Raw genomic sequence first — 115,343 nt, 5'->3', positions numbered from 1 at the left:
TCGAGGAGCGCGACGCCCCCACCGTCATCGCCCCGACCGACGCCGTCGTCCGCGTCACCGCCGCCTGCGTGTGCGGCTCCGACCTCTGGCCGTACCGCGGCGTCCGCGACACGAAGGAGCCGCGCGCCATCGGACACGAGTTCGTCGGCGTCGTCGAGTCCCTCGGTGACGAGGTCGACGGCCTCGCGGTCGGCGACTTCGTCATCGCGCCGTTCACCACGAACGACGGCACGTGCCAGGCCTGCGCCCACGGCATGACGAGCGGCTGCGACCACGGCTCGACCTTCGGCGTCACGCCGGACGCCTACGGCCACCCGCTCGGTGGAGCACAGGCCGAGTTCGTCCGGGTGCCGGACGCAGCCGCGACGCTCGTCGTCGTGCCCGGGCCCGTCGACGAGGACCTCGTGCCCTCGCTGCTCACCCTGTCCGACGTGTTCTCCACCGGACACCACGCCGCGGTGTCGGCCGAGGTCGGACCGGGCAGGACCGTCGTCGTGGTCGGCGACGGCGCCGTCGGGCTGTCCGCCGTCCTCGCGGCGAAGCGCCTCGGCGCCGAGCGGATCATCGCGATGAGCCGGCACGCCGACCGGCAGGCCCTCGCGCGCGAGTTCGGGGCGACGGACGTCGTCGAGGCCCGTGGCGACGAGGGTGTCGCTGCCGTCCGACAGCTGCTCGGCGGCGACCTGGCGGACTGCGCCCTCGAGGCGGTCGGCACCGCGGAGAGCATGGACCAGGCGCTGCGGGTCGTCCGCGCGGGCGGCAACGTCGGCTACGTGGGGGTGCCCGCGGGTGACCCCGAGCTGCCGATGCCGTTCCTGTTCGGCCGGAACATCACGGTCGGCGGCGGAATGGCCCCGGCGCGCGCGTACATCCCCGAGCTCCTGCCCGACGTGCTGTCGCGGGCGATCGAGCCGGGTCGGGTGTTCGACCTCGAGCTGCCGCTGGAGCAGGCCGCCGAGGCGTACGCCGCGATGGACGAGCGGCGCGCGATCAAGGTGCTGCTGCGCCCGTAGCGAGAGGCGAGCGCGGGGCGGGTCGGGTCTCGGCCCCGCGCCCCGCGGCCCCGGTCCCGGTCCCGGTCCCGGGCGAGGCGTCCCGCGCCCTACCTCACGGCCCGGGTCAGGCGTCCCGTACCGCGAGCACCCGGTGCGGCGCCGCCCGTTCCGCCCGCCACCCCCGCGGCAGCACCTCCTGCAGCTCCGGCACCGTGAACGACCGCTGGATCGACCGCAGCCCGTCGACGCGCACGAACGTCCCGACGGCCACCAACGGCGACGCCAGCGCGTACGCCCGGTAGGCCTGCCGCGACCGCCGGATGTCCGAGTGCAGGCTCCGCCCGGTCGCGAGCTGCGCCGAGTCCGCCAGGAACGCCGCGCGCGCCTCGTCGTCGAGGTGGTGCAGCACGTGGTTCGACACCACGAGGTCGAACCGCTCCCCCGCCGCGACGAGGTCGGCGCTCGACTGCTGCCGGAACGTCACCCCGCGCGGCGTCGAGCGCGAGGCCGACGCGATCGCCCGCTCGTCGGGGTCGACGCCGACGACCTCGATCGACAGCCCGTCGCTCGCCGCCCACCGCACGAGCGCGCGCGCCAGGTCGCCGCCGCCGCACCCGAGGTCGAGCACGCGGCCGCGCCCGCTCGGGGGCAGCGCCGGGACGACGTGCGTCCGCCACACCGCGCGCCACCCGCTGACCAGGGCGTTCACCACGGCGAACCGCCGGAACGTGCGTTCCAGCGCCTGCGGGTCGCAGTCCGGGTCGTCCATGAGTTCGCGCAGGTCGGTCGCCCGGGTGCTCAGGTCGACGGCCGGGAGGCGCGGTGCCCGCCCGGCGGGTCGGCCCAGGTCGCGCGGGTGGTCGCCGCTCACGCCCCCACCACCGTCATGCGCGCGCTCTCGACCGTCAGGCCCGGGCCGAACGCCACCGCGACGAGCGCGGAGCCGTCCGCGACCCCCTGCTCCAGTGCGTCGCGGAGGACGAACAGGACCGTGGCGCTCGACATGTTCCCGTGGTCCCGGAGCACGTTCCGGCTCGACGCGACGGCGCTGTCCGGCAGCCCGAGCGCCTCCTGTGCCCGGTCGACGATGGCCCGTCCGCCGGGGTGCACGGCCCAGACCGGCACGTCGGCGGCGACCTCGTCCTCGGCGAGCAGGGTCGACACGGCGGCCGGGACGTGGACACCGACGAGCTTCGGCACCGCCGTCGACAAGACCATCTCGAAGCCCTCGTCCCCGATGTTCCACGCCATCTCGGAGGCGCCCTCGGGCACGGTCGCGGTCGCGAACCCGTCGATCCGGAGTCCGGCGCCGCCCTCGGTCACGACGACCGCGGCGGCACCGTCGCCGAACACGCTGTTCGCGACGATCTGGTCGGGGTCGTCGGACGCCCGCACGTGCAGCGTGCAGAGCTCGGCGCAGACGACGAGCACGACCGCGGACGGGTCGGCCTCGGCGAACGCGGCGGCGATGCGGAGGGCGGGGAACGCCGCGCAGCAGCCCATGAACCCGATGTGGTGCCGGAACACCCCCGCCGGCAGTCCGAGCTGGTCGACGACGTCGATGTCCGGCCCCGGCTGCGTGAAGCCGGTGCACGAGACGGTCACGAGGTGCGTGACGGCAGCCGGGTCGACGCCGGCACGGTCCACCGCGTCGCGTGCCGCCGCGACGAACAGCGCCGGTGCGAGCTCGCGGTACCGGTCGTTGCGCGTGCCGGTGGACGGGGACACGAGGTCGCCGCCGTCCTGCCGGAACAACCCGCCCGGACGGGTGGCGTCGAGTTCCTCGATGACCGTGTGGCGGTGCTCGACGGCGGACACGTCGAACGCGGCGGGCACGAGGCGGCGGCCGAGGCGACCGAGGTCGGGCTGCCCGGCGAAGAGGTCCCGCACCGCCGCCTGGTCGAGGGTGGTCTGCGGGACGGCGGTCCCGATGGCGCGGATCGTTACGGTCACGACCCATCCTGTCACCGGGTCGCTGACGTGTCCCCAGGTTGCCCTGGTCCAGGTCCGGCGCGGCGGTGCGCGGTCCGCTGGCACGTCGGCGGCCACGCCGCCGGGCCCATCGTCCGGCGCGGCGGTCCGCGGTCCGCGGGCGCGTCGGCGGCCACGCCACCGGGCCGCCGCCGGGCCGCCGGTCGTGTGCGGCGGCGCCCGGGACGGACGGGAGGCGCGGTGCCAGCTGGCACCGCGCCTCCCGTCCGTCCCGTGGTGGCGGGCTAGGCCTGCGCGCGCTCCAGGACCAGCTCGCGGACGCGAGCCGCGTCCGCCTGTCCCTGCATGGCCTTCATGACCGCGCCGATGATCGCACCGGCGGCCTGCACCTTGCCGTCGCGGATCTTGGCGAGCACGTCGGGCTGCGCGGCGAGCGCCTGGTCGACCGCTGCCGTGAGCGCCGAGTCGTCGGACACGACCTTCAGGCCGCGGGCCTCGACGACCTGCGCCGGGGAGCCCTCGCCGGCGATGACGCCCTCGAGGACCTGGCGGGCCAGACGGTCGGTGAGGTCGCCGGACTCGACGAGCGCGATCGTCTCGGCGACGTGCTGCGGCGACACGAGGTCGCCCGCGGCGGCGTCACGAGCGTTGGCGACGCGGCTGATCTCACCCGTCCACCACTTGCGTGCGGCCTGCGGCGAGGCGCCCGCGGCGACGGTGGCCTCGACCTCGTCGAGCAGCCCGCCGTTCACGACGTCCTGGAACTCGAGGTCGCTGAAGCCCCAGTCGCCCTTGAGTCGGCGGCGACGCGCGACCGGGGCCTCGGGCAGCGAGGCCCGCAGTTCCTCGATCACGGCCGGGTCCGGCACCACGGGGAGCAGGTCGGGCTCCGGGAAGTAGCGGTAGTCGTCGGCGTCCGACTTCGGGCGACCGGCCGACGTGCGACCGGTGTCCTCGTGCCAGTGGCGGGTCTCCTGCGTGATCGTGCCACCGGCGGCGAGGATCGCGGCCTGACGCTGGATCTCGTAGCGGATGGCGCGCTCGACGGCACGGAACGAGTTGACGTTCTTCGTCTCGGTACGGGTGCCGAGCTTCTCCTGGCCCCAGGGACGCAGCGAGATGTTCGCGTCGCAGCGCAGGTTGCCGCGCTCCATGCGGGCCTCGGAGACGCCGAGCGCGCGGACGAGGTCACGGATGACCTGGACGTACGCGGCGCCGAGCTCCGGGGCGCGGTGCTTCGCGCCGAAGATCGGCTTCGTGACGATCTCGACGAGCGGGACGCCCGCACGGTTGTAGTCGACGAGCGAGTACTCGGCACCCTGGATGCGGCCGGTGGCACCGCCGACGTGCGTCAGCTTGCCGGCGTCCTCCTCCATGTGGGCGCGCTCGATCGGGACGGTGAAGATGGTGCCGTCGGCCAGCTCGACCTCGACCTCGCCCTCGAACGCGATCGGCTCGTCGAACTGCGAGATCTGGTAGTTCTTCGGGTTGTCCGGGTAGTAGTAGTTCTTCCGCGCGAACCGCGAGGACTCGGCGATCGAGCAGCCGAGCGCGAGGCCCAGCTGGATCGAGTAGCGCACGGCCTGCTCGTTCACGACGGGCAGTGCGCCGGGGAGCCCGAGGTCGACCGGGGTCACGTTCGTGTTCGGCTCGCCACCGAAGAAGTTCGGAGCGTCCGAGAACATCTTCGTCTTCGTCGCGAGTTCGACGTGGACCTCGAAGCCGAGCACCGGCTCGAAACGCTCGAGCGCCTCGTCGAAGTCCATCAGCGCGTCCTTCTGCGCCATCAGATCACACCTTCCTGCGCAGCGGACTGCTGAGACTGGTCGAGGTCCGGGATGCTGTCGATGAGCGGGCGACCCCACTGCTGTTCGAGCAGGCGCTCGAGCGCGGCGCCGTAGCGGTACAGGCGGGCGTCCTCGCGCTGCGGGGCCATCAGCTGCACGCCGGTCGGCAGCGAGTCCTCGAGCGCGAGGCCGTTCGGGATGCTCATGCCGGGGACGCCCGCGAGGTTCGCCGGGATCGTCGTGAGGTCGTTGAGGTACATCGCCAGCGGGTCGTCGAGCCGCTCGCCCAGCGGGAACGCCGTGGTGGGGGCGGACGGGCTGACGAGCAGGTCGACCTGCTCGAACGCGGCCGCGAAGTCGCGCTGCACGAGCGTGCGGACCTTCTGCGCCGAACCGTAGTAGGCGTCGTAGTAGCCGGCGCTCAGGGCGTAGGTGCCGAGGATGATGCGGCGCTTCACCTCGGGGCCGAACCCGGCCTCGCGCGTCGCGGCCATGACGTCCTCGACGGTCGCGCCGCCCTCGGGCGTGACGCGGAGGCCGAAGCGCACCGAGTCGAACTTCGCGAGGTTCGACGACGCCTCGGCCGGGAGGATCAGGTAGTACGCGCTGATCGCGTAGGCGAAGCTCGGGGCGTCGATCTCGACGACCTGCGCGCCCGCCGACTCGAGGAGCGCGACGGTCTCCTGGAAGCGCTGCGTCACACCGGCCTGGAAGCCCTCGCCACCGGCGAGTTCCTTGACGACGCCGACCTTGAGACCACGGAGCGTGTCGGCCTGCAGACCCTCGCGCGCGGCGGCGGCCATCGACGGCCACGCGTCCGGGATCGAGGTGGAGTCGCGCGGGTCGTGTCCGCCGATGACGTCGTGCAGGAGCGCGGCGTCGAGGACCGTGCGCGAGACCGGGCCGACCTGGTCGAGGCTCGAGGCGAGCGCGATCGAGCCGTAGCGGCTGACCCCGCCGTAGGTCGGCTTCACACCGACGGTGCCGGTGACGGCACCGGGCTGCCGGATCGAGCCGCCGGTGTCGGAGCCGAGGGCGAAGGGCGCCTCGTGGGCGGCGACCGCTGCGGCCGAACCACCGCCGGAGCCGCCGGGGATCCGGTCGAGGTCCCACGGGTTGCGCGTCGGACCGTACGCGGAGAACTCCGTGGTCGAGCCCATCGCGAACTCGTCCATGTTCGTCTTGCCGAGCGGCACGAGACCGGCGGCGCGGAGCTTCGCGACCGGGGTGGCGTCGTACGGCGGACGCCAGCCCTCGAGGATCTTCGAGCCCGAGGTCGTGGGCATGTCCTGCGTGCACAGGACGTCCTTGATCGCGATCGGGACGCCGGCGAGCGCGCCGAGGTCGTCCCCCGCGGCACGGCGGGAGTCGATCGACTTCGCGACGGCGAGGGCGTTCTCGTTGACGTGCAGGAACGCGTGCACGTCCCCGTCGACGGCCGCGATGCGGTCGAGGTGGGCCTGGGTGGCCTCGACGCTCGAGACGTCGCGCGCCACGAGGGCGTCGGCGAGCGCCGCGGCGCTGAGCTTGGTGATGTCGTCGGTCATCTTCTGTCGCCTACTGTTCTTCGCCGAGGATCGCCGTCACACGGAACCGTTCGCCGTCGGAGTCGGGGGCGCCGGACAGCGCCTGCTCCTGGGTCAGGGTCGGCCCCACCACGTCGGGTCGGGTGACGTTGCCGAGCGGCACGGGGTGGCTCGTCGCGGGGACGTCATCGGTCGCGACCTCGGCGACCTTGGCGACGCTCTCGACGATGTGCGCCAGCTCACCGGTCAGCTTCTCGATCTCGTCGGGCGTGAGTGCGATACGTGCGAGGTTCGCCAGGTGCGCGACCTGCTCGCTCGTGATGTCAGGCATGGGGCTCCGTCGATCGGGACGTGGGACGCCGACCAGTCTATTGGCCGGTCCGGACGCTCGGGGGCAGCGGGCGGCCCGCTCCCGCCGAGCGGGCGGTACTCGCACGGTGAGCGGCCTGCCCTCTCCCGCCGAGCGGGCGGTACTTGCACGGTGGGTGGGCGGCCCTCTCCCGCCGAGCGGGCGGTACTTGCACAGGTATGGGCCCCGGGGTGCAGGAACCGCCCGCTCGCGGGGCCGCCCGCCCGCGTTCCGTGTCGGTTGCCTTGCCCGTTCCCACCGTCGGCGCCCCCTCCCCAGCCCGGGCGGGCGGAATCCGCAGCGCCCACCGCCGCCATCGCGCAGGATCCGCCCGCTCACGGATCGATGTGCTCCAGGACGGCACCGTTCCCGCGAGCGGGCGAAACCGGCAGCACGGAGACCGGCCATCGCGCAGGATCCGCCCGCTCACGGATCGATGTGCCCCAGGACGGCACCGTCCGCGCGAGCGGGCTGATCCGGCAGCGTCCACCGCCGTACCGACGCGCTTCCCGCCCGCTCGCGGATCGGCGCGGCCTCCGAGACCCGTCGCCTCCGCGAGCGGGCGATCCCGGCAGCGCGCCCCTCGGGCACGCCGCACGGAACGCCCGCTCGCGGTCCGGGCAGCAGCCACAGCCAACGCAGCAGCAGCCGCGGCAGCAGCCGCGGCAACAGCAACAGCAGCCCAGCCCCCGGCCCCGGCCCCGGCCCCGGCCCCGACCCCGACCGAGCGGGTACCGCCCCTCGACCAGCGCGGGCGCCACCCCGCCTCGGGTCGGAACCGCCTGGAGGCCCGTCACCCGCCCGCCGGACCGGCGCCGGACCTCCAGGCCGTCACCTCCCGGAGCCGGACGCGCACGTCAGGTGCCGGCGGTCAGGCCCCATCGGTCACCCGGCGACCACCGACCGGCCAACCAGCCCGCCGGAGACCGGCGCACCGCGCCGCGAGACACGGCCCGGTGCCGGGAGACACCGGCACGCGACCGGAGACCGGCGCCACCCGGCCGGCACCACCGTGCCGGCCCCCGTCGCTACTTCCCGGACCCTGCGGTCCCCGGGCCAGCGGCCCCGGCTCCTCCGGGCTGTCCGGCCCCGGACCCGCCAGCGCCGCCCGCGCCGGACCCACCCGACGCAGCCTGACCGCCCGCGGCACCCGCCCCAGCACCCGTCCCGCCGGCCGCAGCCCCCGCACCCGCAGCCGCCGGAGCCCCGGCACCCGCAGTACCGGAGGCACCCGCAGCAGCACCGTCCCCGGCGTCCCCACCGCTCGGCGCAGCGTTCGCCGCCGTCCCGACCATCGCCGGGTCGGCCGCGGGCAGGTCTCCGCCCGCCCGCGTCTGGTCGAGGTACGCCATCATCGACTTCGCCACGCCGAACTTGGCGCTGTACCCGGTCGTGCCCCGCAGGAAGGGCCAGTTCGCCAGGCTCACGCTGCCCTGCACGTTGCCGATCCAGGTCGCGTTCGTGTACTTCGTCGAGGACGCCACGAGCCAGTTCTGCACGTCACCGTCGGTGGTGCCGGTCTTGGCGAACTTCGGCACGGCGTCCCCGGGGTTCGCCGTCGCGGCGGTCCCGTTGCCGGTGAGCACCCCCTGGAGCGCGTGGTCGACGGTGCCGGCGACGGCCGCCGAGACACCTCGGGTGCACGAGGCCGGGGTCGGCGTGATCTTCCCGCCGTCGGCCGTGGTCACGGAGTCGATCGCGGTCGCGGTGCACACGATGCCGCCGTTGGCGAAGCCCGCGTAGGCCTCGGCCAGGTCGATGGGCGACAGCGTGTTCGTCCCGAGCACGGACGCCGGGTTGGAGTCCGGCGGCGTCCCGTTCGACTGGTGGATGCCCATGGCCTCGGCGGTCTTCGCGATGCCGCACAGGTCGAGCTGCTTCGCCATCGAGCCGAACGCGGTGTTGATCGACTCCGAGGTCGCGTCCTGCACGGTCATCGTCGCCGGCACCTTCTCGGCGTTCGCGACCTGCCAGGGCTTCCCACCGACGCCCGTGCACGAGTTCGTGAACTCCGACTGCGGGAAGGTGTGCTCGGTCGTCGACACCGACTCGGACAGGGTGTGTCCGTGCGCGAGCCAGTCGGCGAGCGTGAAGACCTTGTACGTCGAGCCGGTCTGGAAGCCCCCGGAGTTGCCGTAGGCCTGGTCAGCGCTGTAGTTCACCGCGGTCTGGCCGGCGGTCGCCGAGTCGGACTGCGTGTACTCGGTGTTCTGCACCATCGACAGGATGCGCCCGGTCCCGGGTTCGACGGTGACGTTCGACCCGCCCGCGTCGACGCCCGCCATGGTCGTCGGGACGTACGCGGAGAGCGCGGCCTGGCCCTGCGCCTGCAGGTCGAGGTCGAGCGAGGTGTGGATCTCGAGCCCCTTGGTGTCGAGCGTCTCGATGCGGTCGGCGACGGTCGCTCCGAACGCGGGGTCCTGCAACACCTGGGCGCGGACGTAGTCGCAGAAGTACCCGGCGTCGTACCCGCTCGCCGCGGCCGAGCACCCGTTCGAGGTCTCGGTCACGTGCGGGGTGATCGGTGTCGCCTTCGCCTGGTCGAGCTGCGCCTTCGTCACGTCGTGGTGCACGTACATGCGCTCGAGGACGTAGTCGCGCCGTTCCTTGGTGGCCGCGTACCCGTTCGCCTGCCCGTTCGACTTGTCGTCCGGCCGGTCGATGCGCAGGTTCGAGGGGTTGTTCAGGATCGCGACGAGGGTCGCGGACTGCTCGAGCGTCAGGTCCTTCGCGTGGACGCCGAAGTAGTACTCCGCCCCGGCCTCGGCACCGTAGACGCGCCCGCCGAGGCCGACGAGGTTGAGGTACCCGGTCAGGACCTGGTCCTTGGTGTACTTCTTGTCGACGGCGATCGCGTACCGGATCTCCTGGAGCTTGCGCTGCGGCGTGACACCGGCGGCGTCCTCGTAGCACGCGGCGATCTTCTTCTGCGTGTCCGCGGCGTCCTTGCCGGTGAGCTGCTCGCACTGCTGCACGAGGACGTTCTTGACGTACTGCTGCGTGATGCTCGAACCGCCCTGCACGTCGCCGCCGACGACGGTCGCCGCGACGCCGCGCACGGTGCCGAGGACGTCGACGCCGCCCTCCTGTTCGAAGCGCGGGTCCTCGGTGTCGATCGCGGCGCGCTTGAGGGACTCCGCCATCGCGTTCGACGCGACGTCGGTGCGGTTCTCGGCGTAGAACGACGCGATCTTGACCTGCTGGCCGCCCTTGGTCGCGTAGACCGAGGACACCTGCTGCGGCGTCTGGATCGCGAGGTAGCTCGGCAGGTCCTCGAAGAACGACACCGCTCCCGAGGTCCCCTCGCCGGCGACCGCGACGGCCGGTGTCACCGCGACCGCGACGAGCATGCCGGCCAGGCCGGACATCGCGCAGAAGGAGAGGAAGGCACCGGTCCACCGCATCGCACGCATGTCGGAACCGTACGGTCGACCCCTGGGCCGGTTCTGCCGGGGAGCCGCGACCGGCTGCGGCGGTCCACAGGAAGCCCCTCAGACACGGGCGGGAGGCGCGGCTCGCGCCCGGCGCGTCCGCGGCGGTCCGCCGCCGGGCCGGACGGGAGGCGCGACCCGCCTCCCACGCGTCCGCTGCGGTCCCGGGGCCGCCGCGTCCGCGGCGCGAACCGCGTCCCACGCGGACGCTGCGGTCCGACGGCCCACGGCTTGCGGTAAGGCCCGCTCAGTCCCGCGGCTGCAGGTCCTGCGGCCGCAGCAGGTACATGTCCGGCCCCGGCTGCGGCCCACCCGTCCCACCGGAGCCCCGGCGCGCCTGGTGGCGCACGAGGTCGCCCCGCCCGACGGCGATGAGCGCCACCTCGTGCAGCGACGACGTCCCGGGCTTGAGGTAGTCGTTGTGCCCGACCGGCCGGCGGAACAGCCCGGCCGTCCCCTCGGGCACACCCCCGGACAGGTCGAGCAGCGTCGACCCGAACCCGGGCGACCCCGGGTCGGTACCGAAGTACCCGGTCCCCGCGACCGGGTCGTCGTGCGCGTCCCCGACGAACACCTCGCCCCTGCCCACCGCGAGCTGCGCCGCCGACCGGACGTCGCTGCCGGGCGACCCGAGCACCGTCAGGGTGTCCGCGCGCATCCGGCCGGAGGACAGCGCGGTCATCGCCGTCGTCGACCCGTACGAGTGCGCGACGACGTTCAGCCGCGGCCGGACGTCCCCGCGGACGGCGTCCAGGCCGGCGACCACGCGTTCCAGCCGTTCCGCCCCGGTGTCGGCGAGCCCGAGCGACAGGATGTTCGACATGTCCGGCGTCCGGTAGCCCATCCACGCGACCACCGCGACGCCGCTCCCCCGCGCCGGGTCCGGTGCGGCGAGGCCCGCGACGGCGGTCTGCTCCTGGTACAGGCCGTCGGCGGTGTCGGCGAAGTCGTGCATCTGCCCGGAGACCGTGAAGAACATCCCGGGCACGACGACCGTGACGTCGGCCGCGGTGGCGAGGTCCCCGACGGCGATCGCGGCTCGGCCGGAGCCGCGGGTGTCCAGCGCGACGAGGACGCGGCCGGGCGACCCGGGGTCCGGCGACAGCGCGGCCTCGACCTGGTGGAGCATGCCGTGCAGCGCGCTCCCGTCCCCGGCGGCGGCCAGGCCTCGCGCCAGGGTGCTGCGGTTCGCCCGGTCCCGGACGTCGTACGGGACCCCGTCGAGGTTGCCGACGACCGCGGGCGCGTGGTCGACGAGCCGGGAACGTGCTGCCTGGTCGAGACCGGACCACCACGTCCGGACCGCTGCCGGGGTCGGCGGGCGGTCCTGCGCGGTCGCGAGGACCCGCGCGTCCCGGTCGGCCCGGGCGAGGTCCGCGCCGTCGACGGTGCCGAGGTCGGCGAGGAAGGCCGAGCCGCGCGACCCGACGAGGTGGTCGAGCGCCGCGTGGTCCTCCACCGCTGGTCCGGACGACGGGGCGCCCACGACCGAGGAGGTCCCGGCGGGCACGACTGGGGCCTCGACCACTCCGGGGGAGTGCATCGAGGCGGTGAGCAAGGCCGCGGCGATGAGCAGCATTCGGGTCTCCCCTGGGAAGGCCGTCTCGCCGGCCCCCACAGGCGACGAGTGATGCTCTATCGAGTGTAAGCAGATTCCCGCACCGTGGACATGCGTCGTGCAACTTGTCCCCCGAAGCCGCTGCTCCGGGTCGCACGACGCGGCGGCGCGGGCCGTCCCGACGGGCCTATCCCGCGGCGTCCTCCGCGCCGGCGTCGGCGTCGGTGTCGGTGCCGGCGTCGGCGTCGGCGTCGGCGTCCGTGTCCGGTGCGAGGGCGGCCGGGCCCTCGGTCACGAGCAGCCGGAACTGCTCGGCGTCGATGATGCGGACGCCCAGCTGCTCGGCCTTCGTGAGCTTCGAGCCGGCACCGGGGCCCGCCGCGACGAAGTCCGTCTTCTTGCTCACGCTCGACGCGGCCTTGCCGCCCGCGGCGATGATCGCCTCCTGCGCTCCTTCACGGGTGTACCCCTCGAGGGAGCCGGTCGCGACCACCGTCACACCGCTGAGCACACCGCCCTCGACCGCGGCACCGGGCCCCGGGTGGTCCGGCGTGGTGAACTGCACGCCCGCCGCCGTCCACCGGTCGATGATCTCCCGGTGCCAGTCGACCTCGAACCAGTCGAGCAGGGCGTCCGCGATGATCCCGCCGACGCCGTCGACCGCCGCGAGGTCCTCGCGCGAGGCCTCGCGGATCCGGTCGAGCGAGCCGAAGTGGTTCGCCAGGGCGCGGGCGGCGACCGGCCCGACGTGGCGGATGCTCAGGCCGACGAGGATCCGCCAGAGCGGCTTCGTCTTCGCCGCCTCGATGTTCGCGAGCATCTCGAAGGCGTTCTTCGACGGGTACCGACTCGGCTCGCCCGTGTGGTCGGCGCCGCGGGCCTCGGGGTCGAAGGGCGGGTCGGTCTTCTTGCGGGCACGGCTGAACGGGGTGACACGCTTGGGGGTGCCGTCCTCGTCGGTCTTCTCCATGCCGGTCTCGGCGTCGCGGACGATCACCTCGATCGGGACGATGTCCTCCATCGTGAGGTCGAACAGCCCGGCCTCGGTGACGAGCGGCGGGGTCTCGGGACGGAGCGGCTGCGTGAGTGCTGCGGCTGCGACCTCCCCGAGGCCCTCGATGTCGAGCGAACCGCGCGAGGCGATGTGCTCGACCCGACCACGGACCTGTGCCGGGCAGCTCCGCGCGTTCGGGCAGCGGAGGTCCTTGTCGCCCTCCTTCGCCGGACGCAGCGGGGTGCCGCACTCGGGGCAGTCCGCGGGCATGACGAACTCGCGCTCGCTGCCGTCGCGGAGCTCGACCACCGGGCCGAGCACCTCGGGGATGACGTCGCCGGCCTTGCGCAGGACGACCATGTCGCCGATGAGGACGCCCTTCGCCTTGACGACGTCCTGGTTGTGCAGGGTCGCCTGGCGCACGACGGAGCCGGCGACCTCGGCCGGGGCCATCACGGCGAACGGCGTCGCCCGGCCGGTGCGCCCGACGCTGACGACGACGTCGAGCAGCTTCGTGTGGACCTCTTCCGGCGGGTACTTGTAGGCGATCGCCCAGCGCGGTGCCCGCGAGGTCGAGCCGAGCTCCTCGTGCAGCGCGAGGTCGTCCACCTTGATGACGACGCCGTCGATCTGGTGCTCCACCGCGGACCGGCGTTCCCCGGTCGTGCGCACGAAGCCGAGCACCTCGTCGATCGTGTCGAACACCCGGTAGTGCGTGCTCGTCGGCAGACCCCAGGTCTGCAGCAGTTCGTAGACCTCGGACTGCGCGTGCACCTCGGTCTGCTGCTCGAGCTCGCGGACCGGCCACGCGCCGATGCCGTGCACGAGCATCCGCAACCGTCGGAGCCGGTCGACCATGAGCGCGCGCTTCGCCTCGGACTTGCCCTCCTCCTTCTGCCGGAGGGAGCCCGCGGCGGCGTTGCGCGGGTTCGCGAAGACCCGTTCCCCGGCCTCGCGCTGCCGGGCGTTCAGCTCGTCGAACTGCGCCACCGGGAAGAAGATCTCGCCGCGGACCTCGACCAGGGGCGGGTGTCCGGTGCCGGCGAGCTGGTCGGGGATCGTGCCCATCGTGCGGACGTTGCCCGTCACGTCCTCGCCCACGACGCCGTCGCCGCGGGTGGCCGCAGAGACGAGCCGTCCGTGCTCGTAGCGCAGGTTGATCGCGAGGCCGTCGATCTTCAGCTCGGTCAGGAACCGGACGCGCTCGGCACCCGCGTCACGCTGCACCTTGACGGCCCAGTCGGTGAGCTCGTCCGGGCTGAACACGTTGTCCAGGCTCAGCATGCGCTCGGCGTGCTCGACCGGGGCGAACTGGATGGTCTGGGCCTGGCCGCCGACCGTCTGCGTCGGGCTGTCCGGCGTGAGCAGGTCCGGGAAGCGCTGCTCGATCGCGTCGAGCCGGTGCACGAGCGCGTCGTAGTCCCCGTCGGACACGGTCGAGCCGTTGCCCTCGTAGTACTGGTCGCGCAGCTCGCCGATCCGGACGCGGAGGCGCTCCACCTCGCGCTGGGCCTGTGCGGCGTCGAGGTCGGCCGGGGCCATCGTCTCGAACGTCGTGTCGGCGGGCGTCGTGTCGCTCATGCCCTCAGTTCTACCGTGCACGACCGACGCCGGTCGCAGCGACCGCGCGGGCCGGGAGCGGCGTGGCCCCGGCGGCTCCGAGCCCGGATCCGCCGGGCACGAGCGCGGACCCGCCGGCCCCGAGCGCGGACCGGCCGGGCTCGGCCAGCCCCGACTCAGGCGGGGACGGGGACCGCCGACACCGTCCGGTCGATCGTGCACTGCCCGAGCACACGGGTGCCGACGTAGACGACCGCGGTCTGCCCGGGCGCGACGCCCGACAGGGGCTCGTCGGGGTCCACCACGAGCGAGCCGTCCTCGACCCGTGCGGTCGCGGGCACGGGGTCGCCGTGCGCGCGGATCTGCACCTCGCACGCGAACGGCACGGCGGGGTCGGCCGGCGCGGACCCGGCCCAGGTGTACCGGGACCCGGCGAGCGAGGACACCTCGAGCGCCTCCTTCGGGCCGACGACGACGGTGTTGTCCTTCGGTCGGATCTCGAGCACGAACCGCGGCTTGCCGTCCGGTGCCGGCCGACCGAGGTGCAGCCCGCGGCGCTGTCCGACCGTGTAGCCGGTGGCGCCCTCGTGCTCGCCGACCACGGTGCCGTCACGCTCGACCACGTCGCCGGGGGCGGTGCCGACCCGGTCCGCGAGCCAGCCGCGGGTGTCGCCGTCCGGGATGAAGCAGATGTCGTAGGAGTCGGGCTTCTGCGCGACGGTCAGGCCCCGCGCCGCGGCCTCGGCCCGGACCTCGTCCTTCGAGGGCGTGGCACCGAGCGGGAACATCGCGTGCTCGAGCTGCTCGGCCGTCAGCACGCCGAGGACGTATGACTGGTCCTTCGCCCACGCTGCCGAGCGGTGCAGCTCCCGCGCGCCGTCGTCGCCCGTGACGATCGACGCGTAGTGCCCGGTGCAGACGGCGTCGAAGCCGAGCGCGAGCGCCTTCTCGAGCAGCGCCGCGAACTTGATCCGCTCGTTGCAGCGCATGCAGGGGTTCGGGGTCCGACCGGCCTGGTACTCGGCCACGAAGTCGTCGACGACGTCCTCCTTGAACCGGGCCGAGAAGTCCCACACGTAGTACGGGATGCCGAGCGCGGAGGCGGCACGCTGGGCGTCCATCGAGTCCTCGATCGTGCAGCACCCCCGGCTGCCGGTACGGAGCGTGCCGGGCATCCGGCTCAGGGCGAGGTGCACGCCGACCACGTCGTGCCCGGCGTCGACGGCCCGGGCAGCGGCCACCGCCGAGTCGACTCCACCACTCATCGCCGCCAGGACACGCATGCGTCCAGGGTAACTCCGCGGCGGGCGTACCGTGGGTCGACGATGACCACCACCGCGCACGACGCCTTCGACCGCAGGACGGTCGTCCTGTCGGGCTTCCTCCCCGCAGCGCTGTTCGCGATCGGCGAGGGCGCGATCATCCCGATCATCCCGATCGCGGCGGACTCGCTCGGCGCCGGGCTCGCCCTCGCCGGCTTCGTCGCGGCGCTCATCCTCGTCGGCGAGCTCATCGGCGACGTGCCCTCGGGGGTCGTCGTCGGGCGCATCGGCGAACGGAACGCGATGATCGGCGCGGCCCTGGTGTCGGTCGTCGGCCTCGTCACCTGCACGGTCGCGCCGAACCCCTGGGTGCTCGCGCTCGGGGTGTTCCTCGTCGGCGTCTCGACCGCCGTCTTCGCGCTCGCCCGGCACGCCTACATGACCACGGCGATCCCGCTCCGCATCCGCGCCAGGGCCCTGTCCAGCCTCGGCGGGGTGTTCCGCTTCGGCTACTTCGTCGGCCCATTCGTGTCGGCAGCGGTCGTCCACCTCACCGGCACGACCCAGAGCGCCTTCTGGATCCACGTCGTCTGCTGCCTCGCGGCGGCCGCGGTCCTCCTCGTCCTGCGCGACCCCGCGACGGGCGCACGCGGTCTCCGTCTCCCGCACCGCGCCTCCCGGCCGGGGCCCGACGCGACCAGGCCGCACCGCGCCTCCCGTCCGTCGCCCGACACGACCGCGCCGCCCGCCGCCACCGGCGGGCAGGACGCGACCACGCTGGCCGCCGCCGGGCCGGACCCGACCCCGCTGCCCGCGGCCGCCGAGGGGGCCGACGCGACCACCGACCGGCGCGACGCCGCCGGGCACGAGGACCCGGGCACCCTCCCGCAGGGACCGACGACCGACACCGGCGCGCAGCTCGTGCAGGCCGAGGCGCACGGCCTGTTCCGCACCATCCGCGAGAACCGGGCCGTGCTCGCGCGCCTCGGCAGCGGTGCCGCGCTCATCGGCGCCCTCCGCGCCGGACGCCAGGTGATCCTGCCCCTGTGGGCCGTGAGCGTCGGCCTCGACGACGCGACCGCAGCACTCGTCATCGGCATCGCCGGGGCCGTCGACTTCGCGCTGTTCTACACGAGCGGGCAGATCATGGACCGCTGGGGGCGGCTCGCGAGCGCCCTGCCGTGCATGCTCGGCCTCAGCGTCAGCTACTTCCTGCTCGCCTGGAGCGGCCACCTCGACGCCCGGGTCGGCTGGTTCGTCGGCATCGCGATCGGCATGTCCCTCGCGAACGGCGTCGGGTCGGGGATCCTCATGACGCTCGGGGCCGACCTCGCGCCGCGGGGGAACCCGGCTCCGTTCCTGGGCGCGTGGCGCTTCACCGGGGACTTCGGCTCGGCCGCGGCACCGCTCGTGCTCTCCGGCGTCACGGCGGTCGCGTCGCTCGCGCTCGCGAGCGGGGTGATGGGCGTGCTGGGGCTGGTCGGTGCGGGCGTGCTGCTCCGGTACGTGCCGCGGTACCTGCCGCGTCGGTTGCGCTGAGGCGGGGCGCGCTCGTCGCGCCGGTCACGGTCGGCGCGTGCGTGGCGTGGGCGCGTCCGTCCCGGCGTCGCGGTCGGCGCGTGCGTCGCGTCGGCGCGTCCGTCCCGTCGTCGCGGTCGGCGCGTCCGTCGCGTCCGTCCCGTCGTCGCGATCGTCGGTCGGGAGGCGCGGTGCCCGTCCGCCCCGCCGGTCCCGCCGAGCGGGTGCCCCGTAGACTGCCGGTGCTCGCGGGAGTGGTGGAATCGGTAGACACGCAGGATTTAGGTTCCTGTGCCCCAGGCGTGAGGGTTCGAGTCCCTCCTTCCGCACGACGGATCCACCGGCGCACCTCATCCCCCTGAGGGATGGTCCCCAGGACGACGGGCGGTACCCTCAGGGTGCGGGAGTCCCCCGTGACCCCGACTCCCGACCGGAAGAACCATGCACGCGCTTCCCCTCGCCCTGATCCCGTGGCTCGACCCGCAGTACATCCTCGACCACTTCGGCGCCATCGCCGTGCTCGTCGTCTGCGCCATCGTCTTCGCCGAGACCGGCCTCCTCATCGGGTTCATCTTCCCCGGTGACAGCCTGCTCGTCATCACCGGCCTGTTCGCCTTCGACCGCGGCGGCCAGATCGGCGGCATCCCGATCTGGGTGGCCGCCCTGATGATCGGCGCCGCGGCGTTCCTCGGCGGTGAACTCGGCTACTACATCGGCAAGAAGGCCGGGCCGCCGATCTTCGAACGCAAGGAGAGCGGCCTGTTCTCGAAGGCGAACGTCGACCGCACCAACGCGTTCTTCCACCGCTTCGGCCCGCTCGCGGTCATCATGGCGCGCTTCGTGCCGGTCGTCCGCACCTTCGCTCCGATCGCCGCCGGCGTCGGGCGGATGGACTACAAGAAGTACTCGCTGTACAACGCCATCGGTGCTGTCGTCTGGGGCGTCGGTGTCACGTTCCTCGGGTACGTCCTCGGCTACATCCCGCCGGTGGCGTACATCGTGCGCAACTACATCGACGTGATCCTCATCCTCGCGGTCGTCGTCACGGTCGTGCCCGCCGGCCTGCACTACTGGCGGACGGCGCGCAAGGCGAAGCACACGGCCGAGGCGGAGCAGCGCGCGGCCGACGGCCAGCGGCCCGTCGGGCAGTAGCGGCCCTCCCGGTCCACTGGCCGGCCCCGGCGGCGGACGCCCCGGACGACGAGACGCCCCCGTTCCCGGGGGCGTCTCGTCGTGGTGGTGGGGTCTCGCGGCCGGTCGTCCTGACCACCGCGTCGGGCCCGGGCGTCAGCCCTCGGGCGTCGGGCGCGGGCGTCAGCCCTCGGCCGTCGGGCGCGGGCGTCAGCCCTCGGCCGTCGGGCGCGGGCGCGGGCGTCAGCCCTCGGTCGTCGCGAACCACTCCCGCACGATCGGCGCGATCCCGCGGAACGCCTTCGACCGGTGGCTCAGGGCGTTCTTCTCGTCGCGGGTCAGCTGCGCCGCCGACCCCTGAGCGTCGTCCGGGTGGAACACCGGGTCGTACCCGTGCCCGCCGTCACCGACCGGCTCCGTCAGGACCTCGCCGTTCCACACCGCCTCGAACACGTGCTCGGTGCCGTCCGGGGTGACGAACGCGGCGGCGCAGACGAACGCCGCGGTCCGCTCCACCACGCCCTCGAGGTTCGCCAGCAGCAACGCGATGTTGTCGGCGTCCACGCGGGTGCCGGCGTACCGGGCGGAGTGGATCCCCGGTGCACCGTCGAGCGCGTCGACCGCGATGCCGGAGTCGTCGGCGAGCGCCGGCAGTCCGGTGTGCGCGACCGCTGCCCTGGCCTTGATGAGCGCGTTGGCCGCGTAGGTGTCACCGTCCTCGACCGGCTCCGGCCCGTCGTAACCGACGAGTTCGACGCCGCCGAGGGCCTCGCCGAGGATCCCGCGGAGCTCGACGACCTTGCCCTGGTTGTGCGTCGCGAGCACGACCGTCCCGGTCACGAGGCCACCCCGAGCACCCCGCGCTGGATCGCCGCGAGCGAGGCGTTGCCCGCCAGCCCGAGGTCGAGCAGCGTGTCGAGCTCGGCGCGGTCGAACGGCGCGTGCTCGGCCGTCCCCTGCACCTCGATGAACTTGCCCGAGCCCGTCGTGACGATGTTCATGTCGGTGTCGGCGGCCGAGTCCTCGGTGTACGCGAGGTCGAGCATCGGCACGCCCTTGACGATGCCGACCGAGATCGCCTGCACGCTGTCGGTGAGCGGCGTGGCCTTCTTCGCGATGAAGCCCTTGCCCCGGCCCCACTCGATCGCGTCGACCAGGGCCACGTACGCGCCGGTGATCGACGCGGTCCGGGTGCCGCCGTCGGCCTGCAGCACGTCGCAGTCGATGACGAGGGTGTTCTCGCCGAGGGCCTTCGTGTCCACGACCGCGCGCAGCGAGCGGCCGATCAGGCGGGAGATCTCGTGCGTCCGGCCGCCGACCTTGCCCTTGATCGACTCACGCTGCATCCGCTCGTTGGTCGAGCGCGGCAGCATCGAGTACTCGGCGGTCACCCAGCCGGTACCCTTGCCGGCGAGCCAGCGCGGCACGCCGTTCGTGAAGCTCGCGGTGCAGAGCACCTTGGTGTTCCCGAACGAGATGAGCGCACTGCCCTCGGCCTGTGCGCTCCACCCCCGCTCGATCGTGACGGGGCGGTGGTCGGTGGTGCTGCGGCCGTCGATGCGGGTCGTGGTCGTGTCGGTCATGGTGTCCTCTCGGTCCGGCCTGGAGGCGCGGTGCGGGTCGGTCGCGGTGGTCGCGGTGGTCGTGCGGGCCGGTTCAGGGCGCGGTGCGGGGCAGCGTGATGGCTCCGGTCTGCAGGTGGCCGACGCTGGACACCTCCGGGCCGAGGAACCGTCGGGCCAGGCGGATGAACCCGTTGCGGTCCTCGCCGGTGGCCTCGAACGCGTAGGTGGGCGGTTCGGTCACGGTCCGCTCGAGCCCGTGCTCGACGAGCCGGCGGTACACGTCGTTGGCGGTCTCCTCGGCGCTCGAGACCAACGTGACGTCCGGCCCCATCACGTACTGGATCGCCGCCGACATGAGCGGGTAGTGCGTGCAGCCGAGCACGAGGGTGTCGACGTCGGCCGCCCGGATCGGTTCGAGGTACTGCGCCGCGACCGCGCGGAGGGCCGGCGACGAGGTGTCCCCCGCCTCGACGAACTCGACGAACCGCGGGCAGGCGGCGAGCGACAGCGTGACGTCGGCGGCGACGGCGAACGCGTCCTCGTACGCCCGCGAGGCGATCGTCCCGACCGTGCCGATCACACCGATGCGCCCGGTCCTGGTCTGCTTGACGGCGGCGCGGGCGGCGGGCTGGATGACCTCGACCACCGGGATGCCGTACGCCTGCTCGTACCGCTCCCGGGCGTCGCGGAGGACCGCGGAGGAGGCCGTGTTGCACGCGATGACGAGCGCCTTCACGCCCTGCTCGACGAGGTCGTCCATGACCTCGAGGGCGTACCGCCGCACGTCGGCGATCGGCTTCGGGCCGTAGGGCGAGTGCACGGTGTCGCCCACGTACCGGATGCTCTCGCGCGGCAGCTGGTCGATGATCGCCCGGGCCACCGTGAGCCCGCCGACGCCGCTGTCGAAGACTCCGATCGGTGCATCCGTCACACGCCAAGCGTACCCAGCCGCGCTCCCCCACCCCGCTCGTCCCCACCGTGCCCCGCATCTCCCCCGCCCCCGCTGCCCCGAGCGGGCGTTCCCCGCACCCCGCGCGCTCGTCACCCCGCACACATCGCCCGCTCGGCACGTCGCGGGCACCCCAACCCGCGAGCGGGCGTTTCCCGCACCCCACCCACCCGCCGCCCCGCACACATCGCCCGCCCGGCACATCGCGGGCACCCCAACCCGCGAGCGGGCGTTTCCCGCACCCCACGCGTTCGTCACACCGCACACATCGCCCGCTCGCGCCCGCACCAGGCCGCACCGGTCCTGAGGACGAACCACGCGCCGACCGCCCGACCCTCCGCACACATCGCCCGCTCGGCACCGCGCTGACGACCCCAGACCGCGAGCGGGCGGTTCCCGCACCCCACGCACTCGTCACCGCGCACACATCGCCCGCTCGGGGTAGTGCGTGCGGACGCGCCGCGAGCGGGCGGAACCGGCACACCGGCCGCCCGACCCTCTGCACACATCGCCCGCTCGCGAGGTCGCAGCACGGCAGGGGCCCGGAGCCACGGGCCGCGGGCAGGTAGGAGCGCGCTGCCGTGATGCGCCGTCGCCACGCGGCCGGGACCAGCCCGAGCTGGGGGACGATCTGCCCCCGGGCAGCCCCGCGTCAGTAGGGTCGAGGGGTGACCAGCGCGCTCCTCACGGACCAGTACGAACTCACCATGGTGGACGCCGCCCTGAAGGACGGCACGGCCGACCGTCGGTGCGTCTTCGAGGTCTTCACCCGCCGCCTCCCCGACGGTCGTCGCTACGGCGTCGCCGCGGGCCTCGGACGGTTCCTCACCTCGCTCACCGAGTTCCGGTTCGGCGACGAGGAGATCGGCTTCCTCCGCGACCGGGGCGTGATCGACGAGGGCACAGCAGCGTGGCTCGCCGACTACCGGTTCAGCGGCAGCATCCGCGCGTACCGCGAGGGCGAGGTCTTCTTCCCGAACTCGCCGGTCCTGCAGATCGAGGGCACCTTCGCCGAGTCGGTCGTCCTCGAGACGCTCGCGCTCAGCGTGTTCAACGCCGACTCGGCGATCGCGTCGGCGGCGGCACGCATGGTCTCAGCCGCCGACGGGCGCCCGCTCGCGGAGATGGGCTCACGCCGCACCGGCGAGTGGAACGCGGTCGCCGCCGCCCGGGCCGCGTACATCGCCGGCTTCGGCGCGACGAGCAACCTCGAGGCCGGTCGCACCTGGGGCATCCCCACGATGGGCACCGCCGCGCACGCCTTCACGCTCCTCCACGACTCGGAGGAGGCCGCCTTCCGCTCCCAGCTCGACGCCCTCGGGACCGGCACGACGCTGCTCGTCGACACCTACGACATCGAGGCCGCCGTGGCGACCGCAGTCCGGCTCACCGACGGTCGGCTCGGTGCCGTCCGCATCGACAGCGGCGACCTGCCCTCGGTCGTCGCATCGGTGCGCGCGCAGCTCGACCGCCTCGGCGCCCCCGCGACCAAGATCACGGTGACGAACGACCTCGACGAGTACACGATCGCCGCCCTCCGAGCCGCCCCCGTGGACTCCTACGGCGTCGGGACGAGCGTCGTCTCGGGCTCGGGCCACCCCGCGGCCGGCATGGTCTTCAAGCTCGTCGCCCACGAGACGCCCGACGGCGAGGGCTGGGTCCCGGTCGCCAAGAAGTCCGCGGACAAGGCGTCCACCGGTGGTCGCAAGGAAGCCGGTCGCCGACTCCGCAACGGCGTCGCGACCGCGGAGGTCGTCCTCACCACCGGCCAGGTCGGCCCCGACGAGCGCCCCCTGCTCGTCCCGGTCGTCGACCACGGCGAGGTCGACACGGCCTTCACCGGCGTCGCGGGCGTCGAGGCAGCACGAGCGCACCACAAGCGAGCCAAAGCGGAGCTGCCGGCCGACGCATCACGCATCGGCCGCGGTGACCCGGCGATCCCGACCCTGGTGATCTGACCCGCCCGGTGGTGCGTCCGCGCTACTCGGCCTTCATCTTCTCGTAGATGGCCTTGCAGTCCGGGCACACCGGGAACTTCTCGGGGTCGCGACCCGGTACCCACTTCTTGCCGCAGAGCGCCTTGACGGGCTTGCCCGACAGCGCGGACTGCAGGATCTTGTCCTTCTTCACGTAGTGCGAGAAGCGCTCGTGGTCGCCGGGCTCGATCGCTTCTTCCTCGAGGAGCTTCTCGAGCTCGCGGTCCATCACGTCGAGGCCGCCGCCAGGTTCGGTCATGCTCATGGCTCCAGCGTACGACGGTGGCGGTGCCTCCGCGACGGCGTCGCGGAGGCTGTGGAGCGCCCCTGCGGGGCACGGCGCTGTGGAGGAAGGACCGGACGCACGATGCGCCTTGACGCCGTCACGTCCACGGACGGGAGGCACGGTTCCGGGCCGCCACGCGCCTCCCGCCCGACAGGCCGACAGGCCGACAGGCCGACAGGCCGACAGGAGGCACGGTGCCGGGCCGCCTCCCGACAGACAGGCCGACGGACGGGAGGCGCAGTGCGGGGTCGCCACGCGCCTCCCGACCGGCGCTCAGTTGCGCTGGGCCGCCGCGAGCAGGTCCGGACCGTGCCGGTCGAAGAGTCGTCCGCCCAGGGCGACGCCGCCGATCAGGACGACCGCTCCGACGCCGAGCCCGACGAGGAGCGTCAGGACGGCCCAGGGCTCGGGGCCGTCCGTGAACGCGAGCACACCGAGCCACGCCGCGGGCACGACGGACAGGAGGATCCCGATGACCATCGTGGTCTGCGCGACGGCGGCCGTCGTCCCGGCGGCCTGCGGCTGCTGGAACGGGTGGTCCCCCGGACGCACCGTCGGGTACGGCAGTGCCACCGAGACGACGCTCGACAACCCGAGTCCGGCGAGCAGGGCGCCCACCGCGACGCCGGTGAGCACCGGGAACGCCGTCCAGTCGCCGAAGAGCTTCGCGGAGACCGCGGCACCGGCGACGACCGCGGGCACACCGACCACGAGCACGGGGACGAGTCGGCCGAGTCGGTCGCTCCACCCCGGCGCACCAGACGCGACGTGCAACCAGACCGCCGTGTTGTCGTAGGAGACGTCGTTGTGGGGCAGGAAGCCCGCGATGAGCGCCATCAGCGGCAGCGGCACGAGGGCCGTCCAGTGCCACGGCACACCCGCGACGCCGAGCGGGAGGACGACGATCGGCACGAACACGATCACGAGGTACGACATCCGGTAGCGGGGGTCCCGCGCCCAGTAGGTCAGCGCTCGGGCCGCGACCGCACCGACCGGGCTCGACCCGAAGCGGGCGAACCACCCGAGGCCCTGGTAGCGGCGAGCAGTCGCACGGCCGTCGACGGTCTCGAGTGCACGACCGACGAGCGCCCACCAGGCGAGGCCGAGCAGACCGACGACGACGAGGGCGACCAGGAGCTTGAGGACGCCCTCGCCCACGCGTCCGCTCGCGATGTCGGCCGGGACGGCCCAGGCCGCACCCCACGGGGTCCAGCCGGCGACGTCCGCGACGGTCCGGAGCTCGGCGCTCGACGGGTCGAGCCACGACGTGCGCAGGAGGAGCGACGCCACCGGCAGACCGAGGACGACGACGACCAGGGCGGCGAGCCATCCGGCGTCGCGGGAGCGGTGCGGCGCGATCAGCATGGCGCCGACGGCCGAACCCACGCGGGCCAGGAGCGCACAGGTGGCGATGCCGAGCACGGCGGCGACGAGCGCGAGCACGACGAGGCCGCCGTTCCGGGACCACGTCCCGACCTGCCCGACGGCGACGATCGCGACGCACAGCACCGGGATTCCGACCAGCCCGGCGACGCCGAGCCCGACGGCCAGACGTCGCCGGTCGATGCCGAAGACGGTGAACCGGCGCGGGTCGAACTGGTCGGTGCCGCCGAGCACGAGCGGGACGACCGTGAAGGCCACCGCGACGAACGTGCCGACGGGGACCGCGACGGACCGCGCGACCTCGACCGGGGCGCCGCGCAGCTCGAGCAGCTCGCCGGCGACGAAGACCGCCGCGACCAGTCCGAGCAGGCTGCCGACGACGACGAGGACAGCGTGCCGGGCTCCGCCGCGGACACCGCCCGCGAGCAGGTCGACCCTCAGTCGGAGAAGCTGTGCAACCATTCCATGCTCTCTGCCACGACGCGGCCGCCCGCGAGTTCGACGAACTTGTCCTCGAGGCTCTTGCGACCTCGGACCTGCGCCATCGTGCCGGAGGCGAGGACCTTGCCGCCGACGATGATGGCCACGGAGTCGCATGTGCGCTGGACCAGTTCCATGGAGTGGCTGGAGAGCACCACCGTGCCGCCGCCCCGGGTGTACCGGCGCAGGATGTCGGTGATGGTCGCCGCGCTCACGGGGTCGACCGACTCGAAGGGCTCGTCGAGGACGAGCACCCGCGGCGAGTGGATGAGCGTGGCGGCGAGGGCGATCTTCTTCGCCATGCCGACCGAGTAGTCGGCGACCTGGCGCCCGAGTGCCTCACCCAGACCGAAGGCGACGGCGAGGTCGTCGCTGCGCTTCCGGGCGGTCGCGCCGTCGAGGCCCCGGAGTGTCGCCGAGTAGTGCAGCAGCTGCGCGCCGGTCAGGCGGTCGAACAGCCGCAGTCGGTCCGGCAGGACCCCGAGGTCGCGCTTGGCGGCGACCGGGTCCGACCACACGTCGTGGTCGAGCACCGAGACGGTCCCGGCGTCGGGACGCAGCAGTCCCGTCACCATCGAGAGGGTCGTCGTCTTGCCGGCACCGTTGGGGCCGACGACGCCGAAGATCGAGCCCTGTCGGATCTCGAGGTCGACCTCGTCAGCGGCGACGGTCTGGCCGTACCGCTTCACGAGACGGCTGGCGCGCAGCACGACGGGCTGCAGCTGGGGCGCCTGGGCCGCGGGGGTCTCTCGGGCGGCCGGCTGGCGCTTCGGGGCGCGCTTCTTCTTGCCCGCGCCCGCTGCCTGGCTCGCACCGGAAACCTGGCTCGCACCCGACGCCTGGCTCGCACCAGACGCCTCGCTCGCACCCGTGGCGGTCGCAGCGGCGCCGTCGGACGTGGCGTCAGCGGCGGCGGTCTGCGTGGGCCGGGAGGCGCGGCCCCGGGGCTGCTTCGCCTTGCCCGGCTTCGTCGCGGTCGCTGCGGCCGTCGCACCCGCGCCGGCTGCCGGTGCGGGGACGTCGGACCCGTCGCGGCCCGCCGACGGTCCTGCGACGGTCACCGTCGCACCGTCGGTCATCGCGTCACCATCGGGAGCGTCTCGTGCATCCCCGTCCCCCAAGTCGTCGTCGGCGCCGTCCGTCTCCGGATCGTCCGCCTCGGTCAGCCAGGCGGCATCGGACGTCACGTACACGTCGTCGTCATCAGCTGCGGCCACCGCCCAACCGTACCAACGCGTTCCGGACATCGGAGGACGGCCCCCGAGGGCGGGTCACGAATCGGACACGAAGGCGCCCCGGACGTACCCCGACGACCGCCGGTTCCGTAGGATTCACCGGGGCACGACGGAGTGTTCACCACTTGGAAACCTGCTCGGGCGGGTCGTCCGTGGCCGTCCGTCGCCTGCGCATCGACGCGGATCCGGCGCGTTCACGGGCAACTCAGACCTTCTGCGAGCAGACTCGACGAGGCCCGCCTGTGCCCAACGGCGCCCGGGCGGACACCAGAAGGGACCAGCATGACCACGCAGATCGTGATCCTCGCAGCGGGGATGGGCAGCCGGCTCGGCCGCAGCCTGCCGAAGCCGCTGACCGAACTGAGCGACGGCCGCACCATCATGCAGCAGCAGTTCGACAACATCCGCGCCGCGTTCGGCTCGAGCGCACGCGTGACGATCGTCGTCGGCTACAAGTCGGAGTACATCGTCGAGGCCTTCCCCGAGGCGAACTTCGTCTACAACGAGTCCTACGACTCCACGAACACCTCGAAGAGCCTGCTCCGTGCGCTGAAGGCGACCGGCAAGGGCGGCGTCCTCTGGATGAACGGTGATGTCGTGTTCGACCCGCGGGCACTCGTCCGTGCGGCGGACATGATGGACCAGGACCGCTCCTTCGTCAGCGTCAACACCGAGAAGGTCTCCGACGAGGAGGTCAAGTACACGGTGGGCGCCGAGGGCTTCATCGACAAGCTGTCGAAGCGCGTCGTCGGTGGTCTCGGCGAGGCCGTGGGCATCAACTACGTCTCGTCCCACGACAAGCAGGCGCTCATCCGCCAGCTCGGTCGCGTCGACGACCAGGAGTACTTCGAGGGTGGCATCGAGGCAGCCATCGCCGAGGACGGGCTACGCTGGTCGCCCGTCGACATCTCTGACCTGTACGCGGTCGAGATCGACTTCGCCGAGGACCTCGAGCGCGCGAACAACCTGTTCGCCTGACCAGACCGGATCCCCTCGGCAGTTCCGCCCGGAGGGAAACCGTGACCACAGCGAGTGCGCCGACCGCGCCCACGACCGCAGCTCCGGCAGCGTCGAGGGGCGCGGTTCGTCGTTACCGCCACGCCCTGTGGCTCCTGACCGTCCGCGACCTGCGTGTCCGGTACTCGACGTCCGCACTCGGCTACGTCTGGTCGATCCTCGACCCGCTCGTGATGTCGGCCATCTACTGGTTCGTCTTCACGCAGGTGTTCCACCGCGGGTCGGTGGGTGAGGAACCGTACATCGTCTTCCTCCTCTCGGCGCTCCTGCCGTGGATGTGGTTCACGGGATCGGTGTCGGACTCGACGCGGGCGTTCATCAAGGAGTCGAAGCTCATCCGCTCGACGACGATCCCCCGCAGCATCTGGGTGGCCCGCGTCGTCGCATCGAAGGGCATCGAGTTCCTGCTGAGCCTGCCGGTGCTGGCCGTGTTCGTCCTGGCCACCGGGGCCCGCGTGCACTGGGAGGTCCTGCTCTACCCACTGGCCATCGTGCTGCAGTGCGGGCTCGTCTACGGGCTCGGGCTCATCGTCGCGCCGCTGGTCGTGTTCTTCCGCGACCTGGAGCGTGCGGTCAAGCTCGTGCTGCGGTTCCTGTTCTACGCATCGCCGATCATCTACGGCACGCAGGCACTCCCCCGCACCCTGCACGACGTCGCCGCACTGAACCCGCTCAGCGGGATCTTCGGGATCTACCGGTCGGCCTTCTTCCCCGGCCAGCTGGACTGGTTCGAGGTGCTCGTCTCCGTCGTCGTCACCGTGGTGGTCCTCGGCATCGGGCTCGTCGTCTTCCGGCGCAGCGAACACCGCGTCCTCAAGGAGCTCTGATGACCGCAACGGACAGCAGCACCCGAACGAGCACGACCGCGCCCGTCATCTCGGTGCGCGACGCCGGCATCCGGTTCAAGCGCAACCGCCGGGCGAGCCGGAACTTCAAGGACCTGTTCGCCGGGCGATCGCGTCGCAAGCGGGCCGACGAGTTCTGGGCGCTGCGGAACGTCTCGTTCGACGTGCGCCCCGGCGAGGCGATCGGGGTCGTCGGCCGCAACGGCCAGGGCAAGTCGACCCTCCTCAAGCTCGTCGCGCAGGTGATGCTCCCCGACGAGGGACGCGTGCAGGTCCGCGCCGGTGTGGCCCCGCTCATCGAGATCACGGGCGGCTTCGTCGGGGACCTCTCGGTGCGCGACAACGTCTACCTCACGGCGGGCCTGCACGGGATGACGCGGGCCGAGATCCGCGACGCCTTCGACGAGATCATCGAGTTCGCCGAGATCGGCGACTTCGTGGACACCCCGTACAAGCACCTGTCGAGCGGCATGAAGGTGCGCATCGCCTTCGCGGTGATCTCCCGGCTCGACGAGCCCGTCATCCTGGTGGACGAGGTGCTCGCGGTCGGCGACAAGGCGTTCCGCGAGAAGTGCTACAAGCGCATCGAGGAGCTGCTCGCCGGCGGACGGACGCTCTTCTTCGTCTCGCACAGCGACAAGGACCTCCGGCGGTTCTGCGACCGCGGCCTGTACCTCGACAAGGGTCGTCTGCAGCTCGACGACACCATCGAGGCCGCCCTCGCCCGCTACGCATCCGACTACGGGAACTGACCCGTCGTTCCTCCACAGGGGCTGGTGGTGGAGGGCTGTGCACAGGGTGGGTCCTCGACGGGTCTCGGCGTCGGGCGGACGTCGGTGGGGGTTCCTAGCGTCGGGGACATGCAGCACCCGAGTACCGCCTACGCAGTCCCGTTCACGGTCGACCGCTCGCACGCGCCACGGCGCTACGAGCTGGTCAACACCGGCTCCGAGCCGGTCCACGCCCTGTCGCTGACGCACCTCGGCAACGGCTACGCGCCCCCGCTCGCGGTCAACCGGCTCGACCCCGGCCGGAGCCTCACGCTCGCCGTGTTCGGCGCCGATCCCGAGGACACCGGGGTCGTCGTCGTCCGGTGGCGTCGGCCCGACCGCTCCGAGTACCTGTGGCGGATGTCCCTGGTCGGTGGCCGCTGTGCTGCGTGACCGGGTGGGCCGTGTGGCGTCAGCGCTCGCCGCGCTCCGCCGCCACCTCGTGCCACCGCGCCACCAGTCGGTCGATCGCAGCGTGCAGCCGCGCGGTGGCAGCGCCCGGGGTGGTGTCCCCAAAGTAGCGGTCGACCCAGTGTCGGAGCTTCGCGAGCTCGGCGTCGTCGTGGGCCGCGGCATCCACCCGTGCGACGACGTCCACGGCGTCGGCGGCGGTCAACCAGTTCGCGTCGGCCAGGTACCCACGCTCGTCGACGTCGGCCTCGCCGGCCACCGGCCGCGTGACGATCAGCGGCTTGCCCACGGCGAGCCGGTCGTAGATCATCGCGCTGATGTCGGTGATGGCGACGTCGGCGTCGGCGAGCTGCCAGCCGAGCTCCGGACCGTCGTCGTGCACGTGCTGCGCGGACGGGTCCGCGGCGTTGGCCGCGGCGATCGCGGCGACGATGCGCTCGTGTGCTGCCCGGTAGGCCGGGTCGAGCACCCCGCGGCGCGGGTGGGGACGGTAGACGAGTCGGTGACGCGGCGAGGCGAGCAGGCGTTCGGCGAGGGTGACGCCGTGGGATGCGATCGACCCGTAGGCCGCAGCCGGGCGGTCCCCCTCCCAGGTCGGCGCGTACAGGACGACGATGCGGTCGCCCTCCGGGTAGGGAACCGCTCCGGCGAAGTGGTCGGCCTGGGGCCGTCCGATCGCGATCGTGCGCGCGTCGAGGTCGTAGTCCCACAGCGCGTCGGAGAGCCGGTCGCGGGCTGCGTCGCCGGCGATGAGCGCGTAGTCGTAGGCCTTGAACTGGTTCGTGGTCATGTACATCTTGTCGCTCTCGCCGTGGTTGACGAAGACGTGCCACATGCGCCCGTACCGCATCATCTGGAAGTTGCGGGCGTTCTGGTTGACGTACAGCACGATCTTCGGCGCCTGCTCGTCGACGAACCGCTCGAGGTCGACGACCTGGCGGGCGTAGACCACGGGCACCGGTGCCTCGTCGAGCAGCGCGAGCATGGTGCCCGGGTTCCGGGAGACGATCGCGACGGGGTGCTCGGCCGCGAGTTCGGCGAGCGGGGCGTACCACTGCCGTATCTGGTACATGTTCACCGGCGCGTCCGCGAAGTACACCGCCACCTCGACCGAACCGGGGGCGAGCGGCGGGTGTCCGGGGAGACGTCGGGCCAGGTCACGGCGACTCTGCCTCGAGCGCAGCAGACGTCGGGCCAGCCGCACGGCGGTCTGGGCGTCGCGGATGATCGGCATCGGGGGCACCTCCGGGTGCGAGCGGGACGGACGGAACGAGCGGAACGAGCAGGACTGACGGAACGAGTGGGACGAGCGGGCCAGACGGGACGGACGGAACGGACGGAACGTGCAGAACGGACAGTACGGACGGAACGGTTGGGACGAGCGGGACGAGCGGGACGGACCGAGCAACGTGACCACCGGGGCGGACACCGACCCGGCCGTACCGGCTCAGACGACCGGCGGCCTCCCCGCCAGTGTCATGCGTCCGACCGTCAGCCACCCCATCCTGCGCGCAGGACCGCAGTCGTGGGCCCAGCCCTCGCGCACACCGGCGAACCACGTGCGCAGACGAGCCGGGTGACGCCACCACCGAGCGACCTGGATCGCTGCCCAGGACGCCACGTACACGGGCTGCAGCAGCCCGGGCAGGTTCCGCCGTGCGAGCCAGACCCGGTTCCGGGCGTTCAGCCGGTAGTACTCGGCGTGCCGCGCCGGGTCGATCGCTGGGTGGTGCGCCACGAGCTCCCCCGCGTACCAGGCCCGCCGTCCGGCGTCCCACACACGCCAGGCGAGCTCGATGCCCTCGTGGGCGTAGAAGTACTCGGCTCCCCAGCCGCCGACGGCGCGGTAGACGTCCATCGGCAGGACGACGGCCCCCTCCCACACCGAGAACACCGGCGACGACGCAGCCGGGTCGCCCTTGCGGATCCGCGGCACCCAGCGACGGGGGTTCGCTGCGCCGGCCGGGTCCACGACCCGGGGCTGCACGAGGCCGAGCGACGGGTCCCGCTCGAACAGCGCGACGGCGTCCCGCAGGAAGGTCTCGGACGGCACGGACGCGTCGTCGTCGAGGAAGAACACGTGGTCGCCGTCGACGACCTCCGCGCCGGCGTTGCGACCGGCTGGGATCCCGAGGTTCTCGGGCAGCGCGAGTGCCCGGACTCCCTCGGGCAGACCCGTCGGCTCCCACCCGTTGCCGACGCACACCACGTCGAGGTCGACGTCGCGCTGGGCGAGCACGCTCTCGATGCCGCGGCGGAGGTCGTCGGGCCGGGTGCCCTGCGTCAGGACGACGACCGCGACCCGTGGCCGCTCCCGATGGGGTACGGCGTGCCGGCGGAGGGTACTGCCGCTCACGCCCGGACCCGCTTCGACGCCATGATCGCCAGGAAGTGCCCTGCGGTGGCGAGCACGGCGAGCGGGAGCAGCGCGCCGACGAGCACGCGGTCGACCAGCGGGTGGCCCACCACGATGCCGACGACGGCGAAGACGAACGCCAGCATGGAGAGCTCGACCGAGTGGTACAGGCGGTGGAACGGCAGGAACCGCGCCGCGCGACGCAGGGTCGCCAGCCGTCGGCCGGACGGCACCGTCCCGGCGTCCCGACGGTCGACGAGCTTCTCGAGCCCGGCGTTCGCCCGCGCGACGTGCACCATGTCGTTGAGCGCCTTGTTCAGCACGATGACGAGCCCGAGTGCGCAGCCGATCGTCGTCCACATCCACTCGCCCCCGTGCACCGGGAGGGTGGCTGCGCGGACGCCGAGCGCGATCGGGATGAGCCCCTCGGTCGTGTAGTGCCCGACCTTGTCGAGGAACACGCCGGCGGGCGAGCGGGTGCCGCGCCACCGGGCGACCTCGCCGTCGGAGCAGTCGACGAGCATCTGCAGCTGGCCGAGGACGAGCGCGAGCGCCGCACCCCAGATCCCCGGGATGAGCAGTGCCGCGGCGACGCTCCAACCGACGAGGATCATGAGCCCGGTGACCTGGTTCGCGCTGACGCGGGTCTTCAGCAGCATCCACGTCAGGTACGGCGAGACGTCCCGCAGGTAGAGCGACGCGGTCCAGTGCTCGGCGTTCGCGCGCGACCGGACCTCGTCCGGCTGTGCGACGGCGCGGAGTTCCGCGATGGAGCCAGGGCGTGCGTCGCCGCGGCCAGTGGTGTCGTGGGTCACGTGCTGGTCACCGTCCCGTGTGGGTGGTCAGTTCGGAGGTCCGGGTCAGGAACCCGATGATGAAGCCGACACCCCAGCCGACGTGGATGCAGGGCAGCACCACGAGGAGCCAGAGGAGCGTGCGCAGGCCCGACCGCCGTGCGACCACGACCGAGCCGAGGAGGACGAACACGAGGTACGCCGCCGGCACGACGAACCCGACCATCGCCCAGGCGACCGGCGAACCGAGCGCGGCGCCGACGACGCCGACGATCCCCGCGACGAGCCCGAGCGCCATCGCGACGACCATCGCGGGCGGTGCGAAGTACCGGAGCCCGTTGTTCGCCGGGAACCGCCGGGCGAGCTCGCCACGCCACAGACCGGTCGCGACGAACTGCCGCACGAGTCGACGCAGGCTCGGGCGGGGGCGGTACGTGACGACGAGCTCCGGCGTGAACCACACGGTCCCGCCGGTCTGTCGCAGGCGCCGGTTGAGCTCCCAGTCCTGGCCGCGCTTGATGCCCTCGTCGAAGAGCCCGACCTCGAACAGGCGCTCGCGGCGGAACACCCCGAGGTACGCGGTCTCCGCCGGTCCGGCCTTGCCGCCGACGTGGTGCGGCGTCCCCCCGAGGCCCACCCGGCTGCCGTACGCGTGCGCGACGGCCCGCTCGAAGGGCGTGCGCCCCTCGGCACGCATGATGCCGCCGACGTTGTCCGCACCCGACTCGAGCAGGACCCGCACCGCGACCCGCGTGTAGTCGACGGGCAGCACGGAGTGGGCATCGACGCGGATGACCACGGGGTGCACGGAGGCGCGGATGGCGACGTTGAGGCCGGCCGGCGTCGAGCCGACCGGGTTGTCGATCGCCCGGATGCGCGGGTCGGCCGCACTCATCTCGGCGACGAGCTCGTTCGTCCCGTCGATCGACGGCCCGAGGGCGAGGAGCACCTCGAACGGCCCGTCGTAGTCCTGCGCCAGCAGACTCCCGACGGCCGCGCGGACCTCGGTCACCTCGTTGAGCACCGGCATCACGTAGGAGACCCCCGGCAGGGGCTGTCCGTCAGTGTGCATGCGTACCTCGAGGTCGGGGCGGTGCGCGGAGCGCACCGCGGTCGGCGCCGCCCCGCAGAGCGACCCCGAGCCTATCAAGGGCGAGCGACGCCCCTGCGTCACGCGCGTGGGAGGCACGGACGGACGGGAGGCGCGGTGCCAGCTGGCACCGCGCCTCCCGTCCGTCCCGTCCTGCGTCAGCCCTTGTAGGTGCCGAGCGTGACGTCCGTCTGCTTGGTCTCGCCGTTGCGGATGTAGGTGATCGTCGTCTTCGCGCCACCCGCGAAGAACCGGACCTGCGCCGTCAGGTCGGTCGCGTCGGAGACGGTCGCCGACCCGATCTTCGTGACGACGTCGCCCTTCTGCAGGCCGGCTCCGGCCGCTGCTCCGCCGGACGACACCGACTTGATCAGCGCACCCATCTGGCGGGCGCTGGTGTCCTCGGCGGCGTCGCCGACGGTGGCGCCGAGCAGCCCGTGCGTCGCGGAGCCGTTCTCACGGATCTCCTGCGCCACGCGCTGGACCAGGTTCGACGGGATCGAGAAGCCGACGCCGATGCTGCCGGACTGTCCCTCGGACGAGGACGAGCTGCCGGCGCTCGCGATCGCGACGTTGATGCCGATGAGCTTGCCCTTGGAGTCGAGCAGCGCACCGCCCGAGTTGCCCGGGTTGATCGACGCGTCGGTCTGGATGACCGGCAGCGACACCGTCGTGTTCGACGAGGAGCTGCTGCCGTTGTCGCCGTTGCCCCAGAAGTCGAACGGGCCGCCGTTGCCGTTGCCGCCCTCGTTCGAGTCGCCGCCCTTGCTGGGGGCGCTCGAGGTGACCTGGATGCTGCGGTTGAGCGTCGAGACGATGCCGTCGGTGACGGTGTTCGACAGACCGAGCGGGGCCCCGATCGCGACCGCGGTGTCCCCCACGTTGAGCTCGGAGGAGTCCGCGAAGGTGATCGGCTTCATGTCGGTCGCGTCGATCTTGATGACGGCGAGGTCGACGGTCGGGTCGGTACCGACGAGCTTCGCCGGGTAGATCTTGCCGTCCGACGTCGTCACCGTGATGGTGCCGTTGCTGCTGTCGCCGTCGAGCGTCACGACGTGGGTGTTCGTGACGATGTAGCCGTCCTTGCTGAACACGACGCCCGAGCCGGTGCCGCCCTCGGAGCCCGAGGACACGTTGATCGTGACGACCGAGGGCGTGGCCTGCGCCGCGACCGCGGTGACGACCGTGGCGTTGTTGTAGTCGTTGACGGTGAGGTTGCCGCCGTTCTGCGACGCGCTGGAACCGATCACGGTCCCGCCGCCGTTCTGGGCGGAGCCCGCTGCCCACCCGGCGCCGCCGCCGACGAGGCCGGCGAGCACGAGTCCGGCGACCACGGGCAGCACGAGCTTGCTGCGGCCGTCACGGCGCTTGGTCGCGGCACCGGAGCCCGCGGCGGCACCGGCGGTCGCGCCGCTGAAGTAGTGGCCGTTGCGGTCGTTCGAGCCGTCGACGTCGCCGAAGGCGCTCGTGGCCGAGGTGGGGGCCTGCGCGGAGCCGGGGTACGACGCCGCCGACTGCGGGGCGCCGTGGGCGGAGCCGGCCGCTGCGTACTCGCCGTAGCGGGGCTGCTGCTGGGCCTGGCCGTACTGGCCGGTCTGGCCCTGGCCGTACTGGCTCTGCCCGTACTGACCCTGCTGGCCGTACTGGCTCTGCTGGCCGTACTGGGCCTGGCCGTACTGGTCCTGCTGCCCGTACTGGCCCTGGCCGTACTGGCTCTGTCCGTACTGGTCCTGCCCCGCCTGACCCTGCTGGGTCTGGCCGTACCGGCCGGTCTGGTCGTCGCCGTACTGGCTCGTCTGGCCGTACTCGCTCGTCTGGCCGTACTGGCTGGTCTGGCCGTACTGGCTCGTCTGGCCGTACTGGCTGGTCTGGTCGCCCTGGCCCTGCTGGGCCGACCGGTCGTACGGCGTCGTGTGCTGGCCGTAGCCGCCCGACGCACCGGAGTCGCCGACGCCGGGGTAGGGCGCCGTGTACTGCGCGGTCGGGTGGTCCGCGGGCGTCGGGATCACGTCGGTCTCGTCCGCACGACCGTGGCTGATGACGTCGGTGCGGTCGGCGTCGGGGGCATCACCCGTGCGGGCGCCCTCGTACCGGCTGTCGTCGGGCTGTGCGGAGTCGCGCTGCGTCGTCGTGTCCTCGCCGGAGGTTCCCTGCGTGGCGTCCTCGGCAGCGGCCGGGCGGGTGGTGTCCTCGGGACGGTCGTCGTCGCCGCGGCCGTGTGGCGTGGTGTCGCTCATGCTGACGTGCTCCTTTCAAGCTCGTGCAGTCTTCCGGACCCACCTGAGCGGTGCTCCTGCTGGCGCTGCGAGCCCCCTATGGCGATCTTATGCGTGGGCTGTGGATGAACGCCGGGGGTTGTCCGAGGTCCGTTAGCGTGAGGGCGTCGACCGCGGCGGCCCGTCGGGCAGCGGGGACACGAGCGCGACGGAGGCGACCGCATGGACCGGACCGGACCCTGGCTGCGCGCGGCGGAGGGCGCGATGCTGCTCGGACCCGACGGCGTCCCCGCGCCGACCGTCTTCGCCGAGATGAGCGCCCTCGCAGCGGCGACCGGCGCGATCAACCTCGGGCAGGGCTTCCCGGACGAGGACGGTCCCCGTGAGGTCCTCGACGCCGCCGTCGACGCCATCCGCCGAGGCGCGAACCAGTACCCGCCGGGGCGCGGTACCCCGGACCTCCGGCAGGCCGTCGCCGAGCACCAGGAGCGGTGGTACGGGCTCGAGGTCGACCCCGACCGGCAGGTGCTCGTCACCGCCGGTGCGACCGAGGCACTCGCCGCGACGCTCCTCGCGTTCGTCGAGCCCGGCGACGAGGTCGTCACCTTCGAGCCCTTCTACGACGCGTACGGCGCGCTCATCCGACTCGCCGGCGGCACGCACGTCACCGTTCCGCTGACCGCACCGGACTTCCTGCCCGACGAGACCGCCCTCCGCGCCGCGTTCTCCGACCGCACCCGTGCGGTGCTCGTGAACACGCCGCACAACCCGACCGGGCGGGTGCTCCCCCGCGAGGTCCTGCAGACCGTGGTCGACCTCGCGACCCGGCACGACGCGGTCGTCATCACGGACGAGGTGTACGAGCACCTGACCTTCCGGGTTCCGCACCTGCCGATCGCGACCCTGCCCGGCGCGGCCGAGCGCACGGTGTCGATCTCGAGTGCGGGCAAGACGTTCAACACCACCGGGTGGAAGATCGGGTGGTTGACGGCACCGGCCGACCTCGTCGAGGCGATCGTCTCGGTCAAGCAGTACCTGACCTTCGTCAACGGCGCCCCGTTCCAACCCGCGGTCGCGACGGGGCTCCGGCTGCCCGACGCGGTCTTCGCCGGCATCGCCGCCGAGCTCGCCGCGAAGCACCAGCTGCTCGCCGGCGGCCTGCGCGCGGCCGGTTTCGAGGTGCTCGAGCCCGACGGCGGGTACTTCGTCCTCGCCGACGCCGCACCGCTCGGGTTCACCGATGCCCGCGAGCTGTGTCTGCGCCTACCCGAGCTCGCCGGGGTCGTCGGCGTGCCGGTGTCCGCGTTCGTCCGGCCGGACCACGCGGCCGGCTACCGGTCCCTCGTCCGGTTCGCCTTCTGCAAGCGCCGCAGCGTGCTCGACGAGGCCGTCGCCCGGCTCGGGGCCCTTGCCGCCGCCCGCTGAACAGCCAGCGGCCTGCGGGCTGCGGCCTGCGGGCAGTCGGCAACGGGCAGCCGACAGCCGCCCGCGTTCAACCGCCAGCGGCCTACGGCCTGAGGTCAATCAGCAGCGGGCAGCGGGCGGCGGCCAGCGGGCGGCGGTCACCCCCGCGGGACCACGTCGTAGCGGCGGAGTCCGAGTGACGGGTTGACGGCCCGCACGGACGCCGTCGTGGCGGTGTCGACGGTCGCCACGAGCACCCCCGGCACGGCGCCGGCGGCCGCCACCGCGACCCCGGACGGGTCGAGCACCACCGAGCCGCCGATGCCGACGGGAGGCGTCTGCCCGACGCCGACGACCCAGACGGTGTTCTCGACTGCGCGGGCGGTGAGCAGTGTGCGCCAGTGGTGCTCCTTGCCGGGGCCGCGCACCCACTCGGCGGGCACGAGGACGACGTCCGCAGCGCCGGACTCCTCGCCGGCCAGGCGGCGCGTGACCTCGGGGAAGCGCAGGTCGTAGCAGGTCTCGAGGCCGACCCGCACGCCTGCGATCGTGAAGACGGGCAGCTGGTCGGTGTCCCCGGCCTCGATCCGGTCCGACTCCCTCGAGCCGAACGCGTCGTACAGGTGCACCTTCCGGTAGACCGCGGCGACCGACCCGTCCGGCAGCACGGCGACGAGCGTGTTCCGGAACCGCCGGGCCACCGCGAGCCCGTTCACGTCCGCGAGCCCGGTCGCGTCCGTGTCCGCGTCGGCCTCGGTGCCCCCGACCCCGGTCGGGTCGTCGGCAGAACCGACGGCCTCTGCCACACCGACCACGAGCGCGATGCCCGTCGTCCGGGCGATCTCCCGCAGGCCGGACACGAACGGCCCGTCGAGCGGCTCCGCGCTCGCCACGAACCGGTCGTCGATCTCCGCCGTGAAGTACGACGTGTACTCGGGCGTGACCAGCAGGTCCGCGCCGCGGGCAGCGGCGTCCTCGGCGGCGGTACGGACGGTCGCGAGGTTCGCTACCGGGTCGTCGACCGGGGCGAACTGCGCGGCGGCGATCGTCAGGGTTGCCATCCGCCGAGCGTAGCGACCCCCACCGATGCCGAACCCGAGCCGCAGCCGCAGCCGCAGCCCGAACCCGAACCCGAACCGCAGGCCCAACCCGAACCCGACCCCGAACCCGAGTCGCAGTCCCAACCCGAACCCGAACCCGAACCCGAGCCGCAGCCCGAACCAGAGCGAGAGCCAGAGCCGGAGCCAGCCGGGTCCCGACACGACCCGAGGCCGACCGGACGGGACTGGAGAACGACGAAGGCCCCGGTCCGACTGGACCGGGGCCTTCATGTGACGCTTGGTTGCGGGGGCAGGATTTGAACCTACGACCTCTGGGTTATGAGCCCAGCGAGCTACCGAACTGCTCCACCCCGCGGCACGTTGAACAGCCTACACAGGCCCGTGGCGGGGCACAAATCGTGTGCCCCGCCACGGCGTGTCACCCGGCGTTCTCGGCTGCGGTGGCCGCTTCGATCGCGGTCTGCAGGCGCTGGTCGGCCTCTGCCGCGGCGACGAGATCGTTGCGCGCGTACGCCTCCTGCCGGTCCTGGAGCGCCGCCTTCGCGTCCGCCAGTGCCTGCTGCAGCGTGGAGTTGCCCGAGGTGCCGGACCCACCGGTCGCACCCGAGCCCCCGGTCGCGCCGGACCCGGCACCGGTGTCCCCGCCGGTGCTGCCGCTGTCGCCGCCCTGGTCGGAGCCGGTGTCCGTGGAGCCGGTGTCGGACGACCCCGAACCGGCTGCGCCCTGGTCGCCGGCGGCCGCACCCGAGTTGCCACCGAACAGGCTGTTCAGGGCCTCGTCGAGGGTGTCCTCGAACGCGATCTTGTCGCCGAAGGCCACGAGCACCTTCTGCAGCAGCGGGTACGAGCCGCTCGACGTCGACTGCACGTACACGGGCTGCACGTACAGGAAGCCGCCACCGACCGGGAGCGTGAGCAGGTTGCCCTGCTTCACGGTCGAGTTGCCCCGCTTCAGGATGTTCAGCTCCTGCGACACCGTGGTGTCACCGTTGAACAGGCTCTGCACCTGCGCCGGACCCGGGATGTTGTCGGTCTTCGGCATCGTCAGGAGCGTGAGCTTGCCGTAGTTGGAACCCTTCTCGCCCTTGCCCGCACCACCCGCGTCGGAGTCCACCGCCAGGTACCCGGTCAGCACGTTGCGGTTGTTCGACCCCGCCGACTGCTGCGGGATGTAGGTCGTGTACAGCGAGTAGGCCGTGTCCTGCCCGGGCACCTTCATCGTCAGGTAGTACGGGTCCTGCAGGTTGCCCCGCGAGGCGGTCGTCTGCGTGCCCAGCGCGTTGGTGGTCGTCTGCTGCGTGTCCGCCGTGTCGTTCTCGGTCGTCCCCGAGGTGGTCTCCTGCGGGGTGTTCCACGCGTCGTCGCCCGAGTAGAACGAGTTGGCGTTCGTGACGTGGTACGTGCCGAGGATCGACCGCTGCACCTTGAACAGGTCGGTCGGGTACCGCACGTGGTCGAGCAGCTCGGCGCTCATCTGCGACACCGGCTCCATCGATGTCGGGAAGATCTTCTGCCACGTCTTGAGCACCGGGTCGGAGGTGTCCCACGCGTAGAGCGTCACCTTGCCCGTGTACGCGTCGACGGTGGCCTTCACCGAGTTGCGGATGTAGTTCACCTGGTCGGTCCGGAACGCCGACGACTCGGTGCCGTTGATGCTGTCGGACAGGCTCTGGCTCTGCGAGTACGGGTAGGCGTCGCTCGTGGTGTACCCGTCGACGACCCACTGGATGCGGTGGTCCACGATCGCCGGGTAGGCGTCGCTGTCGAGCGTCAGGTACGGGGCGACCTTCTGCACGCGCTGGATCGGGTCACGGTCGTACAGGATCTGCGAGTCCTTGTTCACCGCGTTCGACAGCAGGATCTGCTCCGACTGGAACTTCGCCGCGTAGACCAGGCGGTTGAAGAAGTTCCCGAGGCTCGGGCCACCCTCGCCGCTGTACGTCGTCGTGGCGTTGCCGCCGTTGTCGTCGTCGGACCCGGACGGGTAGTCGAGCTCGACGTTCTTCGAGCCCTTCGGGCCACCGACGATCGAGTACGGCGGCGAGGTCTCGCCGAAGTACACGCGCTCCTGGTAGTCCCCGAGCGCGCCGTTCGAGGGGATGCCCGACTCGAGGAAGACCGGCTTGCCGTCGCTCGCGCGCTGGTTGCCGTAGGCCGCGGTGACGCCGAAGCCGTGCGTGTAGACGAACGTGCGGTTGTACTGCGTGTTCGCCTGCGCGCTGAGGCCGTCGAGGTCGATGTCGCGCACCGCGATCACGGTGTCCTCGGTCTGGCCCTTGACGTCGTAGCGGTCGACGTCCAGCTCCTTCGGGAACTGGTAGTACTGCCGGTACTGCTGCAGCTGGCTGAACGTGTCGGACACGATCTTCGGGTCGATCAGGCGGATGTTCGCCGTGGTCTGGGCGTCCTGCGCGAGGGCGCCGGAGCTCGCCTCGGTCGTGGCGTCGTAGTTCTGCTCCTGCACGTCGGAGACGTCGTAGGCATCGCGTGTCGCCTTGATGTTCCGCTCGATGTACGCCGACTCGAAGGTCCGCTCGGAGGGCTTCACCTGCAGTCGCTGGACGACCCAGGGGTAGATGCCGCCGATGACGATCGCGGCGACGAGGAGCAGACCGGTGCCGACGACGGAGATCCGCCAGCGACCGATGACCGCGGTGACGATGAACAGGACCGCGACGATCGCCGCGATGCCGGCCATGATCTCGCGACCGGGGATCACCGCGTTGACGTCGGTGTACTGCGCACCCGTGATGAGCGGGTTGTCCTTCGTCAGCGCCGCGTACTGGTCGAGCCACAGGCTCACGGCCTGCAGCGCGACGTAGACCGCCGCGGTGACGGCGAGCTGGATGCGCGCAGCGCGGGAGATCCGGACCTCGCGGCCACCGAAGCGGAGCGCACCGTAGAGGTAGCTGGCGGCGAGCGCCGCGATGCCCGCGATGAGCACGACCGCGGACGAGTACGCGACGACGGAGCGCCAGAACGGCAACTCGAACACGTAGAAGCCGATGTCCAGCCCGAACTGCGGGTCGGTCTTGCCGAACGGCGTCCGGTTGAAGTACTCGAGGACCATGCTCCACCGGCCCGCGGTCGAGAGCCCGGCGAAGACGCCGAGGACCGCCGGGATGCCGATCATCACGGCACGGCGCAGCGGTTCGATGACCTGCTGGTAGCGGTCGAGCTGCGAGTTGAGCTTCGCGTAGACCGGCCGGAACCGGAAGGCCAGCGCGATGCTCACGTACACCGGGATCGCCATGCCGAGGAACCCGGCGACGAACATGGACGTCCCCGCGATCCAGCGCGTGGTGAGGACCTGCTGGAAGCCGAGCTGCGCGAACCACGCGTAGTCGGTGTACAGGCTGGCGAAGATGAAGAAGCCGATCACCAGTGCGGCCAGCACGATGATCGTGACCACGATCGGGACCCGCGGCGATCGCCGCCCCGAGGGAGAAGGGCCCGAGGTGGACGAGGTTGTCGTCACTTGATGTGCTCCAGACGTGTCGGACCGGCGGGCCCGGCGCGGCGGGCCGTCAGTGCGTCGATCCTATTGGTCCCTGCCGACAGTGAAACTGTGCGGGGACTCAGGAACGTGCACCGCGCCTCCCGTCCGGTTCCGGTGACGGCCTGGAGGCGCGACCCGGCCCGCCGGGGCCGGTCACGTCGCCGACGTGGCCGGCTGCTGCCCCCGTGGTCGCGTCAGGATCCGCAGCGCGCGAGTCCGGCGGTGCTCTTCCCGGCGGCGATCGTCTGCAGGTCGGTGACGGCCTGGTCGAGCGTCGCGACCTTGTACACGTCCAGCCCGTCGGGGACGTGGCCGACGACCTCGCCGCAGTTGTCGGCCGGCGCGAGGAAGACCGTCGCTCCAGCCGCCTTCGCGCCGTACAGCTTCTGTCGGATGCCGCCGATCGGACCGACCTGCCCGTCGGCGGTGATCGTGCCGGTGCCCGCGACGTGCTTGCCGCCGTTGAGCTCGCCGGGTGTGATCTCGTCGATGATCCCGAGCGCGAACATCATGCCGGCGGACGGCCCACCGACGTCCTGCAGCGCGATCTCCACCTCGAACGGGAAGTCGTACCGCTCGGTCACGCCGACCCCGAGGAGCGCGGTGCCCTGCTCTTCGCGCGGGGTGACCCGCAGCTGCTCCGAGGTGCCGTCGCGGTCCACGGTGACCGTGGCCGGCGAGGACGTGCCGTGCTCGGCGACGGCCTTCCGCAGGCTGCCGGCGTCGACGTTCGTCGTGAGCTGCGTGCCGTCGAAGGCGGTGATCACGTCGCCCTTGCGGATGACGCCGTCCGCTGCCGAGCCCTCCTGCACGGAACCGACCTCGAGCTTCGTCGGGAGGTCGTACCCCTGGTGGACGAGGGCGGCGGCCACCGCGGACTGCTGGGACGACTGCATGTCCGCGGCGTCCTGTTCGTTCACCTGCTGGGTCGTGGTGCCCTCGGGGTAGATGGCGCTCGCGGGGATGACGGCCTCGGAGCGCGAGAACAGCGCCCGGATGACGCTCGTCCAGGACGGCCGGTTCGTGGCGTCGCCCTGGATGCCCACGGTGAGCATGTCGAGTGCACCCGCAGTGTCGTAGGTCTTCGTGCCCCTGATCTGGATGAGTTCGACGTCCTTCGCGTCCTTGCCCGTGCCCTGCCGCTGCGTCCCGATGGTGTTGTAGACCGGCCCGGGGACCTCGATCAGGTACGGGCTCGGCAGGAAGCTCGCCAGGAGCCCGAGCACCACGGCACCGATCACGAAGGCCCAGCCGACCGTGCGGGAACGGGAGCGGCGACGGGGGGCCGGGGCGAAGAGGGTCACGGACGTCCTTCCAGGGGCGGTGCGCGCGTCCGGGGCGGTGGGCCGCCACCGGGGGCGGGACCGGCGCTCGAGCGCGGGGCTGTTCGCCCTCGGCGCAGCGCTCCGGGCGTCCCCACGGGGGCGTCCCAGGCGCGGTCCCGTGAGCAGCGATTAGCGTAGTCGGCATGCCTGATCAACCGCAGCCGGGGCCGGACGACGACTTCCAGGAGATGCTGCGCAAGCTGCTCTCCGGAGAGGGCCAGATCGACCCGTCGCAGCTCGCCGGCGCGGCCGGGCTCCCGAACGACCCCGCGTTCGTCGCGAACCTGATGAGCCAGCTGCAGCGCGCGGCGCAGTCGGGCGGTGACGGCATCGACTTCTCGGTCGCGGCCGAACGCGCGACCGCGATCGCCCGCGACGGTGGGCACGCCGTCGACCCGGCCACCGCGCACGCGACCGACCAGGCGTTCCAGGTCGCCGCGCTGTGGCTCGACGAGGCCACCACCGTGCCCGAACTCACGGCCACGCCGAGCACCTTCACGCGTGAGCAGTGGGCGAAGGCGACGACGCCGGTGTGGGCGCAGATCGCCGAACCGGTCGCACTGAGCATCTCGAACGCGCTGACCGAGGCGATCGAGCAGCGGGCGCCCGAGGAGCTCAAGGCGATGCTCGGCGACGTCTCGAAGGCGATGCGCGGCGTCGGCGGTGCACTGTTCGCGATCCAGCTCGGACAGGTCGTCGGGCAGTTGTCGAAGGAGGTCGTCTCCGGCGGCGACGTCGGTGTGCCGCTCCTCGACGAGCAGGTCGCCGCGCTGGTGCCGCAGAACGTCGCCGAGTTCGCGGAGGGCCTCGACGTCCCCGAGGACGAGGTCCGCATCTACCTGGCGGTCCGTGAGCTCGCCCACGCGCGGCTGTTCCGCTCCGCACGCTGGCTGCGGCTGCACATCATCTCGTCGATCACGGACTACGCGCGGGGCATCCACATCCCGTTCGACCGGGTCGAGGAGCTCGCGTCGGAGATCGACCCGACGAACCAGGAGCAGCTGCGGGACGCCCTCGCGTCCGGCGCGCTCATCCCGCCGCGGACCGCGGAACAGGAGGCCGCCCTCGGACGCCTCGAGACGATGCTCGCGCTCGTCGAGGGCTGGGTCGACACCGTGACCGCCGCCGCCACCGTGCGCCTGCCGAAGTCCGACGCCATCGCCGAGATGGTCCGCCGTCGCCGTGCCGCCGGCGGGCCCGCCGAGTCCGCGTTCGCGACACTGGTCGGGCTCGAGCTGCGCCCCCGTCGCCTCCGCGAGGCCGCGGCGCTGTGGCAGCGCGTGACCGACGAGCTCGGCGCCGAGGACCGCGACGCCCTCTGGGCACACTTCGACGCCGTCCCGACCTCGGAGGACGTCGACGACCCGGAGGCGTTCGTGCTCCGGCTCCGCAACCCCGGGCACTCGGCCGAGGACGACGCGTTCGACAAGGCACTCGCCGACCTGCTCGCCGACTCCACGGGCGACCGACCGCACGAGGACGAGCAGGGCGGCGTCGAGGACCCGGACGGCCCCTCGACCCCCGGGGACCCCGACTCCTCCCGCTGAGTTCTCCACAGATCCGGACCCGCCGCCCCACCCGGGCGGCGGGTCCGGCAGCGTGGGGGCATGGGCATCCGCATCGACCCCACGCTCGAGTTCGTCTGGCGCGATCCGTCCACCGTGCAGCTCGGGGTCGACCCGCCGCGTGCCGTCGTGCCCGTGCCGACCACGGCCGAGGAACGCTTCCTCTGCGCTCTGCGGCGCGAGACGAACCGCGACGCCCTGGCCGCCCTCGCGCGGACGACCGGGTGCCGTCCGGAAGTGGCTGCCCGGCTGCTCGGGACCGCATCGCCCGCCGTCGTCGACGTCCTGCCCGAACCGCTCGCGCGCGTCGAGGTGCACGGCGCCGGGGCCCTGGCCGACCACGTCGCCGACCTGCTGTCCGGCGAGGGCGTGACGGTCGCCCGTACCTCGGCACCGCGCGGTGGACCGGTCCCGCTCCCCGACCCCGACCCGGCGATCGCGCTCGTGGTGGCCGACCACGTCGTCGACCCGGCCGTGCGGTCCGCGTGGACGCGTCGCGGGACGCCCCACCTCGCGCTCGTCGTCGGGGACGGCCGGATCCGGCTCGGACCGGTCGTGGTCCCGGGTGACGGACCGTGCCTCCAGTGCGTGGAGTACGCCCGCGTCGACGCCGACCCGGCGTGGCCGGCCGTCGCGGCGCAGGTGTGGGGGCGGCCCGCGGCGGCGCTCTCGCCCTGGCGGTCCGCGGCGGTTGCGGCCGCGGCGACCCGGGTGGTCGTGCGGCGGCTGCCCCACCGGACGCAGCGGCCGGACACCGACCAGGTCGTGTTCGACCGCGACGACCTCGCCGTCACCGTGGTGCCGGTGACGCCCCATCCGCGGTGTGCGTGTCGAGCGCTGCCAGGAACCGACTCGGGGCCCGGGCTCCCCCACGCGTGGAACCCTGTCGCGACCACGTGACCGTGACCGACCGCCGTGCACGGGTCAGCCCGACGTAGAACAGCCGGCGCTCCTCGTCGACCTCGGCGTCGGTCGTCGCGTGCGAGATCGGCAGCAGGCCCTCGGCGGCACCGACCACCACGACGTGCGGCCACTCGAGGCCCTTGGACGAGTGCAGCGTCGCGAGCGTCACCGCGTCGAGCTCGGGTTCGTGGTGGGTCGCCGCGCGGTCGACCAGGTCCTGGGTGAACTGCTGCATCGTCGTGCCCGCGGGGGCGGACTCGGCGAGCCCCATGATCGCCTGCAGCGCTTCCCACTGTGCGCGCACGGCTCCGGTGCCCTCGGGCGGGGTCGGCGTCCAGCCGCTGAGCTGCAGCACGAGCCCGACGCGTCGGGTGAGCTCGTCGTCGGTCTGCCGGACGGCCTCGCCCCGCATGTGGTGCACGGCGAGCTTGACCTCGGGGCGCTCGAAGAACCGGGTGCCGCCCTGCACCCGGTACGGGATGCCCGCTCGGCCGAGGGCCGACTCGAGCGCGGCGGACTGGGCACCGACGCGGAACAGCACCGCGCAGTCGCCGTACGCCGCCCCGGCGCCGACGACCTCGGTGATCCGCCGGGCCACGGTCTGTGCCTCGTCGCCGTCGTGCACGCACGCCAGGACCTCGGGCTCCGGTCCGGGCTCGGTCGTCTGCGCCACCAGGTCGAGCGCACCGGGCTGGCCGCGCATGAGGGTGTTCGCGGCGTGCACGACCTCGCGGGTCGACCGGTAGTTGCGCTCGAGGCGCAGCACCGTGCCGCGGGGGAACTCGGCGCCGAAGCCGAGCAGGTACCGGCTCGACGCCCCGGCGAACGAGTAGATGGTCTGGCTCGCGTCGCCGACCACGCACAGGTCGTCCCGGCCGCCGAGCCACGCCCGGAGCAGGTCGTGCTGCACCGGGGAGACGTCCTGGTACTCGTCGACCACGAAGAAGCGGTACTGCTGCCGCACGTACGACGCGACCCGCGGCTCGGACTCGACCATGCCGAGCGTCGCGAGCAGGACGTCCTCGAAGTCGAGCTGCCGCCGGTCGTCCTTCAGCTGTTCGTAGGCCCGCATCAGGTCGACGACCCGACGGGGTGGGGTGTCCCGGGGCATCACACGGTCGACGGCGGCGGCCTCGTACTCCTCGTACGAGAGCATCTGCACCTTGCGCCACTCGACCTCACCCGCCAGGTCGCGGAGCACGGGGGTGTCCACGTGCAGCCCGACGGCGTCGGCCGCGTGCGCGATCACCCGGCCCTTGGACTCGACGATGCGCGGTGCGTGGCCACCGACGGTGTCCGGCCAGAAGTAGCTGAGCTGCGACATCGCCGCGGCGTGGAAGGTCCGTGCCTGGACCGTCCCGGCGCCGAGCGCCCGCAGCCGGGACCGGAGTTCCCCCGCCGCCCGGGTCGTGAAGGTCAGCGCGAGGACGTGGTTCGGCGAGTACGTCCCGGTCGCGACGCCGTAGGCGATCCGGTGGGTGATCGCGCGGGTCTTGCCGGTCCCGGCCCCGGCGAGCACGGCGACCGGTCCGAGGAGCGTCCGCGCGACGGTCCGCTGTTCGGCGTCGAGCGCGTCGAGCAGCTCGTCCGGCGAGGGCGGCCGCGGAGCACCGGCGACCGCGGCGGTGCCGTCCCGTCCGTCGTTCACGGCAGGTCCAGCGGCCCGCCGTACCACTCCTCGATGACGGCGCGGGCGATCGACGTGCGGCCGGGCAGCAGCAGGGTGTCGCCGGCGCGCTCCCGGATCTCGTCGCGGGAGAACCAGCGGACGTCGAGGATCTCGACGCCGTCCGGTCGGGCGGTCGAGGGGTCGCCGTCCACCGCGCGGGCGCGGAACCCGACCATGAGCGACGCCGGGAACGGCCACGGCTGCGAGCCGAGGTACTCGGGCTCCTCCACGTGGACCCCGGACTCCTCCCAGACCTCGCGACGGACGGCGTCCTCGAGCGACTCCCCCGGCTCCACGAAGCCGGCGAGCAGCGAGTAGCGGCTCGCGTCCCACGCGGCGTTCGAGCCGAGCAGGATGCGGTCGTCGGCGTCCGTGACGCCCACGATGATCGCGGCGTCGGTCCGCGGGAAGTGCTCGTGGCCCTCGGGGTCGCGGCGCACCCACCCGCCGGTCACGACGGCGGTCGGCGAACCGGTGCGCGGGGAGAACCCGTGCACGGCGTGCCAGTTCGCCATCGCCACGGCCTCGACGGCGAGGCCCTGGTCACGCGCCGAGAGCTCGGTCCCGAACATCCGGAGGCTGCTCCACGCGTCCTCGTCGGGCTCGATCGCGGTCGCCGTGGCCGCGTCGACGAGGGCCGCCACGAACCGGGTCCCCGCCGGGGCGTCGGGTGCGTCGGCCACGGCGCGGCCGAGGTACAGCGTCACGGTGCCCTCCGGGACGGCGTCCGCGTCGACGAAGCGCAGGGCACCGTCGGGTGCGCGCAGCAGCTCGGCGCCGTGGACGGGCAGCCAGCGCGTCGACGGGTCGGCGCGCAGGACCTGCTCGAGGTCCGGGGTGGAGCGGTACTCCGCGTCGCGGTCGAGTTCGTTGCGGGACAGCGGCAGCCGGGCGGCGAACTCGTCGGTCACGACAGGGGGCTCCTCGAGGTCTGGTCGGGTGTTCGGCGGGAGCCTGTGGACGGTCCTCGGGCTTGCACAGGCCAGCGTGGCGCACGCGCTCGCACCGACGGCGGACCTACCCTGAGGGGCATGGCGGGATCCCAGTTCACTCTAGCCGCGTTGGCGACGACGGCCGTGCCCGGCATGGTCGTCACGGGGACACGCACCCTCGGCTCGGCTGCGTCCGGCGACTACGAGTCCGCCGTCCTGCGCGAGGCGGACGGCACGCTCTCGGCGATCCGTCGCCCGCGCAACCAGCGCGCCGAGGCACGACAGTCGGCCGACCTCGTCGCGATCCGGGCGCTGAGCGCCGGCATCCGCACGCGCCTGCCGTTCGCCGTGGCCGAGTACCGCGGCCAGGCGCCGGTCGGGTCGACGCGGGCCATCGTCACCACATACCTGCCGGGAGCCCACCCGACGCTCCGCGACCTCGCCGAGCGGCCCGAGCTCGCGGCGTCGGTCGGCCGTGCCGTCGCCGCCGTGCACCAGCTTCCCACGAGCTTCGTCACCGACGCCGGGCTGCCCTCGCTCACCCCGTTCGAGGTCCTGCGCTCCGCCGTGTCCGTGATGGACCGGGCCGTCGCGACCAAGCTGGTCCCGGCCGCGCTCAAGGAGCGCTGGGAGGGCGCCGCCCGCGACCAGCAGCTCTGGCAGTTCACGCCGACGGTCGTGCACGGCGCCTTCGGTGCCGGGGTCGTCCTCGCCGACGGTGACGCCGTGAGCGGCGTCCTCGAGTGGGGAGAGCTGCGCCTCGGCGACCCGGCGAAGGACCTCGCGTGGGTCCTGGCCGGCCGCCGCGACACCTTCGACACGGTCCTCGCCGCGTACGAGGCCGGTGGTGGCGGACGCGACCGACAGCTCGCGCAGCGGGCCCGGGTGCACCACGAGCTCGAGACCGCGCAGTGGCTCCTCCACGGCGTGCAGGCGAAGAGCACCGAGGTCGTCGACGACGCGGTCGCCATGATGCACCGGCTCGTCGACGCCGTGCAGACGCCCAGTGCCGCACCGCTGCAGTCGGTGTCGCCCGAGACGATGGAGATCGGCGAGGTGGAGCAGCTGCTGTCGTCGACCGAGCGTAGGCACGGCTGATCCGCCGCCGAGGCTGATCCTCCACCACGGCTGGTCCGCCGTCACGGCTGGACCGCGGCGACGGCCGGACCGCCGTCACGGCTGGACCGCGGCCACGGCCGGACCGCCGCCACGGCTGATCCGCCGTCACCGTGCCTGCGGCCCTGCGTCGGCGGCCCTGCGCCTGCGGCCCTGCGCCGGCGGCCGGCGGCGCGCCGCCCGTCCGACGCGACGGCCGGTAGCGCGACAGCGCAGCCCGGTCCCGACCACGTGACGGACGGGAGGCACGTGGCGGCGCCGCCCCGCGCCTCCCGTCCGAGTCCTGGTCCTGGTCGTGGACCGGGTCCGGGTCCTGCACCCGTGATCAGCCGAGCGACGCGCGCCACGCGCGCTCGAGCCCCCGCCGGTCGAGCAGCCCGGTGGGTCGGACCTCGAGGTCGTCCGCGACGAAGTAGAACACCGCGTCGACCTCGTCGATCGGTCGCCCGGTGAACTCCGCGTACGCCACCCGGTAGAGCGCGAGCTGCAGTTGCCGCGCCGCGAGGTCGTCGGCGTCCTTCGGGGCCTTCCCCGTCTTCCAGTCGACGACCTCGGCGCGGCCTTCCACCTCGTACACCGCGTCGAGCTTGCAGACGACGCTGTGTCCGAGGAACGGGATGTGGATCTCGCGCTCGACCTCGACCGGAACGAGGCCTGCCCAGCGGGACCGGGCGAAGGTGTCCTGGAACGCCGCCAGTCGGCGGGCGTCGTCGTCCGTGACCGGCGCTTCGGTCGACGCGTCCACGAGCTCGTCGGCGTCGAGGTCGCGCTCGCCGTCCCACAGGTCCAGCGTCTCGAGCGAGCCACCGCTCCGGGCACGCTGCTCGACCCACTGGTGGAACAGCGTGCCGAGTCGCGTCGCCCGGTACGGCCGCTCCGGCATCGGCCGCCGCAGCCGCTCTGCGACCGCGTCGGGCTGCGTCAGGTAGTCCTTGAAGCCCGACGCCGGCACGCGGTGCGGTACGGCCACGGTGTGCCGGGCCGACCGTTGCGCGCGACGTTCGGCGAGGAGCAGGTCGATGTCGGCTGCGAACCGCCCGGACGCTCCCGGGTTGGCGTTCCGCACCCGGTCGGCCGCCGCGGCGACCCGGGCCCCGCGCTGGCCGAACGGCACGTGCGGCCAGTCCTGGGTGGCACCGTCGCCGCCGAGGGGGTTCTCCTCGTGCTCCGTGCCGTCCGGGACCGCTCCGGCGTCGACGATCCCGGCCTCGACCAGGTCGCGCAGGTACCGGCTGGGGGCGGTCGGCCGGACCCCGCCCGCCCAGGACGACCCGGACACGAGCAGGTCGTGCCTGGCGCGCGTCAGGGCGACGTAGGTGAGTCGGCGTTCCTCGTCCTCGTTGCGGGCACCGACCTCCTCGCGGTAGGCATCGATCGCGTCGACGACCGCCTTCTGCGACTCCTGCCCGCGCCACTCGAGCCGCGGCAGCTCCTCGGCGTCGCCCCGGAACGCGTAGGGCAGGCGGCCGAAGCCCAACCAGCCCGACGAACCCTCCTGGGGCCGTGCGGGCAGGGAGCCCTCGACCAGTCGCGGGACGGCGACCGCGTCCCACTCGAGTCCCTTCGACCCGTGGATCGTCAGGATCTGGACCGTGCCGGACTCGGGTTCCTCGGACCGCGGGCCCATGTCGTCCCGTCGCGCGGCCGCGTCGATCCAGCCGAGGAACGCCCCGAGGTCGGCGCGGTCGTCCGTCGTGACGAACCCGGCGAGCTCGTCGACGAAGGCGTCGAGGAACGCCCCGCTCCCCTGCTCGTGCGCGGCGACCTCGACGTCGAGCCCGGTCTCCTGGACGACGAGGGTCACGAAGTCCACCAGGTCACCCGCGGCGCGGGACCGCAACGAGGCGAGCTCCTGCCCGAGGGCCCGCATCCGTGCCCGGCCGACCGGGCTGATGTCGGCGAGCGCACCGTGCTCGTCGGGGGCGGTGGCGACGAAGTCGAGCGCGTCGACGATCGACCCGTGCTCCCCCGCGGCGACCGACGCCCGGAAGGCGGCGGTGACGTCGTCGTCCAGTCGCTGGTGCGTGTGGTCGCGACCGAACAGCCAGCGGGCCAGTCCGTGGAGCGCCGCGATGTCGGCCGCACCCACGCGCCACCGCGCTCCCGCGAGCAGGCGGATGAGGTCGTTGCCGGCCGCGGGGTCGTGCAGGACGCGCAGGGTCGCGACGAGGTCGACGATCTCCGGCCGCTGCAGCAGCCCGCCGGTCCCGAGCACGTGGAACGGGACGCGGTGCTCCGCCAGCGCCGCGGTGAAGGACGACAGGTCCTTCCGCGATCGCAGCAACAGGGCCATCGAGCCCTCGGGGTCGGCAGCGCGCCGGTCGGCGAACCAGCGGGCGACCGCGTCGGCCTCCTCGGGCAGGGTCTCCGGGAACACCGCCCGGACGGTCCCCGCGTCGGCACCCGGTCGGGGTGCGAGCCGCTCGACGGCGACCTCGGACGCCGCCGAGAGCGGATCGACGACGGCGTTCGCGGCGGCGAGGACGTCCACCGGGTTGCGCCAGCTGGTGGACAGCGCGAAGGTCACCGGGGCGGCTCCGTCACCCCCGAAGTCGCGGGGGAACCGGGCGAGGTTCGCGGCACTCGCACCGCGGAACCCGTAGATGGACTGGTGCGGGTCGCCGACCGCCATCACCGGGTGGTCGCGGAACAGCCGCGCGAGGAACCGGGTCTGCACGACCGAGGTGTCCTGGTACTCGTCGAGCAGCACGACGCGGAACCGACCGCGGAGCTCGTCCACCACGCGCGGCGCCGACTCCGCCGCGGCGAGCGCGAGGGCGATCTGGTCGGAGAACTCCACGAAGCCGCGGTCGACCTTCTGCCGTCGGAACTCCTCGACGAGGTCCACCAGGGGCTCGAGCGAGCCGACCGCGGCGACCGCGTCGGTGACGGCCTTGTACGGGTTGCCCCGGGCGTTCCCGGGCAGTTCGAGCAACCCGCGGAAGTCGACCGCGAACCGGCGCAGGTCCCCGGGGTCGACGAGGTGCTCGGAGACCGCGCCGGCCAGGGCGACGACGGCGGCGGTCACGGTGTCGACGTCACGGTCGAGCCCGGCGAGCCGGTCGTCCCGCGCGCCCACGACGACCCGACGCGCGAGCTGCCAGGCGGACGGCTCGGTGAGGACCTGGGACTCGCCGTCGCGGCCGACCAGCAGGGCGTTCTCGCGGAAGACCGCGTTCGCGAAGGCGTTGTAGGTCGAGACCGTCGGCGCCTCGAACGCGTCGCCGGCCTCGAGCAGGCCGACGTCCTCGAGCGCGCGGATCCGCTCGTTGATGCGGACCGACAGCTCGCCCGCCGCCTTGCGGGTGAAGGTCAGACCGAGGACCTCGGCGGGCCGGACGTGGCCGTTCGCGAGCAGCCAGACGACCCGGGACGCCATGGTCTCGGTCTTCCCGCTCCCCGCCCCGGCGACCACGAGCGCCGGTGCGAGCGGCGATTCGATCACGGCCCGCTGCTGGGCCGTCGGTCGTGGCCGGCCGAGGGCGTCCGCGACCGCGTCCGCCCCGATCGGCCCGGTCGTGCGCGCCGTCGCGGTCGGGTCCGCGCCCGTGGTCGTGGTCGTGTCCGTGCCGCCGCTCACCAGGTCACCTCCCCGACGACGTGGATGCGGCACTCGACGCCGGTCCGCGCCTTCGTGCAGTGGTCGTCCACCCGTGCGACGAAGGTCCGGCCGGCCATGCCGCGGGCGACGGTGTGCAGGCGCTCGCGGTAGGCCTCGCGGGTCTCCTCGTCGAAGGCGTGCTGGGTCCGCTCCGAGTACGCGTGCCCACCGCGCGGGTTCTGCACGAACACCAGGCGGGCGTCGGCCATCCGGGAGCCGGCCGGGACGCCCTCCACCGCGCCGTCCTCGACCGCGAGCTGGTACGCGCCGAGCTGCGGGTGGTCGGGCATGTCGTTCTTCTCGCTCGGCATCGAGCGTCCCGTCTTCAGGTCGACCACGCTGACCCGACCGTCCGGGTCCACCTCGATCCGGTCGATGCTCCCCCGCATGCGCGCCGGACCGGTGACGAGCGCGAACGACGTCTCGGCGCCGAGGAGCCGGCGACCGGCACCCGCGAACGTGCGGAGGTAGTCGCTCAGGCCCTCGATCATCCGACGCGTGCGGGCACGCTCGCGGTCGGCCACCCACGCCGACTCGAACGTCAGCTCGTCCCACCGTGCCTCGACCCGCTGCCACAGCGACTCGACGTCCACCTCGGTCGCGTGCTCCATCGCCTCGTGCACGATCGTCCCGATGCCCATCGCGGGACTCGGGGCACCGCCACCGAAGGTCTGCGCGAACCAGTGCACCGGGCACTCTTCGAAGGTGCCGATGCGGGACGGCGACACCGACACCGCCGGTGCGACGGGCTCGCCCTCGTCGTGCAGGGGTGCGGGTGCGGCGTCGAGGTCGACGAGCGGGTCGTCGGTCGAGGGATCGAGCAGGCCGTACCACTCGTCCGGCGATGCCCCGGGGACGCCTTCGGCGGCCAGGCGCGCGAGCGCGGAGGCGGCCTCGTGGTCACCCGAGGTCACCACGCGCCGGCGGAGCGACCCGGCGAGACCGCGCAGCGAGAGCGGGTGCACCGTGGCGGCGCGGTCCGGGGGCACTGGGACGAGCCGGACGAACGGCGAGGGGGCCTCGTCGTCGTTCGCCACGGTGCCGATGACGACCTGGGTCGTCGCCCGTGACACCGACCGGGCGAACAGGCGCAGTTCGTCGGCCACCACAGCGGCCCGGTCGTCGGTCGCGCCGTGCTCGACCCCGGACGCGGCGCGGACCAGGCCGTCCGGGTCGAGCAGGCTGCCGCGCACGCGGGTGTTCGGCCAGACGCCGTCCTGCAGCCCGAGCACCACGACGACGTCGCACTCGAGCCCGATCGTCGCCGACGGGGTCAGCACTCGCACACGGCCCGCGGTCCGGTCCGGACCGATCGAGTCCTCGGGCAGGTCGGCGCCGAGCAGGTCGTCGACGAACACCCGCGCCGGAGCGTCCGGGGTCCGTTCCACGAACCGCTTCGCCGCGGTGAACAGCCCGACGACGGCGTCCAGGTGGCGGTCGGCCTCGCCCGCGCCGACGCCGCCCGCCGCGGACTGCGCACCCCAGGCGCCGGCGAGGCCGCTGCGCTCCCACAGCCCCCAGAGGATCTCCTCGATGCTCGCGTCGGCCGCGGCGTCGGCTCGGGCCTGTACCAGGCTGCGTGCGAGCCGCGTGGCGCGTCGTGCGAAGCCGGCGTCGACCGTGGCCAGGCGTTCGGGTGCCCCGAGCGCCTCGACGAGCAGCTCGTCCGAGGTCCGCGTGCCACCACCGGCGAGCTCCTCGCGGCGCAGGGCGAGCCGCAGCCGCCGCATCGCGAGCGTGTCGAGCCCGCCGAGGGGGCCGGTCGCGAACGCGGTCGCGAGTGCCGGGTCGAGCGGCAGGACGTCGAGCGCGACGGCCGCGGCGTCGAGCAGGGCGCGCGCCGCGGAGTCGTCGCGCGGTCGGACCGGCGCGGCCCCGGCGGTCGCGGGGACCTCGGCCACGGACAGCGCCCGCACGAGCTCGGGGATCGCCGCACCGCTGCGGGTCACCACCGTCATCCGGTGCCAGGGGACGCCGTCCAGGAGGCGGTGCTCACGCAGGCGACGGGCGATCGCGGTGACGAGGGCGGAGCGGCTCGGTGCCTCGAGGTGCACGACCGCGTCGGACCGTGCGTCGGTCGTCGACGCCGTCGCGGTGCGCTGTCGGCCGGCCGCCGCCGCGCCGATCCGGCCGGTGACCGACTCGACGAGCGCGCGGACCGGCGCGGGGTGTCGGTGCACGGTGCCCAGCACGATCTCGTCGACCCGGTCGACACCGAGCCGGACCGCGAGTCGGCCGAGCACGTCCGGTTCCGCCCCGCGGAAGGCCGAGGAGGCGATGTCGGGGTCGCCGAACGCCACGACCTGCACCCCGGAACGGGCCAGCGCCCCGAGGAGCGCGACCTCGCCCTCGACGAGCTCCTGGGTGTCGTCGACGACGAGCAGCCGGAGCGCCGCCACGCTCGGGGGCACCTCGCCCCGGAGCACCGCGGCGGTGGCGTAGGCGACGAGTTCGGCGGCGTCGAGGCTCGTCGACCGGAACGCCGACAGGGTGGCGCGGTACTCGTCGACGAAGTCGCCGACCGCGCGCCACTCGGGACGTCCGCGTTCGTCGGCGAGCTCGCGCATGTCCTCGGGCTCCACCCCCGCGGCCACCGCACGCATCATCACGTCGCGGAGGGCCGTGCGGAACCCCGCGCGTTCGCGGACCACGGCCGTGATCGGCGCCGGCCAGTCGGGTCCCGCCCCGTCGGCCTCGTGCCCGTCCAGCAGGTCGGCGATGATGCGGTCCTGCTCGCCGCCGGTGAGGAGCGTCGGCGGCTCGAGTCCCTGCACGGACGCGGCGTGCGCGACGACCTGGAACGCGAGCGAGTTGACCGTGCGGGCGAGCGCGCCGGGCACCACCCGTCCCACGGTGGCCGCGAGTCGGTCGCGCAGCGCGGTCGCGGCGGTCCGGGCCGAGGTCAGCGCCAGCACCGTCGCGTGTCCGTCGACCGAGATCGCGTCGGGGCGGCCGAGCCGGTCGGCGACGAGCCGGGCGAGCGTCGTGGTCTTGCCGGTGCCCGGCGCGCCGATGACCGCGGCGTGCCGTCCGTCCGGCAGTGCGAGCACGGCGTCCTGCGCCGGGTCCACCGTCAGTGCGCGCGCGACGCCCACGTCGTCCGTGGTGGGCGTCAGCAGGGTCCGGGGCACGCGGACACGGTACCGACCACGGCCGACAGGGGCGGACGGGCCGGCCGCGCACTCCGCCGTGCGCCTGGGGCGAACGGCCGGTGCCGCCCGGACCCGCTCGGATACGCTGTGCTCGTGGACATCAAGATCGGCATCATCAACAGCCCGCGCGAGATCGCGTTCGAGACCGCCCAGAGCGCCGAGGAGATCGAGCAGGCCGTGGCCCAGGCCCTCGAGTCGCAGTCGACCCACCTCGCCCTCAAGGACGACAAGGGCCGTCGCTTCATCGTCCCCGTCGCCGCCCTCGCCTACGTCGAGGTCGGAGCCGAGGAGTCGCGCCGCATCGGGTTCGTCGCCTGACGTGGAGCTCCTGTTCGCCGTGCTCGGCGGCATCGTCCTCGGTGCCGTCGCGCACGTCGTCGTGCCGTGGCGCTCGACGCGCGGTGCCCTGCTCGGACCGGTCGTCGGCGGCGTCGTCGCCGCGGTCGCCTGGGAGGCCCTGACCTGGGCCGGGTGGCGCTACGACGGCACCTGGATCTGGGTCGTCGCCCTCATCGGCGCCGGCGTGGTCGCCGTCGTGACGGAGTGGGTGCTCGGCACGCGCCGCGCCCGGGCGGACGAAGCGTTCTTCGAGCGCTCCCGCGCCTGATCTGCAGCCTCAGCGCGCCCTCCCGCGCCTGACGACGCGAGCACCCCGACCCAGCGCGCGCTCCCGCGCCTGACGACGCCGACACCCCGCTGACGACGCCGACACCCCGGGCGAGCGCCACGCACGTCCGGACCGGACGCCGAGCGCGTCCGACCCGCACGGCCGCGCCTCAGTCGGCCCGCTCCCCGAGCGTGAACTGGTGCGTGTTCGCGACGCACAGCGCGACGCCCACCACCAGCACGACGAGCGCCACGCGCCGTCCGGTGGCGTGCCGCACCGACGCGGCGCCGAGCGCCACCCAGATCGGGAACAGCGGCAGCGTGTTCCGCGCGAGCGAGACGTAGGTGGAGCTCGTCATGAGCGACACCGCCGTGATCACGAGGAACACGGCCTCCGCCCACGACCGGTGGACGAGGAAGTACGCGATCGCGGCGAGCAGCAGCCCCGCGAAGACGATGTCCAGCAGGAACTGCGGCTGGGCGGACGGCATTTCGTGGTGCGCGACGGACTGCACCGTGTACGAGAACGTGTCCCACGGCGCTTGGATCCGCCGTCCCCACCCGGATCCCTGCGCCCGCGACCAGGTGTCCCACCGGCCGGTCGACGTCCACAGGTACAGCATGTAGCCGAGGAAGCCGGCCACACCCGTGGCGAGTCCCAGCGCCGGCCACGCGACGAGCCGACGCCCGGCCGCGCGACGCCGGACGACGTAGAGGACGACGATGGCAGCGAGCAGGAAGAGGCCGTTCGGTCGGATCGCGCCCGCGACCGCCGTCAGGACGCCTGCGAGCAGCCACCGGTCCCGCGTCGCGGCGTACCACGCTCCGATCGCGGCGGCTGCGAAGCACGACTCCGCGTACGACGCGTGCAGGAAGACGGCGTACGGCCCGAGAACGAAGAGCGCGGTCGCGACCTCGGCCGCACGGACCCCGGAGCTCGTGTCGACCAGGCGCCAGAGCAGCACGCTGGCGACCAGTCCCCCGATGCCCGCCACGACCGCGAGCGCCAGCGCGACCGGGTCCGGGCTCCACGGGCCGAGGAGCGTGGCCACCGCGCGCGCAGCGAGCGGGTACCCCGGGAAGAACGCCGTGTTCGTCGAGTCCGCGTCGTAGCCGTGCCGGGCGATCTCGGCCAGGTGCACCGAGTCCCACTGCGCGAGCAGGTCGACGAACGGTCGCCCGCCCAGGAACAAGCCCGTCGCCGCCCACTGCGACACCATCGCGACCGTCGTCACGAGCACGCGCGAGAACGCCCACGCGGACGCACCGCCGAGGACCGCACGACGCCAGGTCGCGGCACCGCGGACGAGGTCCTGCGATGCGCGGTGCGCTGCGGTCACGCCGTCAGGCCCAGCGCGTCCATCCGCCGGGTGTGCGCCGCGATGAGCTCGGTCCACACCGGCTCGAGCCGTTCCTGGTCCTCGCGGGCGTGCGACGCCAGTGCCGACCGCGCCACGAGCAGCGTGTCGCCCACGAGCCGTCGCCCCCACATCGCCAGCCGGGAGCCCACGCGCGGGTCCTGCTCGATGTGCGCCGCGAGCTCGTCGACGACGGCGCGCTCCTCGCGGCCGTCGAACACCGTGCGCAGCCGCTGCCGCACGTCGGTCGGCAGCGAGCGGAGCAGGCTGCTGAACAGGTCGTTGAGGATGCCCGCCGTGACGTAGCCGGTGAGCATCGACTCGTACCAGTCGGCACCGCTCGTGCGCAGCAGGAACCGGTCGATCGCCTCGCGGTGGGGTTCCATCAGCTCGGCAGGGTCACCGCCGCCGCGTTCGATCTCGGCGACGATGGTGCGGTGCCGGTCGAGGGCCGCGGTCGCGAGCACGCCCGTCACCAGGCGGCCGGACATGGTCGGGGCGGCGACGCCGGCGCGGCCCATCGTCTCGTACAGCGACAGCTGCAGGTACGCGGCCTGGCCCAGGTAGACGTCGAGCTCGGGGCTCACGTCGTCGAGCTGCAGACGCTCCACCGTCGAGGCGTTCCGCGGGTTCCGCGACGCCAGCCACGAGGCGGCGAGCTCCGCCGCGCGCTTCCGGTTCCACCACGACACCACGCCCCGAGCATACCGGCCGGGCAGCGGTGCCCCGCCCCGCCGGTAGACTGACCGCGACTCCCACCAGGACCAAGGTGATCCATTGACTTTCGCAGACCTCTCCATCGAGCAGGACATCGTCGACGCGCTCGCGACGAAGGGCATCAGCGAGCCCTTCCCGATCCAGCAGCAGACGATCCCGCTCGCCCTCTCCGGCCAGGACATCATCGGCCAGGCCAAGACCGGTACCGGCAAGACCTTCGGCTTCGGCCTGCCGCTCGTGCAGCGCCTCGGCCCCGACCCCGAGCACGGTGTCAAGGCACTCGTCGTCGTCCCCACGCGTGAACTCGCGGTGCAGGTGACCGAGGACCTCGAACTCGCGACCTCGAACCGCCCGACCAAGGTCGTCTCGATCTACGGCGGCAAGGCGTACGAGGGGCAGATCGAGCAGCTCAAGGCCGGCGCCCAGATCGTGGTCGGCACGCCCGGCCGCCTCATCGACCTGCAGCGCCAGCGCATGCTCGACCTCTCCCACGTGCAGGAGGTCGTCCTCGACGAGGCCGACCGCATGCTCGACCTGGGCTTCCTCTCCGACATCGAGCGCATCTTCCAGGCGATCCCGGCCGTCCGGCACACCATGCTGTTCTCCGCGACCATGCCCGCGCCGATCGTCGCGCTCGCCCGCCGCTTCATGACCCGCCCGGTGCACATCCGCGCGACGGACCCCGACGAGGGCCTGACGCAGGCGAACATCAAGCACGTCATCTACCGCGCGCACTCGCTCGACAAGGACGAGGTCATCGCCCGCATCCTGCAGGCCGAGGGTCGCGGCAAGACCGTGATCTTCACGCGCACCAAGCGCGCGGCGGCCCGCATCGTCGAGGAGCTCAAGGACCGCGGCTTCAACGCCGCCGCCGTCCACGGTGACCTCAACCAGGAGCAGCGCGAGCGCGCGATGGCGGCGTTCAAGGCCGGCAAGCGCGACGTGCTCATCGCGACCGACGTCGCAGCCCGCGGCATCGACGTGGACGACGTCACGCACGTGATCAACCACACGATCCCGGACGACCCCGACACGTACCTGCACCGCGCGGGGCGCACCGGCCGTGCCGGCAAGACCGGCATCGCGGTCACGTTCGTCGACTGGGACGACCTGCACAAGTGGACGCTGATCGACAAGGCGCTCGAGTTCGGCATCCCCGAGCCCGTCGAGACCTACTCGTCGTCGCCGCACCTGTTCAGCGACCTCGACATCCCGGCCGGCACCAAGGGTCGTCTGCCCGGCGCGTCGAGCCACGCCGCCACGGCGGGGACCGAGCGACGCACCGCCGACAAGCGCACCGGCGACCGCCCCACCGGTGAGCGCAGCGGCTCGCGCAGCCGCAGCCGCAACCGGTCTGGAGGCACGGAGCAGTCCGGCACGTCGGCTCGCGCCGCCGGGTCGGCCGACGCCGGGACCACCACCACCGAGACCGCGCAGCCCGCGGTGGACGCGTCGTCGACCGACGGCACGACGGACGGCGCCGCGAAGCGTCGCCGCCGTCGTCGCCGTCGCAGCGGCGGTTCCGCCGAGGCGACCAGCTCGGCACCGCAGGCAGCCGGCGAGGGCGAGTAGCGCCTCCCGTCCGAGGGCCCCGTCGCTGACGCGACGGGGCCTTCATCGTCTCCGCCTGCCGGCACGCTCCTCGACGGAGCAGACGACGTCGCGTGCCGAGCGTCGACCCGACGTCTGCTGCTCAATCGGCGACGACCACCGACGCCGACGAGCCGGCCGCAGAGCGGGTCAGGCCAGGCGGGAGCCGGGTCCGTGCACCGGGGCGCTGCCCGTCGCCTGCGCGACGATCGCGTCGAAGGCCACCCGCGCGGTGCGGTGCTCCCCGAGGCGGTTGGGCTTGCCGGTGCCGTGGTAGTCGCTCGACCCGGTGACGAACAGGCCGGAGCCCCGTGCCCAGTCGAGCAGCGTGCGCTTGCCGTGCGACTGGTTCTCGCGGTGGTCGACCTCGAGGCCGCCGAGTCCGGCGTCGACGAGCTCGCGGAGCATCGGCTCGTCGATCACGATCCCGCGGGACGAGGCGGCGGGGTGCGCGATGACGGGGACGCCACCGGCCCCGCGGATGAGCTCGACGCCGCGCAGGGGCGACGGCGCGTCGTGCGGTTCGTAGTAGCCCGAGGCCGGGTGCAGGATGCCGCGGAACGCCGCGCTCCGGTCGGGCTCCAGCCCGCGGGCGACGAGCGCGTCGGCGATGTGCGGCCGACCGATCGTGGCACCCTCGCTCGACTGCGCGAGCACGTCCTCCCAGGTGATCGGGTGATCGCGGCCGATGCGGTCGACCATGCGGCGGGCACGGGCGAGCCGGCCCTCGCGGATGCGGGTGGTCTCGGCGACGAGGTCCGGGTCGGTCGGGTCGACGAGGTAGCCGAGGACGTGCACGCTCCGGTACCCGACGCGCGTGCTCAGCTCGAGGCCCGGGACCAGGGTCATCGGACGGTCGGCGACGGCGGCGATCGCCTCGTCCCAACCGGCGGTGGTGTCGTGGTCGGTCAGGGCGACACCGTCGAGGCCCGCCGCGGCGGCCGCGGCGACGAGGTCGGCGGGCGGCTCGGTGCCGTCGGACACGCTCGAGTGCGTGTGCAGGTCGATGAACGGATCGGGCACCGGCCCATCGTACCGACAGGTGAACAGCCGCTCAGGCCGTCGGTCCAGGTCGGTGCGATGATGGGGCACATGGCCGACACGACTCCCCGCGCGACGAGCAACCGTTCCACCACCCCCGGTTCCTCGACCTTCAAGGACCACATCGCCTCGCAGTGGGCCGAGCGCGAGCGGCCGCTGCCGGAGCCCCGTGAGCAGGCCCCCTTCGCCGCCGAGCGCCGTGCCCGGATCTCCGAGCTGCACCCCGGCCGGACGATCGTCGTCCCCGCCGGCCGCGCCAAGGTCCGGTCGAACGACTGCGACTACCCGTTCCGCCCGCACTCCACGTTCGCGCACCTCACCGGCTGGGGCACCGACACCGTGGTCGGCTCGGTGCTCGTGATGACGCCGTCCGGCTCCGGCCACGACGCGACGCTGTACTTCCGCGCGACCGCGGGGCGTGACTCCGAGGAGTTCTACGCCAACCCGGAGATCGGCGAGTTCTGGGTCGGCCCGCGTCCCTCGCTCGAGGAGGTCGCAGCCGACCTCGGCATCGCGACCGCCGACCTCGGAGCGTTCGACGCCGTGGTCGACGACCTCGACCCGGCCGTCCTCGTCGTCCGCGACGCCGACGAGGAACTCACCCGGTCACTCGACACCCGCTTCGGCACCGCGGTCGGCGGTGCGTCCGAGACCGACGGCGTCCCCGCGACCGACGACGTGCTCGCCCGCGACCTGTCCGAGCTGCGCCTGGTGAAGGACCGCTACGAGGTGCAGGAGCTCCGCGCGGCCGTCGCCGCGACGAAGCACGGGTTCGACGACGTCATCGCCGACTTCGACGCCGTCCTCGCGCACCCCCGCGGCGAGCGCATCGTCGAGGGCACCTTCAACCGCCGTGCCCGCGCCGACGGCAACACGGTCGGCTACGACACCATCGCCGCCTCGGGGCACCACGCCTGCATCCTGCACTGGACCCGCAACGACGGTGCCGTGCAGCCCGGCGACCTCATCCTCATCGACGCCGGGGTCGAGGTCGACTCGTTCTACACGGCCGACATCACCCGGACCCTCCCGGTCTCGGGCACCTTCACCGACGTGCAGCGCATGGTCTACGAGGCCGTGCTCGAGGCGGCCGACACCGCGTTCGCGATCGTGCAGCCCGGCATCACCTTCCGCGAGGTGCACGCCACCGCGATGGAGGTCATCGCGCGGAAGACCGCCGAGTGGGGCTTCCTGCCCGGCACCGCGGAGGAGTCGCTGCGCCCGGACAACCAGTTCCACCGCCGGTACATGGTGCACGGCACGAGCCACCACCTCGGCCTCGACGTGCACGACTGCGCCAAGGCCCGTCGTGAGATGTACCTCGACGGCGTGGTGCAGGCCGGCATGGTGTTCACGATCGAGCCCGGCCTGTACTTCCAGCAGGACGACCTGACCGTGCCGGAGGAGTTCCGCGGGATCGGCGTCCGCATCGAGGACGACGTCCTGGTGACCGAGGACGGCGCCGAGAACCTGTCCGTGGGCATCCCCCGGACCCCCTCGGAAGTGGAGGGGTGGATCGCCCGCTCCGGCCGCTAGGTTGAAGGCGTGACCACGCCCGAGGCCCCCACCGACACGACGCCCTCCGACCGCCCCACGATCACCATCGACGTGGAGCACTTCGACTCTCCCGACGCCCAGCGCCTCCGGGCCGCGCAGCGTCTCGAGATCGACCGTGCGTACGGCGGGGACACCGAACCGGGCGAGAAGCCGACCGCCGACTCGATCGCGGTCTTCTTCCTCGCCCGGGACGAGGACGGCACGCCCCTCGGCTGCGGTGGCCTGCGCATCGTGCAGGACGGCGTCGCCGAGGTGAAGCGCATGTACGTGCGGCCGGAGTCCCGCGGCGCCGGCGTCTCGACGGCGATCCTGCGGCGCCTCGAGGAAGCCGCGATCGACCTCGGTTCGCCGGCCCTCGTGCTCGAGACCGGCGACGAGCAGAAGCGCGCGATCGGCTTCTACGAGCGCGAGGGCTTCTCGCGCATCGCCCAGTTCGGCCCGTACGTCGGTGCCGCCCGGTCGATCTGCTACTCGAAGGTGCTCTAGCCCCGACGCTCCTGGTCGGCTGCGCCGTCGCCGTCCTCGGGACGTGCGGGCTCGGTCGGCGCCGGTCCGGTGACGCGCTCCCCGTACTGCGGCGGCTCGTCGGGTCGGGACTGCGGACCGCGCGGGTCGGCGGGCTGGCGAGCAGGCGCGGTCCCGGCGGTCTCGCCGTAGCGCGGGCCGTCGTTCGTGCCGTACCGCGGGCCGTCGTTCGTGCCGTACCGCGGGCCGTCGTTCGTGCCGTACCGCGGGCCGTCGTTCGTCCCGTACCGTGGCGCGTCCTGGCCGGGCGCCCCGCCCTGGGGCGCTCCCGTCTGCTGGCCGCTGGCCGACGTCCCGGGCTGCTGCGCGCCTCCCGGCTGGTGGGGTGTGGCGTGCCCGCCGTAGGGCGATCCCTGGGACGGGCCCGGACGCCAGGGCTGCTGCCCCTGCAGGGGGCGGGGCTGGGTGCCCTGCGGACCGGACGGCGCCTCGTTCCAGTGCGTGGACGGCGTCGCGCCGTGCTGCCCGAGGATCCGCTGCGCCTGCCCCGTCAGCTGCGGGTCCACGACGATCTGGTAGTTCGTGGCGAGCACCTGGTGCACGCTCGTGAAGTCGCGCTGCCGCTTCGTGATCGCGAACGAGACGATGCCGTAGAGCATGCCGAACGCCGCACCGATGATCGCGGCGGCGAAGATGAGGCCGCCCGCGCTCGGCGAGAACAGCGTCAGCACGATGCCGAGGAAGAACCCGAGCCAGAGGCCCGACAGCGCGCCGGCGATGGCGGCACGACCGTAGGTCATCTTGCCGGTGACGCGCTCGACCGTCTTGAGGTCGTTGCCGACGATCGCGATCTTCGCCACCGGGAAGTCCGCCTCGGCGAGCTTCGCGACGACGCGCTGGGCGTCGGGGTAGCTGTCGTAGGTGCCGAGGACGTCTCCGCGCGGGAGCGTCGGGAAGGCCTGGGCGGTGCGTCCGGCGAACGGGCTCTGGTTGCTCACCCAGCCATCATCCACCGGGCACCTTGCGATCGCACGTGCACCTCCCGGGAGACACCCGGACGAGCGCAGGACCCCGGCCACCACCGCAGCCGCATCTGCGTCTCCTCAGGCCCGTCCCCCGCCGCTGCCGCGGCTCCCCGGCACGAGCGGCTACGCTGGCCGGGTGAGCGCCACGAAGGTCTTCGTCGCCCGCCTCGCCGGGTGCTCCGTCTTCGACCCCGCGGGCGACCGCGTGGGTCGCGTCCGGGACGTCCTGGTCGTCTACCGTCGCGTCGACCCTCCCCATGTGGTCGGCCTGATCGTCGAGGTCCCCGGCAAGCGTCGGATCTTCGTGAGCATCGGCCGCATCACCTCCATGGGCGCCGGACAGGTCATCACGACCGGTCTGGTGAACATGCGTCGCTTCGAGCAGCGCGGCGGCGAGGTCCGTGTCATCGCCGAGATGCTCGGCCGCAAGGTCCTCATCAAGAAGGAGCGCATCCGCGCCACGATCGAGGACGTCGCGATCGAGGACCGCGGGCAGGGCGACTGGGAGGTCTCGCAGCTCTTCCTCCGCAAGCCGAAGACGACCCCGTCGCCGTTCGGCAAGGGTCCGACGACGTTCTCGACCTGGAACGAGGTCACCGAGGACGAGCTCCCCGGTGAGGCCCAGTCCGCCGAGCACGTCATCGCGGCGTACTCCGACCTGGTCCCGGCCGACCTCGCGTCGACCCTGCTCGACCTGCCCGAGGAGCGCCGGTTCGAGGTGGCCGAGGAGCTGCCCGACGACCGGCTCGCCGACGTGCTCGAGGAGATGCCCGACCAGGAGCGCATCGCCATCCTGACCCGCCTCGAGGACGCCCGCGCCGCGGACGTGCTCGACCAGATGCAGCCCGACGACGCCGCCGACGTGCTCGCCCAGTTCCCGGACGACCGCAGCGAAGCCCTCCTCCAGCTCATGGAGCCCGAGGAGGCGCAGGACGTCCGCATGCTGCTCGAGTACGAGCCGGACACCGCGGGTGGTCTCATGACGACCGAGCCGGTGATCGTCTCGGCCGACGCGACCGTGGCCGAGGGACTCGCACTCATCCGTCGGCACGAGCTCGCTCCGGCGCTCGGTGCGAGCGTGTGCGTCACGCTGCCGCCGTACGAGCCGCCGACCGGCCGGTTCCTGGGCCTCGTGCACTTCCAGCGGATGCTCCGGTACCCGCCGAACGAACGGCTCGGCACGCTCATCGACCAGCAGACCGAACCGGTGCGGGTCGACGCCAGCGCCGCCGAGGTCACGCGCGTCATGGCGACCTACAACCTCGTGTCCGTCCCCGTGGTCGACGACGCCCACCGTCTCGTCGGGGTGGTGACGATCGACGATGTCCTCGACCACGTCCTGCCGGACGACTGGCGAAGTCGGGGCGAGGGGGACTCCCCCTCGCGACTCCGCCAACGCCCGCGCAAGACGCCCGTGACGACGGGAAGGAGGACCACCCGTGGCCCGAACGGATGACGCACGACAGGTGCGGCTCGACTCGCCCAAGGGCATGCGCACGCGCGTGCTCCCGACCCGCCGACGTGGCCGCGGGGACACCTTCGGTCGCGCGACCGAGGGCATTGCACGTGCAATGGGAACACCCTGGTTCCTCGTCGGCCTGACGGTGTTCTGTGCCGTCTGGATGATCTACAACACGGTCGCACCGCCGAAGTGGCAGTTCGACTCGGCGGCGATCGGCTTCACCGCGCTGACCCTCGTGCTGTCGCTCCAGGCCTCGTACGCCGCGCCGCTCATCCTGCTCGCGCAGAACCGCCAGGACGACCGCGACCGCGTGCAGTTCGAGCAGGACCGGCAGCGCGCCGAGCGCAACCTCGCCGACACCGAGTACCTCGCCCGCGAGGTCGTCGCCCTCCGGCTCGCCATGCGCGACATGGCGTCGAAGGACTTCATCCGCGCCGAGATCCGGTCGCTGCTCGAGGAACTCGACCGGCGCGACGCCGACGACGCAGCGGTGCACGGCAGGGCCGAGGCCGACGAGGCCGGCCGGACCGGTCGTGGCTGACCCCGCCGACCGGCACGAGGACGACGAACGGCTGGGCGCGGCGGTCCTCGCTGCGCTCGGCCGCGTCCTCGACCCCGAGATACGCCGACCCGTCACCGAGCTCGACATGATCCGCGGTGTCGACGTGCAGCCGGGAGGCACGGTGCGCGTCGACCTGCAGCTCACGATCGTCGGGTGCCCGGCCGCCGACACGATCGAGCGGGACGTGCGCGCGGCCGCCGGTTCGGTCGACGGCGTCGCCGCCGTCGACGTCGACGTCTCCGTCATGTCGCCCGCGCAGCGCGCAGCGCTCACCGAACGGCTGCGGGGCGACCGCCCGCGCGGCGTGCAGTTCACCCCGGACTCGCTGACCCGGGTGATCGCCGTGACGAGCGGCAAGGGCGGGGTCGGCAAGTCCACCGTCACCGTGAACCTCGCGGTGGCCCTCGCCGCCGCCGGACAGCGGGTCGGTGTGGTCGACGTCGACGTGCACGGCTTCAGCGTCCCCGGGCTGATGGGCCTGACCGACGCGGACGGCGTCGCACCCCGACCGACCCGGGTCGACAGCATGATCCTGCCGCCGGTCGCGCACGACGTGAAGGTCGTCTCGATCGGCATGTTCGTCGACGACGTCTCGACCGCGGTGTCCTGGCGCGGACCGATGCTGCACCGCACGGTCGCCCAGTTCCTCACCGACGTGTGGTTCGGCGACCTCGACGTGCTCCTGCTCGACCTGCCGCCCGGGACCGGCGACGTCGCGATCTCGGTCGGGCAGCTGCTCCCGCACGCCGAGGTCATCGTCGTCACCACCCCGCAGGCCGCCGCGGCGGACGTCGCCGAGCGGAGCGGCGTCGTCGCGCGTCAGACCGGGCAGCGGGTGATCGGCGTGGTCGAGAACATGGCCGGGCTCGTGCAGCCCGACGGCAGCGTCCTGCACCTGTTCGGCGAGGGCGGCGGCGACGAGACCGCGGCACGTCTGTCGCGCGGGCAGGACGTCCCGGTGCCGGTGCTCGGCCGCGTGCCGCTGTCGGTGCCGCTCCGGGAGGGCGGGGACACCGGTGTGCCGGTCGTCCTCGGCGCCCCGGAGGACCCCGCGGCCCGCGCGCTCCGGGAGGTCGCGGAGACGATCACCACGATGGGGCGCGGCCTCGCGGGGCGGAAGCTCGGGTTGACGCTCTCCTGAGCACGGCTCGCGGACCGCTCCCGTCTCCCGCTACCGTGGCGGCATGAGCAACACCGACCACGTCACCGTCGACTGGGACGCCGCCCGCGACGCCAACCGAGCGAACTGGGACGACCGGGTACCGATCCACGAGGGTGCCTACGACGTCGCAGCGCTGGACGACCCCGGCCACCGCTCCGACGTCGTGCGCGACGACCTGCCGGTGCTGGCGCGCTGGCTGCCGTCCGGCTCGCTGGACGGCCTCGACGTCTGCCACCTGCAGTGCCACATCGGCACCGACACGGTCTCGCTCGCGCGCGAGGGCGCCCGTGTCACCGGGGTCGACTTCTCCGCGCCCGCGCTCGCCTCCGGTGCGGCGCTCGCGGAGCGGCTCGGGCTCGACGTCACGTGGGTGGAGTCCGACGTGCTCGACGCCCGCGCGGCCGTCACGGGCGACTTCGACGTCGTCTACACGAGCATCGGCACGATCTGCTGGCTCGACGACCTCGACCGCTGGGCGGCGCAGGTCGCCGCGCTCCTGCGCCCCGGCGGCGTGTTCTTCATCCGCGACGGCCACCCGGCGCTGTACGCGGTCGACGAGACCGCGTCCGAGCTCGTCACGCGGTACCGGTACTTCCCGGACGGCACCGCGCAGCAGTGGGAGGGCGCGGGCACCTACGCCGGCGAGGGCACCGTCGCGAACACCCGCACGTACGAGTGGCCACACCCGCTGTCCGAGGTCGTGAACGCGCTGCTCGGGGCCGGCCTCCGACTGCGGCTCCTCGACGAGGGCCGGACGCTCCCGTGGCGCTTCAGCCCGCGGATGGAGGAGGACGGCAACGGCTCGTGGGTCTGGCCTGCGGCGGACCGCGACCGCATGCCGACGACGTTCACGGTCGTCGCGACCAGGGACTGACGGACGGGAGGCGCGGTGCGGGCCGGCACCGCGCCTCCCGTCCGTCAGCGGGGCACGTCGCGGCCGTGGGCCGCTCGTCGGACCCTGGGGCTCGTGAGCCGCGCGTCGGCCCGTCAGCAGGGCGTCGGGTCCGTCAGCCGTGAGGGGTCAGGTCGCCTCGGCGTCGAAGGGGGCGGGCTCGCCCGCGGCGAGCGGGACGACGGGTGCCGTCGCGCGGACACGCGACGCGGTGACCTGCGCGGTCTCGACCGCCGCCATCCCACCCGCGGTCGTGCCGCCGGAGTCGAGCAGCGCGTCGCGGATGATCCGCCGCGGGTCGTACTGGCGCGGGTCGAGCTTCTGCCAGTCGACGTCGTCGAACTCGGGGCCCATCTCCTCGCGCATCCGGTCCTTCGCGGTGTCCGCGAACCGGCGGACCGCCTTGACGAACTCCGCGAGCTTCTGCGCGTACATCGGCAACCGCTGCGGGCCGAGGAGCAGCACCGCGATGATCCCGATGATCAGGATCTTGTTGAAGTCGATGGACACGCAAACGAGCGTAACCCGTCCCACTGCGCCGCACCCGTAGAGTTGTCCTCCGAACGGAGTGTGCGTGTCAGAGAAAGAGTCGAACTGGAAGTTCACCGAGGACCTCGTCTCGGAGCCCGAGGTGATCGCCCGGGCGCGTGAGCACTCCCTGGAACTCGGGGTCGAGGCGATCTCCCCCGCCATCGGCGCCCAGATCGCCGTGGTGTCCGCTGCCTCGCGTGCGACGGCGATGATCGAGATCGGCACCGGGCTCGGCGTCTCCGGGCTGTACCTGCTCGCCGGGGCCCCGGACGCGACCCTCACCACGATCGACGTCGAGGTGGACCACCAGCAGTACGCCCGCGACGCGTACATCGCCGCCGGCACCGCCCCCGCCCGGATCCGGCTCATCCCCGGCCGTGCGAACCAGGTGCTCCCGCGCATGAACGAGGCGTCGTACGACGTCGTGCTCGTCGACGCCGACCCCGAGCACGTGATCGAGTACGTCGAGCACGGGCTCCGGCTCGCCCGTGTCGGCGGCACCGTGCTCGTCCCGCACGCACTGTGGCGCGGTCGCGTGGCCGACCCGGTGCGCCGGGACCGGGCGACGACGGACTTCCGGCTGCTGCTCACCGAGGTGTCGACCTCGGGCGCGGTGCGGAGTGCGCTCTCCCCCGCCGGGGACGGGCTGCTGCAGATGACGAAGGTGTCCGCGTAGCGGTCCGCGCCTGAGCGCTGCCGCGTTCTCGAGCGCGGCCGCTTCGTCGAGCGCGTCCGCTTCGTCGAGCGCGGCCGCTTCGTCGGGCGCGTCCGCCCGGCCTCCCGCAGACGACGACAGGCCCGGAGCGTACGTGCTCCGGGCCTGTCGACGTGGTGCTTCGACGGACTATGCCGAGACGACCTCGGCGAGTGCGTCGTGGAGTTCCTTGGCCTCGGCGTCGTTGACCGAGACCACCAGGCGGCCTCCACCTTCGAGCGGAACCCGCACGACGATGAGTCGACCCTCCTTGACAGCCTCCATCGGCCCGTCACCGGTCCTCGGCTTCATCGCTGCCATCAGATGTCCCCTTTCGCGCAGTACATGCCTGGCCATTATCCCGTATCGAGGGGCGAACTGCGAAACCGCCCAGGTTGGGGGTGTCGGATCGCCGCTGTCGTTCGGCTCCCGTGCGTACGCTGCGCGGATGCCGTTCATCCGCTCCACGCGCAGTGCACGCCCCCTCGACCCCGCCGTCGAGGCCGTCCCGGCGGGCATGCGCACCGCGGGCGCCTTCTCGTGGCGGTTCCTCGTCGTGCTCGCCGCGCTGGCCGTCGTCGTCGCGTTCGTGGTGCTCCTGCAGGACATCGTCGTGCCGTTCTGCATCGGGCTGCTGCTCTGCGCGTTGCTCGCGCCGATGTCAGCGTTCCTGCAACGGCACCGGTGGCCGAAGTGGCTCGCGGTGCTCTCGTGCTTCCTCGCGGTCGCCGTCGTGATCGCTGTCCTCGCGCTCGTCGTCACCGCGCAGATCCGGTACGACCTGCCGTCGCTCGAGCGTCGACTGCACCACACCGCGGACTCGCTCCAGTCGCTGCTGAACACCGAGCCGTTCGGCATCACGTCGTCGCAGGTCGACAAGTGGATCTCGCAGGGCACCGACTTCATCGAGAAGCACGCCTCGTCGATCCTCTCCGGGTTCCAGGCCGCGGGACTCGGCGTCGTGCACGCGCTCGAGGGGCTGTTCATCGTGGTCTTCACGACGCTGTTCGTGCTCATCGACGGGAAGCGCATCTGGGCGTGGGTCGTCCGGCTGTTCCCCCGTCGCGCCCGTGCCCGCATCGACGTGGCCGGGAACGCCGGGTGGAAGACCCTGACGAGCTTCATCCGCGTGCAGCTCGTGGTCGCGGTCACGGACGCGCTCGGCATCGTGATCGGTGCGCTCGCCCTGCAGCTCCCGCTCGCGATCCCGATCGGTGTCGTGGTGTTCCTCGGTGCGTTCGTCCCCGTCGTCGGTGCGATCGTCGGCGGCACGGTGGCCGTCGTGATCGCGCTCGTCTTCAGCGGCTGGGTGCCGGCGCTGGTGATGCTCGGCATCGTCGTGGTCGTGCAGCAGCTGGAGAGCCACGTCCTGCACCCGTTCCTCACCGGCAGCGCCGTGAAGGTGCACCCGCTCGGCGTCGTGCTCGGCGTCACCGCGGGCACGACCATCGCCGGCGTGGTCGGCGCGTTCTTCGCGGTGCCGTTCATCGCCACCGTGAACGCGATGGTCACCGCCGCGGCCGCGTGGAAGCCCGACGGCACCGGGCCCGACGGCGCCGGCTCGGTCGGCGCGGGCTCGGTCGGCGCGGGGTCGGACGGCACCGGGCCGGACGGCGCGGTGCTCCCCGGCGGGGCGTCGTCGGACTCAGCGGCGGGGGCCGCCGATCACGGCGGGGTCCAGTCGTAGCCGTCGACCCACCAGCAGTAGTACAACCAGGTCCACTGCAGCCCGAGGCAGACCGCCACGAGGAGGACCCGGTACACCCGCGACCGCGGCAGCGCGACGATCCCGAGCAGGGGCGCGATCGGCAGCAGGATGCGCCACGTGCTCGACTGCGGGAAGAACACCGCGAGCAGGTAGACCAGGTACGCCACGGCCCACAGCCGCAGCTCCAGACCGATGCGCCGCGCGGCGGGCTGGAACACGAAGACCGCGAACCCGACGAGCACGAGCGCGAGCAGGACCCCGCCCACCGGCTGCCGGAACCACCAGCCGAAGCCCTGCACCCACGGCGCGAAGGGCACGAGTTCGCCCCACCCGATGTACGACGACCGCCAGGCGAGCTCGGTGTCGGTGTAGGCCTTCGGCATCCCGGTGACGGCCCAGGCGATCGCCGGCCACGCCAGGCCGACCAGACCGGACACCACGGCCACGACGAGCGGCGGCAGCGCGCCCCTCAGGGTCGGGCGATCCGGCTCCCGCACCCACGCGGGACGGACGGCCCACACCACCAGGAAGAGCCCGACCGCGAGGGCGAAGGCGAGCCCCGTCGGTCGGGTCATGCCGAGCAGGAGCACGACGGGCAGCATCGTCCACCAGCGCCGGTCGACCATGAGCAGCAGCGCGACGACGAGCAGGAACAGGCCCATCGCCTCGGCGTACGCGACCTGGAAGACCGCGGACACCGGCGCGACGCAGAACAGCACCGTCGCGAAGGTCGCGCGCGGGTCGTCGAGGAACCGACCGACCAGTCGCCGGAACACCAGGGCGGCACCCCACCCGGCGACGAGCGACACCGAGACCGCGACGGCCTCGAACGACGCACCGGTCAGGAGCATGAGCCCACGGACCAGGAACGGGTACGCGGGCATGAACGCCCACGCGTTCTCGGTCACGTGCCCGGCGGCGTCGACCGGCAGCACGGAGGGGTAGCCGCCCGTCGCGATCACCCGGTACCAGGCGCCGTCCCAGATCGACGCGAAGGACAGGTACGACGGGTGCGCCGCGGTGAACGAGTTCGCGGCCTGCACGCTCGCGAACGCGAGCAGCATCGCACCGGTGACGAGCCGTGCGGCGACGTACACGACGGTGATCCGCACCCACCAGGGCGCGGCGCGGTAGCGGGCACGCCAGCGCGCACCGCTCCGGGGTCCCGCGAGGGTCCGCGCGGGACCGGTGGTCACGCCGTCAGCCACCGCCGCAGACCGTCCTCGACCGCGGTGATCTGGTCGACGGGGACCTGCTCGTCGTCGTGGTGGGCGAAGACCGGCTCACCCGGGCCGTAGTTCACGGCGGGGACGCCGAGCGCCGAGAACCGGGCGACGTCCGTCCAGCCGTACTTCGGGCGCGGAGCCGGTCCGCCGACGGCCGCGACGAAGTCCTGCGCCAGCGGGGCGTCGAGACCGGGACGGGCGCCCGCGGCGAGGTCGACGATCTGCACGTCGTACCCGTCGAAGAGCTCGCGGATGTGCGCCACGGCCTCGTCGGCGCTGCGCGAGGGCGCGAACCGGTAGTTGACGTGGACCATCGCCTCGTCGGGGATGACGTTGCCGGCGATGCCGCCGGAGATCCCGACCGCGTTGAGGCCCTCGCGGTACTCGAGCCCGTCGACCGTCACGGTGTGGGGCTCGTACGCGGCGAGCGTCGCGAGGATCGGCGCGGTCTTGTGGATCGCGTTCTCGCCGATCCAGCTCCGGGCGCTGTGCGAGCGCTTGCCGAACGTCCGGACCTCGGCCCGGAGGTTGCCGTTGCAGCCGCCCTCGATCTGGGCGCCCGACGGCTCCCCCAGGATCGCGAAGTCGCCGGCGAGGAGTTCCGGGCGGGTGCGGGCGAGCCGACCGAGGCCGTTCAGGGAGTCGCTCACTTCCTCGTGGTCGTAGAAGACCCACGTGACGTCGACGGACGGTGCGACGAGGTCGTGCGCGAGCTTGAGCTGCACACCGACCCCGGCCTTCATGTCGACCGTGCCGCGGCCCCACAGGATCTCGGTGCCGTCGTCGGTGGTGCGGAACTCGGTCGGCAGGTTGCCGTTCAGCGGCACGGTGTCGATGTGCCCGGCGATGACGACCCGACGGTCGCGCCCGAGGTCCGTCCTCGCCACGATCGCGTCACCGTCGCGGACCACGTCGAGGTGCGTCATCGGGGCGAGCGTCGCCTCGATCGCGTCGGCCAGGCGGCCTTCGTTGCCGGACACCGACTCGATGTCGCAGATGGCACGCGTGATGTCGATGGACGAGGCGGTGAGGTCGAGCAGCTCCGGCATGCGGGCAGCCTACCGGCCGGGCCCTCCCGGTCCCGTGGACGACGGCGAACCTGTGGAGCACCGCAGTCCCGTCCACAGGCGCCGCAGCCCCGGCGACGGGCGCCACGGTCCCGGCCGCAGGCACCGCGATCCCGGCCGCAGGCACCGCGGTCCGGACCGCCCGGACGGTCGCCCGTCGCGGGCGCTCGCTACCCTTGTCCGGTGACCGAGACGACCTCCACCGCGCAGCCCACCCACGCCTGGGGCCACGGCCTGGCGACGATCGCCGCCGACGGCACGATCCTCGACACCTGGTACCCGGAGACGCACCTCGGCGCCCTGCCGTCCGCCGCCGCCGTCCCCGCCGACCTCCTCGCGCACGTCGGCGAGGACCCGCGCCGCGAGGTCCGCACCGAGGTCGTCACGACCGCCGTCGCGATCGACGACGCCCCCGCGAGCACCCCCGACGCGTACCTCCGGCTGCACCTGCTGAGCCACCTGCACGTCCGCCCGAACGCGGTCAACCTCGACGGCGTCTTCGCGCACCTGCCGATCGTCGCGTGGACGAACGCCGGACCGGTGCACCCCGACGCGCTCGTCCGGCTCCGTCCGACGCTGCAGCGCGCCGGCATCGCGGTGCACGCGGTCGACAAGTTCCCCCGTCTGCTCGACTACGTCGTCCCCGAACGGGTCCGGATCGCCGACGCCTCGCGGGTCCGTCTCGGCGCGCACCTCGCCCCGGGCACGACCGTCATGCACGAGGGCTTCGTGAACTTCAACGCGGGCACGCTCGGCGACGCGATGGTCGAGGGCCGGATCAGCCAGGGCGTCGTCGTCGGACACGGGACGGACATCGGCGGCGGTGCGTCGATCATGGGCACGCTGTCCGGCGGCGGCACGCACCGGGTGTCCCTCGGTGAGCGGGCCCTGCTCGGCGCGAACGCCGGTCTCGGGATCTCGCTCGGCGACGACTCCGTGGTCGAGGCGGGGCTCTACGTCACGGCCGGCACCAAGGTCGTGCTCGTCGGAGCCGCCCCGGCACCCGACGGGACCGCCCGCACCGTGAAGGCTGCCGAGCTCTCAGGCGTCCCGAACGTGCTGTTCCGCCGCAACTCGCTCACGGGCGCGGTCGAAGCCCTGCAGCGCAAGGGCAAGGGCATCCAGCTGAACACCGCGCTGCACGCGTAGCCGCCCGCGCCTCCGCGCCTGGAACCGGGCCTGACCGGCCGAACCGGGCGGATGGGAGGAACGGGCGGAGCGTCGGACGGGAGGCGCGGTGCCAGTCCGCACCGCGCCTCCCGTCCGACGCCACTCGCGGGACGCGAGCGGGCCTTCCGCCCGGACCGGGGCCGCGCGTCAGCGCGCCGGCAGGTCCCGCTCCGGGTGCCCCACGTACAGCTGCTGCGGGCGTCCGATCTTGTTCTGCGGGTCGTTGTTCAGCTCACGCCACTGTGCGATCCAGCCGGGCAGCCGCCCGATGGCGAACAGCACGGTGAACATCCGCGGCGGGAAGCCCATCGCCCGGTAGATGATGCCGGTGTAGAAGTCGACGTTCGGGTAGAGCCGGCGGCTGACGAAGTACTCGTCCTCGAGCGCGATCTGCTCGAGCTCCATCGCGATGTCGAGCAGGTCGTCCTGCACGCCGAGCGACTGGAGCACCTCGTGCGCGGACTCCTTGACGAGCTTCGCGCGCGGATCGTAGTTCTTGTAGACGCGGTGCCCGAAGCCCATGAGCTTCACCCCGCGCTCCTTGTTCTTCACCCGCTCGACGAAGCGCGACACCGGCTCGCCGGAGTCCTTGATCTGCTGGAGCATCTCGAGCACGGCCTCGTTCGCACCGCCGTGCAGCGGCCCGTAGAGCGCGTTGATGCCCGCCGAGATCGACGCGAACATGTTGGCCTTCGTCGAGCCGACGAGTCGCACCGTCGAGGTCGAGGCGTTCTGCTCGTGGTCCTCGTGCAGGATGAGCAGCCGCTCGAGCGCCTTCGACAGCACCGGGTTCGGCACGTAGGTCTCGGCCATGGTGCCGAAGTTCAGGCGGAGGAAGTTGTCGACGAACGACAGCGAGTTGTCCGGGTACAGGAAGGCCTGCCCGATCGCCTTCTTGTGCGCGTACGCCGCGATGACGGGGAGCTTGGCGAGGAGCCGGACGGTCTGGAGCTCGACCTTCTCGGGGTCGTCGACGTCCATGTCGTCCTCGTAGTACGTCGACAGCGCACTGACCGCGCTGGACAGCACCGACATCGGGTGCGCCGAGTGCGGGAGCGCGTCGAACAGGCGACGGAGGTCCTCGTGCAGCAGTGTGTGGCGACGGATCCGCGCGTCGAAGGACGCGAGCTCGTCGGGCGTGGGGAGCTCACCGTAGATGAGCAGCCAGGCGACCTCGAGGTAGGTGCAGCCGGAGGCGACCTGGTCGATCGGGTACCCGCGGTAGCGCAGAATCCCCTCGTCGCCGTCGATGAACGTGATGGCGCTGCGGGTGGCCCCGGTGTTGACGAAGCCGTAGTCGAGCGTGTTCAGCCCGGTCTGCTTCTTGAGCGACGAGATGTCGATCGCCGACGCCCCGTCGACGCTCGGCAGGATCGGGAACTCCGCCGTTCCCCCCGGGAACGTCAGCGTCGCGGTCTCCGTCGACTCGGCGGCGCCCGGGCTCACGGGGACGGGCGTGGTGGGCGGTGTGGCCGTCTTCTGAGCGTCGTTGGCAGTGTCAGTCACGACGACAGCCTAATCGCGGCCACTGTCGGTCGTGCACCATCCGGGGGCCCGGAATTGGTGGGAACCGCGGATTGTGCACGGAACGCCCGGCGGTGCGGAGCCCGCGGACCGGCCGGGAGGCGCGGCGGACGCCCGTCAGGACGCGGACAGTCGCCGCGTGCTCGCCAGCCGCTGCGCGGCCGCCGCGATCCGGTCGTCGGTCGCCGTGAGCGCGATCCGCACGTGCTCCGCACCCGCCGGGCCGTAGAACGTGCCCGGGGCGACGAGGATGCCGCGGTCGGCGAGCCACCCCACCGTGTCGAGCGCGGGTTCGCCGCGGGTGGCCCAGAGGTACAGGCCGGCCTCGCTGTGGTCGATGCGGAAGCCCGCCCCGTCGAGTGCCCGTCGGAGCATGTTCCGGCGGTTCCGGTAGCGCGCCTTCTGCTGCTGCACGTGCGTCTCGTCGGCGAGGGCGACGACCATCGCCTGCTGCACCGGCAGCGGCGGCATCATCCCGGTGTGCTTGCGGACGGCCAGGACCTCGGCGAGCAGCACGGCGTCCCCGGCGACGAAGGCGGCACGGTAGCCCGCGAGGTTCGACTGCTTCGACAGCGAGTAGACGGCGAGGACGCCGTCGACCGAGTCGCCGACGACCCGCGGGTCGAGGATCGACGGGGTCGGGGCGGTGTCGTACGGCGGCTCCCACCCGAGTTCGGCGTAGCACTCGTCCCCGACGACCACGGCACCGAGCTCGCGGGCCCGGGTGACGGCGGCGCGGAGCTGCTCGACGGACAGGACGCGGCCGTCCGGGTTGCCGGGCGAGTTCAGCCACACGAGCTTCGTCGTCGCCGGCCACGCGGCGGGGTCGTCGGACGCCAGTGCCTCGGCGCGGACGAGTGCGGCGCCGAGTTCGTAGGTCGGGTAGGCGGCCTCGGGGAACACCACGGTGTCGCCCGGACCGACGCCGAGCCACAGCGCGAGCCCGGCGATGAACTCCTTCGAGCCGATCGTCGGCAGGACCTGCTCCGGCGTCAGGGCGATCCCCTGTCGGCGTCCGTACCAGTCCGCGATCGCCTCGCGCAGGGCCGGGGTACCGGCGACCTGCGGGTACGCGTGCGCGTCGGTGGCCTCGGCGAGGGCCGTCCGGACCACCGCGGGCGTCGGGTCGACGGGCGAGCCGACGCTGAGGTCGACGATGCCGCCCTCGTACGCCGCGGCGCGCTGCTTGAACGGGACGAGCTGGTCCCAGGGGAAGTCGGGGAGGTCGAGCGCCACGTGCTGCCCCGGGCTCAGCCGCGCGGGGGCTCGGCGAGGACCACGGGGTGGTCCTTGTGGATCACGCCGACCTTGGCGGCGCCGCCGGGCGAGCCGACCTCGTCGAAGAACTCGACGTTGGCCTTGTAGTAGTCGGCCCACTGGTCGGGCAGGTCGTCCTCGTAGTAGATCGCCTCGACGGGGCAGACGGGCTCGCAGGCCCCGCAGTCCACGCACTCGTCGGGGTGGATGTAGAGCGACCGGTCACCCTCGTAGATGCAGTCGACCGGGCATTCGTCGATGCAGGCGCGGTCCTTGACGTCGACACAGGGCTGGGCGATCACGTAGGTCACGGTGCGGGTGCTCCCTTCGGACTGAGCGAACCCGAGTCTACTCGCGGGGCGCCGAGGCCCCTGACCGCGCCGCACGGAGGCCGGACAGGTCCGGCCACGCGAGCGTGAACGCAGCGATGACCGCCGGCGCGAACGTCCACACGTAGCCGGCGAGGTTCTGCGGGACCAGGGGCGAGGACGGTCCGGCGACCGACGAGAGCACCTGGGTCGCGACCATGACCGCGATCCCGGCCGCGGCGACCATCGCCCGCGACCGGTAGAGCAGGCGGAGCCCGACGAGCAACCCGACCACCATGAGCGTCGTGATGACGGTGCCGACCGGGAAGCCGCCGAGGGTCTGCTGGTGGGTCACGGTGCCGAGCGCACCCGCGACGAGTCCGAGCACCGTGGCGACGACCACCGCGGCGGCCTTTCCCTGCCGGGACATCTCGGCGAAGGTCTGCGGTGCCTGCGGCACGGGGTCGGCGTCGTGCCGGTACGCCTCGACCGCGGGGGCGTGCTGCCGCTCGCCGTGGGGCATCACCCAGCTGAGCGCGCGAGGCTGCTCCGGGTCGGCCGGGTCGACGGTGACCTGCGACCGGTACTGCTCGAGCGCCGCACGCACCTTCGCCCGCACGGGCAGGACGTCGACGGTGAGGTCGACCTCGGCGGACCCGGGGTCGACGATCATCGAGAACGGGACCTCCTCGGCACGGGCCGCGTACCGCGCCGCGTGGTGCACCCGCACGTGGTCGGGGTGCCCGTACCCGCCGTCGTCGGCGTAGCTCACGACCGCGTCGGCCCCGGTCGACCGGATGGCGGCGCGCACGTCGTCGACGACCTCGCCGAGGTCCGCGGCGGTGAGCGAGTCGGCCGGTGCGTCGTCGGCCGCGACGGCGCGACCGTCCGCGCCCCACTGCATGCCCGAGTCGCCGTACCGCCGGTGCGGCAGGTCGGTCGGACGGGCACCCGGTCCGCCGAGCCACAGGTGCGCCGGGCCGCCGAGGGCGGCGAGGGCCGCGGCGATCTCGGTCTCGCGGTGCGCGGCCACGCGGGCACCGTCGCCGACGATCGACGCGAGCTCGGGGACGAGCACCTCGCCCCGTTCCCCGCGCGTGGCGGTCAGGACGGTGACCTCGGCGCCGAGCTCGAGCAGCGTCGCGATGGTGCCGCCCGACACGAGGGTCTCGTCGTCGGGGTGGGCGTGCACGAAGAGGACGCGCTCGGGGCGCGTGGCGGGGACCTTGGACATCGTCCCCCAGGCTACTTCGCTAGCGCGGGGTCACGATGTACGTCGCCGTGACGCCGTCGCCTGTCTGCGAGAACGTCAGGACCACGCGGTACGCGTCGCTCCGGAACATGCCGAACGCGCTCGACGCGTCCGCCCGCTTCGCCGACTCGGTGTACCCGGCGTCCGCGAGGCGTTGCGCGGCCACCGTGAAGTCGTCGACCGAGGCGACCCGGACCTGCGCGACCCACCCGGACCCGTCGGGGCCGGAACCGCCGCCGAGCACCGTGCCGTCGACGAGCGGGACCTGGGCGGTCGGGAACCCGTCGGGCAGCTTGCCGTCCGAGGTGACACCCGTGCCCTTGAGCGCCGTGTCGAGCGCGCCGTCGATGCCGCCGGCCACCGAGGACATGCCGTCCTGGATCGCCCCGCCGTCGATGCCCTGCACGGTCTCGCTCACGTTCGACGCGACGGACGAGCCGAGGTCGGTCGCCTGCCGCACCGCGTCGGCGGAGCAGCCGGTCAGACCGGCGAGGGCGATGCCCGCCGTGACGGCGGCGATCAGGGTTCGTGACGTTCGCATGCGGTCACCCTAGGACGACTGCCGGGAGGCCCGGCGTGCGTCCCCTGGGAAGCCGCCGGTCCGCCCCGTGGTCACGACCACGACAACGCGCCGGCGCAGCGGGCACCCCGCCCGTCGGTCAGGACAGGTGGGCACGGGTCGCCGCCACGAGGGCGTCGACCCCGACCGGGATCGCGGTCTCGGCCTGCGGCGCGTAGAACGGCGAGTGGTTGCTCGGCACGTCGGCCCCGCTCCGGAACAGCTCGGGGTCGGTGATGCCCGTGAACCAGTACACGAGCGGCGCACCGGCGGCGGTGGCGAGCTGACCGACGTCCTCCGACGCCATCGCCAGCCCGATCTCGAGGTCGCGCGCGTCCGGGACCACCCCGTGCAGGGACTCGAGCACGCGTGCTGCGGCGTCGGCGTCGTTCACGGTGACCTCGGCGCCCGGGGCACGCTCGATCGTCGGGGCGGGCAGCCCGCCGGCGTCGCTCTCGGCACGCACGATCCGCTCGATCGAGGCGATGATCCGCTCGCGGGTCTCCTCGTTGCGGGCCCGGGTCGAGATCTCGATCACGGCCTGGTCCGGGATGATGTTCGGCCGGGTGCCGGCGTGGAAGCTGCCGACCGTGACGACCCCGGCGTCCGACGGGGACACCTCGCGCGAGACGACGGTCTGCAACCGCACGACGGCGCTGGCCGCGGTGACGATCGGGTCGAGGGACGCCTGCGGTGCCGAGCCGTGCGCGCCGCGACCGTTGAACGTGATCGTCAGGCGGTCGCTCGACGCCATCACCGGGCCGGAGCCGACCGCGACGACGCCCACCGGGGCCGGCGCGGAGTGCTGCCCGAGCACGACGTCGGGCGTCGGGAAGCGGTCGACGAGCCCGTCCTCGATCATCGCGCGGGCACCGGAGATGACCTCTTCTGCGGGCTGGAAGACCGCGACGACGGTGCCGTGCCAGTCCGCACGGGTGGCGACGAGCCGCTCGAGCGCGCCGAGCAGCCACGTCACGTGGATGTCGTGGCCGCAGGCGTGCATGGTCGGGACGTCGTTGCCCTCGTCGTCGCGACCGGTGTGCTCGCTCGCGTAGGCCAGCCCGGTGCGCTCCTGCACGGGCAGGCCGTCCATGTCGGCACGGAGCCAGACGACCGGGCCGTCACCGTTCGACAGCACGCCGACGACGCCCGTGCCGCCGACGCCCGTCGTGACCTCGAGCCCGCCGATCTCGGCGAGGCGGTCGGCCACGACGCCGGCCGTCCGGTGCTCCTGGAAGCCGAGCTCCGGGTGGGCGTGCAGGTCCTGGTACAGCGAGAGCAGATCGAGGGTCACCCGTCCACCGTAACCCCGGACACCGACGGCAGGACCACCGACGGCGACACCACCGGGGGCGGGGACGCCGACGGCCCGGCCACCTCGACGAGGTGACCGGGCCGTCGGACGGAGGGCGTGCCTCCCGGCTGCTGCCGTGTCGCTGACGCGACCTGCCGCTACGCGTCCTGGCGCTTGAGGCGGGCGTAGGCGCGCTGGCGTGCCTGCGCGTCGAGCTCGACCTTGCGGATGCGGACGGCGTCGGGGGTGACCTCGACGCACTCGTCCTCGCGCGCGAACTCCAGGCACTCCTCGAGGGAGAGCTGGCGCGACGGCGTCATCGACTCGAAGGAGTCGGCGTTCGCCGAACGCATGTTCGTGAGCTTCTTCTCCTTGGTGATGTTCACGTCCATGTCGTCGGCGCGCGAGTTCTCGCCGATGACCATGCCCTCGTAGACCTCCTCGGTCGGGTTGACGAAGAACGTCATCCGCTCCTGGAGGTTCGTGATGGCGAACGGCGTGACGACACCCGAGCGGTCGGACACGATCGAGCCGTTGATGCGGGTCTGGATCGGGCCGGCCCAGTCGTCGTAGCCGTGCGAGATCGCGTTGGCGATGCCGGTGCCGCGGGTCTCGGTGAGGAACGACGTGCGGAAGCCGATGAGACCACGCGACGGCACGATGAACTCCATGCGGATCCAGCCGGTGCCGTGGTTCGTCATGTTCTCCATGCGACCCTTGCGCGCGGCCATGAGCTGCGTGATCGCGCCGAGGTGCTCCTCCGGCGTGTCGATCGTCATGTGCTCGTAGGGCTCCTGGAGCTTGCCGTTCTCGTCACGACGCGTGACGACCTGCGGCTTGCCCACGGTGAGCTCGAAGCCCTCGCGGCGCATCTGCTCGACCAGGATGGCCAGCGCCAGCTCACCGCGGCCCTGCACCTCCCAGGCGTCCGGACGACCGATGTCGAGGACCTTGAGCGAGACGTTGCCGACGAGCTCGCGGTCGAGGCGCTCCTTGACCATGCGGGCGGTGAGCTTGTGGCCCTTCACCTTGCCGACGAGCGGGCTGGTGTTCGTGCCGATCGTCATCGAGATCGCCGGGTCATCGACCGTGATGGTCGGCAACGGGCGGACGTCCTCGGGGTCGCTCAGGGTCTCACCGATGGTGATGGTGTCGAAGCCGGCGACGGCGACGATGTCACCGGGGCCCGCGGACTCGGCCGGGTAGCGGTCGAGCGCCTTCGTGATGAGCAGCTCGGTGATGCGGGCGTTCGCGACGGTGCCGTCGTGCTTCACCCAGGCCACGGTCTGGCCCTTCTTCATCGTGCCGTGGAAGATGCGCAGCAGCGCGAGGCGGCCGAGGAACGGCGAGGCGTCGAGGTTCGTGACGTGCGCCTGCAGGGGGTGCTCGTCGTCGTACTTCGGGGCCGGGACGTGCTGCAGGATCGCCTCGAACAGCGGCTCGAGGTCGTCGTTGTCCGGCAGGGTGCCGTCCTCGGGCTTGTTGCGCGACGCGGCGCCGGCGCGACCGGAGGCGTAGACCACCGGCACGTCGAGGATCGCGTCGAGGTCGAGGTCGTCGACCTCGTCCGCGAGGTCCGACGCCAGGCCGAGCAGCAGGTCCTGCGACTCGGAGACGACCTCGTCGATGCGGGAGTCCGGGCGGTCCGTCTTGTTGACGAGCAGGATCACCGGGAGCTTGGCGGCGAGCGCCTTGCGGAGCACGAAGCGCGTCTGGGGCAGCGGGCCCTCGGACGCGTCGACGAGCAGCACGACACCGTCGACCATGGAGAGGCCGCGCTCGACCTCGCCACCGAAGTCGGCGTGGCCGGGGGTGTCGATCACGTTGATCGTGATCGGGCCGCCGTCGCCGAACTCCTTCGCGTGCACCCCGTTGTAGAGCACCGAGGTGTTCTTCGCGAGGATGGTGATGCCCTTCTCGCGCTCGAGGTCGTTCGAGTCCATCATGCGGTCTTCGCCCTCGAAGTGGGCGTCGAACGAGTTGGTCTGCGTGAGCATCGCGTCGACGAGGGTGGTCTTGCCGTGGTCGACGTGTGCCACGATGGCGACGTTGCGCAGGTCGGACCGGGTGGCGAGCGCCATACAGGACATCCTTCAAGATCTTTTGGAGAGGGTCGGGGCTGCAGCCTTCCGGCGCCACACCCGCGGGCAGAACGCCCGACACGCCAGTCTACCGGTAGTTCGCAACTGTGAGGAGTACAGCGCATGAGCCGACGGCGAACGTGGGTCGAGATCACGATCGTCCTCATGCTCTCGCTGGGTGCCAGCGCGCTGTACTCGGTCCTGCAGATCATCGACGACCTGTCGCAGACGACCCCGCTCGGCGAGCAGTCCACGGCGCTCAACCAGTCGACCACGACCGTGCAGTACGTCGACCTCGCGCGGCAGCTGCTGGGCATCGCGGTCGACCTCGCCCCGGTCGCCCTCGTGTGCTACCTCCTCTGGAGCACGACCCGGCCGCACCTGTCCCGACTCGGGATCGACCGGTTCCGGGTGCGTCCCGACCTCGGCGGCGCGGCGCTCATCGCGCTCGGCATCGGGATCCCCGGGCTCGCGCTCTACTTCACGGGCCGCGCGCTCGGCATCACGGTCGCCGTGGACCCGGCGGCGCTCGACTCGTACTGGTGGACGGTCCCGGTCCTGCTGCTCTCGGCCGTCCGGTCCGGGCTGCAGGAGGAGGTCATCGTCGTCGGCTACCTGTACGAGCGCCTCGGCGGGCTCGGCTGGGGTCGGTGGCAGGTGATCCTGTCGACGGCGGTCCTGCGCGGGAGCTACCACCTGTACCAGGGGTTCGGCGCGTTCGTCGGGAACGCGGTGATGGGTGTGGTGTTCGGGTGGATCTACACGCGGTGGGGGCGGCTGCTCCCCCTCGTCATCACGCACTGCCTGCTCGACGCCGCGGTCTTCGTCGGGTACCCGTCCGTCGCACACGCGTTCCCGCAGCTGTTCCGGTAGCGCCACGCGCCGGGCGCGCGGCCCTGTGCCCGGGGATGGAGCAGAAAGCGTCGGGTGGGTGGACCGGACCCGACGGGTACTGCTCCATCCGCGCGGTGGACGCGACCACGGGGCGGACGGGAGGCGCGGTGCGGGCCCGCACCGCGCCTCCCGTCCGTCCGTGGGTCGCGTCCGTCCGACGGTGGCGCCCGGTGGGTCAGGCCACGAGCTGCGGGACCTTCTCCGGGTAGTGGCACGCCGCGCGGTGGTCGACGGCCTCGCCGCGGCGCGGCGCCTTGTCCGGGACCTCGTCGCGGCACCGGGCCTGCTCGGCCTCGGGCAGCATCGCGTAGAGCGGGCAGCGCGACCGGAACCGGCAGCCCGTCGGACGCTCGGTCGGGCTCGGCGGGTCACCGGGCAGCAGGATGGTCCGCCGCGCGCGCTCGACCGCGGGGTCCGGCACCGGCACCGCCGACATGAGCGCCGCCGTGTACGGGTGCATCGGACGCTCGAAGACCTCGTCGACGGATCCTTCCTCGACCGTGCGGCCGAGGTACATCACGCTGACGCGGTCGGCCACGTGCCGGATCACCGACAGGTCGTGCGACACGAACAGGTACGACAGCCCGAGCCGCGCCTTGAGGTCGGCGAGCAGGTTGAGCACGCCCGCCTGGATCGAGACGTCCAGCGCGGAGACCGGCTCGTCGAGCACGATGAGCTCCGGCTCGGTGGCGAGTGCCCGCGCGATCGAGATGCGCTGCCGCTGGCCACCCGAGAACTCGTGCGGGAAGCGATCAGCCTCGGCGGCGCGCAGGCCGACCAGCCCGAGGAGCTCGGGCACCCGTGCGGCGATGCGGTCGGCGGACGCCCCGACCGCGCGGAGCGGCTCGGCGACGACGTCGTAGACCGACATGCGCGGGTCGAGGCTCGCTGCCGGGTCCTGGAACACCATCGAGATGCGCTGCCGGAGCTGCTTCGACGCGACGACCGGCTGCCCGAACAGCTCGACGGTGCCGTGCTCGGGTCGTTCGAGGTCCATGAGCTGGTGCAGCGTCGTCGACTTGCCCGACCCGGACTCCCCCACGAGGCCGAGCGTCTCGCCCTGCCGGATGTCGAGGTCCACCCCGTCGACCGCGAAGACCTCGCCGACCTTCCGCTTGAACAGCGCGCCCTTGAGCAGCGGGAACGTCTTCGTCAGGCCCTCGACCTGCACGACGGCGGGCCGGTCGGCCCGGTCGGTCGCGGTCCGTGCGGCGCCGGTGTCGACGGCCTCGGGCAGGTGGAAGATCGCACCGGCGTCCGCGTGGGCCGCCGCGACCTCGTCGGTCCGGTGGCATGCGACCGCGTGCGGAGCAGCCGTGTCGACGGGCTCCTCGCCGGGGACGCCGGCGGCCACGTCGACCGCGGCGAGCGGCGGCTCGGAACCCCGGCACACCGCGGCGGCGAGCGGGCAGCGGTCGGCGAACGGGCAGGCGTCGGTCAGACCGATCAGCGACGGCGGCGAGCCCGGGATCGGCACGAGCGGGTCGCCGCTCGACTCGTCGAGCCGGGGCAGCGCGCCGATGAGCCCGATCGTGTACGGCATCCGGGGCCGCGCGAAGAGCTCCTCGGCCGTGGCGGTCTCGACGATGCGTCCGGCGTACATCACGGCGATGCGGTCGGCGATCCCGGCGATGACGCCGAGGTCGTGACTGACGAAGACGAGCGCCGCGCCGGTCTCGCGCTGGGCGGTCCGGAGCACGTCGATGATCTGCGCCTGGATCGTCACGTCGAGGGCGGTCGTCGGCTCGTCGGCGAGGATGACGTCGGGGTCGTTCGCCATCGCCATCGCGATCATCGCGCGCTGGCGCATGCCGCCCGAGAACTCGTGCGGGAAGGCGTCGACGCGCTGGTCGGCCTGCGGGATGCCGACGAGCCGGAGCAGCTCGATCGCACGGTCACGGGCATCCTGCTTCGACGCCCCTCGGTGCACCCGAACCGTCTCGGCGATCTGCTCACCGATCGTGTACACGGGCGTGAACGCCGACAGCGGGTCCTGGAACACCATCGCGACCTTGGCGCCGCGGAGTCGGCTCATCTGCTTGTCGCTGCGGCCGAGGAGCTCCTCGCCCTCGAGCTCGATCGAGCCGGTGACCTTCGTGGTCTCCGGCAGCAGCCCGAGGATCGCCATGCTCGTCACGGACTTGCCCGAGCCGGACTCCCCCACGATGCCGAGGACCTCACCCCGGCGCAGGTCGAGGTCGACACCGCGGACGGCGTGCACGACGCCGCGCGGGGTCGGGAAGCGGACGTCGAGGTCGCGGACCCGCAGGACCGTGTCGGTGGTGGTCGTGGTGGTGCTCATGCGCCGGCCCCCGCCTGCGTGGTGATCGTCGCCGCGTCGACCGCGGCCTGGTTCTGGTCCCGCTTGCGGCCCGTACGCTTCTGCCGCTTGCCGGTCGCCGAGGTCGGGTCGAGGGCGTCGCGCAGGCCGTCGCCGACCAGGTTCGCCGCGATCGCGAAGACCACGAGGGCGCCGGCGGCCGGGTAGAACAGCCACGGGTAGGTGAGCGCCGAGTCCTGGTTCTGCGCGATGAGCGTGCCGAGCGACACGTCCGGCGTCTGCACGCCGAAGCCGAAGTAGCTCAGGCTCGTCTCGGACAGCACCGCGGCGCCGACCTGGATCGTGCCGTCGATCACGAGGAACGACGCGACGTTCGGCAGGATGTGCCGGACGATGATCCGGAACGGGCCGATGCCCATGTAGCGCGCGGCCCGGACGAACTCGCGTTCCTTGACCGACAGCGTCATCGACCGGACCACGCGCGCGGTCACCATCCAGCCGAAGGCCGCGATGAGCACGACGAGGACGATCCAGCCGGAGTTCTGGATGCGCGGGCTGATGATCGCGATGATGAGGAACGACGGCAGCACGAGCAGCAGGTCGACGAAGAACATCACGAGCCGGTCGGTCCAGCCACCGAAGTACCCGGCGGCGGCACCGGCGAGCGCGGCGAGCGCGGTCGAGAACACCGCGACGAGCAGACCGATGAGCAGGCTCTTCTGCATGCCCCGCGCCGTCTGGGTGAAGACGTCCTGCCCGATGCCGTTCGTGCCGAACCAGTGGGTCCCGCTCGGCGGTTGCGTGAAGGCCGTGTAGTCGATCTGCGAGAACCCCCACGGGCTCACGAGCGGCCCGATGAACGCGAACGCGAAGAGCAGCACGATCACGACGGTGCCGAGGCCGGCACCACGGTTCATGAAGACGCGGACGACCGTCTGCACGAAGCGGCTGCGCTGCTTGCGACCGGGCTCCGGGGTGCCGGGCAGCGGTGTGTCGGCACGTCCGACGGTCGTCCCGTCGACGGGCTCGATGCGGGTGTCGGTCATGTCAGCTCCTCCGGACGCGCGGGTCGAGCACGGCGGTCATGGTGTCGGCGAGGAACCCTGCGAGGAGCACGACGACGGCGGCGAAGAGCGTGTACGCGGTGACGGCGTTGACGTCGTTGTTCCCCACGGCGTCGATGAACCAGGCCCCGAGTCCGTTCCACCCGAAGATCTTCTCGGTGAAGGTCGCGCCGGTCAGGATGCCGAGGAACCCGTACGCGAACAGGGTGGTCATGGGGATGAGCGCGGTCCGGAGGCCGTGCTTGAAGGTCGCCTGGCGCTTCGTCAGGCCCTTCGCCCGGGCGGTGCGGAGGAAGTCCGACCCGAGGACGTCGAGCATCGTCGCGCGCTGGTACCGGCTGTAGATCGCGATGAGACCGAGTGCGATCGAGATCGTCGGCAGCAGCAGGTGCACGCCGCGGTCGGCCAGCAGGTCGAGCCAGCTCCCGGACAGCCCGGGAGTGGCCTCGCCGGTGAAGTTGATGATCTGCGTCCCGGTGTCCTGGTTGAGCTTCGTCGCGCCGATCTTCAGGAACACCGCCGTCAGGAACACGGGCGTCGAGATGAGGACGATCGACACGACCGCGCTCACCCGGTCGGACACCCGGTACTGCCGGATCGCGTTCCAGACCCCGACGAGCACACCGACGACGATGCCGATCACGGACCCCACGAGGAGCAGCCGGAGACTGACGCCGAGCCGCGGCCAGAAGGCGTCGTTCACGCTCTTGTCCTGGATCGTCTGGCCGAGGTTGCCCTGCACGGCGTCGCCGAGCCAGTGCCCGTACCGGACGACGAGCGGTGTCTTGTCGTTCACCCCGATGTGGTCGAGCTTGGCGTCGATCACGGCGGCGGCGGGCGCTGGGTTCCGGTCCGCGTACACGGACCTGGGGCTGAACGAGGCTGACGCGAGGAAGTACGTCAACGACGTGGCGAGGAAGACGAGCACGACGTAGTACCCGAGTCGACGCGCCAAGAAGCGGATCATGCGGAACACCATACGACCCCGATTGTTTCGGGGAGATGTCGTGCACCGACCCGCCGCGTAACGAATTGGCATGTGCAACAGAACCGGTCGACCACCCCCGCCCAGGGGTCGTACAGTGATCCCCAACTTCACGAGGGGAAGAACATGAAGCACAAGAAAGTCCTCGCGTTGACGGCGGCGCTCGCCGGCTTCGCGCTCGTCGCCACCGGGTGCTCCGGCGGCGGGTCGGGCGGCTCAGTTGGTTCCGGAGACTCGGGCAAGCAGACACTGCCGTCCAGCGCCCAGATCAACGAGAAGCCCGCCTCCGACCTCGCCCAGGGCGGCACGCTGCGGCTCCCGATCTCGCAGTGGATCTCGCAGTGGAACTACTTCGAGCTCGACGGCACCCTGCAGGACGCCGCGGACATCGAGGCGGCGACGATGCCGCAGACGTTCACGATCGACGCCGACGGCAAGCCGCAGCTCGACAAGGAAACGCTGCAGTCGGCCGAGGTCACCAGCGAGGACCCGCTGACGATCACGTACACGATCAACCCGAAGGCCAACTGGAACGATGGCACGCCCATCACCTGGAAGGACTTCGAGGCGATGTGGAAGGCCAACAACGGCACCGACCCGAGCTACCAGACCGGTGACAGCACCGGTTGGAAGGACATCGGCTCGGTCAAGGAGGGCACGGACGAGCGCCAGGCGGTCGTGACCTACTCCACGCCGTTCTCCGACTGGAAGTCGCTCTTCAGCCCTCTCTACCCGGCCAGCGTGATCGGGACGCCCGACGGCTTCAACAACGGCTACAAGGACAAGGTGCCGGTCTCGGCAGGCCCGTACAAGGTCGACAAGCTCGACGAGACCGCCGGCACCGTGTCGCTCGTGCCGGACGACAAGTGGTGGGGCGACAAGCCCAAGCTGGACCAGGTCATCTTCCGCAACCTGGACGGCAACGCCGACGTCGACGCGTACCTCAACAAGGAGCTCGACTCCGTCAGCGTCGGCACCTCGGACCGCTACGCCCGCGTGAAGGACGCGAAGAACACGAAGATCTACGCGTCGCAGTCGGCGTCGTACACGCACGTGGACTTCTCGACGCAGGGCACCCTGAAGGATGAGAAGCTCCGCCTGGCGCTGCAGCACGCGATCAACCGTGAGTCGCTCGCCGCGGTCATCGGCGGCACGCTGCCCTACAAGCTGCCCGTCCTGAACAACCACGTGTTCCTGGCGACGGACAACGGGTACAAGGACAACTCGAGCCCGAACGGGACCTTCGACGTCGAGAAGGCGAAGAAGATCCTCGACGACGACGGGTGGAAGACCGACGGCACGTACCGCAAGAAGGACGGCAAGACCCTCGCGATCTCGATCACGATCCCGTCTGAAGCCACGAGCTCGCAGAAGATCGCCGAGGTCATCCAGGCGCAGCTCAAGGACGTCGGCGTCAAGCTGTCGATCAAGGCCGTCGCCAGTGACGACTTCTTCCCGCAGTACGTCACCCCGGGCAACTACGACATGACCCTGTTCCTCTGGAGCGGCACCGGCTACCACGCCAGCGGCGCGAGCATCTTCATCACCGGCGACACCGGCCAGAACTACGGCCGCGTCGGCAACGAGAAGATCGACAAGCTCGTCAACCAGGCGATCGCCGAGACGGACACCTCCAAGGCGAACGCGCTCTGGAACAGCGTCGACAAGAACGTCTGGGCCATCGGGCACTCCCTGCCGCTCGTGCAGTCGCCGCGCGTGATCGCACAGAACCCGAAGCTCGCCAACTACGGCGCACGCTCCGGTGCGATGACGTACGACTGGACCAAGGTCGGCTTCACCAAGTAACAGCGCACGCGCAACACCGCACCACCCCTCGACGGGCCCGGACGCACCCCGCGTCCGGGCCCGTCCCACGTCCGCGGCCGCGAGTCGTCCCCGCGCGGCGCACCGTGCCCCTACGGTGAGCGCATGAGCATCCCCGAGGTCGGCGACCGGGCACCCGACTTCACCCTCCCCGGCACGACCCTGCACGCCGGCACCCGGATCGACGGGGAGTACATCCTCGCCGCCGCGATCGGGCGACCGGTCGTGCTCGCCTTCTACCCCGGTGACGCCACCCCGCGGTGCACCGCGCAGCTGTGCTCGTACCAGGAGGAGCTCGACGACTTCGTCGAGCTCGGTGCCGTGGTGTGGGGCATCAGCCCACAGGCGCTCGACTCCCACGAGGCGTTCGCCCGCGGTGCCTCGCTGACGTTCCCGCTCCTCAGCGACACCTCGGGCGACGTCGTCCGCGCCTACGGCGTGCAGGCGCCCGGGATCGGTCTGCGCCGGTCGGTGTTCGTGGTCGACGCGGACGGCGTGGTGCGCTGGCGGCACGTCGGGCTGGTCGGGCTCCGCTTCCCTCGTGCCGCGACCATCCGCGAGCAGGTCGAACAGCTCGTCGGCTGACCCGGGGCGCCCGGAGAACGACCCTTCCTGAAGGTTCTGCGTCGACCGTTGACACCCGGACGGGGGTGCGCGGAACATGGTCTGCACGAACCGACCACGAGGGTCAGCCTCCCCGGGGAACCGGGTCGTCCGAGGGTACGCGCCGGTGTGTCACATCCGCTCCCCGGACGTCCCCGGGGAGGCACTCACGGGCACCCCGAGCGGAGCGCACCCGCCGCAGCGGTCCCGCCGCTGCGCTCCCGTACGATGACGCGGTGACCACGATCATCGCCCCCGGCATGCGGCAGCTCGCGATCGTCCTCTGGGTCGTCGCGGTCGTGCTCGTCCCGCTCGCACTGGTCACCGGCGACCACCCCTGGCACGCCCCCGTCCCGAGCCTGTTCATCGCGCTCGTCGCGTGGGCCGTCCTCTGGCGTCCGCGGTTCGAGCTCCGCCCGGACACACTGGTCGTCGTCGACGTGCGCCGGACGAGCACCTACGCCTGGCCGCGCGTGCAGGAGGTCCGGACGAAGTACGGCATCGAGGTCGTGTCGAGCGAGGGCGTGCGGCGGACCTGGCTGGCGACCCGGCCCACGGCCCGGCTCGCGGTCCGGCACGACGGTCGGCCGGGAGGCGCGACACCGGTCGACGTCGAGGCTGCGGCTGCCGAGGTGCGCGCGCTGGTCCCGGCCGTGGTCGCCACGGACGGCCCACCCCCGGCGACCGTCGTCGCGCAACCGATCACGCACCGGGCGCACGGGTGGTCGGTGCTCGCGATGATCGTGCTCGGCGTGGCCGCGTCGATGGCGGCCGCGCAGCTCTGACGTCCGCGTCGGGACTCCCCCGGCGGGGCCGACCGGGGTCGCTGGACGGGGACGCGCGGGGCGGAGCCGCCACGTGCCTGCCGTCCGGTCCCCACCGGGCGTGACGGGCACGACCGAGGCGCCGCGCGCCTCCAGGCCGGTCCCCCACCGGGCGTGACGGTCAAGTCGGAGCCGCCGCGCGCCTCCCGACCGATCCCGCCACCGGGCGTGACGGGCAGGACCGAGCCGACGCGCCTGCAGGCCGACCGCGCCGTCAGGCGAGCGCGGTCACCGTCGCGGTCACGATCGACACCACGAGCAGGACGCCGACGACCGCGCCGAGCACGACCGGCACGCGGTCCCAGGTCGTCTCGACCGGAGCGTCCGGACCGGCCGATCCGGCGACCCTCCGTCGCTCCGCGAAGCGGTCGAGCAGCGGCCGCACCGCCGGGGCGTCCGCCGGTCCCCCGGCCCCGGGACGACGGCGGGGCAGCGCGGGGCCACCGCGACAGGTGACCGTCCGCCCGTCGACCGTGTCGACGAGGACCTGCCAGCGCTGGCGGACCGCCCGGACCGCCGGCCACGGCACCCGGGTCGTCCGGAGCGGGTTCACGACCGTGACCGCGTCGTCGTCGAACCGGATGCACGGCCGGACCGTGGCGACCCAGGTGACCCACACGGCGGCCGCGACGGGACCGAGGGCGACGAGGACCACGTCCCAGCTCCCGCGCGCCGCGGCGTCGGCCAGCAGGAGCACCCCCAGCACCACGACGAGGCCGGACGCCACCGCACTTCCGCGACCAGCGCGGAGGACGACGGGGCGTCCGGCCTCGGGGTGGGGCAGCGGGATCAGCGCCCGAACTCGAACCCGGCGCCGGGGATGGCGGCGAGCAGGTCCTTCGTGTACTGCTCCTGCGGCGAGGCGAAGACCTCGTCGGTGGTCGCCTTCTCGACGATCTGTCCCTTGCGCATGACGCACACGTTGTCCGCGACGAGGCGGACGACCGCGAGGTCGTGCGTGATGAACAGGTACGTCAGGCCGAGCTCGGTCTGCAGCTCGGTGAGCAGGTCGAGGATCTGCCCCTGCACGAGCACGTCGAGCGCCGAGACGGCCTCGTCGAGCACGATGACCTCGGGCTTGAGCGCGAGCGCACGGGCCACGGCGATGCGCTGCCGCTGACCGCCCGAGAGCTCGTTCGGGTAGCGGTTCACCATCGACTTCGGCAGCGCGACCTGGTCGAGCAGCTCGAGCACGCGGGCCCGGCGGCTTGCCTTGTCGCCGACCTTGTGCGTCGCCAGCGGCTCCGCGATCGTGTTGCCGACGTTGTACATCGGGTCCAGGGAGCCGTACGGGTCCTGGAACACCGGCTGCACGCGACGGCGGAAGTCGAAGAGCTCCTTGCCCTTCAGCGCGCCGATGTCCGTGCCGTCGAAGGTGACCGACCCGGACGTGATCGACTCGAGCTGCAGGACGAGCTTCGCGACGGTCGACTTGCCCGAACCGGACTCGCCGACGAGCGCTGTGGTGGTGCCCTTCGGGATCGAGAACGAGACGTCGTCGACGGCCTTCAGCTCGCGGCTCTGCAGGTTCTTGCCGCGCAGCTTGTAGACCTTCTCGAGGTTCTTCACCACGATGAGGTCCTCGGCGGGACGCTGCTCGCGCTCGTGGGCGCGGGCGATGAGCTCGTCGTCCTCGCTCCCCGCGTCGGCGATGTCGATGCGCTGGTGCTGCACCTTCGACTGGATGCGACGGCTCGCGAGCGACGGTGCCGCCGCGACGAGGCGCTGCGTGTACGGGTGCTGCGGGTTCGCCAGGATCTCCTTGGACGGACCCGACTCGACGACCTGGCCCTTGTACATCACGACGAGCTTCTCGGCGCGCTCGGCCGCGAGGCCGAGGTCGTGCGTGATGAACAGGACCGAGGTCCCGAAGTCGCGCGTCAGGGTCTCGAGGTGGTCGAGGATGACGCGCTGGACCGTGACGTCGAGCGCCGAGGTCGGCTCGTCGGCGATGAGCAGCTGCGGGCGGCTCGACAGACCGATGCCGATGAGCACGCGCTGCCGCATGCCGCCGGAGAACTCGTGCGGGAACTGCTTGAGCCGGGTCGCGGCGTCGCCGAGGCCGGCCTCCTGCAGCACCTCGACCGCGCGGGCACGGATGGCGTGCTTGCCGGTCGCCATGCCGTTGGCCTTGATGGCCTCCTCGACCTGGAAACCGATGGACCACAGCGGGTTGAGGTTCGACATCGGGTCCTGCGGGACGTAGCCGATCTCCTTCCCGCGGATCTCCGACATCTCCTTGTCGCTGAGCCCGACGAGCTCGCGCCCGTTGAACTTGATCGACCCGCCGGTGACCTCACCGGTGCCGGCGAGCAGCTTGATGATCGCCTGCGCGCTGGTCGACTTGCCGGAGCCCGACTCGCCGACGATGGCGAGGCGTTCGCCCTGGTCGAGGGTGAAGTCCACGCCGCGGACGGCCTGGACGAGACCGCTCTGGGTCCGGAACCCCACCTGGAGGCCGGAGACCTCGAGGAGCGGGGTGCCGGGGGTGCGGCGGCGGTCGGTGGTGGGATCGGTGAGCGTCTCGGTCATCGACGGGCCCTCGCCTTCGGGTCGAGCGCGTCACGGACCACGTCGCCGAGGAGCAGGAACGCGAGCACGGTGATGGACAGGGCGGCCGAGGGCCAGAAGATCGTCGCCGGGTTGGTGCGGATCGACGTCTGCGCGGTGCCGATGTCGAGGCCCCAGCTGAGCGCCGACGGCGGCAGACCGATACCGAGGAACGACAGGGTCGCCTCGGCCACGATGAACGTGCCGAGCGAGACCGTCGCGACGACGATGACCGGTGCGAGCGCGTTCGGGATGACGTGGCGCACGAGCGTGGTGAAGCGGCCGACGCCGAGCGCCGCCGAGGCGGTCACGTAGTCGGACTGCTTCGCGCTGAGCACGGCACCACGCATGATGCGCGCGATCTGCGGCCACGCGAACGCGGCGAGCACGAGCGCGACGGTGATCGCGTTGCGGGCGGGGATGACCGACATGATCACGATCGCGCCGAGGATGGTCGGGATCGAGAAGAAGATGTCGCCGATGCGGGACACGATCGTGTCGAGCCAGCCGCCGTAGAACCCGGCGAGGGCGCCGACCACGATGCCGACGATCGACACGAGGACCGTCGCCACGAGGCCGACGATGATCGAGTTCTGCGCACCCCAGATGACACGGGCGTACACGTCGTAGCCCTGGCGGGTGTACCCGAGCGGGTGGCCCGGACGGGGACCCTCGTCACTGAAGTCGAGGTTCGCCGCACGCGGGTCGACGTGGGTGAACAGCCCGGGGAAGATCGCGACGACCAGCACGAGCAGGATGAGGACGGACGAGATCCAGAACGTCGGACGGGTGCGCATGGAGTCCCATGCGTCCGTCCAGGTGGAACGGGTCTTCTCGTCCTCGTTGACCTGGTCGACCGCCTGCAGCGGCGTCTCCTCGATCGGCGCGACGTAGTGCGTCGCGGAACGGGACTCGGCGTTACTTGGCATAGCGGATCCTCGGGTCCAGGACGGCGTAGAGCAGGTCGACCAGGAGGTTGGCGAGCATGAAGATGATGACCATCACGGCGACGAACGACACGACCGTGGGGCCCTCGCCGAGCTTGACGGCCCGGAACACCGTGCCACCGACACCGTTGATGTTGAAGATGCCCTCGGTGACGACCGCGCCGACCATCAGGTTGCCGATGTCGACACCCAGGTAGGTCACCACGGGGATGAGCGAGTTGCGGAAGATGTGCACCCCGACGACCCGGCGGCGCGGGAGCCCCTTGGCCGTCGCGGTCCGCACGAAGTCGGCGCTCATGTTCTCGGCGACGCTCGCGCGGGTCAGGCGGACGATGTACGCGAACGACACCGACGCCAGCACGATCGCCGGCAGGACGAGCTCCGACCACGGTGCCTGTCCGGAGACGGTCACGCGGAACAGCCCGAGCTGGATGCCGAACACGTACTGCAGCAGGAAGCCGACGACGAAGGTCGGGACCGAGATGAGCAGCAGGGACACGACGAGGGCCGTGGCGTCGAACCACTTGCCCTTCTTGAGGCCCGCGATCACGCCGACGACGATGCCGGCGACGGCCTCGAAGACGAGCGCGAGGATCGCGAGGCGTGCCGTGATCGGGAAGGCCGACGCGAGCTGCTGCGAGACCGGCAGGCCCGAGTAGGTCACGCCGAGGTCGCCCTTGAAGACCCCGCCGATCCAGAGCAGGTACTGGACGATGAACGGCTTGTCCAGGTTGTACTGCTGCCGGAGCTGCTCGATCACCTGCGGCGTCGGCTGGCGGTCGCCGAACAGCGCGGCGATCGGGTCGCCGGGCAGCGAGAAGACCATGAAGTAGATGAGGAACGTGGCCCCGAAGAACACGGGGATGAGTTGCAGGAGGCGCTTGCCGAGGTACCAGAGCATCAGATCGCCCGGTCCTGTGCGGCGCGCATGTCGTTCAGGTTCATGTCGTGAGGGGTGGACGGTCCGCGGGTCGGCACGGGTGTCCGGTGCGGGCGGCGGCGCCCGCGGTTGTGGGGGAAGGTGTGACCGCCGTGGTACGGGGGCCCGAGGACCGTGTGGTCCCCGGACCCCCGTCCGGTGGCCGCGGAGCAGGATACCTGCTCGCGGTGTGTCTCCGAGGAGACGGGTGTTACTTCTTGACCTCGACGTCGTAGTACAGCGGCACCGAGTCCCAGCCGAACTTGACGTTCGACACGTTGTCGGCCGACCAGACGCCGGTCACGTTGGCGTACCAGAGCGGGATCTCCGGCAGGTCCTGGAACAGCAGCTCCTGGGCCTGGTCGAAGTACTTGTTGCCCTCCTCGACGGAGGACGCCGAACGGCCCTTGGCGAGCAGCGCGTTGTACTCCGGCGAGTCGTAGCGCGCGTAGTTGCTCGACGAGCCCTTGCCCATGGTCGGGCCGAGGAAGTTGTACAGCGACGGGTAGTCGGCCTGCCAACCGGTGCGGCTACCGCCCGTGAGCTTGTCGTTCTTCTGGGCGTCCAGGGCTTCCTGGAACGTCGGGATCGCCTTGCCCTCGGCCTTGATGCCGAGCGTGCTCGCGATGGAGTTCGTGACCGCGGTCACCCATGCCTCGTGGCCACCGTCGGCGTTGTAGGCGATGGTCAGGGTCTCGTCGTACGGCGAGATCTTGTTGGCCTGGTCCCAGAGGTCCTTCGCCTTCGACTTGTCGTAGTCGAGGACGTCCGAGCCCTTGAGGTCGTCCGACCAGCCGGCGATGACCGGGGACGTGAAGTCCTTGGCCGGGGTGCGCGTGCCGTCGAAGATCTTGTCGGTGATCTGCTTGCGGTTGATCGCCATCGAGATCGCCTCGCGACGCAGCTTGCCCTCTTCACCCTTCCAGTGGTCGAGGTAGTAGGGCAGGTAGAAGCCCTGGAAGATCGCTGCGGCCTGGTTGACGTTCGAGTCGGGGAAGTCCGACTTGTAGGTCTTGAAGGCGGCGTCCGGGATCGCGTCCAGGATGTCGAGGTTGCCACCCTGGACGTCCGCGTAGGCGGTGTCCTGCGTGGTGTAGAACGTGATCGTCAGACCACCGTTCTTCGGCTTGCGCTTGCCCTCGTAGTCCTTGTTGGTGACGAGCTTGATGGACTGGTTGTGCGTCCACGCCTTGTCGTTCGCCAGCTTGTAGGGACCGTTGCCGATCGGGTTCTCACCGAAGGCCTTCGTGTCCTTGTAGAACTCGGACGGCAGCGGCATGAAGGCCGAGTAGCCGAGCGACAGCGGGAAGTCCGACTGCGGGGAGTTCAGCGTCACCGTGAACTCGGAGTCGCTCTTGACCTTGAGGCCGGTGAGCTCCGAGTCCTTCTCGGCGTCGTAGCCCTGGATGTTCTCGAAGAAGTAGTTCGCGCCCTGCGCGTTCGAGAACTGGGAAGCCCAGTTCCACGCCTTCGTGAAGGACTCCGCCGTGACCTTCTCGCCGTTGGTGAAGGTGTAGTTGGTGTTGAGCTTGATGTCGTAGGTCTTGGAGTCATCGGTGGTGATGCTCTTCGCGACCTCGTTGACCGGCTTGCCCTTGGCGTCGTACGAGACGAGGCCCTCGAAGATCGACGTGATGATCTTGCCGCCACCGGTCTCGGTGGAGTTCGAGGGGATGAGCGGGTTCTGGGGTTCGCTGCCGTTGGTGGTGACGATCCCGGACGCGTTCGTCGAGCCCGAGTCACCGCCGTTGCTGCTGCTGCTGTTGGTCGAGCAGCCGGTCAGGGCGAGTGCTGTGGCCCCGAGCACGGCGAGGGCTGAGAGCCCAGCGCGCTTCTTGATCAAGGTTCCTCCTGGTGCATGGGACGCGCCAGGCACAGAGGTGCTACCGGGCGCGCTTGTCCTTGCACTGTAGGCAGTGGCGCGACCGCCGACCAAACCCTGCGGCCATCGGTTACAAACCGGAAACCAAGTTGCACGATCCTTGCGACAGGATGCAAGTTCCGTGCGCTCTACGGCTCGTAGAGCGGATTCGTTGCTTCTGCAACGAACTTGTTGCACTGCTCGACAGCTCTGTGCAAGCGGCTGGCCACCTCGATGTGGTGGAGCGCTCCGACCGCCAGGACCCCTCCAAACACCCGCGGCGACGTCGTGCGCGACGAGTCGGACACCGGACTGCACGCCCCGTCTGTCCCGACCCGCACCACGTCCCCGTCGATGCAGTGAGCCCCGCCCGGCAGGACCGGACGGGGCTCAGGTTACCCCCTTCCGGGGGTGTGTGACGCGATCAGGCGAAGGCCTCGATCGGCGGGCAGGCGCACACGAGGTTGCGGTCGCCGTACGCCTGGTCGATCCGGCGCACCGGCGGCCAGTACTTCCGGGCGACGATCCCGGACGTCGGGTAGACGGCCTGCTCGCGCGTGTAGGGGTGCGTCCACTCCCCCGTGATCGCCGACGCCGCGGTGTGCGGCGCGTTGACCAGCGGGTTGTCGTCGGCCGGCCACTCGCCCCGTTCGACCGCTGCGGCCTCGGCACGGATCGCGAGCATGGCGTCGACGAAGCGGTCGAGCTCGGCGAGGTCCTCGCTCTCGGTCGGTTCGACCATGAGCGTGCCCGCGACGGGGAAGGACATCGTCGGCGCGTGGAAGCCGTGGTCGACGAGGCGCTTCGCGACGTCGTCGACCGTGATGCCCGTGGTGTCCCGCAGGGGCCGGAGGTCGAGGATGCACTCGTGCGCGACGAGCCCCGCGTCGCCGGTGTACAGGACGGGGAAGGCGTCGCGCAGCCGCGCCGCGACGTAGTTCGCCCCGAGCACCGCTGCCTCGGTCGCCCGGGTGAGGCCCTCGAGCCCCATCATCCGCACGTACGTCCACGTGATCGGCAGGATGCTCGGGCTGCCGTACGGTGCCGCGCTGACCGGACCACCCGCGTGCGCGAGCCGACCCTCGACCGTGACGTCGGCGGCGGAGGAGCCCGGCCGACGGTCCGCCTGCTGGGCCATCGGGTGCGCCGGCAGGAACGGTGCGAGGTGCGCCTTCGCCGCGACCGGACCGACACCCGGACCGCCACCGCCGTGCGGGATGCAGAAGGTCTTGTGCAGGTTGAGGTGCGACACGTCGCCGCCGAAGTCCCCGAAGCGGGCGTGCCCGAGGAGCGCGTTGAGGTTCGCGCCGTCGACGTAGACCTGGCCGCCGGCGTCGTGCACGGCGTCGCAGATGTCGCGGATGTCGTGCTCGTAGACCCCGTGCGTGGACGGGTACGTGACCATGAGCGCGGCGAGCTGGGCGCCGTGCTGCGCGGTCTTCGCGCGGAGGTCGTCGAGGTCGACGTTGCCGTTCTCGTCGCACGCGACCACCACGACGCGCATGCCGGCGAGGACCGCCGACGCCGCGTTCGTGCCGTGCGCGCTCGACGGGATCAGGCACACCGTGCGCTCGGTGTCACCGTTCGCCAGGTGGTACCCGCGGATCGCGAGGAGACCGGCGAGCTCGCCCTGGCTGCCGGCGTTCGGCTGCAGGGACACGGTGTCGTAGCCGGTGACCTCGGCGAGCCAGGTCTCCAGGTCGCCGATCATGTCGAGGTACCCCGTGACGTCGTCGGCGGGCGCGAACGGGTGCACGTTCGCGAACTCCGGCCAGGTCACGGCCGCCATCTCGGTCGCCGCGTTGAGCTTCATCGTGCAGCTGCCGAGCGGGATCATGCCGCGGTCGAGCGCGTAGTCCTTGTCCGACAGGTGCTTCAGGTACCGCATCATGCGGGTCTCGCTGCGGTGCGCGCTGAACACGGGGTGCGTCAGGTAGTCGCTGCTGCGCAGCAGACCGGACGGGAGGCCCGTGGTCGCGTCGCGCACGGCGCGCTCGGTCGCCGGGACGGTCGCGTCCACGGCCCCGAACACGTGGGCGAGCGCGCTCACGTCGTCCGGCGTGGTGGTCTCGTCGACCGACACCTGGAACGTGTCGGCGTCGACCTGGTGCAGCAGGTAGCCGGCGTCGCGGGCGGCGTCGACGAGCGCGCCCGCACGGCCCTCGGCGCGGAGCACCAGCGTGTCGAAGAACGCGTCGTGCTCGACGGCGAGTCCGGCGTCGCGTGCCGCCCCGGCGAGGGCGCCCGTCGTCCGGGCGACGCGGTCCGCGATGAACCGCAGCCCCTCGGGGCCGTGGTAGACCGCGTACATCGAGGCCATCACGGCGAGCAGGACCTGCGCGGTGCAGATGTTGCTCGTCGCCTTCTCGCGGCGGATGTGCTGCTCGCGGGTCTGGAGGCTCAGGCGGTAGGCCATCTGTCCGTCGGCGTCGAACGAGACACCGACCAGGCGACCGGGCAGCTGGCGCTCGAGACCGGCACGGACGGCGAGGTACCCGGCGTGCGGGCCGCCGAAACCGAGCGGGACGCCGAAGCGCTGGCTCGTGCCGACGGCGACGTCGGCGCCGAGGTCGCCGGGGCTGGCGAGCAGCGTCATCGCGAGCAGGTCGGCCGCGACGACGGCGATCCCGCCGCCCGCGTGGACGCGCTCGATGGTGGCGCTCGGGTCGACGACACGGCCCGAGGCGCCCGGGTACTGCAGGACGACACCGAACGCGCCGTCGAGCTGCTCGTCGGACGGACCGGACACCGCGTCGAACCCGCGGAGCTCGATCCCGACGGCGCCGGCGCGGTGGTCGAGGAGCGCGCGGGTCTGCGGCAGGAGGTCGGCGTCCACGAGGAACGCGTCGCCCGTCACCTTGGACGCACGACGGGCCAGGAGCATGCCCTCGACGACGGCCGTGCCCTCGTCGAGCATCGACGCGCCCGCGGTCGCCATGCCCGTGAGGTCGGAGACCATCGTCTGGAAGTTGATGAGCGCCTCGAGCCGGCCCTGCGAGATCTCGGGCTGGTACGGCGTGTAGGCCGTGTACCAGCTCGGGTTCTCGAGCACGTTGCGCTGGACCACCGCGGGCGTGTGGGTGCCGTGGTAGCCGAGACCGATCATCGCGCGGCGGACGGTGTTGCGGGATGCCTTGGCGCGCAGCTCGGCGAGCGCCTCGGTCTCGCCGACGGCGGCCGGGATCGAGGAGCGCTCGACCGGGGCGGCGTGGATCGACTCCGGGATCGCCGCGCGGACGAGGGCGTCGAGCGACGGCTGCCCGACGACCTCGAGCATGGCCCGCTGGTCGGCCGGCGTGGTGCCGATGTGCCGGTCGGCGAAGGTGGTCTGCAGGTTCTCGTCCCGCGTGACCGTGGGCTGCTGGTTCGCGTCGACGGTCGTCATGCGATGGACGCCCGGTACGCGTCGTGGTCCATGAGGTCCTCGGGGAACGAGGTGCCGTCCACCTTGAGCTTGACGAGCCAGCCGGTGCCGAACGGGTCCTGGTTGACGGTGTCGGGTGCGTCGACCACGGCGTCGTTGATCGCGACGACCTGGCCCTCGATCGGCGCGAACAGCTCGCCGACGCTCTTGGTCGACTCGATCTCGCCGATCTGCTGGCCGGCGGTCGTCGTGGTGCCGACGGCGGGGAGCTCGACGTAGACGACGTCGCCGAGCTGCTCGGCGGCGTGGTCGGTGATGCCGACGGTGACGGTGTCGCCCTCGACGAGGAGCCACTCGTGGTCGGCGGTGTACTGGAGTGCGGTCTGGTCGGTCACGGGGCTCAGCCTCTCGGGGTGCGGCGGTAGAAGGGGAACGGGACGACGGTGCTGGGGACGGCGGTGCCGCGGACGTCGATGTGGAGGACTCGTCCCCCGTCGGCGTCCGAGACCACGGCGAGCGCCGCCGGGTCGACGAAGGCCATCGCGACGGGGTGCCCGAGCGTCGGCGACAGCGCCCCGCTCGTCACGGTGCCGACCACGGCACCGTCGAGCAGGACGTCGTAGCCGGCCCGGGGTGCGCGCCGGCCCTCGGTGACGAGGCCGACGAGCACGCGGGCGTCGTCGGACGGCACGACACCGGCGTCGCCGACGAACGATCCCTCGGTCGCGACCACCCGGCCGAGCCCGGCCTGCGCCGGACGGACCTCGGTGCTCAGTTCGTGCCCGTAGAGGGGCATGCCGGCCTCGAGCCGCAGGGTGTCTCGCGCGGCGAGACCGGCCGGGACGACACCGCGGTCGGCGCCGGTCTCGAGCAGCGCGTCCCACAGCGCGACCGCGACGTCCGGGGCGACGTAGAGCTCGAAGCCGTCCTCGCCGGTGTAGCCGGTGCGGGCGACGAGCACCTCGCTGCCGTCGAACGTGGCGTGCAGCACGCGGTAGTAGCGGAGCTCGTCGAGCGGGGTCTCGGGCTGCAGGCGGTCGGCCACGACCAGGGCGTCGAGCGTGCCCGCGGCGGCGGGGCCCTGGATCGCGACGAGCGCGGTGGTGTCCGAGTCGTCCGACACCACGACGTCGAAGCCGGCGGCGCGCTCGGTCAGCGCGGCGACGGCGACCTCGCGGTTGGCGGCGTTCGCCACGACCAGGAAGACGTCCTCGTCGGTGCGGTAGACGACGAGGTCGTCGAGGATGCCGCCGTCCTCGGCGAGCAGGAGCGAGTACTTCGCCCGACCGACCGGCATCGCGCCGAAGGTCCCGGCGAGCGCGTGGTCGAGGAACGGGACGGCGTCGGAACCGGTCACGCCGACCTCGGCCATGTGCGACAGGTCGAAGACACCGGCCGCGGTGCGCACGGCGTGGTGCTCGGCGAGGTCGGACGAGTACCGCACGGGCATCCGGTACCCGGCGAAGTCGGTGAAGCTTGCGCCCGCTGCTTCGTGCGCGGGTTCGAGGGGGGACGAACGCATGACGGAGTTCTCCTGGCATCGGCAGGTCCCGACGGCCGTCGTCGGGCGGAACTCCCCCTCTGTCATGGGCCTGAGAGTTTCACCGCGGCCCGTGAGGTCCGGCGGCTTTCACCGTGGGCGAGACACGGGCCGGTCCCGGTGGGGGACCCGTGGCTGCTTTTCAGAGTGGCCTGTCCGCTGCGGTCTGGGACCTGAGAGATTGACGGGGAGGTTGCTCCTTCGGTGCCGGGCGCGTGCGCTCGACTCTCCCGCGGCGGGTGATCGGCCGGTGTTCAGTTGTCCGCGACGAGCATAGCGATGCCGCGTTTCCGGCATGTGACGGATCCGGGCTGCGGAGGACGTTCGACGACTCGTAGAATGCGGGGATGGCAGGACAGCGATCGCGCCCCCGCGGGCAGCTCGAACAGGCGGTGCTCGAGACGCTGTGGTCGGCGGACACGGGGATGACCGCGCGACAGGTGCTGGACGCGTTCCCCGAGCCGCGGCCGGCACTGACGACCGTCCTCACCGTGCTCGACCGGCTCGGCCGCAAGGGCCAGGTGGACCGGCAGGAGCACGACGACGCACCCCTGACCTTCCGCGCCGTGCACACCCGTGAGCAGCAGACCGCGTCGCTCATGTCGAACGCGCTCGCCGCCGCCTCCGACCGCGAGGCAGCCCTGCTCCAGTTCACCGGCTCGCTCGCCTCGGACGACCTCGACGTCCTCCGCCGGGCCCTCGACGCGCGAGCGCGTTCCTGACCGGGCACCGCCAGTGGTCGTCGCCGGGGTCGCGCTCGTCGTGTCCGCTCTCGTCGTCGTGGTGGTCGCCCCGCGGGTGCTGACCCGTTCGGCGTGGACGATCAGCCACCCGCGCACCGCACTGGTGTCGTGGTCGCTCGCGGTCGTGCTCGGGGTCGTCGGCTTCGTGCTCGGCATCGCGTTCGTGGTGCTCGCCGATCGACCGCTCACCGACCCGTTCCGCCTGGGCGACTCCCCCACGCACGGCCTGAACATCGGGGTCGCGCTCCTCGCCGTGCTCGCCTTCGTCGTCGCGGTGCGGGTCCGGCCGGGCGCCGACCAGGTCGCCGTGCGCGAGGCGATGCGGGCCGGGGCAGCACCGCACCGTGAGATCGACGGCACCCCCGTCGCCGTCGTCGAGGCGGACCACGCACTGGCCTGTGCCGTCCCCGGCCGGGAGGGCGGGGTGCTCGTCAGCACCGGGCTCGCGGACCTGCTGCGGACCGACGAACTGGAGGCCGTGGTCGCCCACGAACGCGCGCACCTGACCCAGCGCCACGCGGTCGCGGTCGCGGTCGCCGAGTCGATCGAACGTGCGGTCCCGTGGGTGCCCGGCGCGCGCGCCATGGCGCGCTCGACGCGCGTCCTCGTCGAGTTCGCGGCGGACGACGCGGCCGCACGCCGCGTCGGGCGGGACGCGCTGCGTCGGGCGGTGCTCGTGGCGGACGGGACGAGCGCACTCGGGGCGATCCGCGCCTCCAGACTGGAGTAGCGGCCACCGTCGGAGGTGAGGCATAGGGTGAACGCACCGTGAAGCCACTGACCGAAGCAGACATCCGTTCGTCGTTCGTGAACGCCACCCCGGAGGAACTCGAGCAGCTGCCGATCCCCGGCCTGCACGAGATGCTCTGGGACGAACGCGAGTTCCTCGGCTGGCGCGACCCGCAGGCCGCCCGCCGCGGCTACATCGTGTCGTGGGTCGACGACCGTCCCGTCGGGATCGTCGTGCGCTCCGCCGGTGGGTCGCTCCGCCCGGGGATCGCCGCGATGTGCTCCTTCTGCCACTCCCCGCAGCCCGCGACACAGGTCCGCCTGTTCTCGGCGGCACGCGCGGGCGAGTCCGGACGCAACGGCAACACGATCGGCTCGTACATCTGCGAGGACCTCGGGTGCTCGATGCTCATCCGCACCGCCCCGCCGCACCTGAACCCGCCGGCGACCATCGCGATGCGTGGCGAAGCGCTGCTGCGCCGGGTGCAGAACTTCACCGCGGACGTGTCGAAGACCGCGTGAGCCGGTTCGCGACCGCTCGTTGGGCCGTCGTCGAGGAGCTCGGCGACGGACGGTGGCGACTGTCGGTTCGGGACGAGGCGGACGACGAACTCGGCGCGTTCGGGCTCGGGGTCGAGGGGGCGTGGGACCCGGACGTCGAACCGCACGTGGGGTTCGTGCTCGTGCAGCTCGGGGTGACGCTCCGTGGGGCACGGCCGTGGCACGAGGACGAGCTCGGGGACCAGCGGGCGGCGGTGCTGCCGCTCGGTTGAGTGGCAGCGCGGTCGGTCGTCCGGCCCGGGGCTCGGCCGCCGTGCCGGGGCTCGCCGGCGGGCCGGTGTTGGCCGGCGGGCCGGAGTTGGCCGACCGGCCGCGCCGTCAGCGCTCGGTCGCGGCGATGAAGTTCCGCAGGATCTCGCGGTCGTCGTCGGCACGCACCGCCCAGTGCAGCTCGCTCCGGTGGTCGCCGTCCAGCGGCAGCAGCACGACCGTGTCCGGGGCCGCGAGCGTCGCGCTCTCCGGTGCCACCGTCACCCCGAGCCCCACCCCGACCAGGTGCAGCACGGTGGCCCAGGTCGTGGCCTCCTGGACCACCTGGGGGCGGCGTCCGTCCACGACGACCGGAGCCAGGTTGCGCTCCGTCGCCACCGCACCGGCGATGGGCGGGAAGAACACGAACGGCTCGTCGACGAGCTCGGTCCCGGCGATGCTCGCCCGGCCGGCGAGCCGGTGCCCACGCGGGACCGCCGCGACGAACCGCTCGGTGCGGAACGGCAGGAGCCGCACGGCCGGGTCCGGGTCGGGGTCGCGCACGACGGCCAGGTCGAGCTCGCCGCGGACGATCCGGGCGAGGAGCGTCGACGAGTAGCCCTCGGTGAGCTCCACCCGCACCAGGGGGAAGCGCTGCCGGAACACCTGGACGCGTTCGACCGGTCCGAGGGGCAGCGCCGAGACGACGAACCCGACGTCGAGCCGACCGACCTCGCCACGGCCGACCCGGACGACCTCGTCGAGGTCCCGTTCCGCCTGCTCGAGCAGTGAGCGCGCACGACCCTGCAGCACCCGCCCGGCGGGGGTGAGCGCGACGCTGCGCGACGTCCGGACGAACAGGTCGACGCCGAGGTCGCGCTCGGTGCGGCGGATCTGCTGCGACAACGCCGGTTGTGCGATGCGGAGCCGTTCGGCGGCCCGACTGAAGTGCAGTTCGTCGGCCACCGCGAGGAACGCCCGGAGCTGGCGCAGGTCCACATCCATGCACGCAGCGTACTGATCCACCGTGATCGGTATTGGACGTGCATGCATCGACCGTCCGAGGATGGACGCATGCCCGACACCGCTGCTGCCGCTGCCGCTGCCGCACCCGCACCCGCTTCCGACTCGGCCTCGGCCTCGGCCTCGGTCTCGGCCCTGGCCATCGTCGAACTCGCGACGCCCGCCGATGCCGATGCGTTCCGCACCCTCAACGAGGCCTGGATCGAGCGGTACTTCACGCTCGAGGACGAGGACCGCGCGATCCTGGGCGACCCGGCCGGCCGCATCGTCGAGCCCGGGGGCGCCGTGTTCGTCGCCCGTCTGGACGACGAGGTGATCGGGTGCATCGGCCTGATGCCGGTCGGCGACCGGGTCTTCGAGCTCGTGAAGATGGCGGTCTCCCCCGCGCACCAAGGGCACGGCACCGGCCGGAAGCTCATCGCGGTCGCGCTCGACCGGGCACGGGAGCTCGGTGCTCGACGCGTCGTCCTGGAGAGCAACAGCCAGCTCGCGAGCGCCGTGCACCTGTACGAGGCGTTCGGGTTCCGGCACCTCGGGCACGACGAGGTGGCACCGAGCCCGTACGTCCGGGCGGACGTGCACATGGTGCTCGACCTGGCGTGACCGGACCGGCGGTAGCGTCGGGCGCGATGGACATCCGCTCGCGTCAGGACGCCGACCTCGTGCCCCTCGTCGAGGTGCTCCGGCGGACACACGAGGGCGGGTACCCGGCGCACTGGCCCGTCGACCCCGAGCGATGGCTGTCGCCGCCCGGGTTCCTCGCGGCGTGGACGGCGCTGATCGGCGACGTCCCGGTCGGCCACGTGGGGCTCGCTGCTCCCGATCCGGAGGCACCGCCGCTGGTCACCCGCCTGCTCGTCCACCCGGACCACCGCGGACGCGGGGTCGCCGACGCCCTGATGGCGACGGTCGAGGCGACGGCCGGTGTCCTCGCCGGGCCGGCCCGCGGCCTGCAGGTCCTCCGGCTCGACGTCACCGAGGAGACGCCCGGAGCGTGGCGGCTGTACGAGCGGCGTGGGTGGCAGCTGACCGGACGCCGACCCGCGGACTGGCGGAAGCCGGACGGGTCCGTCCCGGTGGTGCGCTGGTACGAGAAGCGTCTGGGGTGAGCCGGTACGCTCGCGGCATGGCGACGTACCAGGTGCAGGCCGTCCGAGAGCGCGGCGCGTGGCAGGTGTTCATCGAGGGGACCCTCGTCACCGAGGTGGTGCGGTGGCCGTCCGTCGCCTTCGTCGCCCGCGAGTTCCTCGCGATGGACCGTGACGACGACCTGCGGATCCAGGTGGTCGGTCGCAACCAGTACGTCGACGCCTGACCCCGTCCCCGTTCCCTCAGCCGGCCGTGCGCGTCCGGGAGTAGGCGCTGCCGTCGGCGTCGCGCACGACGAGACCGAAGTCGACCAGGTACCGCCGGAGCGTCACGGGATCCTCGTGGAACCGCCGGAGTCGCTCGGTGACGGCGCGTTCGTCGAGGACCTCCTCCGGGGTGAGCGCCCGCTCCACGACCCACTGCAGCACGGCTCGACGGTCCGCGGGCGATGCCGGGTACTGCGCGATCCGGCCGTCCTCGAGGAAGCGCTCGACGCCCTGCGGTCGCGCTGACGATCCGGCCGCCAGAGCGGCGGCGAACACCTCCGGTCCCGCGACGTACCCGCCGTCGTCGGTGACGGTCACGAGTCCCACGCGCTGCAGCGCCCGCAGTGCACGTCGGGTCCGGGCCGGGAGCTGACCGCCCTCCCCGTCCCCCGCAGGCGACGACACCACGCCGAGGACGACCTGGGCGTACACCCGCCGACGGTCGTCGTCCGCCAGCACGGCGAAGACGGGTCGCCAGTCACGTTCGGTGTGCTCGGTCACGTCGGTCCCCTCCTGTCGGTCCTCCGCACGTGCAGCTCGGCGCGACGGATCCGATCGCCCCGGGGTGCTCTGCTGACGCCAAGGCTCCCACGCCGCTGCCACGCCGTCCGCACGCCGCGTCGCAGCGCGGGATCCCGGCCCGTCGGCCACGGCCACGGCCACGGCCACGGCCGCTGGTCACGCCACGTGCCAGACCAGCCCCTCCTGCGCCCCCGACGGGTACGCCGCCGCGATCCGGTGCACGGCCTCGCGCAGCGTCTCCGGCGAGCAGGCGAGGTTGAGCCGGGCGAACCCCCGCCCCTGCGCGCCGAACCCGAGCCCCGAGTTCAGCGCCACGTAGGCGTTCTCGCGCAGCGGCACGGCCGGGTCGTCGCCGAGCCCGATCCCCCGGAAGTCGAGCCACGCCAGGTAGCCGGCGCGCGGACGGGTGTAGACGACGCCGGGCAGGTGCTCGGCGAGCAGGGTACCGAGCAGCCGTTCGTTCGCGACGATCCGCCCGACCACCTCGTCGAGCCAGTCCGTCGCCAGGCTGAACGCCGCGAGGTTCGCGTGCAGCCCGAGGATGCTCGTGCGGCAGGCGACCTCCTCCCACAGCGTCTCGAGCAGGGCGGCGGTGCGGTCGTCTCCGGCGACGATGACCGAGCACTTCACGCCGGCGAGGTTCCACCCCTTGCTCGCGCTCGTCACGCAGACGCTGCGCGCACCGGCGGCCTCGGCCACCATCGCGAACGGGGTGAACCGGACGCCGGGGTGGGTGAGCGGCGCGTGGATCTCGTCGCTGACGACCAGGACGTCGTAGCGCGCGGCGAGGGCGGCGAGCGCCTCGAGGTCGGCGCGGTCGTGCACGAGTCCCATCGGGTTGTGCGGGTTGCAGAGCAGGAACACCCGGACACCGTCGGCGAAGGCCCGCTCGAGGCCGTCGAGGTCGAGTCGGTAGACGCCCCACTGCTCGGCGAGCGGCACCTCCTCGACCTGACACCGTGCCTCCTCGACGAGTTCGAAGAACGGCGGGTACACCGGCGGCGTGATCGCGACGCGGCCGCCGTCGGGCAGCGCGAGCCGCAGCGTCTCCACGATCCCGACGCTGACGTCCGTCGCCAGGTGGACCCGTGCCGGGTCGACCTGCCACCCCCACCGTTCCGCTGCGAACCGCGCGAACGCGGGCGCGAGCGGTCCCGGTCCGTCCAGGTAGCCCAGGTCGGACTGCTGCACCCGCTCGACGAGCGCCTGCCGGATCGCCGGCGCGACGTCGTGGTCCATCTCGGCGACGAACAGCGGCAGCACCTCGGGTGCGTACCGCGTCCACTTGATGCTCGTCCGCACCCCGCGGAGCGTCCCGACCGGGTCCTGCTCGTCGTCCGCCATGCGTCCCAGCATGCATCGGCCGGGAGGCGCGGTGCGACTCCGGCCGTCATCCCGCGTCGCACAGGTGGTCGCGTCTCCACCCATCGGCCCTGTGGATGCGGGACGGTCGTCCACAACCCGCCTGGGACCGCTCCGCAGGGCCGTGCGTCGGCCTACTCTCGGCTGCATGACCACGAGCACCGCCGACAAGGCCACCACCCTCCAGCAGCTGCACGAGGCCCCCGAGATCCTGCGCGTCGTGAACGTGTGGGACGCGATCAGCGCCAAGGTCGTGAGCGACCTGCCGCACACGAAGGCGATCGCGACCGCCGGGCACTCGATCGCAGCGTCGCACGGCTACGAGGACGGCGGCATGCCCCTCGACGTCGCCCTGGCCGGAGCGGCGACGGTCGTCGCGGCGACCGACCTGCCCGTCACCGCCGACCTCGACGACGGCTACGAGGACCCGGCTGAGACGATCCGGCGCGCCATCGCCGTGGGCGTCGTCGGTGCGAACGTCGAGGACCGTCTCCGTCCCTTCGACGAGGCCGTCGCCCGGGTCGCGGCGATCACCGCGGCAGCCGCAGCCGAGGGAATCGCGTTCCAGCTCAACGCCCGCACCGACGCCATCGCGCGCGGCGGCGACCGGCCGATCGACGAGAGCATCGAGGACGCCATCGCCCGCGGCAAGGCGTTCCTCGACAACGGTGCAGCCCTCGTGTTCGTCCCCGGTGCGATCCAGCGCGACGTCGTCGAACGACTCGTCGACGGGCTCGGTCGCGGCAAGCTCTCCGTGATCGGCCTGCCGGGCGCCCTGCCCGCCGCCGAGTACGAAGCCCTGGGGGTCGCTCGCATCTCCTACGGGCCGCTCACGCAGCGCGTCGCGCTGCGCGCGCTCCGCGACCTGGCGACCGACCTGTACGGCGACGGCGTCGTGCCGGAGGACACCCCGGTCCTGAACTGAGCGAACGCCGGACGGGAGGCTCGGGGCCCGACCGCACCGCGCCTCCCGTCCGAGCCCTGGACGTCGAGCCCGATCTCGTGTACAGTGTCTCGTTGGTGCACTGCAGCGAACCCATCTGACTCGCGCACACCGACCCGTCTCGCAACCGGCCCACCTGGGCCGCATTCCCTCGAGACCACCGCTCGATCCGAACGGACGAGCTGCACGTCGAGACACGACGTGCGCGCCCGCACCCGATGCGTCGCGCCGGACTGGGACGTCCGCGCCGACACCGGGCAGGACGGGCGCCGAACGACCAGGAAGTACCGCACCATGAACACCACCACCACGAACACCCGCATCACGATCACGGGGACCGCACTCGCCGCCCCCGTCGTCTCCCCCGACCGCATCGCCGAGTTCCCGGTGCGTGACGACCGCTCGCAGCGCGAGTACCTCGTCCGCATCCCCGCCGACGACCTGCGCACCTTCGTCACCCGTGACGCCCGCGTGGACGTCGACGGCGAGTCCGGCTGGACCGTGCCGGGCCGCTCCTGGCGGGGCGAGGCGAGCAGGACCATCCTGCTCGCCGGGTCCGTCCGCCGGGGCGAGCTCGCCCTCGCAGCTTGATCGGCTGATCGGCTGATCGGTCGGTCGACTGATCAGAGGACCGACACCACGACGAACGCCGTCGGCACTGAGCCGGCGGCGTTCGTCGTTCCCGGTCGCACCCCGCGGATCACGACCGCGGCGAGGTCACACGGCCGGCGGGTCGTCCGCTCCGCGGAAGTGCTGCCGTTCATCGGCGTTCACCGGTCGTTCCGGGCCCGCTCGGCGCGCAGCGTCCCGGAGCCGTCGGATGAACGCCGGATCCTCGGGTTCGAGTTCGTCGTCCGGCGCCACCGTGACCGTCAGCTCGCTCGACGGACCGACCAGCAGCAGCGTCCGCGTCACGGTCCCGTCGTCGCCGACCGACGGCACCGAGATCGCGTCGGTGCGGCCGTTCGCGCCCAGTGCCGCCGCGTAGTCGACCACGGCGTCGGCGATCAGGTCCCCCGTCAGGATCAGGGTGGCGTCGTAGTGGATGTACTTCACGTGCCCTCCCGCAGTTCGTGCCACTGACGGTAGGTGCCGGGCGCCGAGTCGCCGTCCGGGCTCTGCGTTCTGCGGCCAGCCGGCCGCACGACGGACGGTCAGTACTCGCCCTTGATGACGAAGTAGGACCCGCGGATCGTGCCGGCGAGCTTCGACCGCTGCCGCGCGAACTTGAAGGCGCCGAGCTCGTCGGGCACCTCCATCCCGTCGGACAGCTTGAAGCCCACCGCGCGCTTGCCGCCCGGTTCGATGGCCCACAGCACGTTGACGGACAACCCGGACTCGTGGAACACGTACGTCCAGCGCACCCCGTCGACCTCGAACTGGGTCGCCTCGAGCACGGGGGACGCGACGACGATGCCCCGCTCCTCGCGCAGGATCGTCGCGACGTACTCGACGAGCTCCGGGACCTCGGCTGCGGGCTGCGTGGTGAACGTGAGGTCGTACTTGTTCCGGAAGTACCGGGCCTCGTTCGCGCGGAGCCCGGCGAGCGCCTCCGCGACCGGGGAGGACTCGAGACCCTCGGTGGAGACGGTGACGAAGTCGACGACGTGCGGCATGGGTGGCTCCTGTCGGAACGGCGGGTACCGGCGATGTCGTGACGCCGGCGCCTCTGGTGCGCCACACCGTACCGGATCAGCGGTTCGTCGTCAGCCCTCCGTCACCCGCGCTGCCGACCGAGTGGACCGGTGCGTCGAACGGGCCTCAGACCTGCGGCGGGTCGGTCCGCAGGCGGCGGGCCTCGGGCTCGTCCGAGTGTGACGACGCGGCGTCGGCGAAGCGGCCGCCGCCGACCGCGGTCGTCCGGCGGGCGAGCTCGTTGACGAGGTCCTCGTCCTCCGGCTCCAGCTCGTCGTCGGGAGCGTCCTCGACCATGATCTGCGATGCAGGCCCGAGGAGCATCTCCGCGGTCACTCCGTAGCCCTCGGCATCCGCGGTCGGGACCTCGACGATGTCCGTCGTCCCGTTCTCCCCCAGCGCTGCCGCGTAGGCGAGCACCGCCTCGGCGATCGCCGTTCCGGTCATCACACGGTTCTCGCCGTACACCACGTACTTCATGGGAACCACTCAACGCCCGCGCTCACCGTCTCCCTCAGGTTCGAGCCGCCAAAGGGTACGGACTGCGCGTATCGGCGGTTCCCAGTACTGGGGGTGTCCGCCCGGACTCGCACCGAGTGGACTGGACCCATGCAACCGCTCGCGACCGTCGACACGTCCTCCCTGCTCCGGGTCGAGGTGGTCGCCGCGATGATCCGTGTCCTCCGGGTCCGCGCGCTCCACGAGGTCACGTACGAGCACGTCGCCACCGAGTCGGGCCAGCCGCTCGACGTCGTCCACGATGTCTTCCCCACCTGGGACGGGCTCCTCCTCGCCACCATCGACCAGTGGAACGCCGAACGTTCCAACGGCCTGATGCCGGTCGCCGAGCGCAGCGGCGCCGTCGTCTTCCTGCGCTCGATCGTCAGTGCGAACGTCGCCGACCCGTCGCTCATGCGCTTCCTGACCTCGACGCTCAACATCGCCGCGACACCGCACCACCCGCTCGCGCCGATGCTGCACGCGCGGTGGCGTCGGTTCCACGCCTTCGTGCAGCACGCCCTCGAGCACGACGTCGAGATCGGCCGCGAGCCGGGGACGATGGAGCCCGCACGCGGCGCCGAACAGCTGCTCGCGACGTACGAGGGGCTGCAGCTGCAGTCGATGGTGCGGCCGGAGATGGACCTGCTCGAGTCGTTCGACCGCGCGGTCACCCGGCTCCGCGAGGGGTGGACGCGGTCGTACGTGCCGCCGGTGTGGGACCTGGCCGACGCCGACGCGGTCTGACTTCCGGTCGGCGGCCCGAGCCGCGTCCGATCGCGGCGGCCGGCGGGCAAGCCGACACCGATCATCGCCGTCGCTCGACGCCGCCGCTTCCGGCGATGTCGACTGCGACGATCAGTTGTTGAAGCGGAACTCCACCACGTCGCCGTCCTGCATGACGTAGTCCTTGCCCTCGATGCGCGCCTTGCCCGCAGCACGCGCCTCGGCGATCGAGCCGGTCGCCATCAGGTCGTCGAACGAGATGACCTCGGCCTTGATGAAGCCCTTCTCGAAGTCGGTGTGGATGACGCCAGCGGCCTGCGGAGCCTTCCACCCCTTGCCGATCGTCCACGCACGCGCTTCCTTCGGCCCGGCCGTCAGGTAGGTCTGCAGCCCGAGGGTGTCGAAGCCGATGCGCGCGAGCTGGTCGAGGCCGGACTCGGTCTGGCCGGTCGACTCGAGCAGCTCTGCGGCGTCGGCGGGGTCGAGGTCGATGAGCTCGGACTCGACCTGCGCGTCGAGGAACACGGCCTGGGCCGGAGCCACGAGGGCCGCGAGCTCGGCCTTGCGTGATGCGTCGGTGAGGATCGCCTCGTCGACGTTGAAGACGAAGATGAACGGCTTGGCCGACAGCAGCCCGAGCTCGGCGATCGGCGACAGGTCGATCGAGGTCGCGGACAGCAGGGTGCCCTGCTCGAGCGCAGCCCGTGCCTCGCGAGCGGTCTCGAGCACGACGGGCTCGGCCTGCTTGAGCTTGAGCATCTTCTCGTAGCGCGGGAGCGCCTTGTCGATGGTCTCCATGTCGGCGAGGATCAGCTCGGTGTTGATGACCTCGAGGTCGTCCTTCGGGGAGACCTTGTTCGCGACGTGCACGACGTCGTCGTCGGTGAACCCGCGGACGACCTGGGCGATGGCGTCGGCCTCACGGATGTTCGCGAGGAACTTGTTGCCGAGTCCCTCCCCCTCGCTCGCACCCTTGACGATGCCGGCGATGTCGACGAACGACACCGGAGCGGGCACGGTCTTCTCGGACCCGAAGAGCGTCGCGAGCTGGTCGAGCCGCGGGTCGGGCAGGTTCACCACGCCGACGTTCGGTTCGATCGTTGCGAACGGGTAGTTCGCGGCGAGGACCTGGTTCTTGGTGAGGGCGTTGAACAGGGTCGACTTGCCGACGTTCGGGAGACCGACGATTCCGATGGTGAGAGCCACGGGACGACAGCCTACCGGCGGCGGCCCGCCGGGGCCGACCCGTGCCTCCCGTCCGACGCCGTCAGCGCGACAGCGCTGCGGTCCGCCGCTCCACCAGTCCCAGGACGTCGGCCTGGAGGCGCTGCGAACGTCGCCAGTCACCGATCACCTCGAGCGCGTGGTCGGCTCCCTCGACGGTGTGCAGTTCCGCACGCGTCGTCCCGACCGCGGACGGCGTCCACAGCGCGTCGGCGGAGCCGCCGACGGCGATCGAGCCCGCTCCGGCCGCGGCGAGCGCCGCTGCCACGGCCGGGTCGGTGAGCACGGGCGTGAGCCACACGCCGTCGACGGCGTGCCGCACGGCCCACGGCAGCGCGAACGAGCCGAACGACCCGGCCACGACGAGGTCGGGACGGCGGCCGTCGAGCGCACGCTCCAGCTGACCCTCGACGAACGCGACCGGGTCCGCCTTCGCCGCGGCGTCGAGCGTCCACGCCGGCGCGACGACCTCGGCGCCGTGCTGCTCGGCGATCGATCGCGTCCACCACAGGAGCGGCGCCTGCTGGCCGTACCCGGCGCCGGGCAGGACGAGGACGAGGGGGCGTTCGGCGCTCGTGGTCACCTCCGCACGCTACCGGCGCCCAGCCGCAACGCCGAGGTCGCGCGCGGGCGATGTCGGGACCCCGTGCGACGATCGGGGCCGTGCCGTTGAACTTCACCGCGATCGACTTCGAGACCGCCAACAGCTCGCCCGCCAGTGCCTGCTCCGTGGGGCTGGTCAAGGTGCGCGGGGGTCGCGTCGTCGACCGAGCGTCCTGGTTCATCCAGCCGCCGGTCGGGCACGACGCCTTCCTCGAGTGGAACACGCGCATCCACGGCATCGTCGCCGAGGACGTCGTGGGCGCGAAGGGCTGGGCCGAGCAGTACCGCGACATCGTGGCCTTCGCCGAGGGCGACGTCCTGGTCGCGCACAACGCCCGGTTCGACATGGGCGTGATCGCGGGCGGCTGCTCGGCGACCGGGACCGAACTGTCGGAGCACCACTCGCTGTGTTCGCTGGCGGTCGCCCGCAAGACGTACGCGCTCGACTCGTACCGGCTGCCGATGGCGGCTCGGGCAGCGGGGTACGAGGGGTTCCAGCACCACGACGCCGCCGCAGACGCCGAAGCCTGCGCGGCGATCGTCGTGCACGCCGCCGGGCAGCACGGGTGCGACACGGTCGAGGCGCTCGGCGCGGCGACCCGGGTGCACATCGCGCCCGTCCGACCGCGCGCAGAGCAGCCGACGCCCGCGGGTCAGCCGCGGCCGGCGCGGCAGCCGCGGCTGTCGAACCGGCCGATGATCTTCGCGGACTGATCCGCGGGCGGGGCAGGGCACGCGACCCGCGCGTTGCGGTCCGCTGTCGCGCGTCGACGCCGGACGGGAGGCGCGGTGCCGGCCGGCACCGCGCCTCCCGACCGTCGTT

100 protein-coding genes, 2 tRNA genes and 1 riboswitch (1 of these 103 cut by a window edge) are annotated in these 115,343 nt (G+C 72.4%); of the genes, 40 read left to right on the top strand and 62 right to left on the bottom strand.

Going from position 1 to position 115,343, the window contains the following annotated elements; genetic code table 11:
- Nucleotides 1–1,013: the 3' portion of a zinc-dependent alcohol dehydrogenase family protein gene (locus tag QOL16_RS05125; RefSeq protein ID WP_065964804.1), read on the top strand. The gene continues 40 nt to the left of window position 1, outside the view; 1,013 of the gene's 1,053 nt are visible here — the last part of the coding sequence; its start codon lies beyond the left edge, outside the window; it ends in the stop codon at nt 1,011–1,013.
- A 106-nt stretch (nt 1,014–1,119) separates the two neighbouring features.
- Here QOL16_RS05125 and QOL16_RS05120 read toward each other — a convergent pair whose 3' ends face one another.
- The 9 genes from QOL16_RS05120 to mnmA form a co-directional block, all read right to left on the bottom strand.
- Entirely contained in the window at nt 1,120–1,866 is a 747-nt protein-coding gene (locus QOL16_RS05120) for a methyltransferase domain-containing protein (protein WP_254780187.1), read from the bottom strand.
- Nucleotides 1,863–2,948 (bottom strand): type III polyketide synthase, encoded by a 1,086-nt coding sequence (locus QOL16_RS05115; RefSeq protein ID WP_071283305.1) that lies wholly within the window; start codon nt 2,946–2,948, stop codon nt 1,863–1,865. The genes QOL16_RS05120 and QOL16_RS05115 overlap by 4 nt, the downstream gene beginning before the upstream one ends.
- 263 nt (nt 2,949–3,211) lie before the next feature.
- Entirely contained in the window at nt 3,212–4,714 is a 1,503-nt protein-coding gene (gene gatB, locus QOL16_RS05110) for an Asp-tRNA(Asn)/Glu-tRNA(Gln) amidotransferase subunit GatB (RefSeq protein ID WP_071249647.1), read from the bottom strand.
- Entirely contained in the window at nt 4,714–6,261 is a 1,548-nt protein-coding gene (gene gatA / locus QOL16_RS05105) for an Asp-tRNA(Asn)/Glu-tRNA(Gln) amidotransferase subunit GatA (protein ID WP_071283308.1), read from the bottom strand. Before gatA ends, gatB begins: the two co-directional genes overlap by 1 nt.
- 10 nt (nt 6,262–6,271) lie before the next feature.
- Nucleotides 6,272–6,571, bottom strand: coding sequence for an Asp-tRNA(Asn)/Glu-tRNA(Gln) amidotransferase subunit GatC (gatC, locus tag QOL16_RS05100; RefSeq protein WP_065964795.1), 300 nt, complete (start codon nt 6,569–6,571; stop codon nt 6,272–6,274).
- A 1,046-nt stretch (nt 6,572–7,617) separates the two neighbouring features.
- A complete protein-coding gene (locus tag QOL16_RS05095) occupies nt 7,618–10,002 on the bottom strand; it encodes a transglycosylase domain-containing protein (RefSeq protein WP_071283311.1) in 2,385 nt (794 codons plus the stop codon).
- 265 nt (nt 10,003–10,267) lie between these two features.
- Nucleotides 10,268–11,599, bottom strand: coding sequence for an alpha/beta hydrolase (locus QOL16_RS05090; protein WP_071283320.1), 1,332 nt, complete (start codon nt 11,597–11,599; stop codon nt 10,268–10,270).
- 166 nt (nt 11,600–11,765) lie between these two features.
- On the bottom strand, nt 11,766–14,153 hold the full coding sequence (gene ligA / locus QOL16_RS05085; RefSeq protein ID WP_071283324.1) for an NAD-dependent DNA ligase LigA: 2,388 nt from the start codon (nt 14,151–14,153) through the stop codon (nt 11,766–11,768).
- A gap of 155 nt (nt 14,154–14,308) precedes the next feature.
- Entirely contained in the window at nt 14,309–15,415 is a 1,107-nt protein-coding gene (mnmA, locus tag QOL16_RS05080; protein ID WP_083394939.1) for a tRNA 2-thiouridine(34) synthase MnmA, read from the bottom strand.
- 42 nt (nt 15,416–15,457) lie between these two features.
- Between mnmA and QOL16_RS05075 the strand changes: the two genes are divergently transcribed.
- The 3 genes from QOL16_RS05075 (at nt 15,458) to QOL16_RS05065 (ending at nt 18,064) form a co-directional block, all read left to right on the top strand.
- Nucleotides 15,458–16,933, top strand: a complete 1,476-nt coding sequence (locus tag QOL16_RS05075; protein WP_139266347.1) for an MFS transporter — start codon at nt 15,458–15,460, stop codon at nt 16,931–16,933.
- Nucleotides 16,934–17,160: 227 nt separating this feature from the next.
- Nucleotides 17,161–17,241 (top strand) — tRNA-Leu (locus QOL16_RS05070).
- Nucleotides 17,242–17,353: 112 nt separating this feature from the next.
- On the top strand, nt 17,354–18,064 hold the full coding sequence (locus QOL16_RS05065) for a DedA family protein (protein ID WP_065964561.1): 711 nt from the start codon (nt 17,354–17,356) through the stop codon (nt 18,062–18,064).
- 222 nt (nt 18,065–18,286) lie between these two features.
- Here QOL16_RS05065 and rdgB read toward each other — a convergent pair whose 3' ends face one another.
- From rdgB to murI, 3 genes are all read right to left on the bottom strand, one after another.
- Nucleotides 18,287–18,883, bottom strand: a complete 597-nt coding sequence (rdgB, locus tag QOL16_RS05060) for an RdgB/HAM1 family non-canonical purine NTP pyrophosphatase (protein WP_065964560.1) — start codon at nt 18,881–18,883, stop codon at nt 18,287–18,289.
- Nucleotides 18,880–19,626, bottom strand: coding sequence for a ribonuclease PH (rph, locus tag QOL16_RS05055; protein ID WP_071249636.1), 747 nt, complete (start codon nt 19,624–19,626; stop codon nt 18,880–18,882). Before rph ends, rdgB begins: the two co-directional genes overlap by 4 nt.
- A 73-nt stretch (nt 19,627–19,699) precedes the next feature.
- Nucleotides 19,700–20,539: a glutamate racemase gene (murI, locus tag QOL16_RS05050; RefSeq protein ID WP_071283327.1), complete on the bottom strand. Its 840-nt coding sequence runs from the start codon at nt 20,537–20,539 to the stop codon at nt 19,700–19,702.
- Between the two features lie 686 nt (nt 20,540–21,225).
- Here murI and QOL16_RS05045 point away from each other — a divergent pair.
- Nucleotides 21,226–22,515, top strand: a complete 1,290-nt coding sequence (locus QOL16_RS05045) for a nicotinate phosphoribosyltransferase (protein WP_083394940.1) — start codon at nt 21,226–21,228, stop codon at nt 22,513–22,515.
- A 22-nt stretch (nt 22,516–22,537) separates the two neighbouring features.
- Here QOL16_RS05045 and QOL16_RS05040 read toward each other — a convergent pair whose 3' ends face one another.
- The 3 genes from QOL16_RS05040 to QOL16_RS05030 all read right to left on the bottom strand — a co-directional run bounded on the left by QOL16_RS05040 (nt 22,538) and on the right by QOL16_RS05030 (nt 25,899).
- Nucleotides 22,538–22,798 (bottom strand): DUF3039 domain-containing protein, encoded by a 261-nt coding sequence (locus QOL16_RS05040; protein ID WP_111228526.1) that lies wholly within the window; start codon nt 22,796–22,798, stop codon nt 22,538–22,540.
- Between the two features lie 294 nt (nt 22,799–23,092).
- Nucleotides 23,093–24,664, bottom strand: a complete 1,572-nt coding sequence (locus QOL16_RS05035; protein WP_065959609.1) for a hypothetical protein — start codon at nt 24,662–24,664, stop codon at nt 23,093–23,095.
- The gene (locus QOL16_RS05030) at nt 24,640–25,899 is read right to left on the bottom strand and encodes an ABC transporter ATP-binding protein (RefSeq protein WP_254780189.1); all 1,260 of its coding nucleotides are present in this window, start codon (nt 25,897–25,899) and stop codon (nt 24,640–24,642) included. Before QOL16_RS05030 ends, QOL16_RS05035 begins: the two co-directional genes overlap by 25 nt.
- Nucleotides 25,900–26,199: 300 nt before the next feature.
- On the opposite strand from QOL16_RS05030, the gene QOL16_RS05025 reads away from it, so the two are divergent.
- The 4 genes from QOL16_RS05025 to QOL16_RS05010 all read left to right on the top strand — a co-directional run bounded on the left by QOL16_RS05025 (nt 26,200) and on the right by QOL16_RS05010 (nt 28,942).
- Complete coding sequence (locus tag QOL16_RS05025) at nt 26,200–26,895, top strand: NTP transferase domain-containing protein (RefSeq protein ID WP_071249630.1); 696 nt, start codon at nt 26,200–26,202, stop codon at nt 26,893–26,895.
- Nucleotides 26,896–26,936: 41 nt separating this feature from the next.
- The gene (locus tag QOL16_RS05020; RefSeq protein ID WP_083229982.1) at nt 26,937–27,761 is read left to right on the top strand and encodes an ABC transporter permease; all 825 of its coding nucleotides are present in this window, start codon (nt 26,937–26,939) and stop codon (nt 27,759–27,761) included.
- The gene (locus tag QOL16_RS05015) at nt 27,761–28,531 is read left to right on the top strand and encodes an ABC transporter ATP-binding protein (protein WP_065959611.1); all 771 of its coding nucleotides are present in this window, start codon (nt 27,761–27,763) and stop codon (nt 28,529–28,531) included. Before QOL16_RS05020 ends, QOL16_RS05015 begins: the two co-directional genes overlap by 1 nt.
- Nucleotides 28,532–28,639: 108 nt before the next feature.
- Nucleotides 28,640–28,942 carry a hypothetical protein gene (locus QOL16_RS05010; protein WP_065959612.1) on the top strand — a complete coding sequence of 101 codons (303 nt, stop codon included), beginning with the start codon at nt 28,640–28,642 and terminating at the stop codon, nt 28,940–28,942.
- A gap of 19 nt (nt 28,943–28,961) precedes the next feature.
- Here QOL16_RS05010 and QOL16_RS05005 read toward each other — a convergent pair whose 3' ends face one another.
- The 5 genes from QOL16_RS05005 to QOL16_RS04985 all read right to left on the bottom strand — a co-directional run bounded on the left by QOL16_RS05005 (nt 28,962) and on the right by QOL16_RS04985 (nt 35,437).
- A complete protein-coding gene (locus tag QOL16_RS05005; RefSeq protein ID WP_071283457.1) occupies nt 28,962–30,194 on the bottom strand; it encodes a CDP-glycerol glycerophosphotransferase family protein in 1,233 nt (410 codons plus the stop codon).
- A gap of 213 nt (nt 30,195–30,407) precedes the next feature.
- The gene (locus QOL16_RS05000; RefSeq protein ID WP_071283331.1) at nt 30,408–31,316 is read right to left on the bottom strand and encodes a glycosyltransferase family 2 protein; all 909 of its coding nucleotides are present in this window, start codon (nt 31,314–31,316) and stop codon (nt 30,408–30,410) included.
- A complete protein-coding gene (locus QOL16_RS04995; protein WP_071283334.1) occupies nt 31,313–32,131 on the bottom strand; it encodes a CDP-alcohol phosphatidyltransferase family protein in 819 nt (272 codons plus the stop codon). The genes QOL16_RS05000 and QOL16_RS04995 overlap by 4 nt, the downstream gene beginning before the upstream one ends.
- A 7-nt stretch (nt 32,132–32,138) precedes the next feature.
- Nucleotides 32,139–33,182: a glycosyltransferase family 2 protein gene (locus QOL16_RS04990; protein WP_071283460.1), complete on the bottom strand. Its 1,044-nt coding sequence runs from the start codon at nt 33,180–33,182 to the stop codon at nt 32,139–32,141.
- A gap of 176 nt (nt 33,183–33,358) precedes the next feature.
- Nucleotides 33,359–35,437 carry a S1C family serine protease gene (locus QOL16_RS04985; protein WP_071283337.1) on the bottom strand — a complete coding sequence of 693 codons (2,079 nt, stop codon included), beginning with the start codon at nt 35,435–35,437 and terminating at the stop codon, nt 33,359–33,361.
- A gap of 201 nt (nt 35,438–35,638) precedes the next feature.
- Between QOL16_RS04985 and QOL16_RS04980 the strand changes: the two genes are divergently transcribed.
- Nucleotides 35,639–36,841 (top strand): aminotransferase class I/II-fold pyridoxal phosphate-dependent enzyme, encoded by a 1,203-nt coding sequence (locus QOL16_RS04980; protein WP_065959622.1) that lies wholly within the window; start codon nt 35,639–35,641, stop codon nt 36,839–36,841.
- 137 nt (nt 36,842–36,978) lie between these two features.
- Here the strand turns inward: QOL16_RS04980 and QOL16_RS04975 are convergent, their stop codons facing one another.
- From QOL16_RS04975 to QOL16_RS04960, 4 genes are all read right to left on the bottom strand, one after another.
- A complete protein-coding gene (locus tag QOL16_RS04975) occupies nt 36,979–38,082 on the bottom strand; it encodes a carbon-nitrogen hydrolase family protein (RefSeq protein ID WP_139266348.1) in 1,104 nt (367 codons plus the stop codon).
- 77 nt (nt 38,083–38,159) lie between these two features.
- A tRNA-Met gene (locus QOL16_RS04970) sits at nt 38,160–38,236 on the bottom strand.
- A 63-nt stretch (nt 38,237–38,299) separates the two neighbouring features.
- The gene (locus QOL16_RS04965; protein ID WP_175473055.1) at nt 38,300–41,293 is read right to left on the bottom strand and encodes a UPF0182 family protein; all 2,994 of its coding nucleotides are present in this window, start codon (nt 41,291–41,293) and stop codon (nt 38,300–38,302) included.
- Between the two features lie 281 nt (nt 41,294–41,574).
- Nucleotides 41,575–42,684: a PDZ domain-containing protein gene (locus QOL16_RS04960; RefSeq protein ID WP_065959624.1), complete on the bottom strand. Its 1,110-nt coding sequence runs from the start codon at nt 42,682–42,684 to the stop codon at nt 41,575–41,577.
- A gap of 164 nt (nt 42,685–42,848) precedes the next feature.
- Here QOL16_RS04960 and QOL16_RS04955 point away from each other — a divergent pair, with 164 nt between their 5' ends.
- Both QOL16_RS04955 and QOL16_RS04950 read left to right on the top strand, forming a co-directional pair.
- Nucleotides 42,849–44,252: a zinc-dependent metalloprotease gene (locus tag QOL16_RS04955; RefSeq protein ID WP_065959625.1), complete on the top strand. Its 1,404-nt coding sequence runs from the start codon at nt 42,849–42,851 to the stop codon at nt 44,250–44,252.
- Nucleotides 44,253–44,312: 60 nt separating this feature from the next.
- Nucleotides 44,313–45,170, top strand: a complete 858-nt coding sequence (locus QOL16_RS04950; RefSeq protein ID WP_065959630.1) for a TOMM precursor leader peptide-binding protein — start codon at nt 44,313–44,315, stop codon at nt 45,168–45,170.
- Here the strand turns inward: QOL16_RS04950 and QOL16_RS04945 are convergent.
- A complete protein-coding gene (locus tag QOL16_RS04945; RefSeq protein WP_071249621.1) occupies nt 45,061–46,821 on the bottom strand; it encodes an ATP-dependent helicase in 1,761 nt (586 codons plus the stop codon). The two genes, QOL16_RS04950 and QOL16_RS04945, sit on opposite strands and share 110 nt — an antisense overlap.
- On the bottom strand, nt 46,818–47,753 hold the full coding sequence (gene nudC, locus QOL16_RS04940; RefSeq protein WP_071283345.1) for an NAD(+) diphosphatase: 936 nt from the start codon (nt 47,751–47,753) through the stop codon (nt 46,818–46,820). Before nudC ends, QOL16_RS04945 begins: the two co-directional genes overlap by 4 nt.
- Before the next feature lie 120 nt (nt 47,754–47,873).
- Between nudC and QOL16_RS04935 the strand changes: the two genes are divergently transcribed.
- Nucleotides 47,874–48,872, top strand: coding sequence for a phosphotransferase (locus tag QOL16_RS04935; RefSeq protein ID WP_065959637.1), 999 nt, complete (start codon nt 47,874–47,876; stop codon nt 48,870–48,872).
- A 343-nt stretch (nt 48,873–49,215) separates the two neighbouring features.
- Here the strand turns inward: QOL16_RS04935 and QOL16_RS04930 are convergent, their stop codons facing one another.
- Both QOL16_RS04930 and QOL16_RS04925 read right to left on the bottom strand, forming a co-directional pair.
- Nucleotides 49,216–52,470, bottom strand: coding sequence for an ATP-dependent DNA helicase (locus QOL16_RS04930; protein WP_083394942.1), 3,255 nt, complete (start codon nt 52,468–52,470; stop codon nt 49,216–49,218).
- Entirely contained in the window at nt 52,467–55,622 is a 3,156-nt protein-coding gene (locus QOL16_RS04925) for a UrvD/REP family ATP-dependent DNA helicase (RefSeq protein WP_175473056.1), read from the bottom strand. Before QOL16_RS04925 ends, QOL16_RS04930 begins: the two co-directional genes overlap by 4 nt.
- Nucleotides 55,623–55,736: 114 nt before the next feature.
- Here QOL16_RS04925 and QOL16_RS04920 point away from each other — a divergent pair, with 114 nt between their 5' ends.
- Both QOL16_RS04920 and QOL16_RS04915 read left to right on the top strand, forming a co-directional pair.
- Entirely contained in the window at nt 55,737–55,961 is a 225-nt protein-coding gene (locus tag QOL16_RS04920; protein WP_065959759.1) for a DUF3107 domain-containing protein, read from the top strand.
- Nucleotide 55,962: 1 nt separating this feature from the next.
- Complete coding sequence (locus tag QOL16_RS04915; protein WP_065959638.1) at nt 55,963–56,250, top strand: hypothetical protein; 288 nt, start codon at nt 55,963–55,965, stop codon at nt 56,248–56,250.
- Nucleotides 56,251–56,419: 169 nt separating this feature from the next.
- Here the strand turns inward: QOL16_RS04915 and QOL16_RS04910 are convergent, their stop codons facing one another.
- Nucleotides 56,420–57,589 carry a mannosyltransferase family protein gene (locus QOL16_RS04910; protein WP_071283348.1) on the bottom strand — a complete coding sequence of 390 codons (1,170 nt, stop codon included), beginning with the start codon at nt 57,587–57,589 and terminating at the stop codon, nt 56,420–56,422.
- Nucleotides 57,586–58,302: a ferritin-like fold-containing protein gene (locus QOL16_RS04905; RefSeq protein ID WP_065959643.1), complete on the bottom strand. Its 717-nt coding sequence runs from the start codon at nt 58,300–58,302 to the stop codon at nt 57,586–57,588. The genes QOL16_RS04910 and QOL16_RS04905 overlap by 4 nt, the downstream gene beginning before the upstream one ends.
- 82 nt (nt 58,303–58,384) lie before the next feature.
- Here QOL16_RS04905 and QOL16_RS04900 point away from each other — a divergent pair, with 82 nt between their 5' ends.
- Nucleotides 58,385–59,896 carry a DEAD/DEAH box helicase gene (locus tag QOL16_RS04900; RefSeq protein WP_065959645.1) on the top strand — a complete coding sequence of 504 codons (1,512 nt, stop codon included), beginning with the start codon at nt 58,385–58,387 and terminating at the stop codon, nt 59,894–59,896.
- Nucleotides 59,897–60,064: 168 nt separating this feature from the next.
- On the opposite strand, the gene QOL16_RS04895 is transcribed toward QOL16_RS04900, so the two are convergent.
- Nucleotides 60,065–60,937, bottom strand: coding sequence for a PHP domain-containing protein (locus QOL16_RS04895; protein ID WP_139266349.1), 873 nt, complete (start codon nt 60,935–60,937; stop codon nt 60,065–60,067).
- Nucleotides 60,938–61,006: 69 nt separating this feature from the next.
- Here QOL16_RS04895 and QOL16_RS04890 point away from each other — a divergent pair, with 69 nt between their 5' ends.
- Together QOL16_RS04890 and QOL16_RS04885 are read left to right on the top strand one after the other, a co-directional pair.
- A complete protein-coding gene (locus tag QOL16_RS04890; protein WP_071249615.1) occupies nt 61,007–62,491 on the top strand; it encodes an aminopeptidase P family protein in 1,485 nt (494 codons plus the stop codon).
- A 9-nt stretch (nt 62,492–62,500) separates the two neighbouring features.
- Entirely contained in the window at nt 62,501–62,998 is a 498-nt protein-coding gene (locus QOL16_RS04885) for a GNAT family N-acetyltransferase (RefSeq protein ID WP_253181530.1), read from the top strand.
- Here the strand turns inward: QOL16_RS04885 and QOL16_RS04880 are convergent.
- Nucleotides 62,995–63,975, bottom strand: coding sequence for a general stress protein (locus QOL16_RS04880; RefSeq protein ID WP_065959648.1), 981 nt, complete (start codon nt 63,973–63,975; stop codon nt 62,995–62,997). The two genes, QOL16_RS04885 and QOL16_RS04880, sit on opposite strands and share 4 nt — an antisense overlap.
- A gap of 163 nt (nt 63,976–64,138) precedes the next feature.
- Between QOL16_RS04880 and QOL16_RS04875 the strand changes: the two genes are divergently transcribed.
- The 4 genes from QOL16_RS04875 to QOL16_RS04860 are packed head-to-tail and all read left to right on the top strand — an operon-like array spanning nt 64,139 to nt 68,062.
- On the top strand, nt 64,139–65,458 hold the full coding sequence (locus tag QOL16_RS04875; protein ID WP_071283351.1) for a magnesium transporter MgtE N-terminal domain-containing protein: 1,320 nt from the start codon (nt 64,139–64,141) through the stop codon (nt 65,456–65,458).
- A complete protein-coding gene (locus QOL16_RS04870) occupies nt 65,442–66,005 on the top strand; it encodes a DUF1003 domain-containing protein (protein WP_171898697.1) in 564 nt (187 codons plus the stop codon). The genes QOL16_RS04875 and QOL16_RS04870 overlap by 17 nt, the downstream gene beginning before the upstream one ends.
- Complete coding sequence (locus QOL16_RS04865; RefSeq protein WP_071283354.1) at nt 65,998–67,167, top strand: P-loop NTPase; 1,170 nt, start codon at nt 65,998–66,000, stop codon at nt 67,165–67,167. Before QOL16_RS04870 ends, QOL16_RS04865 begins: the two co-directional genes overlap by 8 nt.
- A gap of 43 nt (nt 67,168–67,210) precedes the next feature.
- Nucleotides 67,211–68,062, top strand: a complete 852-nt coding sequence (locus QOL16_RS04860) for a bifunctional 2-polyprenyl-6-hydroxyphenol methylase/3-demethylubiquinol 3-O-methyltransferase UbiG (RefSeq protein ID WP_071283357.1) — start codon at nt 67,211–67,213, stop codon at nt 68,060–68,062.
- Between the two features lie 147 nt (nt 68,063–68,209).
- Here QOL16_RS04860 and QOL16_RS04855 read toward each other — a convergent pair whose 3' ends face one another.
- Nucleotides 68,210–68,590, bottom strand: a complete 381-nt coding sequence (locus tag QOL16_RS04855; protein ID WP_065959660.1) for a twin-arginine translocase TatA/TatE family subunit — start codon at nt 68,588–68,590, stop codon at nt 68,210–68,212.
- 64 nt (nt 68,591–68,654) lie between these two features.
- On the opposite strand from QOL16_RS04855, the gene QOL16_RS04850 reads away from it, so the two are divergent.
- Nucleotides 68,655–69,287, top strand: a complete 633-nt coding sequence (locus QOL16_RS04850) for an O-methyltransferase (protein ID WP_065959663.1) — start codon at nt 68,655–68,657, stop codon at nt 69,285–69,287.
- Nucleotides 69,288–69,455: 168 nt separating this feature from the next.
- Here the strand turns inward: QOL16_RS04850 and QOL16_RS04845 are convergent, their stop codons facing one another.
- Nucleotides 69,456–69,626, bottom strand: coding sequence for a DUF3117 domain-containing protein (locus tag QOL16_RS04845; protein ID WP_022905043.1), 171 nt, complete (start codon nt 69,624–69,626; stop codon nt 69,456–69,458).
- Nucleotides 69,627–69,753: 127 nt separating this feature from the next.
- Here QOL16_RS04845 and QOL16_RS04840 point away from each other — a divergent pair, with 127 nt between their 5' ends.
- Nucleotides 69,754–70,992 (top strand): AI-2E family transporter, encoded by a 1,239-nt coding sequence (locus QOL16_RS04840; RefSeq protein ID WP_071249608.1) that lies wholly within the window; start codon nt 69,754–69,756, stop codon nt 70,990–70,992.
- On the opposite strand, the gene QOL16_RS04835 is transcribed toward QOL16_RS04840, so the two are convergent.
- A complete protein-coding gene (locus QOL16_RS04835) occupies nt 70,971–72,209 on the bottom strand; it encodes a hypothetical protein (protein ID WP_071283481.1) in 1,239 nt (412 codons plus the stop codon). The two genes, QOL16_RS04840 and QOL16_RS04835, sit on opposite strands and share 22 nt — an antisense overlap.
- Nucleotides 72,206–73,288: a succinyl-diaminopimelate desuccinylase gene (gene dapE / locus QOL16_RS04830; protein ID WP_071283360.1), complete on the bottom strand. Its 1,083-nt coding sequence runs from the start codon at nt 73,286–73,288 to the stop codon at nt 72,206–72,208. The genes QOL16_RS04835 and dapE overlap by 4 nt, the downstream gene beginning before the upstream one ends.
- Before the next feature lie 201 nt (nt 73,289–73,489).
- On the opposite strand from dapE, the gene dapD reads away from it, so the two are divergent.
- A complete protein-coding gene (gene dapD, locus QOL16_RS04825; protein WP_071283363.1) occupies nt 73,490–74,455 on the top strand; it encodes a 2,3,4,5-tetrahydropyridine-2,6-dicarboxylate N-succinyltransferase in 966 nt (321 codons plus the stop codon).
- 168 nt (nt 74,456–74,623) lie between these two features.
- Here the strand turns inward: dapD and QOL16_RS04820 are convergent, their stop codons facing one another.
- The 7 genes from QOL16_RS04820 to typA form a co-directional block, all read right to left on the bottom strand.
- Nucleotides 74,624–75,922: a citrate synthase gene (locus QOL16_RS04820; RefSeq protein ID WP_083394945.1), complete on the bottom strand. Its 1,299-nt coding sequence runs from the start codon at nt 75,920–75,922 to the stop codon at nt 74,624–74,626.
- A 195-nt stretch (nt 75,923–76,117) separates the two neighbouring features.
- On the bottom strand, nt 76,118–77,236 hold the full coding sequence (dapC, locus tag QOL16_RS04815; RefSeq protein ID WP_071283367.1) for a succinyldiaminopimelate transaminase: 1,119 nt from the start codon (nt 77,234–77,236) through the stop codon (nt 76,118–76,120).
- Between the two features lie 14 nt (nt 77,237–77,250).
- Nucleotides 77,251–77,568: a ferredoxin gene (gene fdxA, locus QOL16_RS04810; RefSeq protein WP_065959672.1), complete on the bottom strand. Its 318-nt coding sequence runs from the start codon at nt 77,566–77,568 to the stop codon at nt 77,251–77,253.
- A gap of 37 nt (nt 77,569–77,605) precedes the next feature.
- Nucleotides 77,606–78,799 (bottom strand): PIG-L family deacetylase, encoded by a 1,194-nt coding sequence (locus tag QOL16_RS04805; protein WP_071283370.1) that lies wholly within the window; start codon nt 78,797–78,799, stop codon nt 77,606–77,608.
- A 19-nt stretch (nt 78,800–78,818) separates the two neighbouring features.
- Nucleotides 78,819–79,358 (bottom strand): hypothetical protein, encoded by a 540-nt coding sequence (locus QOL16_RS04800; protein ID WP_071283373.1) that lies wholly within the window; start codon nt 79,356–79,358, stop codon nt 78,819–78,821.
- A 118-nt stretch (nt 79,359–79,476) separates the two neighbouring features.
- On the bottom strand, nt 79,477–80,670 hold the full coding sequence (locus QOL16_RS04795; protein WP_071283376.1) for an amidohydrolase: 1,194 nt from the start codon (nt 80,668–80,670) through the stop codon (nt 79,477–79,479).
- Between the two features lie 158 nt (nt 80,671–80,828).
- Nucleotides 80,829–82,751 (bottom strand): translational GTPase TypA, encoded by a 1,923-nt coding sequence (gene typA, locus QOL16_RS04790; RefSeq protein WP_065959680.1) that lies wholly within the window; start codon nt 82,749–82,751, stop codon nt 80,829–80,831.
- A gap of 123 nt (nt 82,752–82,874) precedes the next feature.
- On the opposite strand from typA, the gene QOL16_RS04785 reads away from it, so the two are divergent.
- Nucleotides 82,875–83,624, top strand: coding sequence for a CPBP family intramembrane glutamic endopeptidase (locus QOL16_RS04785; RefSeq protein WP_071283379.1), 750 nt, complete (start codon nt 82,875–82,877; stop codon nt 83,622–83,624).
- A gap of 196 nt (nt 83,625–83,820) precedes the next feature.
- Here the strand turns inward: QOL16_RS04785 and QOL16_RS04780 are convergent, their stop codons facing one another.
- From QOL16_RS04780 to QOL16_RS04770, 3 genes are read right to left on the bottom strand one after another with little or no spacing between them, the layout of a single operon-like run.
- Entirely contained in the window at nt 83,821–85,947 is a 2,127-nt protein-coding gene (locus QOL16_RS04780) for an ABC transporter ATP-binding protein (RefSeq protein ID WP_071283382.1), read from the bottom strand.
- Nucleotides 85,944–86,972 (bottom strand): ABC transporter permease, encoded by a 1,029-nt coding sequence (locus QOL16_RS04775; protein ID WP_083394946.1) that lies wholly within the window; start codon nt 86,970–86,972, stop codon nt 85,944–85,946. The genes QOL16_RS04780 and QOL16_RS04775 overlap by 4 nt, the downstream gene beginning before the upstream one ends.
- A gap of 1 nt (nt 86,973) precedes the next feature.
- Entirely contained in the window at nt 86,974–87,957 is a 984-nt protein-coding gene (locus QOL16_RS04770) for an ABC transporter permease (RefSeq protein ID WP_071283485.1), read from the bottom strand.
- 144 nt (nt 87,958–88,101) lie between these two features.
- On the opposite strand from QOL16_RS04770, the gene QOL16_RS04765 reads away from it, so the two are divergent.
- The 3 genes from QOL16_RS04765 to QOL16_RS04755 all read left to right on the top strand — a co-directional run bounded on the left by QOL16_RS04765 (nt 88,102) and on the right by QOL16_RS04755 (nt 91,187).
- Complete coding sequence (locus QOL16_RS04765) at nt 88,102–89,781, top strand: ABC transporter family substrate-binding protein (protein ID WP_071283385.1); 1,680 nt, start codon at nt 88,102–88,104, stop codon at nt 89,779–89,781.
- Nucleotides 89,782–89,904: 123 nt separating this feature from the next.
- Nucleotides 89,905–90,384, top strand: coding sequence for a peroxiredoxin (locus tag QOL16_RS04760; RefSeq protein WP_071283389.1), 480 nt, complete (start codon nt 89,905–89,907; stop codon nt 90,382–90,384).
- Nucleotides 90,385–90,638: 254 nt separating this feature from the next.
- On the top strand, nt 90,639–91,187 hold the full coding sequence (locus QOL16_RS04755; RefSeq protein WP_071283392.1) for a hypothetical protein: 549 nt from the start codon (nt 90,639–90,641) through the stop codon (nt 91,185–91,187).
- A gap of 253 nt (nt 91,188–91,440) precedes the next feature.
- Here QOL16_RS04755 and QOL16_RS04750 read toward each other — a convergent pair whose 3' ends face one another.
- The 8 genes from QOL16_RS04750 to gcvT form a co-directional block, all read right to left on the bottom strand.
- A complete protein-coding gene (locus QOL16_RS04750; protein ID WP_071283395.1) occupies nt 91,441–91,953 on the bottom strand; it encodes a PH domain-containing protein in 513 nt (170 codons plus the stop codon).
- Nucleotides 91,954–92,015: 62 nt separating this feature from the next.
- Complete coding sequence (locus QOL16_RS04745) at nt 92,016–93,758, bottom strand: ABC transporter ATP-binding protein (RefSeq protein ID WP_065959690.1); 1,743 nt, start codon at nt 93,756–93,758, stop codon at nt 92,016–92,018.
- The gene (locus QOL16_RS04740) at nt 93,755–94,705 is read right to left on the bottom strand and encodes an ABC transporter permease (RefSeq protein ID WP_065959692.1); all 951 of its coding nucleotides are present in this window, start codon (nt 94,703–94,705) and stop codon (nt 93,755–93,757) included. Before QOL16_RS04740 ends, QOL16_RS04745 begins: the two co-directional genes overlap by 4 nt.
- Nucleotides 94,695–95,624: an ABC transporter permease gene (locus tag QOL16_RS04735; protein WP_065959693.1), complete on the bottom strand. Its 930-nt coding sequence runs from the start codon at nt 95,622–95,624 to the stop codon at nt 94,695–94,697. The genes QOL16_RS04740 and QOL16_RS04735 overlap by 11 nt, the downstream gene beginning before the upstream one ends.
- Nucleotides 95,625–95,853: 229 nt before the next feature.
- Nucleotides 95,854–97,485, bottom strand: a complete 1,632-nt coding sequence (locus QOL16_RS04730; RefSeq protein ID WP_065959694.1) for an ABC transporter substrate-binding protein — start codon at nt 97,483–97,485, stop codon at nt 95,854–95,856.
- A 442-nt stretch (nt 97,486–97,927) separates the two neighbouring features.
- Nucleotides 97,928–100,888 carry an aminomethyl-transferring glycine dehydrogenase gene (gcvP, locus tag QOL16_RS04725; protein WP_083394947.1) on the bottom strand — a complete coding sequence of 987 codons (2,961 nt, stop codon included), beginning with the start codon at nt 100,886–100,888 and terminating at the stop codon, nt 97,928–97,930.
- A complete protein-coding gene (gene gcvH, locus QOL16_RS04720; protein WP_065959696.1) occupies nt 100,885–101,262 on the bottom strand; it encodes a glycine cleavage system protein GcvH in 378 nt (125 codons plus the stop codon). Before gcvH ends, gcvP begins: the two co-directional genes overlap by 4 nt.
- Before the next feature lie 5 nt (nt 101,263–101,267).
- Nucleotides 101,268–102,389, bottom strand: coding sequence for a glycine cleavage system aminomethyltransferase GcvT (gene gcvT / locus QOL16_RS04715; protein ID WP_254780191.1), 1,122 nt, complete (start codon nt 102,387–102,389; stop codon nt 101,268–101,270).
- Between the two features lie 170 nt (nt 102,390–102,559).
- A riboswitch (glycine riboswitch) is annotated at nt 102,560–102,650 on the bottom strand.
- A gap of 104 nt (nt 102,651–102,754) precedes the next feature.
- On the opposite strand from gcvT, the gene QOL16_RS04710 reads away from it, so the two are divergent.
- From QOL16_RS04710 to QOL16_RS04695, 4 genes are read left to right on the top strand one after another with little or no spacing between them, the layout of a single operon-like run.
- A complete protein-coding gene (locus QOL16_RS04710; RefSeq protein WP_065959699.1) occupies nt 102,755–103,129 on the top strand; it encodes a BlaI/MecI/CopY family transcriptional regulator in 375 nt (124 codons plus the stop codon).
- Nucleotides 103,130–103,142: 13 nt separating this feature from the next.
- Nucleotides 103,143–103,880, top strand: coding sequence for a M56 family metallopeptidase (locus QOL16_RS04705; protein ID WP_071283401.1), 738 nt, complete (start codon nt 103,143–103,145; stop codon nt 103,878–103,880).
- A gap of 38 nt (nt 103,881–103,918) precedes the next feature.
- On the top strand, nt 103,919–104,401 hold the full coding sequence (locus tag QOL16_RS04700; protein ID WP_065959705.1) for an FBP domain-containing protein: 483 nt from the start codon (nt 103,919–103,921) through the stop codon (nt 104,399–104,401).
- Nucleotides 104,398–104,652: a hypothetical protein gene (locus QOL16_RS04695; RefSeq protein ID WP_065959710.1), complete on the top strand. Its 255-nt coding sequence runs from the start codon at nt 104,398–104,400 to the stop codon at nt 104,650–104,652. The genes QOL16_RS04700 and QOL16_RS04695 overlap by 4 nt, the downstream gene beginning before the upstream one ends.
- A gap of 106 nt (nt 104,653–104,758) precedes the next feature.
- On the opposite strand, the gene QOL16_RS04690 is transcribed toward QOL16_RS04695, so the two are convergent.
- Nucleotides 104,759–105,634: a LysR substrate-binding domain-containing protein gene (locus tag QOL16_RS04690; protein WP_065959712.1), complete on the bottom strand. Its 876-nt coding sequence runs from the start codon at nt 105,632–105,634 to the stop codon at nt 104,759–104,761.
- Nucleotides 105,635–105,703: 69 nt separating this feature from the next.
- Here QOL16_RS04690 and QOL16_RS04685 point away from each other — a divergent pair, with 69 nt between their 5' ends.
- The 3 genes from QOL16_RS04685 to QOL16_RS04675 are packed head-to-tail and all read left to right on the top strand — an operon-like array spanning nt 105,704 to nt 106,967.
- Nucleotides 105,704–106,255: a GNAT family N-acetyltransferase gene (locus QOL16_RS04685; RefSeq protein ID WP_083394948.1), complete on the top strand. Its 552-nt coding sequence runs from the start codon at nt 105,704–105,706 to the stop codon at nt 106,253–106,255.
- Nucleotides 106,256–106,281: 26 nt separating this feature from the next.
- Nucleotides 106,282–106,761 (top strand): GNAT family N-acetyltransferase, encoded by a 480-nt coding sequence (locus QOL16_RS04680; protein ID WP_071283404.1) that lies wholly within the window; start codon nt 106,282–106,284, stop codon nt 106,759–106,761.
- A 17-nt stretch (nt 106,762–106,778) separates the two neighbouring features.
- Nucleotides 106,779–106,967: a hypothetical protein gene (locus tag QOL16_RS04675; protein WP_065959716.1), complete on the top strand. Its 189-nt coding sequence runs from the start codon at nt 106,779–106,781 to the stop codon at nt 106,965–106,967.
- 16 nt (nt 106,968–106,983) lie between these two features.
- On the opposite strand, the gene QOL16_RS04670 is transcribed toward QOL16_RS04675, so the two are convergent.
- Entirely contained in the window at nt 106,984–107,508 is a 525-nt protein-coding gene (locus tag QOL16_RS04670) for a DUF2087 domain-containing protein (protein WP_071283407.1), read from the bottom strand.
- A 177-nt stretch (nt 107,509–107,685) separates the two neighbouring features.
- A complete protein-coding gene (locus QOL16_RS04665) occupies nt 107,686–108,873 on the bottom strand; it encodes a MalY/PatB family protein (RefSeq protein WP_254780193.1) in 1,188 nt (395 codons plus the stop codon).
- A gap of 166 nt (nt 108,874–109,039) precedes the next feature.
- Here QOL16_RS04665 and QOL16_RS04660 point away from each other — a divergent pair, with 166 nt between their 5' ends.
- Nucleotides 109,040–109,816, top strand: a complete 777-nt coding sequence (locus QOL16_RS04660; RefSeq protein ID WP_071283414.1) for an isocitrate lyase/phosphoenolpyruvate mutase family protein — start codon at nt 109,040–109,042, stop codon at nt 109,814–109,816.
- Between the two features lie 312 nt (nt 109,817–110,128).
- A complete protein-coding gene (locus QOL16_RS04655; protein ID WP_139266351.1) occupies nt 110,129–110,425 on the top strand; it encodes a hypothetical protein in 297 nt (98 codons plus the stop codon).
- Between the two features lie 126 nt (nt 110,426–110,551).
- On the opposite strand, the gene QOL16_RS04650 is transcribed toward QOL16_RS04655, so the two are convergent.
- From QOL16_RS04650 to QOL16_RS04640, 3 genes are all read right to left on the bottom strand, one after another.
- Entirely contained in the window at nt 110,552–110,890 is a 339-nt protein-coding gene (locus QOL16_RS04650; RefSeq protein WP_065959723.1) for a hypothetical protein, read from the bottom strand.
- 98 nt (nt 110,891–110,988) lie between these two features.
- Nucleotides 110,989–111,450: a phage tail protein gene (locus QOL16_RS04645; protein ID WP_071248367.1), complete on the bottom strand. Its 462-nt coding sequence runs from the start codon at nt 111,448–111,450 to the stop codon at nt 110,989–110,991.
- A 145-nt stretch (nt 111,451–111,595) separates the two neighbouring features.
- Entirely contained in the window at nt 111,596–111,949 is a 354-nt protein-coding gene (locus tag QOL16_RS04640) for a hypothetical protein (RefSeq protein ID WP_065959728.1), read from the bottom strand.
- Between the two features lie 129 nt (nt 111,950–112,078).
- On the opposite strand from QOL16_RS04640, the gene QOL16_RS04635 reads away from it, so the two are divergent.
- The gene (locus QOL16_RS04635) at nt 112,079–112,714 is read left to right on the top strand and encodes a TetR family transcriptional regulator C-terminal domain-containing protein (protein ID WP_071283420.1); all 636 of its coding nucleotides are present in this window, start codon (nt 112,079–112,081) and stop codon (nt 112,712–112,714) included.
- A 111-nt stretch (nt 112,715–112,825) separates the two neighbouring features.
- On the opposite strand, the gene ychF is transcribed toward QOL16_RS04635, so the two are convergent.
- The gene (gene ychF / locus QOL16_RS04630) at nt 112,826–113,899 is read right to left on the bottom strand and encodes a redox-regulated ATPase YchF (protein ID WP_065959732.1); all 1,074 of its coding nucleotides are present in this window, start codon (nt 113,897–113,899) and stop codon (nt 112,826–112,828) included.
- A gap of 61 nt (nt 113,900–113,960) precedes the next feature.
- Nucleotides 113,961–114,500 (bottom strand): hypothetical protein, encoded by a 540-nt coding sequence (locus QOL16_RS04625; RefSeq protein WP_071283423.1) that lies wholly within the window; start codon nt 114,498–114,500, stop codon nt 113,961–113,963.
- Nucleotides 114,501–114,580: 80 nt separating this feature from the next.
- Here QOL16_RS04625 and QOL16_RS04620 point away from each other — a divergent pair, with 80 nt between their 5' ends.
- On the top strand, nt 114,581–115,234 hold the full coding sequence (locus QOL16_RS04620; protein WP_083394951.1) for an exonuclease domain-containing protein: 654 nt from the start codon (nt 114,581–114,583) through the stop codon (nt 115,232–115,234).
- Nucleotides 115,235–115,343 lie beyond the last annotated feature (109 nt).

This window comes from Curtobacterium sp. MCBA15_004 (assembly GCF_001865055.2).
Lineage (GTDB): Bacteria > Actinomycetota > Actinomycetes > Actinomycetales > Microbacteriaceae > Curtobacterium.
This window is presented reverse-complemented; position numbering and strand designations above follow the sequence as displayed.

Bases quoted from the DNA above. Each gene is read 5' to 3' on its own strand.
- dapE (WP_071283360.1), bottom strand. From the start codon at position 73,288: ATGCCGGAGCTGCTCGACCTCACCGCCTCGTCCATCGACATCACGCGT.
- QOL16_RS04840 (WP_071249608.1), top strand. From the start codon at position 69,754: ATGCCGTTCATCCGCTCCACGCGCAGTGCACGCCCCCTCGACCCCGCC.
- QOL16_RS05005 (WP_071283457.1), bottom strand. From the start codon at position 30,194: ATGCCGATCATCCGCGACGCCCAGACCGCCGTGCGGCTGGCCCGACGT.
- QOL16_RS05040 (WP_111228526.1), bottom strand. From the start codon at position 22,798: ATGAGCATGACCGAACCTGGCGGCGGCCTCGACGTGATGGACCGCGAG.
- QOL16_RS04680 (WP_071283404.1), top strand. From the start codon at position 106,282: ATGGACATCCGCTCGCGTCAGGACGCCGACCTCGTGCCCCTCGTCGAG.
- QOL16_RS04955 (WP_065959625.1), top strand. From the start codon at position 42,849: ATGCCTGATCAACCGCAGCCGGGGCCGGACGACGACTTCCAGGAGATG.
- QOL16_RS04745 (WP_065959690.1), bottom strand. From the start codon at position 93,758: ATGACCGAGACGCTCACCGATCCCACCACCGACCGCCGCCGCACCCCC.
- gcvP (WP_083394947.1), bottom strand. From the start codon at position 100,888: ATGACGACCGTCGACGCGAACCAGCAGCCCACGGTCACGCGGGACGAG.
- QOL16_RS04665 (WP_254780193.1), bottom strand. From the start codon at position 108,873: ATGGCGGACGACGAGCAGGACCCGGTCGGGACGCTCCGCGGGGTGCGG.
- QOL16_RS04785 (WP_071283379.1), top strand. From the start codon at position 82,875: ATGAGCCGACGGCGAACGTGGGTCGAGATCACGATCGTCCTCATGCTC.
- QOL16_RS04860 (WP_071283357.1), top strand. From the start codon at position 67,211: ATGAGCAACACCGACCACGTCACCGTCGACTGGGACGCCGCCCGCGAC.
- QOL16_RS04760 (WP_071283389.1), top strand. From the start codon at position 89,905: ATGAGCATCCCCGAGGTCGGCGACCGGGCACCCGACTTCACCCTCCCC.
- QOL16_RS04675 (WP_065959716.1), top strand. From the start codon at position 106,779: ATGGCGACGTACCAGGTGCAGGCCGTCCGAGAGCGCGGCGCGTGGCAG.
- QOL16_RS05095 (WP_071283311.1), bottom strand. From the start codon at position 10,002: ATGCGTGCGATGCGGTGGACCGGTGCCTTCCTCTCCTTCTGCGCGATG.
- gatA (WP_071283308.1), bottom strand. From the start codon at position 6,261: ATGACCGACGACATCACCAAGCTCAGCGCCGCGGCGCTCGCCGACGCC.
- QOL16_RS04660 (WP_071283414.1), top strand. From the start codon at position 109,040: ATGACCACGAGCACCGCCGACAAGGCCACCACCCTCCAGCAGCTGCAC.
- QOL16_RS04740 (WP_065959692.1), bottom strand. From the start codon at position 94,705: ATGCCAAGTAACGCCGAGTCCCGTTCCGCGACGCACTACGTCGCGCCG.
- QOL16_RS04935 (WP_065959637.1), top strand. From the start codon at position 47,874: ATGGCGGGATCCCAGTTCACTCTAGCCGCGTTGGCGACGACGGCCGTG.
- QOL16_RS04990 (WP_071283460.1), bottom strand. From the start codon at position 33,182: ATGCACACTGACGGACAGCCCCTGCCGGGGGTCTCCTACGTGATGCCG.
- QOL16_RS04690 (WP_065959712.1), bottom strand. From the start codon at position 105,634: ATGGATGTGGACCTGCGCCAGCTCCGGGCGTTCCTCGCGGTGGCCGAC.
- typA (WP_065959680.1), bottom strand. From the start codon at position 82,751: ATGGCGCTCGCCACCCGGTCCGACCTGCGCAACGTCGCCATCGTGGCA.
- QOL16_RS04710 (WP_065959699.1), top strand. From the start codon at position 102,755: ATGGCAGGACAGCGATCGCGCCCCCGCGGGCAGCTCGAACAGGCGGTG.
- QOL16_RS04685 (WP_083394948.1), top strand. From the start codon at position 105,704: ATGCCCGACACCGCTGCTGCCGCTGCCGCTGCCGCACCCGCACCCGCT.
- gatC (WP_065964795.1), bottom strand. From the start codon at position 6,571: ATGCCTGACATCACGAGCGAGCAGGTCGCGCACCTGGCGAACCTCGCA.
- gatB (WP_071249647.1), bottom strand. From the start codon at position 4,714: ATGGCGCAGAAGGACGCGCTGATGGACTTCGACGAGGCGCTCGAGCGT.
- QOL16_RS04800 (WP_071283373.1), bottom strand. From the start codon at position 79,358: ATGCGAACGTCACGAACCCTGATCGCCGCCGTCACGGCGGGCATCGCC.
- gcvT (WP_254780191.1), bottom strand. From the start codon at position 102,389: ATGCGTTCGTCCCCCCTCGAACCCGCGCACGAAGCAGCGGGCGCAAGC.
- QOL16_RS04980 (WP_065959622.1), top strand. From the start codon at position 35,639: ATGGACCGGACCGGACCCTGGCTGCGCGCGGCGGAGGGCGCGATGCTG.
- QOL16_RS04950 (WP_065959630.1), top strand. From the start codon at position 44,313: ATGGGCATCCGCATCGACCCCACGCTCGAGTTCGTCTGGCGCGATCCG.
- mnmA (WP_083394939.1), bottom strand. From the start codon at position 15,415: ATGCGTGTCCTGGCGGCGATGAGTGGTGGAGTCGACTCGGCGGTGGCC.
- QOL16_RS04890 (WP_071249615.1), top strand. From the start codon at position 61,007: ATGGCCGACACGACTCCCCGCGCGACGAGCAACCGTTCCACCACCCCC.
- QOL16_RS04780 (WP_071283382.1), bottom strand. From the start codon at position 85,947: ATGAGCACCACCACGACCACCACCGACACGGTCCTGCGGGTCCGCGAC.
- ligA (WP_071283324.1), bottom strand. From the start codon at position 14,153: ATGAGCGACACGACGCCCGCCGACACGACGTTCGAGACGATGGCCCCG.
- QOL16_RS05010 (WP_065959612.1), top strand. From the start codon at position 28,640: ATGCAGCACCCGAGTACCGCCTACGCAGTCCCGTTCACGGTCGACCGC.
- QOL16_RS04845 (WP_022905043.1), bottom strand. From the start codon at position 69,626: ATGGCAGCGATGAAGCCGAGGACCGGTGACGGGCCGATGGAGGCTGTC.
- QOL16_RS04775 (WP_083394946.1), bottom strand. From the start codon at position 86,972: ATGACCGACACCCGCATCGAGCCCGTCGACGGGACGACCGTCGGACGT.
- QOL16_RS05025 (WP_071249630.1), top strand. From the start codon at position 26,200: ATGACCACGCAGATCGTGATCCTCGCAGCGGGGATGGGCAGCCGGCTC.
- QOL16_RS04645 (WP_071248367.1), bottom strand. From the start codon at position 111,450: ATGCCGCACGTCGTCGACTTCGTCACCGTCTCCACCGAGGGTCTCGAG.
- QOL16_RS04635 (WP_071283420.1), top strand. From the start codon at position 112,079: ATGCAACCGCTCGCGACCGTCGACACGTCCTCCCTGCTCCGGGTCGAG.
- QOL16_RS05035 (WP_065959609.1), bottom strand. From the start codon at position 24,664: ATGGTTGCACAGCTTCTCCGACTGAGGGTCGACCTGCTCGCGGGCGGT.
- QOL16_RS05090 (WP_071283320.1), bottom strand. From the start codon at position 11,599: ATGCTGCTCATCGCCGCGGCCTTGCTCACCGCCTCGATGCACTCCCCC.
- QOL16_RS04655 (WP_139266351.1), top strand. From the start codon at position 110,129: ATGAACACCACCACCACGAACACCCGCATCACGATCACGGGGACCGCA.
- QOL16_RS05075 (WP_139266347.1), top strand. From the start codon at position 15,458: ATGACCACCACCGCGCACGACGCCTTCGACCGCAGGACGGTCGTCCTG.
- QOL16_RS04735 (WP_065959693.1), bottom strand. From the start codon at position 95,624: ATGCTCTGGTACCTCGGCAAGCGCCTCCTGCAACTCATCCCCGTGTTC.
- QOL16_RS04805 (WP_071283370.1), bottom strand. From the start codon at position 78,799: ATGTCCAAGGTCCCCGCCACGCGCCCCGAGCGCGTCCTCTTCGTGCAC.
- QOL16_RS04985 (WP_071283337.1), bottom strand. From the start codon at position 35,437: ATGAGCGACACCACGCCACACGGCCGCGGCGACGACGACCGTCCCGAG.
- QOL16_RS04770 (WP_071283485.1), bottom strand. From the start codon at position 87,957: ATGATCCGCTTCTTGGCGCGTCGACTCGGGTACTACGTCGTGCTCGTC.
- QOL16_RS04640 (WP_065959728.1), bottom strand. From the start codon at position 111,949: ATGAAGTACGTGGTGTACGGCGAGAACCGTGTGATGACCGGAACGGCG.
- rph (WP_071249636.1), bottom strand. From the start codon at position 19,626: ATGACCGACACGACCACGACCCGCATCGACGGCCGCAGCACCACCGAC.
- QOL16_RS05065 (WP_065964561.1), top strand. From the start codon at position 17,354: ATGCACGCGCTTCCCCTCGCCCTGATCCCGTGGCTCGACCCGCAGTAC.
- QOL16_RS04765 (WP_071283385.1), top strand. From the start codon at position 88,102: ATGAAGCACAAGAAAGTCCTCGCGTTGACGGCGGCGCTCGCCGGCTTC.
- QOL16_RS05015 (WP_065959611.1), top strand. From the start codon at position 27,761: ATGACCGCAACGGACAGCAGCACCCGAACGAGCACGACCGCGCCCGTC.